Genomic DNA, 115,343 nt, shown 5'->3' on the forward strand with positions numbered 1-115,343 from the left:
TTCTTGATAGGCGACCACATGCTTCTTGCTATCAGCCCACACACTGACTCCCCAAAACTGTGGATCATCTGGCGGCAAAGCATTCCATCGCTCAAAAGAATGTGAACCGTCTGTGGTGTAATTAACCAAGTAATCTCCTGCTGGCAAGGTGATTTTTTCATTGACCACGAGGTTTTTTGTCGCTCCTCCTGCAAACCTGGCGTTTCTATTTCTCATCTCAAAAACCCGTTTACGGGTATTGGCATCTATAACCCATGCATAGTCAAACATTTCATCGTCATCGCCCTCACCTAATGCATATACTTGTACTTCGGTCTCTCCTAAAAGAGTAAACCCCTTGGTAAACCGGTCATTATCCTTTGCCTTCACATACGACACAATGGCCTCTGCCCTTTTCTTTTCCATAAAAACGTTAGCATCAGTCGTTTGTATCATTTTTCCGTCCAATCGAATATATAATTCATCTTGTGTGCTTCGCCTATAGTTTTCTTTGTCTCGCGTACCAAATAGCCAATCCATGGTGTCGCTCAGTCCACTAATAGACCAGTCTCCATCTTCATCTCTATATTTATTCCAACTGCGACTATCATACATCCCCGCAAAGTAGAGCTCATAGTGTCCTTTTTTTAAATTCAATTTGGTTTTGAAATCAAATGGTCCATCCACCTCATCCATATCTTCCCTCTTCATAAAATCAAATAAATGCCAAACGACCGCTCTCGTCTCTGCATCTATAATCCACCCATAATAAATCAAGTATTTCCAATCATCTTCAAATACCGCTCCCGTACCTGTAATAACAACCTCACTGTTTTGGCTTACGCTAAAACCTTGAATCTTCATCTCTTTAGGGTATACATCTCCGAGGGAGATCGATTGCGCCAATCCTGTGGTGCAGATGAGTATAGAAAGCGCCAATGTGTTAATTAATTTCATAGTCAAAATGAGTTTTATCTTTCACAACTAGGATGATGGCACAGATAAAATAGTTTTAAGTACGTTGAAGTTATTTCGTGAAAGCAACTAAATACATCCTATTCCTAGCGAATATAAGTAACGTAGGCAATAGGATGAGGTCGTATGAACATTGTTCATAAAAATTATGAGTTGATCCATTTTCTTTGGCAATATATTTGTAAGCTCACGCACTAATTGATTTAATTGTAGCATAAACTCAAAACCATATGCGATTCATTGTACCTGTTCTATTTTTATTTATACTAGGAACTCCTAGTTTTTCACAAGCTGGCAAGCCAAAATGGGTGAAAAACAGACCCGTATCAGACACCTATTACATAGGAATAGCTAGAGTGGCTACATCTACTCCTGATTTCAATCAAATAGCTAAAAACAAGGCACTCGCCGACATTATTTCAGACATATCTGTGGAGTTATCATCCACATCAGTCTTTCATCAGCTAGAAGAAAACAATGTACTCAAAGACACCTATGAATCATGGACCCAAACCAAAATCAAAGACGAACTAGAAGGATATGAACTGGTAGATAGCTACACAAAAAAAGGCTACTATTGGGTATACTACCGTCTCGATATAGCAAACTATAAAAAAATCAAACAAGACAAATTAGACAAAGCCAAAAAGCTATCTACGACACTTTTAGAAAAGGCCATAGAAGAACAAGAAAAAGGCGAGATAGGCAATGCACTACAGATTTATAAGCAAGCTTTTGATGCAATTGTGCCACATTTAAACGAAGACCTTTCCGCCTTTGTACACGAACATGGGCGCATAGACTTGGCCAATCACATTCACCAGTCTGTTGTGAGCATATTTGCTAACTTATCCTTCAGAACCACTGAAAACCCACTTGTATTCAAACCTCTAAGTGATGGAGAAACGCCATATTTCGTGGCCAGATACAAAGACCAACCAGCCAAAGATCTTTCGCTATTGATAGGTAAGTATGGTGAGTCTCAAGAGCTATATCAACCCGCTAAAAGCAATGATAAGGGTGTGGTGCTCCTCCCGATTGTAAACATCCAAGCCAACAGCACACAATCTATAGAAGTAGCATTAGACTTAGACAAGTCTCTAGGTAAAAAAAGTACTGAAAACATCCTAAGAGCTATGTTTTCACAAAAAAGAGATGCGCCAAGTGATCGCATCAATGTAAAGGTAGAGGCACAAACAGCTATATTTTCACTAAGCGAAAATCAAAACAGAGTTATTAAATCAACACAATCTATTTTGACCACTCACCTGTTCAACAAAGTAGCAGATGAGTCTACCGCTCAATTTATAGTACATATAGATGGGCACTGGCACGAAAGCAAATACGATGAACGTTATGATCTATATCGTGAGACATTGAACTATTCGATCAGAATCATTCATCAGCCTACACAAGCTGTGATCTATCATACCACCAATTCGGATATTAAAGGCGTGAAATCAGGCTCACAAAACAAAGCAAAAGAAGAAGCATTGTCTGCATTGGACACCCAACTCAGATATGAAATAATACCAGAAATTAATCTCATTAAAATAGACTAACAAAATAGACAATTATGAAAATTAACTACATCAACACACTGGCTGTCATTTGCACGATTGGGCTCATGGCAGGATGCAAGGGAAATCAAAAAGCCACACAATCTAAAGGAGAAAGCGAAATTGTACTTCACTGCTCAGGCTCAGAATACAGAAGTGACAAAAAGGCTTTTCGCGCCAATGCTACTGGTGAAAGTAGCGACTTGGAAATAGCTCGCAAAAAAGCATCTAGCAACTGTAAAGCGGCATTGGCAAGTCAAGTAGAAACCACCATCAAAAGCACTACAGACAACTACATCAACTCTAGAGAATTCAACAACGTAGAAGAAATCGAAGAGCGTTTTGAAGCACTCAACAGAGAAGTAGTAAATCAGCAATTGAATGACGTAAAAGTGATTTGCGAAAAACTTACAGAAAACAAAAATGGCAAATATAAATGCTACATGGCTGTAGAAATGGATGTAGATGCTGTACAAACAGCTATCGAAACTCGTATTAAAAATGACGACAAGCTAAAAATCGACTACGACTACGAGAAGTTCAAAGAAACTTTTGAAAAAGAAATGGACAAAATGAGAAACTAAGTATCAGCATTAACAGAGCTGAAAGAGCTGTTTTAAAAGTTTCAGAACTATTTCATGTATGATAGTAAACTGACTTTTAAAACAGCTTTTGTATTTTCTCTTATTTAATAATCGTATTCATCGGCACACAATAAATATCATCAAAACCATTCTGAGGGCGATCCATCCACTCACGCAATTCTTGAACGCTACTAATACTGTGCGCTATTTTTCTATTACTAGTAAAGTACAAAGTCTCTCCATCTGCCGATACAAATGGGCAGTAATCCAAATCAGGAGAATTGATCTCCGACCCTAAATTGACTGCGAGCTGCCACTGACCATGTACCCGATAGGCAATATACAAATCCCCACTCCCAAGTCCGTCAGGACGTTTATAAGAACTAAAAAGGAGGTAGTTTTCGTCTGGATCTACAAATGCATTGAACTCATAAGTGACCGTATTGATAGCCGAACCTAAAGCAATAGGTTTACTAAAAACCCCATTTTGCGATAAGCTGTAAAAAATATCCTCTTTACCGATCCCCTCTGGCCTAGTGGCTGTAAAATACAAAGTACCTGCATTTGAAACTGACGGGTAAAATTCATCACCATCTGTATTGATCATACTATCCAATACCACGGGAATACTCCAACCTTTTCGGGTACGATCTACATACCAAATATTATAATCCATAGATTGATCTCCCTCAAACAGAGGTCGATCAGAGGCAAAATATAAACGTGATCCATCAGGTGTAAACATAGGCTCTATGTCCTTGTACTGGCCTGAAAAAGCCACCAACTTGGGCTGCCCCCACTCCTTGCCTGTTTTCTTCATTTCCACGATCATACGCTGATCATCTTGGTAATTATGTATCGAATACAATAGATGATTACCATCTAATGAAATAGTCATATCACGTTCTTTATACCTTGTGGATATGGTATCGGGCATAAATAATACGGGTGATTGAGCGGATACATTAACCGAAAGGCAGAGCAGAAGGATTAAACTAAATATCTTCATCTATTATCTGTTTGATGCTTTAACAACTCTTAAATACTAATCACTTATTTCAAATCACTTCTTACTCACCCAATCATTGTCTTTTAGGTAAAACCGCCAAGGCAGTAAAGCGTCCTCCTCGGCATAATCCACACCTATACGAGTTGTGGTCACGATTTGCAAGTCGTCTATAGGGTCTGCATTTTCTATCCAGATATGATTACCTACTAGGGCTATGCCCGTCAGCTGTGTGCTTATCCCCATCGATTTGGCCAATATACCTGGTCCGTTAGTGAGTTTTTGGTTAGAAGATTGTAACCTCGCCTTCATTACAGCCATGCCTTCGAGTGGTTCCAAAGCTCTGATAAGTACAGCATCAGCAATTCCTTCTATATTGGTGACCACATTAAACAAATGATGAATGCCATAACACAGATATACATAAGCACACCCTCCTGCACGGTACATTACCTCAGTACGCTCCGTACGTTTGCCATTATTAGCATGACATGCCTTGTCGTCATGCCCTCGATATGCTTCTACTTCTACTATTTTACCTTTGCAGTACGCACCATCTATCGCTGTACAAAGTGTTTTCCCCAAGAGATTCTTGGCAATTTCCAACACATTTGACCGCAGGTAAAAGTCGTTCGGCAAAATATTTAAACTATCTTTCTTCATAGATCAACCCAACCCATTTATACACGTATAAAGCCAGTAAATTTTATCAATCAAAAATGTATTTAACTATGTACACAACCAAACTGCTCAAATTCAGTTTCGTGGCAGCACTATTTGCCATTTCATTTAATGGAACTGCTCAAATCAAAACGCCTGCACCTAGTCCTGCAGGATCGGTATCTGCTACAGTAGGGCTTACCGAAATCGAAATCAACTACTCAAGACCACAGACGAAAGGTAGAAAAATATTTGGTGAAGGTGATGCTTTCTTAGTGCCAAATGGCAAATTATGGAGAGCTGGTGCAAATGCTGGAACTACTATCAAATTTAGCGATGATGTAAAAGTAGCAGGCAAAGACCTAGCTGCTGGCGAATACCTTTTCTTGGCTACGCCAGGTGCATCAGAGTGGGAAGTAGTTTTCTACACTGATATCGCATTAGGTGGCAATGTATCTGGATATGACGATTCAAAAGCTGCGTTGAAAGCCAAAGTAAAAGCTAGCAAATTGACAGAAATGGTCAACACTTTGACATACAACATATCTGATATCAGCGAAAATAGTGAAAACGCCAACATCCAATTAACTTGGGAAAACACTGCGGTAAATATCCCAGTACAAGTATCCTACGACGAGCAAGTAATGGCTGCTATTGCTAAAAACACCGTAGTAGACCCTGCCAACTTGATGGCGGCAGCAAGATACTACTTATCTACTGGAAAAAATCTGGATCAAGCTTTGACTTGGGCTGACACTTATTTGTCTACTGGAGAAAACAGCAAACAATTCTGGAATGTGCACGCAAAAGCACAAATACTCGCTAAGCAAGGTAACAAGAAAGAGGCTATCAAAGTAGCTAAAGAATCTATTGCTATTGCAAAAGCTAACCCAAGTGGTGATTTTGGATATGTGAAGAGAAATGAAGAACTGATTGCTTCATTGAAGTAATTTAGAAATAGATTAATAGATTATAGTTTTATCGGGTGTCTAAAGACCATATTTAGGTCTTTAGACACCCGTTTTCATTTCATCAACCTGTCCTTTTGGACATCAGCAATTCCATATTTTCTTGAGCAGATGGGTTATCCGCATCCAACTGCAAACTGCGTCGAATCAATGAATCTGCCAAGTCATAATTTTCCAAATGAATCTGTATTAAACCTTTGTTATTCAAAAAATAAGCCTGATCCGCTACTAACCCAATAGCTACATCAATAGTAGAATCTGCTTTTTGTAACCGTTGCTGAGCAAGATAGACCAGCGACAACGGATTAAGTACTTCTGGCGCATTGCCACGTAGCTCCAAGGCCTGACCGAAAGCTGCTTCTGCCTCTTCGTATTTCTTCAAATGATAGTTCATCACACCTAAATTTGTCCAAGAGTCAAAATGTTTGGCATCCCGAGCAATGGCTGCTTCAAAGCTTTTCTTCGCCGCTTGGTAGTTTTCTTGTTGTCCATATACATAACCTTCTACATTGTAAACCAGAGACGTATCTGGATATAGTTTTTTCAAGGTATTCAAGTCCTCCATGGCTGTTTCGTAGCGCGCCATAGCTAGATAGGTATAAGCTCGATTAAACAACACCTCGTGGAATGCTGGACGTACACGATGTACCTCGTTATAATCAGCCAAGGCCAACACATAATGACCCGTCTCATAATAAGCCACACCTCTATTCATATGTGCATCTACAATCTCATGATCCATTTCTAATACTTTAGAATACAAAGCAATGGCATCATCGTAATAGGCGTCATTCAGCTTTTGGTTAGCGGCTTCAAAGGTCTTTTTAATTCTATTTTGCTTATTGATAGGACTGCAAGCAGATAAAAAACTAAATAGAATCAGAAATGAGAAGTATATAATGCGCATGTGTGGTTTACTATTATTTGCTTACGCAAAGCTAAAAATTCCCTTCTTACTATGGCATGACATTCGTCATCTATTCCATATGAATATGGAATAATTAGTACTAGTTTAATAGAAACAAAAAAAGCTTCAGAATAATCTGAAGCTTTTACTTAGTCCTGTTTATTTGATGAATTATCTAATAAACAATAGTTCTCTATATTTTACTAATGGCCAATCTTCGTCGTCCACAAACAACTCTAATTTATCCACTGCATATCTGATTTTGTCAAAGAATTCTCCTTTTACATTATCGCAGTAAGCGATAGCTTTTTCTCTACTACTTTCGATTTCGTTAGCTTGCTTACGTGCTTCGATCATCGCAAGTGTATTCGCTTTTACACTTGATGCGTACTCAGATATTTTTTCAATCGTAGCAATTACTTCCGTATTGTCAATACCCAAGTCTTTCAATCCTTGTGCATTCTTGATCAATTTGTTTTGGTAAGTAATAGCTGTAGGCAAGATGTGATTCAATGCCAAGTCTCCCATTACGCGAGATTCGATCTGAATCTTCATGATATAATTCTCAAGCATGATCTCATGACGAGCTTCGATTTCGACTTCAGACATGATGTTATTTTTCGTAAACACTTCACGAGCCGCATCAGACACATAAAAATCCAGTGCTCTAGCTGTATCTTTCACGTTAGACAATCCTCTTTTAGCCGCTTCTTCAGCCCACTCATCAGAGTAACCATCGCCTTCGAATCTGATGGCTTTTGACTCTTGAACGTACTCTCTCAGTCTACCAATAATAGCCAACTTCTTGTCTGTACCCTCTTTATCAATTCTTGCAGACACTTCCGCATAAAATTGGTTCAATCTATCCGCAACGATCGTGTTCAATACAGTCATTGGGTTAGCCACGTTGGCGTCTGACCCTACTGCTCTGAATTCGAATTTATTTCCTGTAAAAGCAAATGGAGAAGTTCTGTTTCTATCTGTATTATCCAATATGATTTCAGGAATCTTATCAATACCCAATTTCATATACAAATTATCTCCTTTGTCTACTTGTACGTCTCTGTTTCTTTCTAATTCATCGAGTACGCTAGTCAATTGCTCACCGATAAAGGCAGAAATAATAGCAGGAGGAGCTTCGTTGGCACCCAACCTGTGGTCATTACCAGCAGAAGCAATACTTGCTCTCAACAAATCTGCATGCTCATGTACAGCTTTCAACGTACATACTAAGTATACCAAAAATTGCAAGTTTTCTCTTGCGCTGCTACTTGGTTGGAAAAGGTTCACACCAGTGTCAGTCAATAATGACCAGTTGTTGTGCTTACCACTACCGTTCAACCCAGCAAATGGCTTCTCATGAAAAAGAACTTTCAAATCATGTCTTAGCGCCACTTTGTCCATCACATCCTTCAACAATTGGTTGTGATCTGTACCCTTGTTTACTTCTTCGTACATAGGTGCGCACTCAAACTGAGCTGGAGCTACCTCGTTGTGACGCGTCATAACTGGGATACCGAGTCTTTGGCACTCATATTCAAATTCCTTCATGAATTCAAATACTCTAGGAGTGATCGTTCCGAAGTAGTGATCATCCAACTGCTGACCTCTAGCAGGGTTATGACCAAATACTGTTCTACCAGCCATAACCAAGTCAGGGCGTGCGGCATACAAAGCTTTGTCTACTACGAAATATTCTTGTTCCCAACCCAATGAAGCAGTAACCTGAGTTACATTACGATCAAACAGCTTACACACTCTTGTAGCTGCTTTATCGATGGCATCCATAGATTTCAACAACGGTGCCTTATAATCTAGTGCTTCACCTGTATAGGCTACAAAAATAGTAGGGATACAAAGCGTAGTGTCGATGATAAAGATAGGTGAGCTAGGATCCCAAGCGGTATATCCTCTAGCTTCAAACGTACTTCTAATTCCTCCATTTGGAAAAGAAGATGCGTCAGGCTCTTGCTGAACCAATGCACTTCCTTTGAATTGCTCCAAACCTTTAGATGGATCAAAGAAAGAATCGTGCTTTTCAGCAGTAGCACCTGTCAATGGCTGAAACCAGTGCGTATAGTGAGTTACGCCCTTGCTCATTGCCCAAGTCTTCACTGCAGCAGCTACAGCTTCAGCTGTTTCAGCGTCAATTTTTTTTCCTCTTCGGATGGCTTTATCTACTTTCTTGAAAACTTCTGAAGAAAGTGATGCTTTCATCTGCTCTGTGCCGAATGCCAATTCTCCGAAGTAATCAGAGATTTTGCCTTCTGGCAATTTGAATTCAATGTTATTTCTGGATTGAACCAAATCCAGCGCTTTGAATCTTAAGTGTGCCATATTTTATATCTATCGTTTATATTTCAAATTGAATGACACAAAAATAAATATTCCCCTATCTTTTTAGTCATATCAGACATATATTTCGTACTTTTTTATCTGAGTAGTGTTTTTTTACCCCATAATCATCACTTTTTCCATAATCTAGGGTGCAAAATGCAAAATTTGCAATTTCCTGCATTCTTTAAATGGATTCGGTTTTACACATTTCATTATTTTAGCCAAAAAGCTGACCCTTGAATTTCTATTATCATACAAACCCTGAAGACAAATCCATGCTTAGTTTGGAAGAATCTGCTCATGTAGTGAAGGTACTTCGTGCTAAAACTGGAGACCAAATTGCCCTCATGGATGGTCTTGGGCACAGCTATCTTGTTGAAATCACTGATCCCAACCCGAGAAAGTGTACCTTCAAAATAATAGAGAAGACCAAAGCCAAAGCGAAATGTTTTCGTGTACACCTCGCCATTGCCCCTACCAAAAGCGTGGATAGGCTAGAATGGTTTGTAGAAAAAGCATGCGAAATGGGTGTAGATGAAATCTCCATTATTCAAACCCAAAGAACAGAGCGAAAAAAGGTGAATCACGAACGATTAGAAAAAAAAGCTATCAGTGCGATGAAACAATCCAAAAATTTCTGGAAATGTCAGGTCAATGAATTAAAAAAACTGAAAGATTTCGTAAATAGTCAAAAAGAAGAGGCTAATAAGTATGTCGCTTATGTGGAAACAGGCACCGAAGACTTATTACAAAAGAAGCTCCTCCCTAAAACACATTGTCTCATTCTCATTGGGCCTGAAGGTGATTTCTCACCAGAAGAGATCGACCTCCTTAAAAATGCTAAGTTTGAAATGGTAAGCCTAGGCAAAAATGTACTACGCACGGAGACAGCAGGCGTAGCTGCGGTACATACTGTAAATCTGATTAATCAATAGAAAGCCTAGCATACGACACCTTCTGCATAAATTCAAAATAATTAATAATTTAGCAGTCTTTAACCAACCTACACCTTACCCGCCTATGTACGCTGATAAAGAAGAAAAAAGCAGCAACACCCTTTCAACGAAAGACCAAGATACCGAGGAGCGCTATTCCGAAGAGAAAAAAGAAGCGATTAGAAAAGACGCTGAGCGAATGGACAAAATGCGGGCGTATGATCTGGCGCATCCAGAAGAAAATGAGCGTATCGCAAAAGAGCTGCTAGACCAGCAAATAAAACGGCAAGAAGAAATAGCGCAACAAGAAGCTCAAAAGGCAGAAGCCAAGCGAGCAGAAGAAGCCAGCTACCCCAAACGAACGCCCGAAGAATACCGTGCGGAAGCGAGAGCACGAGAAAAGGCGATCATACAAAGTCAGGTCAATGCGGTGCAGAGCACTTATTACTACAAGCTGCAAAAAGACTACATCGCAAAAGTCAGGCTTCAATATCCGGAAATCAAACAATACTTTTCGGACTTCGATCACAACATGCGGATGCAAGGCTTCAAGATCGGCCACAAACCTTTTGTGCAAGCCCTCGAAAAAGGATTTGCAGGCATCAAGTGGGGCATCATGATCCATGAAGAGGAGCCCGCTTCGGCACCCACTCAAGGGGTGCTAGTGGAGACCTCTACCAATCAAGTAACCCCCACCAACACCCAAATCACAGCAGGAGTAGGTGCCCATGCCAAAAACCTCAAGGCCGACGTACTCGTCATCCAGCGAGCCTTGCTTCGCTTGGGACTACTCTCCGAATCAGACTTTGCCAACGAAACCACGGCAGTCAACAATACCCCCACCCCATCGGTAGAACAAGAGAAAATTCAGCAAACCATTGCTGCCATCCGTAGGTTTCAAGAAGAAGTACTACACTGGAACAAATCAGACGGCAACATAGCTGGACCAGACAGCAAGACTCTTTTGAAGATGCGGTCCGAAGGCATGGACTGTGATCATGTACAGAAGAAATTAGCCGAGTACCCAGCCATCAAAGCCAAACGCGCTGCAGCAGCGAAAGCCGAAGAACAACAAAAGAAAGCTACAGAAGCAGCCCGCCAAAGAGCAGAAGAGGAAGCGGATCGAATCAAGTGTATCCAGGCAGAGCCTGCAACGGATGAGCACATAGAGAAGAATTTCATTACACAATATGAGGATTTGGATGCTTTGGCCGCTGTATTGGTGGAGTATGTGATTCACAATCCATCTATAGTCCAAAAAGTTCTTCAGAAAAACGATAACGAAGAGTTAGCTGTCAAATTATTAAACCTGCTAACTGACGCTCAGATAGCTAGTACTCATAAAGAACTTCTTCAGACCTTGCTCAACTCATTGACCCATTGGTATGATGAAATTTATAATGAGTTTAAAACCGAGAAGGCAAGACTATACAAAGCATTAGATCCCAAGAAATCACCTACACCAATAACACAACCCCCTGAATATGAAACAACAACCGATATAAGTGCAGACAAGCGACTACTCAAGAAGACCTTTAACCACAATCTGTCAGGCAGCGTAGGCGCCAACAATGCCGACAACTACAAAGATGATGTAAAAATGGTCGCTCGCAAACTCAAAGAAAAAGGCTATGAGCTTTCCAATGACAATCTTCAAAATGGCCTTAGTGATAAAAAGCTCATCACTGCGATTGAAGATTTTCAAAAAGACCAATTTGGAAAAAACAAAAGTGACGGCATCATCTCTCCAGGCAAAGGCACCATCAAAGCACTATTTCCTGAATCAGGCTCATTTGATAGTGGGCTTGAAAAAATCTATGCCAATAGGAATAAACTAAACACCATTCTAGCCAAAGGCTTTACATCCAAACTGACAGGTGATGTGGGAGCCGATTATACTAATAAAGACAAGAGCGTAAACAAGGCAGAAAACAACAAAGCAGACGTCATCAGAGTAGCCAAAGCTCTACAAGCTAGTAAGCATAATGTGCCCGAAGATTCGCTTATCAAAGGTATCAGCTCCAAAGAGTTCATCGATGTGATCAAGGCCTTCCAGACAAGCAAAGGCATTGGAGCAGATGGCAACATTACTATAGGTGGAAAAACAGACAAAGAGCTATCCAACTATAAACAATATACCTTTGGCATGATAGAAAAAATCAGTGCAACAGAATACAGCAATGAAACCTCTGCAGAAGAATACTACAAAAAAACACAGGCACTGGAAGAGGCTCTAGGCATCAAAGAGGATAGCGACTATGCCAAGGTACTTCAGCTCGCCGAAAAAGCTGCCAGAGAAACTAAATACTTTGATAAACTAACAGCAGACGTCTCCGCCCAATTTATTCTCCCGTCTGAAGAAGCCAATGCCGACGGTGCTCAACTCAGTGGTGTATTCCAGTCCAGAATGGAGCGATTTCACAAGTTTCTCGTAATGGCAGGGCTCTACCAAGGCGACATGAAGGTCAATGACGGAGTACGAAGTCCGAAAAGAGCACATGGTTTCGCAGTACAGTATTATATACTGACTGGCAAGAGTGCTGCCACGGTCAAAGCTAATTTGATCATGATGTATAACAGTGAGGACGGTTACTTAGTTGGAGATTTTGTTGAAGATCATCATGGACACAAATGGGCTAAGAAATCTCATTTTATATTAGACGCGAATAATGAAGCAGTTGGTATCCATTATGATAAAGTACAGGCTTATGTAAAAACCCTTTCAATGGGGAGAGACAATAAGGCCGACACAGCGGCTCAAGGATATAAGGAAGAGCCTTTATTTTGGCCTCTTCCAAAGCCGGATAGATTATCGATTCACGTTTCTGGAGGTGCAATGGATATCAATCGTCATAATTTCATTAATCAAAAAGATGCCATGGTTGATTTAATCGCGCATAAGTTTGGTGTAGTCCGAGCGGGTAGCTGGGGGGAAACGTGGCATTTTGAGCTATCAGATTTAGCTGTTTCGGGAGAGGAAGCAGATTATGCTAAAAATAAAAAAAGATGAGCAAACACATTATGTTATTTCTATTTGCGGTATTAGTGTCTTTTTACTCTTGCGAACAGAGTACAAAGATTGATCTTGATAACTATTTTTTTATACCTGATAGCACGCATTGGGAAAATGAAACTATTTGGAAGAAAAAAATCAAACTCATTGGAGCATACATGGATTTAAGCAACTGGTATGTAAATAGTAATCACGGAATGGAATTATGGCAGGGTAATTGGCGAATAAGAGGTGTGAGTAGAGCTCAAAAAGCGGACACTAATATCCTAGAGTATATTCACTCAGGTCTTCAAGACTCAATTAAAAACACACAAGTACTTACTTCAGATTACAAATCAGAGTTAGTCCAACGATGCATAGCGGCACAGCTCCCCCAGAATCTCGCTGGTTTGATGACAAACGACTCAATCACCTACGAATTTCGAAAACTATATCAAGGACAGTTTAATTTATACAAAGAGTATTTAAAGAATCAGCATAATATTTATAAGCCTTATCAGGAAGGTGATGAATTTAAAGTTGCCGTAGACCTAAGCCCTGATTCAGTTCAAACTTGCCTAATGGAGATGATCTCCTTTCCAAGTGATACAGAAGCCATCCTAGCAGTCCCACATTACTTGTTTTATCAATTCCCAACAGAGAAACAACTCTTGTTTTTTTATCTCAGAGAGGAGAATAAGTGGTTGTTATATGACTTCAGAGTGGTTGATAAAAAATAAAGAGATTGGGCTTCTTTCATCAATAAGAATCATGCCATAATAGATTTGATCGCTCACCAGTTTGGAGTAGTCCGAGCAGGAGGCGCAGGAGAAACGTGGCATTTTGAATTGACAGACCTGGCCGTATCGAATACAGAAAAAGACTACGCTAAAAACAAAAAGAGATGAAAAAACACCTTACTATCGTTGCGTTCATTGCGAGTGTAATGCTATGCTGTTCATGCACTCCAAACGATCATTTGGACTTGGCGAATTATAGTTACTCCCCAGATAGCACCCATTGGAAAAACCAAGAACAAGCACAACTAAAAGAAACTGTGATCGTTGGGTATGCAGATATAGACAAATGGTACAGGTTGACTAATCGAAACATTGCCTTATACGATAACTGGCGAATGCGTGGTATCAGCATGATGAGAGATGCGGATTCAAGTATTTTAGAATACATGCATGCTGATTTGCAGGACTCTATTGCAAAGACAAATTTATTAACCGAGAACTTCAAGTCTGCCTTGATCCAGCGCTGTAAAACTGCTGCAAACCCTATGAATCTCGCAGGATTAATGTCTCAGGATTCTGTAACCTATGAATTGCGAAAGCTCTATCAGGAGCAATTCCATTCCTACAGAGAATATTTAGAGTATGAACATGGCATTAAAGGCCGGCTTATTGAGGAAAATGATGATGGTATAGCTGTTGATGTTAGTGCCGATTCAGTTCAAAACTGTTTGATGGAGATGGTTTCATTTCCAAGCACATCAAGCGCCATCATGGCTATGCCTTATTATATCCTCCAGTCTAGTGGTCTTCGTTCAAACAAATTTTTCTTATTCTTCTATGTCAAAGAAGATAATCACTGGCTCTTGGATAATTTCATAGTAACTGAGGATCACTAAAGAAGCATTCCTCACTAATTTGGTGTAGTCCGAGCGGGTGGCTGGGATGAAACGTGGCATTTTGAATTGACAGACCTAGCCGTATCGAATACAGAAAAAGACTACGCTAAAAACAAAAAGAGATGAAAAAACACCTTACAATCGTTGCGTTCATTGCGAGTGTAATGCTATGCTGTTCATGCACTCCAAACGATCATTTGGACTTGGCGAATTATAGTTACTCCCCAGATAGCACCCATTGGAAAAACCAAGAACAAGCACAACTAAAAGAAACTGTAATCACTACGTACAAAGATATAGACCAATGGTATCAGATGAGTAATAATTATATAAATCTGAATAAATGGTATGGCTCTACTAATGAAATCCCTACCAATGTTTGGCAAATGAAAGGATATTTTCACCAACCAGCTGACAGTGCCATTGTAACTTATCTTAACAAGCACTTGCCAGATTCTATTGCAAAGACAAATTTATTAACCGAGAACTTTAAGACTTCATTAATCCAGCGCTGTAAAACTGCTACAAACCCTATGAATCTCGCAGGATTAATGTCTCAGGATTCTGTAACTTATGAATTGGAAAAGCTGTATCAGGAGCAATTCCATTCCTACAGAGAATATTTAGAGTATGAACATGGCATTAAAGGCCGGCTTATTGAGGAAAATGATGATGGTATAGCTGTTGATGTTAGTGCCGATTCAGTTCAAAACTGTTTGATGGAGATGGTTTCATTTCCCAGCACATCAAGCGCCATCATGGCTGTGCCTTATTATATCCTCCAGTCTAGTGGTCTTCGTTCAAACAAATTTTTCTTATTCTTCTATATCAAAGAAGATAATCACTGGCTCTTGGATGATTTCAAGGTGGTAAAGAATCAGAGAAACTAGAAAGAAAAGGCGTTTCGAACGCATGTAGCAATCGAAACACACCCGCTTGCAATTCCTCTGTTTATATTACTTTTTCATTTCAAAGCGATCAAACACCTCGCTGGTAAAAGAATTGACACCTTTGAACAGCAAGGAAGTGATCGCCTTCTACTTTACTTTGGATTGATTAAATAAATCAGTCACCTAGCTTCAAGTTTGCCAACTTTTCATTGATTTCCATCTGCTTTCGAGTAGTTTTCATCAATTCATCATTGAAACTCTCTAACTCTTCATTCGATTTGTTTAATTGCTGATTTTTTGCTTTCAACAATACTCTCGCTTTATTCAAGATCACATTATCCTGAGCGATTTTCTTATTGGCCAAGCTCAGTGTCTCCTTTTGTTGCGCTTCTGTGATCGTATTTCTTCTAAACGAATATCCCCAATAACCACACACGGCTACTACAGTAGCAAATAGCACAGCATGAAAAATAAACGTCTGCAAATCCATATATTGCAACTGTGTAAAATAAACTTCTTGCATACCACTAAACTGAGCATATGCAAAAGACGCATGGTGCACAACTATAAATAACAACAGGGGTATCTGTAGTTTCCAGTTTTGATAAATAACCAAAATAGCTGCGCTTACAAAAGCGAAAAAATGCATCTCAAACATTCCATGCATCTGATAGATAAACAACCCTACATAAATACCCAGAAATAAGCTCGCCACATACCTATGAGCGTTCCCTTCTGGCAATATGGCTTTCACACCAAACCAAGCCACTAAAGACAGTGTACTTACAGACACAGCCAGAAGCCAAGTGTCATAAAACAAAGCCAAAAAGAAGGATATACCGACATGTACAAGGAGAATCTTGAACATATACTCATCGGCTTTTTTGTAAATTGGCTTGAAAACGTTTTCAATTTGAACGTCCGTCAAAGAAGCTAGCTCCATTTTTTAAAGTTTAAAAGTTTAATAAATTAAAATCATCTTTCGGTAGGCCACACCCATAAGACACTGTAGCAAGTGGGCCAAATTTGGGTGCTGGTTTATTGGACATCAATGAATCTAAAGCCATCTGAGCAAAGTTGCTCATGGCATCAGTACAATACCGAGCTTTATTATAATTGCCACGGAAATAGAGTTTTCCATCTGTATTTACTATCACTGCTTGAGGTGTAGAATAAACGCCAAAGCCATTCGCCAACTTATCCCCTACGTCTTCCATCACTTGAATCTTGCCATCAAAGTAATCTACCGCATCAGACATTTCAGCCCCCTCTGGTATCACTACCACAAAATCCACATCATTAGCAAATTGACTCTGTAGATAATTAAAATGCTTGACGTTAAAGCGAGAGCAAGGACAATCTGGCTTGAAGAAATGATAAAATTTAGGGTATTGAAGAGGTGCTATAGCAGCATTGTCCAGCGGCACGGATTCGTTCACATAGACTACTTTATAGTTGGGTGGTACTGGCGTAGGCAGTGTGTATTGCAACTCCTGCTTCCAAAACAACCAAGCAATGATGCTCATGATGAAAAGCATGAAGACTGCGGCCAAAGCTTTTCTTGCTAAATTATTCAAGTTTTCCCTGTATTAAATAAAATATAGATTCATACTACTGGCATTTGCTAAATAGCAAATGCAGCAACTACAGGTTGGGCTGGCCTAATAAAAAAAGGATAGATAGATTTTACCGTCTTTGATGACGGTAAAAGTAGAAGTGTTAATAAAAATTCTCAATGCTTAGCTCAAAAGTAGTGCAAATAGTATGTTATACAATACTCCTTCATTTGATTTTATTCAAAAAATCATCTCGGGTATAGCTTTGACTAGAAAATTTTAATGGCAGAATTGGCAATCTCTTGTTTGACCTGACGAACACGCATATCAAAGTCTATGTCTTCGTAATCTATATCATCGAAAGCTACTGCAGATAAAAATTCAACCAGTTTGGCAGGGTGTGTAGTGGATCTGCCTCGCTCGTTTACATAGCGCAGTTTGGTCCAGAGCAATGTTTTCAATTCCGTTTCGTCATCATCGGTCATAAAATACTCTACCACTAGGGTGTTGTGATTGTACCAGATGATTCTAGAAAATATCTTGACCCACTCTCCCATTCCTGCAGATTTGATATATGCAATTTGATGATTATACACCACCCATATGGCATCAAAGGCCTTGTAGATTTCTGACATTTGCATACCATATAGCTTAGGTACTTTGTCTTCTCTGGCATTAAAGAAGTAATCGAAATACTTGGCATTATTCAAATGTTTCAATGGATCACAATCCTGAAATCGGATCACCGATCTTGATTTTGTGGTTTTTTGATACTTCTTCGAAGGGTCAAATTCAAACATGGGTAAGATATCTTTGGGTGATAATTTTTTTATGATGGGCTAAGTGGCCTGCAATAATAAATATAATCGCTCGAACTGAAATATCCGAACCGTTAGCATTACCCATTTGAACTAATGCAGAAGCAGGGAGATTAGCAATCATTCGAATATGTCCTTCTCTCATACTCACAAACTCTTCCAACAACTCTTCTATACTAATGCTTGAATCATCTGCCTTTTGCACATATAGATGATCATCAAAAACCAGGAAGCCTGACCCGATCACCACGGGCAATAGTCATGGCTCTATAGCCAAATATTCGCTCCGCATCTATCAAATGACGCACGACTTGTCGAATACTCCACTTACCTTCTTCATATGCATAGTCATGTTTATCTGGAGGAAGATCATGGATAAATTTAGTAAAATTTACCTTTTGATCTTTGATCATTTCCATCACATCCCACTCAGCTACAGACTGAATATAGCCAGCATAAAACGGATCATATTCACTAGCCAAAGGTTTTTCTATTTTCATATTAATTTTGAACGATCATACCATTTAAGAACGTGAAAATCTCTTCGTAACTATAAGGTTTTAATGCCCCATCTTTATAAGACGCTTCGACAAGCAATTGCTTGAGTATATCTACCTGCTCATCACCCACTAGCATCATCTGATTTTCGTTTTTCAACACATAAAGTGGCGTTTTTTCTTTTTTTTCTTCTAGGACTACATACTCGTTGTTTATATACCACTTCCCTTTTCGCTTATTTTCTAAAGCCTGAAAACCATTCGTTTTCAACACAAATCGCCCATTGGAATTAAAACTTATTGATTTACCTCCCATTGCATCTGTAGTGGCCCATCTCGTATTGGACAATTTCGCTTTGGTCATTGCTCCTTTGTTTTCTTCTAAAAAAACCTCCAAATAGTTCGTCACTCGATCTTCCATGGTCTGCGCAAAAGCAGCACAAGAAAAAAGACACATCAGCAAAGTAACAGTTAGGCTTTTCATAAGTTATTCGTTAAACCATCCAGCATATTTTACATAATTGTCGGCCGTACGCTCGATCATGCCTCGACCCTTCTCTCCTATTTCCTTTACTTTTCGTGCAGGATTCCCTACATAAATAGAGTTAGGTTCTATAATGGTACCTTCTAGCACAATAGCACCCGCACCGATAATCGAACCACTCTGTACGACCACATGATCCATCACGATAGCCCCCATACCTATCAACACATTATCTTCCAAGGTACAACCATGTACAATCGCATTGTGTCCAATAGACACTCGATTACCGATCACAGTGGCTGCTTTTTGGTAGGTACAATGAATAACGGCTCCATCTTGGATATTCGTATAATCACCAATAGTTATTGAATTGACATCCCCTCTCACCACAGCATTGTACCACACGGTGCAATGGTCTCCCATAGTTACATCCCCAATCACTGCTGCTGTTTCAGCAAACCAGCAGTCTACTCCATATTTTGGCGTTATGCCTTTTAGTGTTCTGATTAAACCCATTTTCTTGATTTGTTTCTAACAAATCTATCCGTTTGCGTTTTGCCATGCAAGTATGGCCGCATTGCTTACTGCTATGTCAGCTCGCAATTTTTCATCTGCAACAGGTGATGCGTATTTAGTGATAATAGGCAACTCACCTGCCCATACATCGAGGGCATAATCGTCCTGTTCGTCTACAGGGCCTCCAGTTCTGATTTTGGCAGAAGCTGATTCTATCTTGAACTTTAAAACTGCAGTAATGTCTAGTTCCTTTTGACTCGGTAGTCGGCATTCCTCCCACCTACCTTTAAGGATGTTTTCGGTGATTACAAATAGCCCATGGTTTTTATCCGTATTGGATTCCACCTGTTTGGCTGTACCAAATAGTATCACAGATCGATAATTAGCTGAGTGGTGAAAGGCCGAACGAGCCAATACCAAACCATCTAAATGCGTAACGGCCATACACACAGGCACTCCTTTCGTCATTGCTTTCATCGTACGGCTTTTTATCGAACCGTGCACATATATAAACTCCCCATCTCTACCATAAGCCGTAGGAATAATAAACGGTTCTCCATTTATCACAAAACTGATGTGACAAATACAACCAGCATCGAGAATAGAAAAAATCTGCTGCTTGTCATATGTAGCTCGCTTTGCTCCACGCACGATTTTGTTTTTGTTGTTTTTTTCAAACTGTTCCATCTGACATACTTTTTAAATTTCAATTCAAAAGTATGTAACCATTGGATTATCATTGTAGTCCATTTTTCACAAATCTAATGGTCCAGATATGCTTCCGTGGAAATCTATAATCACACTCAATAGGAATGAGCTTCGCCCAGTATACCTCCAAGTATCAGATGCGATAATCAATGAGATCATGAAAGGTCGAATTTCAAAAGGATTGAAAATGCCAGGTAGCAGAACATTGGCGCAAGCCCTGGAAGTAAACAGAAAAACCATTCTACAGGCCTATGATGAGCTCATGGCACAGGGGTGGATGGAAATTATACCTGCAAAAGGCACCTTCATCAAAGCATCACTTCCTGAGATCAAGCAGCAAGCTTTAGGGCAAAGTAGTATGGTGCAAACGGCAAAAGAACCAACTCCATCCAAATATGAGATCTCAAGAGGAGAACACGTAATAGACGATGGTACACCAGACTATCGCCTTGCCCCTATAGACCTACTACTAAAAACAGCTCGCTCAGTCTCTAAAGGAGTAATAGGCAAATCCGTATTGCTAGGCAATCACTACTTTGGTGAGGCTACTCTGAGAAAAAATCTAGCCAAACACCTATCTACTACACGGGCAATCAATGGATCCTCCGACAACATTCTCATTACAAGAGGCAGTCAAATGGCTATCTACTTGGCATTCGCCCAATTGGTTAGCCCTGGTGATCTGGTGATCGTGGGCGAACTCAATTATCACTCTGCAGATCGCGCTATAACTGCAGTAGGAGGCCAACTAGTGAAAGTACCAATCACTCACAAAGGACTAGATCTACAGGCGATAGAAAAAGAAGTAAAAAAGAAAAGCATCAAGGCACTCTATGTCACTCCGCATCACCAATACCCCACCACGGTAACTATGCCTGTAGAGGAGCGAATGCAATTACTCGCATTGGCCGAACAATATAACTTTTATATCGTCGAAGATGACTACGATTATGATTATCACTACGAACGTTCGCCCATTTTGCCACTAGCAAGCATAGATCAAAATAGCCGTATCATCTATATAGGATCGTTTAGCAAGATTTTAGTACCCTCGATACGTATTGGGTACATGTATGCGGATTCTACAATTATCCAATCCTGTGGACAACGCAGAATGTTGATCGATAAAATGGGAGACCCTATTATAGAACGAGCATTAGCCGAATTATTAGCCAACAACGAAATTGACCGATCATTGAAAAAAGCGGTTATAGCCTATCAGGCACGAAGAGATTTATTTTGCGGACTATTAAGAAAGGGACTAAAAGAAGAAGTTAGTTTTGAAATACCTGTTGGAGGAATGGCTGTTTGGGTCACATTTAAAAACATTAAAATCTCAGCGCTGATCGCATCGGCACAAAAACACAAACTCTCACTCAAGATAGATCTATATGAACATACGCAAAATGCTTGTCGTCTGGGCTTTGCCTCTATGAACCTGAAAGAAGTGGCAACCAACACCGCCCTACTTATTGCTGCTATTCAAAAACTATTACCTCATGAAGATTCCTTGTCTAAATAAATTATTGCTTATTCGAATCAAACTCCATTTGTTTAAATATCTTGTGATATATTTAATATTTCAATCGTCTTTCTAAACTACACGCTATGGATCAATTATTTGACGAATAGGTATTTGAATGCTAGTAGAACAAAGAAAATGGAGTAAAAATGAGAATTGGAAAATTCTTTCCAATCATCAATTAGGCGATCGAGCGAATCTAGTTTTCGTATTTGGCTCTACAACATTAGTACAAGATCAAAAGCGCTTTGACGAAATAAGAACGCTGTACCCAAAAGCTGAAATAGTAGTCAGCTCTGGTTCTGGTGAGATACTAGCAGGCAAAGTAGAACAACACACCTTGAATGTAACTGCCATTCATTTCGAAAAAACCCAAATAAAGACCTTAGAAATCAATCTGGCTGATGTGAAAGACAGCTTCGATGCAGGAGCTCATATTTCTGCCCAAATCGAAAAGGATAATCTCTCAAATTTGCTCATTTTTTCTGATGGCAAAGAAATAAATGGATCTCACCTGCTCACAGGCCTTCAATTCAACCTGTCCGAATCCGTTCCTATTACTGGAGGATTAGCCGGAAGCTACGATCCCTTTGCCGCAACTTATACTGGGCTGAATACCATAGGAAAAACGGGAAAAGTCATCGGTATTGGATTTTATGGCTCACATATTCAAATTGGATACGCTTCACAATCTGGCTGGACACCATTTGGCCCTGAGCGATTTATCACTAAGTCAACCAATAATATTTTATTTGAGCTCAATGAAGAACCTATATTGGACTTTTACAAAAAGTATTTAGAAGGTTTATTTGTAAATATAGAAGAGGCCATAAGAATGTTTCCACTCGGAATCAAAGCCGAAAATGGAAACGAACGAATCATGAGGTCATTTTTGAGCTATAACCCTGAAAATGGAGGAGCGCAATTTGCTGGTGAAATGCCAGAGGGCATCAAAGTAAGAATGATGCGCTCTAATATCAACTCTTTGCTCGACTCGGCAGAAGAGGCTGCTAAGAATAGTGTTATACCCTTCAAGTCATCACCTCCAGATCTTGCACTATGTGTGAGCTGTTCAGGCCGACAATTTATCTTGCAAGACTGGATCGATCAGGAAGTAGAAGCTATTGTCTTGGGACTTGGCAGCCCCATACCTGTTACGGGGTTTTATTCTTATGGGGAAATAGCCCCTCAGGCCAAAAACCAAAAAAGCGAGCTCCACAATCACACCATGACGATAACTACTTTTAAAGAATTGGCATGAAGCCTGACTACAACAAAATATTGAACCGCCAGATTCATAAGTATGCCAATGGCCAAGATATTCCGAAGGAATTGTCCCCACTCTTTGATAGCATTAGCAAATTTTACGACACATTTGAACGTGATCAAAAGCTGGTAGAACGTGTCATGGATCTAAGTTCAGACGAACTTATGAATTCGAATTCAGACCTGAAAAAGCTAAATGAAGAAATGGATCGGTTTGTCTATAGCACATCTCATGACCTACGAGCCCCGCTCTTGTCTATTTTGGGGCTACTCAATATCATCGAAAATGAGAACACACAATACGACATCAAAGGATACCTTAAACTACTGAGAGACAGCACTGTTAAGCTAGATAGATTCATTAGTGACATTATCGATTATTCTCGCAACACCCGGCTCGACATCAATTGCACCGCAGTAGATTTCACTACTTTGATTGATGACAGCTTTAAGCATCTCAATTATATGCCAGGCTGCTCCACCCTACTCAAACTGATCAATGTCGATGAACACACCAAACTCTATAGCGACGACCGTAGACTTTCAATCATTTTCAATAATTTGATTTCTAATGCCATCAAATATCAAAAGTCAGATATTGAGGATAGTTTCATCAATATTGAAGCTGAAATCAATCCCAACGAACTAAAAGTGGAAATAGAAGACAATGGCATTGGCATAGAAGAGCAATACTTAGACCATATTTTTAACATGTTTTACCGAGCATCTCCCGAAGCCAAAGGCTCTGGTCTTGGTCTTTACATCGTACAAGAAACACTAGAAAAGCTAAAAGGAAAGATCACAGTAGAGTCTACCTACAATGTAGGAACAAAATTCGTAGTAACTATCCCCAACATGACTCTCGACACTTTAGCAAATAAATAATTTGCACCCGAGCTATACCCGTATTTAGCCCAATTAATACCTACCTTTGCGCCTCGATAACAAGCACACATATGAAGCGAGTCAAAGAATACAAAACGCTGTTTAACGTAGATGCAGACACGGATCTGAAGCAGCTAAAAAGCACATATAGAAATTTGGTAAAAGAATGGCACCCTGACAAATTTCAAGACGAAGAAAAAAAAGCTGAGGCTGAAATCAAAAGTCAGCAAATCATAGACGCCTATCATTTCTTAGTGAGTATTGCCCCCGAGACCAAAGAAGCTAATTTAGAAGCATACACACTCACTACTACTACCTCTGGTATTGCAGATTTCAAACACAAAGGGCTATTACTAGAGGTGTCATTTACAGATGGAACTACCTACGAATATTTTGGAGTGAATAGAAACCTGTACATCAAATTTGTGAATGCGGAAAAGCAATATCGTTTTGCTAAAAGAAATATCTTCAACTCTTTTCTATACAGAAAGTCGAAGAAGGATGCTGAATTGGCTTAAGCCAAAACGATTAGCAATATGAAAATAATGACTTGTAAGCAGCTGGGTGGCGCATGCGACTTAGCATTTCGTGCAGATACTTTCGAGGAAATGGCTCAGCTGAGCAAACAACACGGGCTAGACATGCATGCACAAGGTGACGAGGCTCACTTGGCCAAAATGGCAGAAATAGTAGAACTAATGAAATCTCCAGAGGCCATGAAAGAATGGTTTGCCATGAAACGCAAAGCATTTGATGCACTCCCAGATATGGACTAAGCTGAAGCAGATCTACCTATAAAGTGAAATAATTGAATACCTCTTTCTTTTCTTGCACAAGAGGTTTTATTATTGTGTTTAGTAAATCAGACTATTAAATATTCACCATGTTTAAATCAATAAGTGCCTTCTTTAGTGGATTATTCCAATCTGAACCAAAAGAATACATGGCCAAAATCGCTAAGGAATCTCAAGAAGGGTTGTACAAATCCCTCAAACTTGCAGAGGAAGTAAAAAAAGAGCAAGCAAGACAAGCTGTCTTGGCTGAGAAAAGGAGAATAAAAGAAGAGGAATTAGCTAAAAAAGCAGCTGAGAAGAAAGCTAAAGAAGAAGCCAAAGCTGCCGCTAAAAAAGCTAAAGAAGAAGCTAAAAAGAAAGTAGCATAAAAAAACGAATAGGGATTACCTATTCGTTTTATTTATTCTTTTGTCGCAAATTTCGTTTAGCCTAATCAGGCGTTTATGCTATCAAATTTGCAATAGCCTGCTTCGACTTTCCGAAATCAAACCCCTTGAGTGTCTGATTGAGTTTAGCAGCTATTTCGTCATTAGCTGGGTTGCCAATACTGCCTAGGTGCGTGTGATTGACAGTCTTATCCAAACTCCCCCCTCCTGCTTCTATAGCTTTACCTACTTGGATGTAAGCATCCCTGAATGGCACACCTTCATTCACCAAGCGATTAACCTCTTCTACACTAAATAGGTCATTGTATTTAGGATCGTTGATGATATCAGTTTTCACCTCAATATTCTTCATTGCAAACGTACAAACCTCCAAGGTTGATTTCAATTCAGCGAAAGCTGGCAAGAAGGTTTCTTTGATCGTTTGCATATCTCTGTGATACCCAGAAGGCAGATTGGTAGTGATTAACGTCACCTCATTAGACAATGCCTGCAACTTGTTCATTTTGGCTCTGATGAGCTCAAATACATCGGGGTTTTTCTTATGAGGCATAATGCTAGAACCTGTAGTCATCTCTACTGGTAGTTTTAAGAAACCAAAATTCTGAGAGTTATACAAGCAAATATCCATACTCATTCGCGAAAGCGTGGCCGCTATACTGCTCATCGCGAATGCCACTGACTTTTCTACTTTTCCACGGCTCATTTGAGCATAAACCACATTGTAGCTCAGATCCTCGAAACCTAGCAGCTCTGTGGTCATCTTACGATCCAAAGGAAACGAAGACCCATAACCCGCCCCAGATCCTAGTGGATTCTGATTCGCGATTTTATAAGCCGCCAAAAGCAGCTGTAGATCATCAGTCAGACTCTCGGCATATGCCCCAAACCATAACCCGAAAGAAGATGGCATAGCCACCTGCAAATGCGTATAGCCAGGAATTAGAATCTCTTTATGCTTTTTACTGAGATCGTTCAAAGTAGTAAACAGCTCCTCTACCAGTTCTGTGATCGTCCGGATCTCATATCTAATAAAGAGACGTAAATCCACCAAGACTTGATCATTTCGAGAGCGACCACTGTGAATTTTTTTACCTACATCACCCAACTTTCTCGTAAGCAGAAGCTCTACCTGAGAGTGTACATCCTCAATACCATCTTCGATCACGAAATCACCTGCATGAATCACTCCCAAAATATTTTTGAGCTCCCCCAACAACTGATCTAATTCAGAGTTAGTCAGTAACCCAATACTTTCAAGCATCGTAGCATGCGCCATAGAACCATACACATCGAAAGGTGCTAAAAGCAAATCAAGTTCACGATCACGACCTACAGTGTAGGTTTCTATTTCTTTTGATACTTCGTTGGTTCCTTTATCCCAGAGTTTCATATTCTTTTATTCGATAGTTGATAGTCGATGATTCACAAATGACAAACCGACGACTATAAACTGTGTTACAACTTCAAATTCTTCAACAATTCTATATACCCCTTCACACCCGCTTCTATTTCATCTACTCCAATATATTCATCCGCAGTGTGTGACCTAGCCGAATCACCAGGGCCAATCTTGATGGTCTGAAATGGCATCAAAGCCTGATCCGACAAAGTAGGCGACCCGTACTTTTTCATGCCCATAGATTCCCCTTTTTTGATAATGGGGTGATCCAAAGGCAGGCCAGATGAATTGAGTCTTATTGAACGAGGTCTCACCTCTACATCCAATAGTTCATCTAATATCCTTACCGTTTCTGCATTGCTATAGGCATCAGTGGTGCGCACATCTATCACAAACTTGCAGCTATCAGGCACTACATTGTGCTGCGTACCCGCTTCTATAAGGGTGACCGTCTTTTTAATCGGCCCGAGAAAGGCTGACTCCTTTTCAAACTCATAATTCCTGAGCTTTTCTATTTCCGCAAGGGCTTTGTATATAGCATTTTCTCCTTCGTTTCTGGCTGCATGACCACTCACTCCTTTTGCCTCACAGTCTATTACTATCAGTCCTTTTTCGGCCACAGCCATATCCATAAGCGTAGGCTCTCCCACGATACCCAAATCTATCGTACCCAACTCAGGCAGTATTGAAGCCACCCCATTAGCTCCTGATATTTCTTCTTCAGCCGTAGCCGCCAGAATCAAATTGAATGGTAAATTTTCTTTCGATTGATAATGTAAAAAAGCCTGAATCAAACACACCAAAGGCCCACCCGCATCATTGCTTCCCAAGCCATAGAGCTTGCCATCAATGATTTGTGCTTTGAATGGATCTAGTGTGTACGATGCCGCTGGTTTCACGGTATCCATATGAGAATTGAGCAGTATGGTTGGCTTGGCATCATCCCAATACTTTGATTTCAGCCAAAGATTATGACCTGCTCGGTGAGGCTTCAAGCCTTTCTGTGTAAAATAAGTTTCTACAAAATCAGCTACTTGATTTTCTTCTCTGCTAAACGATTGAATCTCAATCATACCAGAAAGCAAAGCTACTGCTTCTTGGGTTCGGGGATCGTATGTATGGGCTACTTCTGGCATATCACAGTTCCGCTATACTCAGCAGCATGTACCGTATCGATAGCATCAAAATGACAGATTTTAACCTGACCTACGCCTGCATCTATCGCAGCGAAAGCATTATCTATTTTAGGAATCATACCATCGCTGATGGTTCCGCTATTTTTCAACCCGTCATAGTCCTTTTTTACAATTACAGGAATGACTATTTTGTTTTCAAAATCACTCAAAACTCCTGGTTGTTCAAAGCAGTAGACCAGATCTACATCATAAGATTCACTCATTCCCGTGGCCACAGCAGAAGCAATGGTATCAGCATTCGTATTAAGTAGCTGACCACTATTGTCATGCGTCAAAGCGCATACAACAGGCGTAGCTTCCAAGTTCATTAATGCATTTATTACACCAGCATTAACCCCCTCTATATCACCCACATAGCCGTAGTCAATCACCAAATTCATTCGCTTATGAGATTTGATCACATTCAAATCAGCACCAGACAATCCGATCGCCTGATTATCAAGTCCTTGAAGCTTCGCTACTATCTTTTTGTTCAATCCTGCATAGATCATAGTCACGACCTCAATGGTATCCTTGTCGGTAATACGACGACCTTGAATCATCTTGGGCTCTACCCCCATTTTTCTTTGCCAATCAGAGGCTATATTTCCCCCGCCATGAATGAGAATTTTCTTCCCTTTGATGAGTGCAAATTTTTTAAGGAACGCATCCAGCGCTGCTTCCTCATTGATGACTTTTCCTCCTATCTTTACTACCGTCAGCTTTTCCATTTCCTTTCGTTTTTTAGTTGATCGACTATCCGATCAATTTTCTTAATACCAAGTTGGCCGAAGTGACCCGGTGTGCCGCCTGCTGCATCACAATAGACGCCTCACTATCTATGACTTCATCCGCTACGATCACGTTTCTACGTACGGGCAAACAGTGCATAAATTTGGCTTGATTGGTCAGTTTCATTTTTTGTTGGTCTATCATCCACTTCTTGTCTTGCGACAAAATCTGACCATAATCTGTGTACGAAGACCAGTTTTTAGCATAGATAAAATCAGCACCTTCAAAAGCTTTTTGCTGATCATACTCTAACGTAGCTCCTTTCATAAACTCCGGAGCCAACTCATATCCCTCTGGATGTGTGACTACAAAATCGAAATCCATCTGTCCTGCCCATTGCGAAAACGAATTGGCAACAGCTTGTGGCAAAGCTTTCGGGTGTGGCGCCCATGAGAGTACCACTTTGGGCTTTTCCACCTTAGCAAATTCCTTAATTGTAATCATATCTGCCAATGACTGCAACGGGTGCAAGGTAGCCGATTCCATATTGATCACTGGTATGGTACAGTGCTTTACGAATTGGTTAAACACCTTTTCATTGTAATCGTCTTCTCGGTTGCTCAGCGAAGCAAACGACCGCACACCAATGGCATCAAAATAGCTACTGAGTACCCCAGCGGCCTCTTTGATATGCTCAGAAGTATAGCCGTTCATTACAGTACCGTCTTCAAACTCCAACTGCCACCCTTCTTGGTTTAAGTTGAATATAAAAGACTGAATACCCAAATTAAACGCCGCTTTCTGCATACTCAAACGAGTCCTTAAACTAGGGTTGAAAAACAGCAAACACATCGACTTGCCTGTATACACTTTAGGACCATAGGTCTCTATCTCTTTTTTCAGTTCTATCGCTTCCTCTACCCACGCTAGGGGGTCGTCTACGTCGTTGATCGAGCAAAAATTCATGATAATATTTCTTTAAGGGCATTCACAAATGTATCCGCCTCTGTTTTACCGATGCCCATGGGAGGCAAAAGTCTTAATACGTTTGGACTGGTGGCTGCACCAGTAAATATTTTATAATCTGAAATCAATTTAGATCTGATTTCCTTGACTGGTTCTGCAAACTCAAAGCCCAACAGCAAGCCTTTACCACGGATTTCTTTGATTTGTTTTACACCTGCCAATTGTGATTTGATATAGTCTCCCATTTCAGCGCTGTTAGCAATCAGGCCTTCTTCTTTGATTACATCCAGTACTGCCAAACCCGCTGCGCATGCCAGGTGATTACCACCAAAAGTAGTCCCTAACTGACCAAACTTAGCTTCAAACCGAGGAGAGATCAATACGCCCCCCATCGGAAACCCGTTACCCATGCCCTTAGCTACAGTGATAAGATCTGGTTTTACATTGGTATATTGAAAAGCGAAAAACTTACCTGAGCGACCATACCCAGACTGAATTTCGTCTAGGATCAAAATTGTTCCTGTTTCTTTACATGCTTTTTCGAGAGATTCTAAAAAGCCCTGAGCTGGCTCATATATTCCTCCAATACCTTGAATTCCTTCGATGAGCACAGCAGCATACTCATTTGAAGCAAGCGCCGCTGATACACCCTCCAAGTCATTCAACTCAAACAAATCGATATGATCTGTAGGGTTGACTGGTGCTTGGATTTTAGGATTGTCAGTTGCGGCTACAGCCAATGAGGTTCGACCATGAAAACCATTTTTGAAGGCCAACACTTTTTTTCTTCCTGTTTCGAATGAAGCTAATTTCAATGCATTCTCATTGGCTTCGGCTCCAGAGTTGCACAAAAACAAGTGGTAGTCTGGAAAGCCAGACAACTCCCCTAGTTCATGCGCCAATTCTTCCTGAACAGGAATCTTAATAGAATTGGAATAGAAGCCAATAGAATTCACTTGATTAGTGATATTAGACACATATTTAGGGTGCGAATGACCAATAGAGATCACGGCATGCCCACCATACATATCGAGGTATTTTGTTCCGTGATCATCCCACACATAAGCACCTTTCGCTTTTACGATATTAATATCAAATACAGGATATACTTTATAATTCTCCATGATTATTTTTCTGATATGATATCTGTGATTTTATCGTAAGACTTCATCAATCCTTTGATCAATGCAGAGCTCATACCTTCATGCTCCATTTCGTTGAGACCTGAAATGGTACAGCCCCGAGGCGTTGTCACTTTGTCTATCTCGGCTTCAGGATGACTGTCAGAATTGAGTAATAAGCTAGCTGCTCCCATACAAGCCTGAGTAGCCATGTTTTTTGCCTCTGGTGCATCAAAACCTAATTGAATGGCTCCTTGTGTAGTGGCACGGATCAATCGCATCCAAAAAGCAATACCACTCGCACATATCACGGTCGCTGCTTGCATCATTTTCTCTTCGATCACCAAAGTCTGACCCACAGCATTGAATATCTGCTCCGCTATTTCAAGCTGATCCTTGCCTTGCTCATTGGCACTCAGACAGGTCATAGATTGCCCTACTGAAATAGCCGTATTCGGCATACTTCTGATCACTGCAATGTCTTTTTTGATTACCTCTTCGATATCCTGAATGGCACGACCTGTCACCGTAGAGATCAAAACATGACGCCCTTCGAGCAACACACCTTTGATCTCATTGAGCACACTGTTTATCTGTCCCGGCTGAATGCATAGGATGATAATATCTGACTGTTGCACAGCTTCAATATTGCTGGAAGTTACCTTCACTTTATTGCTATCGAATTTCTCAGCCAAACCCGTTACATTTCTTTTGGTCAACGTGAGCTGATCCACCTGAAATTGAGTCTGATTGGCAATACCTTGTGCGATGGAGTATCCTAAATTACCAACGCCTATAAGTGCTATTTTCATTTTATTAGATTTTAGAGTCAGGATTCAAGAATCAAGACCATATTATTACTTTTTTCACGAGCCTTTGCGGTTTGTTGGTCACAAGACCAACAAAGGTGTAGATTAAAGAGGTTAATTAAAGCAACCTCTTTAATGGACTAAAAGCCTGTGCTCTTTAATCTCAAGCCTTCTTTTTGATCCAGTCCAAACATCAAATTCATGTTTTGAACTGCTTGACCTGATGCTCCTTTGATCAAATTGTCGATCACAGAAGTAACCAATACTGTATCGCCGTGCTTTTCTACATGGATCAAACATTTATTGGTATTGACTACTTGCTTCATGTCTGGCGCTTCGTCCAATACATGCACAAATGCTGCGTCTTTATAAAAGTCTTTGTACCAACTCACCACCTCTTCCTCGCTGGCTTTCACCGTAGTATACAAGCTAGCGAATATCCCTTTCGGGAAATTGCCACGCACAGGTAGAAACTTGATATCGTGAGCGAAGTCATTTTGCAATTGCTTAACTGACTGATTGATTTCACCCAAGTGCTGATGGCTAAATGCCTTATATATAGATACATTATTATTTCTCCAGCTAAAATGGGTCGTGCGACTTGGATTCTGACCAGCGCCAGTAGATCCTGTTACGGCATTTACATGCACATCTTCTGAGATCACCCCTTGAGCTGCTAATGGTAAAACACCCAATTGTATAGCTGTAGCAAAACAACCTGGGTTCGCTAGATATTTCGCTTTTTTAATTGCTTCCAAATTAAGTTCTGGCAGGCCATAAACAAATTCATTACCTTCAACTTCGAGTCTGAAATCATTACTCAAATCAATAATTTTGACATCAGCAGGCACGTCGTACTGATCCAAAAACTCTTGGGTCTTGCCATGCCCCGAACAGATGAAGATCACGTCCACATCAAGATCCAACACTGAAGCAAATACTCCCTCCAAATCACCAATCAAATCTTGATGGACGGCATAGAAAGGTTTACCTGCATTACTCGAACTTTGTACGCATGCGACTTCCACCTCTGGGTGGTTAGCCAATATTCTCAACAATTCTCCTGCGGTATATCCCGCTCCACCTACAACTCCTACTTTGATCATGAATTGATAGAATTATAGATTTTAGACTGATTAGCCAATATTTTGGTAAAGCCTTTCACGTCTTCGCCAGACCAGCCGTTGTTCATTTCTCCATATTGACCGAAGGTAGAACTCATCAAATCTTTGTCAGACGTGATACCAATCACTTCGAATCTGTAAGGCGCTAGCTTCACTTTCACAGTACCAGTCACGTTCTTTTGTGTGCTTTCTAAAAACACTTCTATGTCGCGCATCACAGGGTCTAGGAACTGCCCTTCGTGCAAGAGCATACCGTACCAATTGGCTAGTTGCTCCTTCCAGTGCTGTTGCCATTTGGTAAGCACATGCTTCTCTAGGGTATGGTGAGACTTGAGAATGATCACAGGTGCAGCAGCTTCGAAGCCCACACGGCCTTTGATCCCGATGATGGTATCACCCACATGCACATCTCTACCTATTCCGTACTTAGAAGCAATATCATTGAGTTTGAAAATAGCTGCTACTGAGTCAAGTTTTTCTCCATTGAGTCCCACAAATTCACCGTTTTCGAATTGCAGTTCTACTTCTTCGCTACCTTCTTTCTCTACCTGACTTGGAAATGCACTTTCAGGCAAAGACAAGTGAGACGTCAATGTCTCGTCGCCACCAACAGACGTACCCCATAGTCCTTTATTGATAGAATACTTCGCTTTCTCCCAAGAGATATTTACCCCTTTGGTGGCTAGGTAATCGATTTCTTGTTGGCGAGACAGCTTATTGTCTCGGATAGGCGTAATAATCTCAATGTCTGGACATATAATTTGGAAAATCAAATCGAAACGAACCTGATCATTGCCAGCCCCTGTACTTCCATGCGCAATGTATTTCGCACCAATAGACTTGGCATATTTGGCTATAGCCAAAGCTTGAAAAGCACGTTCAGCACTTACTGAAAGTGGGTAGGTATTGTTTTTCAATACATTACCATAGATCAAATACTTCAAGCATTGCTCGTAAAAATTAGAAGTTTCTTCTAGGCATTTGTGAGATGACACACCATACGAAAAGGCTCTCTTTTCTGTTTCGTCCAATTCGGCCTCTGAAAAACCTCCTGTGTTTACAATTACGGTATGTACGTCAAGACCTTTGTCCTGTAGATAGAATGCACAATAGGTAGTGTCCAATCCGCCACTAAATGCCAATACTACTTTCTTATCACTCATTTCTTCTTATTCAATTTTCGTTTATTTTTAAAATTAGTCAGTCGCTGAAATCTCTTAGCGATCGCACCTTTCTGCTTTTCGGCTTCTTTTTTCTTCGAGCTATCGTCGTAGAGCATACCTGTACACAAGCAATTGGCGCGATTGTTTCGCTCCAAGATGTCGTGATTAGGACAGCTTCTACACCCCTTCCAGAAGGCATCATCCGTAGTCAATTCAGAAAATGTAACTGGACGGTAACCCAATTCATAATTGATCTTGAGCACTGCTAAACTGGTAGTAATACCGAACAATCGAGTGCCTGGAAACTTCTCCTGTGAAAGTTCCAAGATCTTTTGCTTGATCCGTTTAGCCAATCCAATATTTCTGAATTTGGGGCTCACCACCAAACCAGAATTGGCTACATACTCCTTGTTTTGCCAGGTTTCTATATAACAAAAACCTGCCAACTCGCCGGCGCAAGTAGCTATAACGGCCTGCTGTGCTTCGATCTTAGACCGAATATACTCAGGCTCTCTTTTTGCGATTCCTGTTCCGCGCGCCTTGGCAGCAGACTCTATCAAATCACAAATCTCTTGAGCAAACTTAATATGCTCTATGGTTGCGTATTGCACATCCACGTTCATAACCCATGAACTTTAAATGGTTAACTAAAATTATTTTGAATCAATATTGGAATTGAGGTTACCGCATAGGCAACCTGATATTAGCAGACCCCTACGGGCCTGTTGTTCCTCCTAGGTGCAGGAGTAGCGGTGATGAATACGATATGTAGCTCTGTGTTTTTCATCTGAACGGTACAAAGAAAAACAAAGCTTCGAATAACCAATAACCTTTTGTTCTGATTTTTAACGAACACCTCCATTTTTATTGATCATTCAAAATACTACGGCTAAAATTAAATGGATTGCAAAGAATCTAGCTTTGCAATTGCTGCTGTAGTATATTTCGTTCTGATTCTACATCAAAATATTCAGAGAATATGGATAGTTTACTCAGTTGATCTCGAAGAAATTTCTGATGATTTTCGGATCCTGGATGAAACGGACGATGAGACAAAGCTGCTTGAACCTTCCCCCACTCTTTGAGTACTTTTCTAGTTTGATCAGAAAAATAGGTTTGTCCAAATTTTCCCCAAATATAATCTTCCGCCATTTCACTAGGATGAATCATGTCGGTTTTATAAAACCGGTAATCCCTTAGATCATCCATCATCATTTCGTATGCAGGAAAATAACCTGCTCCTTGATTTTGACATTCGTCGCAAAGCACCCGAAGCAGCGACTTGCTTAATTGATTGTCGATTATACCGTCTTTGATATGACGAACTGGGCTAACTGTAAATATGAATTGTAACTCAGGGTTGACCTCTTCTATTTTTCGCTTCAGACAATCAAATGCAACGCTCATTTCCTCCAACGACAACAAACGTTTGACAAAGTGTTTTTGAGGCACTTTATGGCAATTCGCCACAATCGCTCTGGACGCAATCGTTTCATAGACAAAAGCTGTCCCCAAAGTAATAAACACAAAATTGGCTTGCGCCAAATAGCTTTTCACTGCCTCAAGTCTGCTCGTCAATATCACTTCCAAAGTCTGCTGATCTTGTGCCGTATATTGAGAATGAAAATCCAAATGATAAAATTGACCATCTACATTCACAAACTTATCGGGATCAATCGACTCCGCTGCTAATAGATTAAAAATAGAAACCGGATTATAAACGGTGCCAAAAGGATTGACTAGGACTTCAAACTTATCAGACAGCAATTTCTGTCCGATATTATCGGAAAAACAAGAGCCTATTGTCAGTAACTTAGAAGCATGATCGACCTGCAGCCCCGCTGGCCTAGCGTGATATTCAGTACGAAAATTATTGGTATTGTGAATGACCATAAGTCAAAGATAAAGCAAAAAAAAAGCGACTCCACAAGGGAATCGCTTTCGTATATTCTAAAATTGAAGTGACTTATTCAGCTACTACGTTGATCGTTACATCATGTTGAACTTCTTTGTGCAAGTCCAAAGACACTTTGTATTCACCTACATTTTTCACCTGTCCTTCAAAGCTTATTCTTTTTCTATCTACTTCAAATCCTTTGACAGCTAATGCGTCTGAAACTTGCAATGCCGTGATAGCACCGAAAATTTTACCGCTTTCGCCAGCTTTAGTTTTGATTTCAAGTACTACTTCTCCGATAGAGTTAGCCAAATCTTGAGCATCTTGTCTCAACTTCTCAGCTTTGTGAGCAGCTTGTCTGATGTTCTCAGCAATCATTTTCCTGTTAGAAACGCTTGCAATGATGGCAAATCCTTGAGGGATCAAATAGTTTCTTCCGTACCCTGGTTTTACGTCTACTGTATCGTTCTTATATCCAAGGCCTTTGATATCTTCTTTCAATATAATTTCCATGTCCTTGTCTTATTTAAGTGAATCAGTAACGTAAGGCAACAAAGCAATGTGTCTCGCTCTTTTGATCGCTTGAGAAACTTTACCTTGAAATTTCTGACTTGTACCAGTCAATCTTCTTGGCAAAATTTTACCTTGCTCGTTTACGAATTTCAAAAGGAAGTTGGCGTCTTTGTAATCAATGTACTTGATACCATTCTTCTTGAACCTACAGTATTTTTTCTTCTGATCAGCTCTATTTATTGGCTCGTTTACTAATGTCATGATTTTGCCTCCTCTTTCTTTTTGTTAAATGCACCGCTCTTTCTCTTCACATTGTAAGCCAATGCATGCTTGTCCAATGCAGTTGTTAAGAATCTCAAGATCTTCTCGTCTCGTCTGTACTCTGTCTCAAGCGCGTCCACGATAGTTTCCTCTGCTTCAAACTCGAACAATTGATAAAACCCTGTTTTTTTGTGCTGAATCGGATAAGCTAATTTCTTCAGGCCCCAGTTTTCTTCATTGATGATTTTCGCACCATTGTCAACCAAAACCTTCTTAAACTTTCCGACAGCATCCTTCATCTGATCATCAGACAAAACGGGAGTTAAAATGAATACCGTCTCGTAATTTTTCATTATGAAATATTTAGTTTAAAAAATTTGAAGTGCAAAAGTAGATAAATTAGTTAAAAATAGAAAACATTAAACAAAAAGAACCGATCAATTTATAGCACCCCGCACAAACCAAGCCAGCAAACGACTTGAATTCAATACTCCACGGATAATTAAGCCCCCTCCTTTTAAGATAACTACAAATCCCACTTCTCGTTCAGGTGACTGAAAGCATGATGCCCAGTAAGGTCGAATTGACAAGGCACTATAGATATATAGTTGTTGGCAATCGCCCATTCGTCGTTGTCCTCTCCTTTGTCGTGATTCACAAAATTGCCAATCATCCAATAATAATCTCTCCCGTGCGGGTCTTTCCGTTTATCAAACTCCTCTTCCCAGCGAGCATTCGCTTGTCTTGCTACTTTGATGCCTTTGATTTTTTCGTTTTGCTTAGGTGGAATATTCACATTTAGGGCAATCCCTTTAGGCAAACCATTTTTCAGTGCTTCGTTGGCTATTTTAAGTACATATTCATCTACATGCGAAAAATCTGCATGCCAACTAAAGTCGCACAGCGAAAAACCAATAGCAGGCGTACCTTCAATAGCCCCTTCTATCGCTGCCGACATCGTACCTGAGTACAGCACACTAATACTCGTATTCGAGCCATGGTTGATTCCGCTCACCACCAAGTCAACTTTCCTACCTTTTAGCACTTCATGCTTAGCTAGCTTGATACAGTCTGCAGGTGTACCTGAGCATTTGAAAGCCTGAATGTCTCCAAATATATCTGCTTCTGACAACCTGAGTGTATCTCCTACCGTGATGGCATGCCCCATACCTGACTGCGGGCTATCTGGCGCAACTACCACTACCTCACCAATTTGCGCCATGAGCTCTACTAATTTCCTGATTCCCTTTGACGTGATTCCGTCATCATTCGATACTAATATAAGTGGTTTTGACATCTCTTATTTTTCTTATTTATATAACTAACTACACTAGCAAAGTAAGCAAAAAAAAGACCCGATCTTCATCGAGTCTTTTTTCCTTTCATGAAGTTGATTAAATCAACCGCCTTTGATCACATAACCATCAGCAATCAATCTAAATTCATTAAATATTTTTGAAGTGGCTACTTTAATGTTTCTTCTTGCATCTTTATTATCCTTTGCAAATACACCTGATGCGTAACCTTGCCATACGGTTTGTTTTTTCTTCCTATCAAAGAAAACCACCAGCAATGTCCCATCATTCATTTCATAATTACTGACTCTGTATTCTTCCCCTTTCACCTCTTCATCATCAAAAAAATCATCGCCAGACTCACTATCTTCATTTGTTGCCCCTGGTATCTCGGCACCTACCCAGCTCTCAAAGTGAGGTTGATTATATCCTCTCAATGAAAAATCATCATAAAATATTTTATACATCACCAAGAGGTCTGGCTTTTTGGTTTCCTTAAAATACCCCTGAGCTCCCATACGAGACGCAATTGTTTTCTCCAAGATCTCTCTATGAAAAAGCGTGTCATTCTCTGGACTAGTCATGAAATTGTAGGTCCGATATTTCTTAAACTTCCCACCATAACTATAATCTGAGTCTGTGATGAAATCCTTTTGAGAAAGACAGCTCCCCAAAAAGATCATTACTGCAAATAATAAATAGTTTTTGGGTCGTATTGAATTGGGTCGTATCATTTGTTCCTTTTAATTTACAATTGAAGTCTCAATCCGATTGTTTAATGATTGAACAGTACAATTTAAAGAAAATTTATCTATTCAGAAGTATCAACATAGATTTGAATTAATAAATTCCAATCATGACAAATACACAACAACGTTGTATAAATTTGAATTTTTAAAACCCTATAGAGATGTCAAGAATTTTAATCATTGGCGCAGGTGGTGTAGGTCGAGTAGTAGCCTATAAATGTGCGCAAAACTCAGAAGTATTTTCTGATATATGGATGGCTAGTCGTACCCAATCTAAATGCGACCAAATAGCCAAGGATATACAAGCCAACCTCGGCGTAAACGTCCACACCGAACAAGTAGATGCGGACAATGTACCCGAATTAGTCGCGCTTATCAAAAAAATACAACCGAAACTTATCATCAATGTGGCGCTGCCTTATCAAGATCTCACGATCATGGATGCATGTCTAGAAACTGGCGTTCATTACCTTGACACGGCCAACTATGAGCCAAAAGATGAGGCCAAGTTTGAATACAGTTGGCAATGGGCGTATCAAGATAAATTCAAGGCAGCTGGACTGACCGCCGTTTTAGGCTGTGGGTTTGATCCTGGAGTAACTGGTATATATACAGCCTATGCAGCCAAGCATCATTTTGACGAAATCCAATACCTCGATATTGTGGACTGTAATGGAGGTGATCATGGCAAAGCCTTTGCCACCAATTTCAATCCAGAAATTAACATCAGGGAAATCACTCAAAAGGGAAAATACTGGGAAAATGGTAATTGGGTAGAAACAGAACCGTTTGAGATCAAACAAGAGTTAAACTATCCCAACATTGGTGTAAGAGATTCTTATGTCCTCTATCACGAAGAACTTGAGTCGATCACAAAAAACTTCCCTAGCATCAAAAGAGCAAGGTTTTGGATGACATTTGGCCAAGAATACCTGACACATTTAAGAGTCATTCAGAACATTGGCATGGCTTCTATTGTGCCGATCAAATACAAAGGCATAGACATTGTTCCGCTGCAATTTTTGAAAGAGACGTTGCCTGACCCTGGCAGTCTAGGCGACAATTACGAAGGTGAAACGTCTATTGGCTGTAGAATAAAAGGGCTGAAAGATGGTGAGGAGAAAACCTACTATGTGTACAACAACTGTAAGCACCAAGACGCCTTTAATGAAACAGGCGCTCAAGGTGTCTCTTATACCACTGGCGTGCCAGCTATGATAGGTGCCATGATGGTATTGACTGGTGAATGGACTGGCGCAGGGGTGTTCAATGTGGAGGAATTCAACCCAGACCCATTCATGGACAAACTAAATACAGAAGGACTTCCTTGGCATGAGCAACACAATATAGATTTGGAGGTTCTATAAATGCAAAAAATGATACCTTCTCCCTGCTTCGTTCTAGACGAACAAAAATTGGAAAACAACCTGAGCCTAATCAAGCATGTCGCAGACCAGGCTCAGGTTGAAATCATATTGGCTTTCAAGGGTTTTGCCATGTGGAGTGCCTTCCCTATCGTACGCAAATATATTAGCGGAGCCACCTCAAGTTCTGTACATGAGATGATGCTGTGTAATGAACACATGCAAACCCAATCGCATACCTATGCTGTAGCGTACAAAGCAAGTGAAATAGATCAAATACTAGCTGGATCGAGTCATATCACCTTCAATTCATTGAGCCAATTAGAACAATTTGGTCGAAAGGCACATGAGCAAGATGTATCTGTAGGGTTACGTATCAATCCAGAATACTCAGATGTAGCAACGGACCTCTACAACCCATCTTCTCCCACATCTCGGCTCGGTGTAAAATCAGAAGCTCTGAATAGTGGCCTGCCTGAATATGTAGAAGGGTTACATTTTCATGTACTCTGCGAGTCGGATGCTGAAGCGCTAGAAAAAACACTTGAAGCCGTAGAGCAACGGTTTGGACATTTGCTACCACAAATCAAATGGCTCAACATGGGTGGCGGACACCTCATGACTAGAAAAGGCTACGACACTGATCGACTGATTCAGTTATTAAAAACCTTCAAAGCAAAGCATAATTTACACTTAATCCTGGAACCAGGAAGTGCTTTTGCGTGGGAAACAGGCACATTGAAAACAACGGTTTTAGACATTGTAGACAATGGCGGGATGAAAACAGCGATCATAGATGGCTCATTTACTTGTCATATGCCCGACTGCTTAGAAATGCCCTATAGGCCTAATCTTGCCAAAGGATACAAAGAGGTCACACAAGCCAAATATCAGTATCGGCTAGGTGGAGTAAGCTGCCTTGCTGGAGATTTTCTTGAAGCTTATTCGTTTGAGGAGCCTCTGCAAATCGGAGATGAAATCGAATTTCTAGACATGATTCATTACACTATGGTGAAAACCAGCACTTTCAACGGCGTACAACATCCTGCGATTGGTATCCTAAGAAAAGACAGAACATTTGAACTTGTGAAAACTTTTGAATACGACGATTACAAAAATCGGTTATCGTGATTAGTGTTGTACCACGATCTTTCTGGTCTCTGACAAGGGACCAGAAGTGATTCTGATCAAATACAAACCATTGACCAAATCTGAAACCTCTACCTGCTGAGTCCTCCCCGACTTCAATGTCTGCCCTGACAAATCCATGATTTCATAGTAATCGAATATACCTTGTACATTCAGGGTATACTGAACGGGATTGGGAAATATATTGAGCTGGCCTATTTTATATTCTACATCTGAAACTACAAAATCAGAATTAGCAAATCCCGCTCTAATCATAACCATGCCATCCACCTTATAATTAGGCTCCCAACCATTCTCAATATTCATAAATATTTTCTGTTTGCCCAACAAGTTATCTTTGTCCAAGCCTATTCCAATATAGTCACTCGTATATTGCTTCATGACAATAAAAAATTCGCCATTTACAATGACAGGCGTTTCGAAGGTAAACCTTGAGAACTCATTGACTCCAGCACCGCCCGATATAAAAAAATCTTGCGATCTCCTTACATCTACATCATCATCCGTCAACTGGCTCAACACAGACAGTGTAATACGTTCGCCAGCTGGCAAAGGGTTAATCTGGGGAAAGTAAATATCAACATGCGTTAGTGTATCCGAGCTAGGCAATACAAAGGAAACCGCCAACTGACCTTCTACTTTATTGAGCCCTGCGGCATACTCTGCACTACCATCGTCATAGGCCAAGGTTTCATGCACTTCATGGTAGCTCCTTATCGTATCATTTAATCGATAGTTATAAAACGGATCATTGAGATACACCGTATCGGCAGAACTGGGGGTGGCAGTAGGGTTGTGAGCGGACACAAAAAAACCGTCATCTGTATTAAATATAAATTCTAACTCCAGAAACAAAGAATCCGTAGCAATAGATTGCAAATCCGCAGACTTGATGGCATCAACTTGCACAGTATTACGTCCAAAATTATTGATTGGATTGGCCGTAGCCGTAGGCTGTGTATACAGCAAGCTCTTGGTCAACGTGTCTCGTATATAGAAATCGTACGTCGGAAAAAACCTACCATCCTCTAGTGTTGTCATTTCTAGCGTCATGTCCTGATAGATAGTATCAGGAAAATCAAAAATAACATCATAAGGAATCATGGTATATTGGCTAAACATGGACGAAGGCATGCTTCCAAAAGCACGATCCCACAGAGACTCATCCGTTTCATGTCTATCTTGGTTAAGATAAACGTAATCTATATTCCAAATATCGAATGGTCCTGTTCCGTTACCTGCAGCTTGAAAACGAAACTGAAACCCTTCATGAAAAAAATCATCCGATTCAATCTGAATCATCTCCTTAGTGAAAGTCTCGTGTAAATTCTCTTCCAAACCTTGCTTTTCAAATTGCATAATCCACTCCCCGTGTTTGTTTTTGAAAAAGACTTTCAATGAATCTTTATGCTCTGGTACTTCACCATAACCTCGCATTTGCCAAAAAAATGAAAAATATACGGAGTCCTGTTTTTCTACTGGCAACAATAAATTTATCGGTTTAGACGTGAGCACATCTGTAGCAGCACTACCTACAGCAGTAGGTGGCTGGTGTGGATTACCTGTCAAATCAATACCATCAAAAGAAACCACATTCACTGTAGGTGATATTTTGCCAAGCGTACCATTGATGATTGCTCCTGTATTAGACGCCCACAGCTCTTCGCTAGGTATTAGACTGGCAAACGAAAAATCATCCCAGAAAGGCAAAGAAAGCGTATCTCCCACATCTGCTACTCTCACTCCATGTTGACCCGACAAAGGAACTTGTATAGGGATTGGCCTAACCTCGAGCTGCGCCTGACTAGTTAGTGCTATAAAGACAAACCAGACCAACAAACCAATACGACAGCTTTTGTAATACATATATTCTAAATGAAGAATGAAGTTAATGTTTGAAGAATTTGGATCATTCAGTACCCAGATCCAACGTTGGCACTTCTTCTATTGCAGCAGAATCCACTTTCACGATCCACAGATCTATCTCCTGACCAATCTTTGCTATATTCTTGTCATTTGGAGAGTGTTTAAACACTTTCCCAGGTCTGGCTTCTATGGTTTCTGTGACCACTTCTCCACCCGAAACCTCTTTTTCTTTTATTATTTTTCCTTGATCTTCATAGAATACATCGCCTAGTTTCAACCCATAACCACGCATCACAAATACCGCTTCATCCAAGCCCATATTTGTTAGATTAAGCATTTGAAAAGACTGATTGCCCAAACCATCTCCTACTTCAAAATCAATCTTAGAACCTTTTGGAATTTCCTCACCACCATTCAGCTTCTTGCCTTCATAGTATTGCGCCAGAATGGTATTCAAGGCAAAATCAGGTTTATATTTTATGTCTCCCAATAGCAACCCTAAGCTCCTCAATTCGAGCTGAGCGTTTTTCAGCGAACGCTGAATCAAAGAAGGCATTTTCACTACTGGTGGCTTAGTTGCATTAAGTGTAATGTAGATTTTTCGCCCTTCTTTTACTTTGGCTTGCGGCAATGGAAATTGCTTGAGCACAGCCAACGGTGGGAATTTCGGAGAATAACCAGAATCTGATTCTACTTCGTACCTCAGGTCTCGTTCTTCCAAAAACTCTTCCAAATCTTCGAGCAAAATCCCTTCCAAGTTAGGAACTGTCATACTCTCACCATGGTTGGTAGTAATAGGCAAATACATGTAAAAAACAAACAATAATATAACGACGGAAGCCACACCGGCTAATCCAATATGAATCAATAAATCCTTCTTCGAAGCTTCACTTTTACTCATTTCTTTCTTTCTGTAGGTGACGCGGCAAATTACAAGGAATCCTTGAAAAAATTAAATAAAAAGGGCTTATATAATCCAATTTGAAACATCTGAAAGTATAGTTTTTGGCTATAGCCAAATGACAGCATAACTTCTCACAATCTGATAGATACATTAAATATCTTCTTATATACATTTGCGACCAATATGGAGAATAAAATCAAAGTAGGCATCTTGTTTGGCGGAAAATCGGCCGAACACGAAATTTCGCTCAAATCTGCTAAGAATGTCATCGAAGCATTAGATAAAAACAAATATGAGCCTGTACTTATTGGTATCGATAAAAATGGTCAATGGCTATACAACGAGCAATCGTCGATTATTCTCCATGCGGACGACATCGAAAAAATCAGTCTAAACCCTAACAGCGAAACTGTAGCCCTAGTCCCTCAAAGTGGTGGACAGCTGTCTGGAAGTACACAAAAAATAGACGTAGTCTTTCCTATTTTACATGGCCCACTTGGCGAGGATGGTTGTACTCAAGGTTTATTAAAACTAGCAAATGTGCCTTTTGTAGGCGCTGGCGTTTTAGGATCTGCCGTGGGTATGGACAAGGACATCATGAAAAGATTGCTCCGAGATGCAGGCTTGCCTATAGGCAAATATCTGACTATTAGATCTCACCAAGAAAGGCCTAGTTTTGAATCAGTTACCGATACACTGGGACTACCATGTTTCGTAAAACCCGCAAACCTAGGCTCTTCTGTCGGCATCAACCGAGTAGATACCGAAGACCAATATCAAACAGCACTAGACGAAGCATTTTCATTCGATCACAAGATTATTATCGAAGAGTTTATCGAGGGTCGAGAAATAGAGTGCGCCGTACTGGGCAACGAAAACCCCAAAGCATCTATACCTGGCGAAATTTCATTCACACACAGTTTTTACTCGTACGAAGCCAAGTACCTCGACGACCAAGGGTATAAAATAGACATTCCTGCCAAAATTTCTGAGCAGCAAATCACTGACATCCAAAAAATGGCAATCGATACCTTCCAGACTTTAGAATGTGAGGGGTTTGCTCGCGTAGATGTGTTCCTCACCAAAGATGGCCGACTACTTGTCAATGAAATCAACACCATCCCTGGATTCACTCAGATTAGCATGTATCCTAAGCTTTGGGAAGCCTCTGGCATAGCCTACAAAGATTTGATTGATCAGTTAATACAATTGGCCATTGCTAGGTTTGAAAAAGAAAAGCAAATTAAGAGCTCCGTATAAGACTACTTCCTAATGTAAACCTTACTAGATAAATTGGTATATCGCCCCAGTACTTGCAACAAATACATCCCATTATTAGTCACAGGCAGACGATTCAGTCGGTAAGTTTGGTTGATCGTATTAGGGAAACTTTCTTCTGTAATGATCTCTCCATCGAGACTTACAAGTCTAATCAGCACCTCTTCTTTAATATTGAAGTTGAACTTCACATTTATGTAATCTGATGCTGGATTGGGAAAGGCTCTCATGGTTTCTGTAATCTCTAACTGCTCTTCTTCATCAGACACATACAGTTCTATATTGTCCAAATACAGGTTATTCCCATTTTCGTTGGTCACGACAAAAGCCAACCTAACTTCAGAAAAGCCCACCAGCTCTTCTAGAGCCAAAAACTCATTACGCCAATCCAAACTATCCTTAGGTACCCATTCTGTATCACTAGGCTTCACAGCCAAATTCCCACCTTTTTTATTGTATAGCTCTATGGTATATGTTTCCCCACAATCCACCGAGCCCCATACTTCCAACTGCTCGTTTCTACCAGTCTTGTTAGCATAAGACACATCAAAAGTCATCGAAGCCGCATCGGTATTAGAAAAATCCAGCACTGGACTTACCATCCAGTTTTCAACACCTAGATTCGTCAATTCATAGCCTCTTACTGTGGGCGCATAATTACTCACATTGTCGACTCTAAACTCAGACATTACCCAATCGGCAGGGGCATCGGATCGCACAAAATGCCAGTCAGACGATTCCAATAACTTAGTAAATCGCTCTCTAAGAGGAATCTCTTCAGAGAAATCATCCACATCAAAATAGGCCACCGTGAAATTATTAGAAGGGTCTTGGTCTAGTACACCATTGGGACGGCTCACTGATACAGTCAACTCATGGCTTCCCTGATCCACATCAGAAATATCCAAGGATACCACCCCAGAAAGTCCCGACGGAATCAATACATCATCGATTGTCATCTGCTCCCCCTGATCTCCTATTTGATAGGCTATTTCAAATATATTAACCTCATATTCTCCAAAATTTTTAATCTCAACATTTATAGTCACATCTCCCGAACAACTCACTACTGGAGGGCCAACAGTCTCTACAATCGCAATATCATAATCGTTTACTGCAACAGAATACAACTCAATATCATCCACATAAATCTGGTTGCCGCCGCCATTGTTACCAATGAATGCAATAACTACTTCCTCTCCCAAAAATTGGCTCATACTTTCCTCTACCGTTACCCAGTCTCCAGGCCCTGAAGGCACATAAGTGGTAGCACTTTGGGAGACGGTGGCCAGATCGGCTCCTATCTCTTGGAAAATAATATTGTCTTTTGGGAAAGTAGCTCCACAATCAGTAGATACCACGACTGTAAGCGCATCTGTCTGGTTGCCTGACAAACTAGCGTAAGCATATTTAAATTTAAAATCAGCAGCAGTCACATTGGACAAGTCGAATACAGGACTAATCAGGTAATCTTGTTCCCCAAAATGATCATCCGTTGAACCGAAATAATTTAAAGTAGCAGCTACATTCGTAGCGATTAGCTTAGGAGCCTCTTCATACGTCCAAGCTGGTGTCTCTGTCTTATTGTTTGACAACTTCCAATTCGGAACTGCAGCCAACTCTTCATTCGTAAATTCTTCCAAAAAAGGAATAGTTGTAGAAACAGGCAAAAACACCTTGACCCATTTGCAATCATTTTCAACATTGGCATCCGTCATGGCATTTACCTGAGCTACTTTGTACGACACCTCCAATACGTCAGAAGTCAGTGTATAGCTAGAAAAGCTAACCACCGTAGACTGACCTTGAGTCAGCACATCAGTAACTAACTTAGTCTCTATTACCGCCTCATCAACCAATACTTCTAGGTTGAAACTAGTGATGTCATTAGTACCATAATTTCTGACTTCCACAGAAGGGACTATAGTGGCATTACAGTTGCCAAATGTAGGCGAAATGATCGCTCGTACTCCTAGGTCGTTATCTACAAGAACGGGGGCTATTCCTCCCAAACTACTTAAAAGTTCTTTTCGCCGCGGGCTGCTTTCCAATACCACTCGCATACGATCGCTTTGTTCTTTTGTGAAAAGGTTCATACAAACATCATCAGTATAGTCCATATAATTTTGAAACATATCATTGGAACTACATGAGAAAGCATCTCCCACATCTGGACAACCCGAAGTACTCGAAGATTGAGCAGGTGTGTCTGCACAATAATCATCTACTCCACAGCCTCCATCACCCCATACATGCCTGAGACCCAGCCAATGGCCTGTTTCGTGTGTCATGGTTCTCCCTTTCGAAAAACTATCTGCATTGTGTGCAGTACCAAAATAGGCGTAGTCCACGTACACACCATCAATCAATCGATTGAGGTTGGGTTCGACATCCATGCCAGGCTCATTCGAAATTGGAAATTTAGCAAAACCCAACAGGTCTCCTCTCAGGTCTGCCACCCAGATATTAAAGTATTCTTCGGCAGGCCAGTAGCTATTGGCAGCCAACGCTTCCGCTTCCGACAGTGTATAATTAGACTGATTTCCTTTTACCCGCACGATACCTGTAGTTGGCAGGCCTTCTGAATCTCTTTTGGCAAGTACAAACTCGATGTTTACATCGGCCGCGACAGGCAAGAAATCCGTTGGAGTATCAGAGGCATCGTCATTGAGTCTGCGAAAATCTTCATTGAGGGTTTCTATTTGATTAAGTATCTGGGCATCAGGGATATTTCCATTCGTCCCTAAGGACTCGCCATTGTGCACAACGTGTACTACAACGGGTATCTCATACACGACTGTACTAAGCAAATCAAACTGCCTGCTGCGGGCTTGTTTTAGATTGATTCTGGTTTTGAGCCAATCTTCAAATTGAGCTTTGGACTCATCTTCTTCTAATAACGACGCTGTTTCATTAAACTGGGTAGTTCCACACCGATCTTGCGCATGAGTCCATTGGCCAAAACCCAGCAAAAAAAGAAATAAAAGGATTTTCAAATCAATAGCATTTTTTATCAAACTTCTTGAGAAAACGCTAGTTGACTTAATTAATTGATTGAGTTGAGCAAATATAAGTTTAGCTAACTGGAGCAATATTTACTGCTTTAATGGATTTCACTTCGGGAGCTACTCTCTTTACAGCTTCCTCTATACCTGCTTTCATCGTCATGGGAGACATAGGGCACGATTCGCATGCACCTAGCAACTCTACGAGTACCACATAGTCATCGTCTATATCAAGCACCTTCACGTCTCCGCCATCGGCCTTCAGATAAGGTCTAATGTTGTTGATTGCTTGATCAATCTTGGCTAAAAGCTCCTGTTTTAAATTTGCATCCATCTTTATCAATGACTTGTTACGGTAAATTTAGTTCATTTGAACAATCTTTGTCTTCTCTTTCGACGCATTTCTGATTGCTACTCTTCTGGCTACATTTTGTGCCAATTCGCTAAAGGCCTCCTCTGTCACCCCATCCTTCATCACGGCTGGGTATCCACTGTCTCCACTTTCGCGAATAGATTGAACCAAAGGAATTTCTCCTAAAAACGGAATATCATACTTTTCAGCCATTTTCTTCCCTCCGTCCTGACCAAAGAGATAATACTTATTCTCAGGTAATTCTTCTGGAGTGAAGTAAGCCATATTTTCGATCACACCAAGCAATGGCACATTGATCTGTGGCTGCCTGAACATCGACAAGCCTTTCTGTGCATCCGCAATAGCAACTTTCTGTGGGGTAGTCACGATCACCGCACCTGTCACCGGCACTGACTGTACCAACGTCAGGTGAATATCGCTAGTTCCCGGTGGTAGATCTATTAATAAATAATCTAATTCTCCCCATTTTACATCCGAGATGAATTGCTTCAAAGCAGAACTAGCCATTGGTCCACGCCAGATGATGGCATTGTCTTTGGGTGTCAAGAATCCAATCGACAATAATTTGACGCCATACTTCTCAATAGGAATCAACATGTTTTTTCCATTCTCTTCTACCATATTGGGCTGCTCATGCTCACAGTCGAACATAGTGGGAATAGATGGGCCGAAGATATCGGCATCTATGATACCTACACTTGCACCTGTTTTAGCCAAAGCCACAGCAAGGTTGGCCGTAACAGTTGACTTGCCTACCCCTCCTTTTCCAGAAGCTACAGCAATAATGTTTTTCACATTGGGCATAATCAATGACTTGCTTCTCACACTAGTCACGTTCGACGTCATGTCAATATTGATATTCAGACCGTTGGCAATTGGCTCTAAAGCGGCCAAACAATCCTTTTTGATCACTTCTTTGAGCGGACAAGCTGGTGTAGTAAGTACTACAGAAAGACTCAACTCCTCTGCTGTGATTTTAATATTTTCGATCATGCCCAATGTCACCAAATCCTTTTTAAGATCTGGATCTTGAACTTTACTCAACGCCTGCAATACTTCCTTTTCTGTGATTTTCAAGATTAAAAATGGCTTGTTCTACAATTTTTTAGCAAGTTAAGTGATATCCCTGTTTTTGTATCAAATTATCAGGCAATTTCGTTTTAGATTTGCAATTCCCATACGGGCAAAAACAAAATCCTTACATTTAGTTGATCAAGAGTCAAACCATAGAAGAAATCAAAAGCAGGATGGATATCTATGAGGTAGTGAGCGACTTTGTAGCCCTCAAAAAATCTGGTTCTAGCTACAAGGCTCTCAGCCCATTCACCAATGAGAAGACCCCCTCTTTTATGGTCTCTCCTGCCAAGGGCATTTTCAAGTGTTTTAGTACAGGCAAAGGTGGAGATGCCATCACTTTCCTAATGGAAGTAGACGGACTCAGCTACCTAGAAGCCCTCAAATATCTGGCACAGAAATACGCCATTGCTATAGAAGAAGACGAAGCCGACCCCAACTACCTAGCAGAGCAAAGCATTCGCGAAAGCTTATTCATCACACTCAATTTTGCCAAGGATCATTTTGTAAAAAATCTATGGGAGACGAATGAAGGTAAAAGCATTGGTCTCTCCTACTATAAGGAAAGGGGCTTCAGTGAAGAAACCATCAGGCGATTTGACCTCGGCTACTCGCTAGACCAATGGCAAGGCTTGATGGATGCGGCCAAATCTGCAGGCTACAAAGATGAATTTCTAGAACAAACAGGCCTCAAAATAGTTAAGGAAGACAAAGCTTATGATCGCTTTCGAGGAAGAGTAGTTTTTCCTATTCATAACATTACCGGCAAGGTAATCGCCTTTGGTGCGCGTACGCTCAAAAGCAACGAAAAAGGACCTAAGTATATCAACAGTCCTGAAACAGAACTATACACCAAGAGCAAAATCCTCTATGGTATCTTTCAGGCAAAAAATGAAATTAGGAATCAGGAAAACTGCTACCTAGTAGAAGGCTACACGGACGTGGTATCGCTAAGCCAAGCAGGTATCACCAATGTAGTAGCATCCTCTGGCACTTCTCTGACCGAAGAGCAAATCAAACTGATCCAGCGATATACCAAAAACGTAACCGTCCTATTCGATGGAGACAAAGCTGGCATCAAAGCCTCCATGCGTGGCATCGACATGATGCTAACTGGCGGGCTTAATGTGAAAGCAGTACCTTTTCCTGAAGGAGAAGATCCAGATAGCTACTCTAAAAAACTAGGTGGCATGGCTTTCAAAGAATATTTGGATGACAATGCTCAGGATTTCATTGCGTTCAAAACTGGCGTTTTCCTCAAAGACGGCGGAGACGACCCCATCAAAAAAGCGGAAAGCATTCGTGAGATCGTACACAGCATCTCGCTGATCCCCGATCCGATCAAACGAACCGTCTATATACAGGAGTGTAGCCGACTACTCCATGTAGATGAAGGCACGCTCATCAGCGAGACCAACAAGCTCTTGCTCAAAAGCAGTAAGGAAAAATGGGAAGCACCTATGCCCGAGCTTCCACCAGAAGCCTACGAGCCGCAACAAAACGAAACCAATGTAAGCCGAGATGAGATCATACAAGTACAAGAAAGAGAAAGCATACGCATGCTACTCAACTATGGCGCAGAACTGATCGATGGTTTAGAAGGCGACCAAATGCACTTGGCGGACTATTTTATGTCCGAATCTGAAGACATTACTTTTGAGACTCCCATCTATAGTCAAATTTTAGAAATTTTTAAGACCAATTTGGCAAATGGCGAGGTGACTAGCATTAAAGATTTTCTAGATCATAATGATCCAGAGATAAAACGCGCAGCAGTAGACTTGTCCACAGACCGTTACGAAATCAGCGCCAACTGGTCTGAAAAGTTTCAGATCAATGTGGCACATGAGTCTCAAACATTAAAAAATTCAACTTATACTAATATCTTGCGGCTCAAATTCCGTATCATTCAAAAAATGATAGCTGAAAACATGGAAAACCTAAAGTCAGCTAGCGAAGAAGAGCAGATAAATAAATTTTTAAGTATCCAAGGAGATTTAAAAAGCATGGAAATGACCATCGCAAAAATTCTTGGAAATGTAACCGTGAAGTAAACCCAAAGGACATGCTAGACAAAATATCAGACGCTATAGAGGCCATAAAGAATGGAGAGGTAATCATTGTGGTAGATGATGAAGATAGAGAAAACGAAGGCGATTTTGTATGTGCTGCTGAGAGTATTACCCCTGAGATTGTCAACTTCATGGCTACTCATGGCCGAGGCTTGATCTGTACCCCTTTACTAGAAGAAAGGTGTGACGAACTCGGACTAGATCTGATGGTAGGTAAAAACACTGCTACCCACGAAACGCCATTTACTGTATCTGTAGACCTAATTGGTCATGGTTGCACTACTGGTATCTCTGCGAGCGACAGATCCAAGACTATCAAAGCACTCGTGGACCTAAACATCAATCCTGATGAACTAGGACAGACCAGGTCATATATTTCCATTGAAAGCTAAAAAAGGTGGTGTACTCCGACGTGCAGGCCATACAGAAGCAGCTATAGATTTAGCACGGCTAGCGGGCATGTACCCCGCTGGTGTACTCGTGGAAATCATGAATGAAGACGGTACGATGGCCAGGTTGCCAGAGTTGAAAGTGGTCGCCAAAAAATTCAATTTAAAATTGATCTCAATCAAAGACTTGATCGCCTATAGAATGGAAAAAGAGTCTTTGATAGAAAAAGAAATTAAGGTAGACATGCCTACCGAATGGGGCAACTTCAAACTTACTGCCTACAAGCAAATAAGTACAGGTGAACATCACCTGGCTTTGGTGAAAGGTGACTGGGATCCAAAAGAACCCGTCATGGTACGCGTACACTCTTCTTGCTTGACTGGCGACATATTCGGCTCGTGTCGATGCGACTGTGGCGAGCAGCTACACAATGCCATGACGATGGTAGAAAAAGAAGGTAAAGGGGTGATCGTATACATGAACCAAGAAGGTCGTGGTATAGGCTTGCTCAACAAACTCAAAGCCTACAAACTACAAGAAGAAGGGCTAGACACTGTAGAAGCCAATGAAAAATTGGGGTTCCAAGGTGATCACAGGGACTATGGTGTAGGTGCACAGATACTCCACGACCTAGGTGTAGAAAAAATCAAATTAATCACCAACAACCCTACTAAAAGAGTGGGGCTCATGGGATATGGCTTGGAAATTGTGGAAAACATTCCGATCGAAGTAGATCCAAATGTTCACAATAAAAAATATCTCGAAACCAAAAGAGATAAAATGGGTCATAGCATATTAAAGAATGGTTAAAAAGATTTTCACGTTTTGTTTATTTCTTGCGCTTGGGCTTTCGGCCTATGCGCAAGAATTTTCCTCTCGAATGTTTCACAAAGGCTGGCTGGTCACCGAAGACCAAGATACCTTGAGAGGAAATATCAAATATGACATGGAAAGCAATACCGTTCAAGTAATTGCTCAAATAGAGAAAGTAAACACCTTCAGCAGCAAAAAAATACTTTATTTCGAAATATACGACACCATCCTCAAGACCTATCGACAATTTTACTCGATTCCCTATCAGGTAGAGGCCAACTATAAAACCCCTATCCTATTTGAAGTGCTGTATGAAGGAAAAACCTCACTACTAGCCAGAGAAAGAATCGTACTCACTACAGACCCCTATAGTCAAGCCTATTTCAATGGCCCTGCTTCCACTTCCGAAAAATTAGTATTCACTTACTATTTTGTAGAAATCGATGGGAAAATGACAATGTACAATGGTAAGAAAAACCACTTGTTTGAAATCCTCTACAAAAACGCAGATAAAGTAAAAGCCTACGTAAGAGACAACCGACTAAAGACCGACGAAATGCGAGACATCGTTCGTATCACAGCATTCTACAATTCGCTATAAAAACATCGTATCTAATACTCAATAGTGAGTATTTTTCGGTTATTTCTCACCAATTAGGATTCAAAATATTTCCTATCCTATAAATTTAGATCGCAGCCCATTTTGGGTACAAAGTGAAACTAAAAATTATATCTATTATGAAGTTAAAATCTATACTATCTATCCTAGCTCTATCTGCTCTAATCTATAGCTGTGGAGATGACGACAACAATGATCCATTTGATGGTGTGCCAAGCAGTGAAATTGTGGATGTGGAATTGAGAGAAGCAACATTGACCGGCTCTAGTGAAAGTTCTAGCAGTAGAGAACTCGCTGTGGGCGATCAGAAATGGTGGAAACAGAAAATCAGCAAAGTTCAGTATTCTGGAGAATGTGGCGGAGCTGAAGACCAAGAACTTACTGATGGATATTACTATGGTTTTTATCCTTCAGGAGAATACTATGCTAAGTCAGGAAAAGACGGCACTCCAGTACGTGCAGGTAGCTGGCAATGGGTAGACGGAGACAAAGATGCCATCTATATAAGCAGTGTTACCTTCACCCTCAGAGGTCTCAACGATGATGAGCTTATCATCGCTAGTGATCAATCGCAAGGTCCCTGTAGTGCCATCACTTGGGAGCAGTTCAATCAGCCCTACATAGAAGAGTAAAAAAACAGAAACCTATCAATTGAAAAAGGAGAGCCATACCGCTCTCCTTTTTTTCTGTCAAATTTAGACTTAGACACACCCTGAATAAAATTCTCTGTATCTTTTTACAAATAATTAAAACTATTCTGATGTCGCCCTCATCCTAATACCAAAACGCATCATTAACCGATTAAGTATATATGAGTACGGCGACCTTGCTAGACATTGCGATGAATCATTCGGAGCAGATCATTGACCGCGCCAAACTTGGAGACAAGGGAGCTTTTAATAAGCTCGTGAGTCTATGGCACAAGAGAATCTACAATTTCTCTTTAAAGTACTTCAATGATCACGACCTAGCCACCGAAGCCACTCAAAAGACTTTCATCAAGGTATTCGATCACTTGGGGCAATTGAAAGAAGTGGAGAAATTCAAATCTTGGATATACGTCATTGCCCTGAACCAGTGCAGAGAGGAAGACCGGAAATTTAGCCGAATGTCAAAGCTGTTTGTGTCCTCTGATGAAGTAACTGAGACCAAACACAAAGAAAAGCATACTACTAGTCCAGAAACGGATTATGTACGAACTGAAATGAGCAACATCGTGACCCAAGCCATCAACGAGCTAGGCGAAGAACAAAAAACGGTGCTGATCATGAAAGAATACGAAGGACTCAAGTTCCGTGAAATCGCTGAGATATTAAGTATCTCAGAAAACACAGTAAAATCCAGACTGTACTATGGACTGAGCCACTTAAAAAAAATATTAGAACAGAGCAGAGCATTTAATGAATCATACCATGAGAGAAAATAAAATAGATGAGGCAATGATCATCAACTATTTGTATGGTGATTTGTCCACAGAGGAACAGGAAAAAGTAGAAAAGCTCATGAATGAAAATCCTGAGCTAAAGCTAGAAATAGAAAGCTTACAAACCACACGAGAAACCTTAGGCGTAATAGATGACAAAGAGGTCATCCCTCCTACGTATGTCTTTAAGCAATCAAGCACCCAAGTTGTTTTCTTCCAATCTGATGCATTTAGATGGGTGGCTTCGATCGCCGCAGGACTTACTTTGCTTTTGGTATCAGCGGCACTACTCAACTTTACGATCTCCAAAACGGCACAAGGTATTCAGATCGGATTTGGGTCATCTGTGCCCCTACCTGACCAATCGCTAAATAAAGAAAATGTAAAGGCTTGGATGACTGAAGTCATGGATGGCTATGAAGCTACGACTGATCAAAAAATAGCTACCGTAAAAACACAGCTATCTACTGATATCAAAAATCAAGACCAAAAAAACATAGCCTTGATGTCTAGCATGATGAAAAAACATGCGTCGGGTACGGGACAACTCATGCAAGAATACGTCGCCCAGCTCAACAGCGAAAACAAAGCCATCATTCAAAATTTCTTCACCGTTTCGTCAGAAAAACAAAAGAAGTATGTAAAAACTGTCATGGCGGATTTCAACGAATTTTATCAAAATCAAAGAAACTATGATTTGAAATTGATAGAGACCAGCCTAAACAAAATACAAAACAATCAGGATGTAAAGCAGCTCGAACAAGATCAACTCCTAGCCAGTTTGTATAATATGGTCAAAACTCAAAGTAAATAAAGGCAAGTCATGAAAATTAAGCACCTAATAGTCGCAAGCCTGATCTCTATACAGAGTGCAGGGGCTTGGGCGCAAGACATCAGCCCATCCAAGATGGAACGAGATCTCAAAATTGCAGAAGATGTAGTGTCTTCCCTCATCAAAGGCGAATCCGATGATGGCAGATTCTATTCTGCCAGTCCTCAGGCCAGTTATATCCCAGGATTTGGCGTGATGATCGACATCAACAGTACGGGGAAGTTTTATTCCAATCACTTCGACAGCGACTTTAATTTTGAATTTACATTCAATAATCAGGATTTTAAAATCGACGTAGGCGACTTGGCCGAACTAGAAATGCAAGCGGAGCTGTTAGCCAGACAGGCCGAAGAAATAGAACGACAATCCGAACGCATGGCTAGAGAAAACGAACGTATGGCACGCGAGCACCAACAAAATCTAGAACAGCGTGAACGAGAACTAGAACGCGAAAGAGAAAAGCTTGAACAAAAACACGAAAAAGCACATGAGCGACATGAAGAAGAAAGACATCAGCATGAAGCAGAAGCTGTCGAAAACTATGACGATGAATACACCTATAGGTATTCTTATAATCACACTGATACACGAGGCAATGAAGAGGAACGCAACCGTTACGTAAGTAGAAGCTACCAGAAGGACTTCAATGACCTGAAACCCATCTATAAAAATGTGATGACAACATTTCTCCTTGAATATGCAGATCTCATTGGTCAGCTCGAAGATCGTGAACAAATCATGCTCGTAGTAAAAAGTGAACCACAGGCATTCACAAGTATCCCTTTTGGTGGGGCAGATGAAAGCGCCAAGTTCAGTGCAGCAGTAACTCGAAAGCAAATCGCAGACTACAAAACTGGTAAGATCTCTCAAGCGGCTTTTAAAAGTAGTATCTACTATGTAGAAACAAAGGGCAGTGACAAGAAAGCAGCAGATTTGGAGCTATTTGCTAGCATCCTACAACGACTATACAAAACGGATCTAGCCACTACCTATTACACGTCTACACCCATCCTATATGAACAACTCAAAAACTTCGGTGTGATATACAAAATGCAAATGTACTCATCTAACCCAGTGAGCAGAGACTATTACAGTATGCCTACCCTCAAAGAGGGTCATTTAAGCAGAGAAGAACGGGATCTAAAAGTAAAAGAGATGTACCCCAAATTCATAAATGAGCTTAAACAAAATATATTGGACTATGGCAAAACTATCAAAAGTCTACAACCCAATGAGTCTATCCTCTTTCAAATCAGAATGAGTGAATGCAACTCGTGTGATCTTCCCGAAGAGATCAATGTTTTGGTAAAAAATCAAATCTTGCAAGATCTCGACGCAGGGAAAATAAATGAAAGCAAAGCCTTAGAACAAATTAAAGTAAAGGAAGTACGCTAACGTACTTCCTTTACTTTAAATCTCAAACATGGCTCTGGCCTGAACTTCATTGTTATCTACAACCGTTTTTTGAAGTGTAAAATCATTGGTTTTCACATCATAAGCATAGTCCTCTTTCAGCTCCTGCTTGTTTTTAGCAATATAGGCTATAGCATCGAGCACATAGTCCAGTTGCTTGTCCGTCATGGTAGGATGCAGCGACAATCTGGCCCATCCTGGCTTTCCAGTCAAGTTTTGGCTATCGATTCCATCAGTCAGTCGCTTGGATTGAGAAGGATTCAGTTCGAATAGGTAATGACAATACGTGCTAGCACAAGCCCAACCACCACGAACCTGAATACCAAACTGGTCATTCATAATCCTAACCACTGCATTGTAATGAATATCGTCGATATTGAATGACACTACTCCTATACGCTTAGACGCTTGCTCACCTACTATTCGTACACCTTCGATTGCATTCATACGTTGAAAGGCCTTTTTCACCAACTCCTCTTCACGCTTTTCGATATGAGCTGTACCCATTTTTTCTTTTAGACGTATAGCCAATGCTGCACGAATGGCTTGCAAAAAACCTGGAGTACCTCCATCCTCTTTGGCTTCATCGTTGGCCGTAAAACCATAATCTCCCCATGGGTTTGTCCAAGTCACATTGCCCCCACCTGGCACACAAGATTTACCTTTATATATTTTTTTATCAAATAGCATGACACCACAAGCTCCTGGCCCACCGAGAAACTTGTGTGGAGAAAAATAAATGGCATCCAACTGCTGCAACTTGTTTTCAGGATGCATATTTATATCTACATAAGGCGCCGTAGCAGCATAATCAACAAAACAGTATCCGCCATTTTTGTGCATTACCTCAGCCATTTCATGAATGGGTAAAATCACACCCGTCACATTAGACCCTGCAGTAAACGCCCCTATTTTCAACTTGCGATCAGCATACTTATCTATCTCGACTTGTAGTAGGTTCAAATCAAATTTCAGATCATTTCCAGGAGGCACGATCACCACATCTGCCACAGTCTCCATCCAAGACACATGATGCGAATGGTGCTCCATGTGTGTAATGAATACAATCGGCCGATCGGCTTCCGCCAATTCAGGACCATTAGTCGATGTACACAACCCTAGGATTTGCTGTAAACGGACAACTCCCCCTGTCATCCCAGACCCCGTAAGTACGAGCATATCGCTGTCACTGGCATTTACATGATTCCTGATCATTTCCTTGGCCTGATTGTAGGCGGTAGTCATCAAGCTACCTGTTTTATTAGAGTAGGAATGTGTGTTGGCTACCCAAGGGCCGAATTTATAGGTAATTGCTTTTTCTATCGGTCCATAAAGCCTACCGCTAGCTACCCAATCGGCATATAGCATCTCAAATGTACCAAAAGGTGTATCGAAGGTTTGGCCGCAGCCAACGATATTTTTTCTTATCTCGTCGAAATTCATTGGATCACTGTTGTTTGGGATACAAATTTACGAATCCTATTGAAGGAAAAAATTAATTACTTGTCTTAGTATTGATAATAAATTTACAATCTATCAAGTCATTAATTCTCTCTGATTTATCCCATCTTAGTACCCCTTAATTCATTTTTTATACACTTTAAATCTTTAGCATGAGGTTCATCATCCTGCTATATCTACTTATCGGGCTTACTGCATTTTTTACTGCAAAAGCTCAAGTAGAGCACCCTACCATACAGTTGGATAGTTTAATATCCGAAATAAACACTGCTACAGACAGTGCTTTGGTGGATATATACAACGAAATCAGCTGGGGTTATAGAAACATAGAAACTGATTCTACCATCCACTATGCCCAGCTGGCGCTAAAACTATCTCGCGAACTCAACTACCTGAATGGTATCAACCATAGCTTAAACTATTTGGGTATAGCCTACCGAAACCGAAGCAACTATTCCAAAGCCCTCGAATTATTCTTTGAAGCGCTCAAATCGTCTGAATACTCTAAAGACTTGCAAGAGATTAGCTACACACTGATCAATATTGGAAACATCTACATTTTTCAGACTAACTACCATGGAGCCATTGACTATTTCCAACGAGCGCTAGAAAATGCCAAAATGATCGAAAACAAAAATATCATGGCGTATTGCTACCTCAATATTGGACGATCACTGGTAGGCCTAAATAAGCTAGAAAGTGCTGAAGAAAATTATAAAAAAGCCCAAGCGCTACGCACCGATATGAATGACCTCGAAGGATTGGTCATATCCAACGTAGACATGGCAGAGCTGTACATCAAACAACAATTACCCGACAAGGCACTCCAACTGCTCCAAACCAACCTCAGCAATGTAATGAAGCTGAATCATACCAGCACACTCAGTCTCAGTTACATAAACATGGCACAGTGTTATGAAATGAAACACGAATTAGTGCTAGCCAAAGATTATGTAGAAAAAAGTATGGAGATCAATCGCGCCTATGGACTCAAAAACAATGAAGCACAGGCTCTGCAACTGCTCTCAAAAATATTAGAGCAGTCTGAGAATTTCGACATGGCTCTCTCCTATTTCAAAAAATATGTAGCCACCAAAGACTCTATTTTCAATGAAGAAAACACTAGGAAAATAGAGTCTCTACATGCCATCTACCAAAGTGAAAAATCAGAAGTTGAAACCAAATACCTTCGCGAACAATCACGGCTTAATCAAGTCATTATCAAACGCCAACAAGCCATAATTATACTCTCTGTAGTCGCTTGCCTGCTTTTCCTGACAGTAGCCATAGTTGCATTCTGGTCGAGTAATGAACGTAAAAAATTGAATGCACAAATAGAAATGCAAAAGGAAAAGGCATTCAAACACAACAATGACCTAATCGACATCAACAACGAAAAAAATAATTTGATTAGAATACTCTCCCACGATCTACGTGCACCAATCAACAACATAAAGGGGCTTACTCAAATCCATCAAATGGAACATACAGAGTTTAACGAAGCCGACAATCAATCACTAGAACTTATCAAAAGCGAATCAGATCGTATCCTGTCTATGATCAGCAAAATACTGAATGTAGAAGCTCTACAGCTAGAAAGCAAAAAGGATCCTTTTGAAAGAGTAAACCTTATCAAGGTACTTGAAAATACACTAGCTAGTTTCAATAAAACAGCACAAAACAAAGACATTCAATTGGTTAGCAATTTTCAGATCCATGAATTATTCGTATTAGGAGATCAAGTGCACCTTTATCAAATATTCGAAAACTTAATCTCCAATGCCATCAAATTCTCCCCCCCTCATACGACAGTCGCTTTAGATTTGAATATTGTAGGCCATTCTGTGCAAGTATCCCTAAAAGACGAAGGGCCTGGGCTAACCAAGGATGACGAAAAAAAGATTTTCAAGAAGTTTCAAACACTCAGTGCCAAACCTACTGGAAATGAGGTCTCTACTGGTCTTGGGCTTTCTATTGTCAAAAAATATGTAAAGCAAATGAAAGGCAAAGTCTGGTATGAAACGACACTAGGCAAAGGCACTACATTCATCGTGCAGTTTACTTTGGCCTAACCAACTTCGTTATGAATCCTCCCACTGTTATTAGTAACTAGGTTTGTCCAGCAAAATTTGCAGCCCATAGAAATTGTTCAGTAGCTTCGTTAAGCTCCATTTCTTTCAAGATATCACCCATGAACTATAAAACCTACAAACCTCACCCGAACCTAGACGCTCTTGTGAAGTGTCATTGGATTTTGGAGGTTCCACACAATACAGAAGCCACCAAGCAACGTATAGTACCAGACGGGTGCATCGAAATGTGCTTTATTCTTGGTGACGATGTGAAAAGATACACCTCTGAAACAGAGTATATTATTCAACCGCGATCGATGGTGTTTGGACAGATCACCAAACCCTATTACATACAGCCTACTGGCTATGTAAACACTTTCGCTGTTCGGTTTTATCCATATGGGTTTGCCAATTTCATATCAAGACCAATTAGTGAATTGGCAGACAAGGAAACACCCTTAATTTCGTTATTTAATGAGAGTTCTGCTATAGAACTGGAGAGAGCAATAATTGAAGCAGCCTCCACGCAATCCAGAATAGAAATAATAGAAAATTTCTTATTGAGCAAATTCACAGATCCATCTGTTATTGACAACATTGTACAATCTACAATCAAAACGCTCAACAGTACAAAAGGTAATTCGCCCATCAATTCAATACTCAAACACGATTTATCCAAAAGAAGAAGTCTTGAGCGAAAATTTTCGAAGCAAGTTGGCATTAGCCCAAAACAGCTTGGCAAAATAATAAGATTACAAGCTGCCTTAAAATCCATTCTTAACAATACAGAAGAAAAATTGACTCAGGTCGCATACGAAAACAAATACTACGATCAAGCACATTTCATAAAAGACTTCAAAGAATTTACTGGAACTAACCCAAAAGAATATTTGAATGATGAGCAAATGATCCTTTCGTCACTTATTTACTCCAAAGACTAGTCTGTCGTACTTTTACAATTTTTCTTTTTGGAATATCTATAACTATGCTCATGAAAAAGAAAGAAATAATCAGACATGGATTAGCTGTATTCGCCATCGGATTCTTGATATACTTCAGCCCATCTCAAGGAATCGCTCAAGCAGAAAACTCGTCTAATAATCAAAAATCAACTCCTATGAATAGCTACGTTTCCATTTTTGAGATCCCCGCCACTGATATCAACAGAGCAGTCAAATTTTATCAATCTGTTTTAGATATATCCATCGAACAAATAGCTTTTTCTGGAATGGAAATGGGCATATTTCCATATAAAGAACAGATGGTAACAGGAGTAATTATAAAAGGCGAGGGCTATGTACCATCTGCTACTGGCACTACCATCTATCTAAACGGTGGTGAAGATCTCCAGATCATTCTTGATAAAATTGAAAACAAGGGAGGGGAAATTATCATCCCCAAAACTCCTCATGCTGATGAAAACGGATTCTTTGCATTGTTTCTAGACTCCGAAGGAAACAAAATAGGATTACATTCACCTAACTGAAAAAAGAGAAACCACACAGCAAGCATTATCATCCTTAGCCTAACTATCGATTGACTAAGAACTCCCTCCGCTTAAAGTCTTGTTATTGCGAGATTTGTTATCAATGCAATGCTAGAGAAAAATCGGACGTTGAAGTCACATAAGGCTGATTGATTGTAATCAATCGCAATGAAAGCAAACAACAACAAGGAAGAATAGATAAACTTTTTTATTGAGTAGAATTGAAATGGAAACGATCACTAAATCAAAGAGATATACCTCAATCTGTTTTCTGAAAACTAAATAGCGAGTGATCGGCCTCCGACTTCAACACCAACTGCCCCTCTTCCAAAGCATAGCTTTTAACCTGAGACATAAGTGCATGAAAGCGATTAGACAAAGACATATCAACGCACATTTTCCGGGTATTTGCTATTTGTCCAAAAACAAGTTCTTTTTCACCTACTGACTCAATGGAGCCCGTATAACTATTGCATCCATCAAAACCCATGATCTTATTTTCGTATAGGTTAATTTCTAATCGAGGTCGCTGTTGCTCTTCAACATCCAATACCATCTCCCCCATTTCTTCCAACACCCATAAGTCATGTAATCTAACTTTTGGGTCAAATTCCTTACTTAGGACTTCGACCAATTGATAACGAATTGATGACCCATCAGCAGGCGGATTCTCAATAGATTTTTCTGACACTGCTAATTGATAGATAAAACCCTCTTTAAAATCAAAACCTTCAATAGTGCTATAAAAATACTCCCACGCACCAGACTCTACTTGCTCTCCTTGCTGTACCTGAAGACATCGTCTGGGACCTTCTCCTACGCATGCTACGCGCATACTATTTACCCAATACTCTTTAACTTCTACCTTATCCGAACACGAACAAAGCATGGTTGCTGACAAAAGACATAAAAACCCAATTTGATAATATTTCATAACCTCTTTTTTAATCCTTGACATAATCACTGTTTTTAAATATTTTATCTCATGGGTTGATCCAACCATGATTTGTATCAAGTGGTGCGTTCTCCTTTTTGGATAAATACAACCTCCTGGCTCTTGCCCAATGCTTGACTGATTTATTGCTCATCTCTTGCACTTGCTGAGAAAGAGAGATTAATTCTGGATTCCCAAAATTCAGTACAAACCAACGGACACTCGGCTCTGGCAATGCCAACTCGTCCAACCAGCGATACAAGGCATTGGTTGATTTCTCTGGGTTACCAGACCTTAGCATTTTTTTAAACTGATCAAAGTAATAAGCTTCAGACTCCAAATAGGCTTGCCTTTTCTTTTTTAGCTCCCTGTACAGATATACGAACACCTTGGTCAAAAAATAGAACAAAACACCTAACAGCAAAATCGCAACCGCCAACTGCTCAGGAGTCATCCCCAAAATCAACAAGGGCTTATCCTCCTCTTCTGCTGCTATTTCTTGTTTTTGCTGTACCAGAAGGCTATCACGCACACTGGCCAATACACCTAGATCTGGGTTAGGCTGTACATCTATCGTCACTGCTTTGAGCGTACGCTTATATAGCTTTTGCTGATACGGATGAAAATAGGTAAACACCATCTCTGGAATGGTGACAGTCCCTTCCTTTTCAAAAAGATAACGCATGCTTTCGGTACGAGACGAACTAATACTGGTCTTTCCTTTGTTGTTTTGCGTCAAACTACGATCAGGATACATACTCACATAACCCGTACTATCCCAGCGTGCAGGTGGGATCAACTCCGCAACGGTACCGTACACCGTTCGTGCAACTTTTCGCTCTAGTACCTCGCCTACTTTCACCTGTTTTACATTGCCAGACCAATGATCTGATACATACATCCCCGTAGCGACTAGCCAGTCTGCCTCATCAAACCCTGGTGGAACTGGACGTACTTTGATGACTCTTTCCTTTGTTTTCAATCGGTGCTTCACCCCTACATAATCTCCATCGGCAGGAGTCTCCACCTCTATAGACAGTGAAGGAAACACAATATCTTTTTGATCAGCAGGAAATACATGATAGATAAGCTGTATCCCCGCGTACGTTTTCCCACCTTCTGTCAACGACACACTCACAGGTCTAAAATACACCGTATAAGCATTGTCCACTTGAATATTGCCCAAATCGACTCCATCAGTGAACCATGTAGAGGTATAGACCGTAATGCTCACCTCTACGGGCTGCCCGATATAAGTCGAGGTACGGCTGAGCTGTACCTGTGGCCAGAGCCTTTGCGCTTGTATCCCTGTCGTGCTCGACACCACTGCCAAGACGATCCAAAGCATATAGCCTTTACCACTTGGTTTCATTTCCCTGAGGTTTTATGTGATCCTTTCTTATCTGATACTCAAATTTTCGTTGCAAAAATATGGATGGATCATCATCCACTTTCTGCATCATAATCTGTGTATCATTTTGCTTTTGAATTTCAATATCCATATCCTTTGGAGGCATATCCAATTCTTTTCCCTTGTGGATATCACTAGCTACATTTTCTTCTAAGCGCTTCTTTTCCATATCCTTTTTGGTGGCCTCTTGTCCTCCGCCACTGAGATCTTCCATGCTTTTGTTGCTCTCATTTTTAGCAATAGGCTTATTGGCTTCTTCGATCGCTGTGCCTACGCTCATGTGATCTACTCCTGCCAATTGACTGAGCACTTGTTGATTGTGCTGAGCCGGCATCAGTGTGGAGTCCAATGCTACCGCCTGATTGAAAGACAACAATGCCGCTACCGTATCGCCACTCTGAAAATACGCCAAGCCTAGATTATATGCTCCATTGGCCGTAGTGTCTTGATTAAAAGCTTTAATTGCCTGTTCATAGTCGCCCGCTTTGTAAAAAGCCACTCCCTTGTGCATCAGATCCTCAAATCGATCTCCTGCTAGTTCATAGTTCGCTTCATTGGTCAGCCTTTGCCCTTGATAGTCTTTGGTAAACCACAAATCCTCAAAAGTCTCTACCTGACCACACGAGGAAAGCAAAAGCAATGGCACAGCATATATCACCCAGCCTTTTCTGAACCAAAACAAGGACAACAGAGCCATCGGAAAAACCAACAATAACCCAGCATCTCGCCAATCATCTTTCTTTTCTTTGGGCTGCTCTGTGAAGGTCAGATGAGCCGCGATTTTCTTGCTGATCACCTCTACGTCACTGTCGTCTAGGGTGAGAGCATTCACAGTCACCCCCTCCAGAGACCCTAGCTTGTTGAGGACTAATTGATTCAGCGAAGAGTATGCTGGATGGCCATCCTTATCTTTTATGGTGCCTCTACCCCAAGGGTTGGGGATGGTACTACCACCCGCTGTGTTCATCGCTAAAATTTCTATTTTATTTTGTGTCCCTTCTGTAAAATCTTTAAGAAGGCTAAAATGTGCATCCTCAAAGTCATCAGACAAAATCAATACCGTACCTGGGGCATCCGTCACCGACATGATCGTATCAGCCAGCATCAGCGCAGCTGATAAATCCGACCCTGGAAATGGCATTACTGAAGGCTTGAGTCCTTTGACATGGCTATTGATAATTTCATAGTCCCATGACAAGGGAACGATAGCGTGTGCTGTACCTGCAAACCCAACTAATGCCACTCGGGCTCTTGGATTTTTTTCGAGTAAATCTTGAATTTTGAATTTGGCTCGCTCCAAGCGATTGGGCTGGAGATCCTCCGCCATCATGCTTTGAGACATATCCAAAAGAATAACCATAGGCGTTTCCAAAATTCGCCCTGGGAGCTTTATTTTTTTCCAAGTCGGGCCAGCCAATGCCAATACGCCCAAACCCAACATCAGCAGTAAGGCCAAATTCATCCAAGCTTTGGTTCGTTGATTCCCTTTTCGTATGACATAGGGCCTTAGGTGTGGAGCAATGACCGTTTTCCAACGAGTCTCCTGTGCAAAGCTTACCAGACCTATGAGCAAAATCACCACCACAGGTACCAGCAACCACAAAAACAGTGGTCTCAGGAAGTGAAAAACTTCCCAATCTATGGGGAATAGTCCGTCAAGCATAGGTTTCGTTTCTTTCTCTAATAACTTTAATCACACTCACCAATACCGCTATCAACGTGGACAACAAAGCCAGTGCCATCGCCACAGCCAGCGGATATGGATAGAGCATCGTAATGGGTTTATTCTGAGCCTCTTCGTACTCCATGGGCTCTAACTTGTCAAGTTCACTATAGATTTCTTTAAGTCTATTCTCATCTTTGGCTAAGAAATACTGACCACCCGTCATCTCTGCAATTTGCTCAAGCGTCCGCTCATCAAGATCAGAACCACTATGCCCTGGCGTGCCTATCCCAAGGGTATAGATCATGACAGAATCCTTAAGCGCCATACCTGCTGCATCTAGTGGCTGAATTCCATCTCCTGCATCTATACCATCTGTAAGGAGTAGCATTACCTTAGACTTGATTGTATCATTCTCAAACATCTCCAAGCCCTTGTTGATCGCTTTACCGATGTGGGTCATTTGTCCTGCCATACCTACATCCGCCTCTTCGAGCATTTGATCAACGGTAAGCAAATCGGGTGTAAATGGTGCCTGTATATAAGCATTGCTGCCAAAAAACACCAAGCCCATGCGATCTCCCTGCCTCTGCATGATGAAATCGTGCATCACGTCTTTGACAGCATCCCAGCGCCGGGCCTTTTTTCCATCAATCTGCCAATCCGTTTTAGCCATACTAAAGGAAATATCTGCAACAATCAGAAAACTCCTAGAGGTTTTTACTTTCATCTCAGGTTTACCGACCAACTGTGGATTGGTCATCGCTGCTACCAGCATGACCCAGATCACCAACAATATGAGCCAGCTAAAAAAACCTCTTCGTTTCACAAATGCTGATTTGCGAGGCTTTTGCTTGGTATATTCTACCGCTTTGTGGTAGGTGGGTAGCAAAAGTGCCGCACTCCGCATCCGCAGCGAGGGCAGCAGCCAGTATACCAACAATGGCAAGGGAAGTAATGCTAACGCCCACGGAAATGCGATATGAAAATTATCAGGCATGGGTCAATATCCACTTTTTAGCGTTGGAAATAATTTCTTGTTGTGTGGTTTCGTCCACTGGTTGGTCAGCATAGAGCGCAAGCTGAATATCCGCCTCGTAGCGAGCAAACTGTACCCCCTTGGCACTTTTCTCTAAAAACTCCAACCACACACGACCATGCAAAGCACCCACTTGCTCACGACCAAACACCTGTATGGCCACACGCTTGATGATCATTAGACTTGTCCGCAATGGTGTCTGATCGAGATCGAGCGCTTCTATTTCTTGAATGGCCTCTCGACGATAGCGATTGTGTATGTATTTTCTGATTTGAAAAAAAATCACGATTACCAATATCAACACGATCAACCCTACCAAAACACTCCAACCCACAGTCTCAAATGTAAAGGCCACTGGAGGTGGCTCGTACAACCCTTGCAAAGCGATATCCTCTACTTCGATAACCGCCTGTGCGCTATCTATGATATGTTGCGTTTGTCGTATCATTTCTTCCTTCCTGCAAAAACTTCTTTCAATTGATCGTCTATACTCTCTACTGTATTGATTGAAAAAACTGGTATTCTATGTTTCTTCATTTGTGTTTGAAATTGCTGGTAATCCTTTTCAAACCCTGTTTCAAAATGCTCACGCAAGGGTTTGTGCTTTCCATCTACACTCACTTGTGTGTCTCTATCTCCTGCTACAAACTTGGCTGTTGGTATGTCTCGCTCCATAGGATCCGTCACTTTGGCGAGAATTACGTCATTGTGCTGGGCAATTTGGGAGATAAAACGAACAATGTCTGGTGAGTACTTGTTGAAATCGCTAATCACAACCACCAAGTAATCGTGGGTCACAATATTCCGAATTTTCGCCATTGCGTCTTTGAGTAGATCTTCGCTCTTCGACACTACACTTTCTCTTAACCCTTGATTTCGAGATACGATTTTCTCAAAAAAACGCAGAATATTTCTTCGATCACGCTTCGGCTGTATAATGTCCACACCTTGGTCAGCGATCACTACTCCTCCGACTCGATCCCCCTGTTTCAGCACCCGAAAAGCAGAGACAGCAGCCAGTTCGGCCGCTACCACAGACTTGGTTCTTTTCTGTGAACCAAAAAACATGGGTTTGGACTGATCTACGATGATCAAAGCTGGTTTTTCCTTTTCCTCACTAAATACGCGCGTATGCGTTTGTTTAGTCCGAGCGGTAACTTTCCAGTCAATGTTGCGAATATCGTCTCCTTTCACATAATTCCTCACTTCCTCAAAGTCCAGCCCTCGTCCACGCAACTTCGAAGCGTGCTTACCTCCAAGTACGCTTTTCACCTTTTGCTTATTAGCCAATAGGCTCATCATCTGTGCAAAACGCTCCATCTCCAACAGTTCACGCAAGGAGGTAAAAACGTCCTTAGGGTAGTCGGTATGTAAGGATTTGTTTTTCATTGATTATTTATTCTCATTCGAAGCGTATTTCTGCCAAGCCCCTATGCGTTCAGAAAGGTAAAAGGCGACTGGCTGTACTTGTATACTACAGACTTGCACGTAACCTTCATCACCTATCACCCCACTACGGCCACTTGTTTTAAAACTTCGTCCAAGACCTGATCCGTCGTGATACCGTCGGCGTTGGCCTCATAACTAAGGGAAACACGATGACGAAGGCAGTCATGCACGACAGCTCGGACATCATCCGGAGTAACGGCCTTGCTGCCACTCATCCAAGCGTGGGTACGGCTCGCACGATCTAGAGCAATAGACCCTCTGGGACTAGCACCAAAGTCAATCCAGTTGTTTAGTTCTTCTTTGTATTTGTCGGGGTAGCGAGTGGCGGAAATAATATCTACAATGTATTTTTCCATACTCTCGGATATGGTGACTTCAGCGATTTCTTTTCTAGCAGCAAACACAACCTCTGGAGATATTCTTTCTTTTTGTTCCTTCTTACTAGCCGTTTGCTCTTGCCGATTGAGACGTAGGATTTTGAGTTCGGAGGCATCATCAGGGTAGCTGATAATCACATGCATCAGAAAACGGTCCATTTGCGCCTCCGGCAATGGATAGGTACCTTCCTGTTCCACTGGATTTTGAGTAGCCATGACCATAAACAAAGGATCCATGGGATAGGTCTGGCCTGCCACAGATACCTGACGCTCTTCCATCGCCTCTAGCAATGCAGACTGCACTTTGGCGGGTGCGCGGTTGATCTCATCAGCAAGAATCAAATTGCTAAATATGGGGCCTTGCTGAAAAACAAACTTCTCCTCTAATTCGGGCTGATAGATTTCAGTACCTGTAATATCTGAAGGCAGAAGATCTGGAGTAAATTGGATTCTGCTCAGCCCACAATTGAGTTCTTTCGACAAAGATTTAATGGCTCGTGTTTTTGCCAAACCAGGCAAGCCTTCGAGGAGCATATTACCATCTGCCAGCAACACCAAGATGATGCGATCGATCAACTGATCCTGCCCAATAATGGACGCGGACATTCTAGTTTTTAGCTCTTGGATTGATTCTAATGTAGTCATTTTGGTTTGTTTGATCGTTTTGTTTGCTAAAATTTTATTCGTACAATTATCTCAATACCATGCCTTTACCTTGACACTTTTGTTTAAAACAACATTTTAATACCTGTATAAAGCATAGGTAACTTGTTGTGCAAATCATACTGGGGCTCGAAGAATAAATTAATTACTGGTCCATTCGTATCTAATATTTTACCCACTCCAGCTCCTATTGGAATTTCATGTTGCTCATTCTCAAAATCAAACAACATTCTGGGATGACTCCTAAAGTACCAGCCGTTTTCAAAGTCATGATACAGTTAGTGGTTGGAACTCCATGGTGAAAATATCCTTTCCACCTTGTAAGGTGGTCAGGGTAATGACTTTCCAACCACCAAATTTGCTGACAGAGACGAAGTTCACCCCACCTGCCCACTGAGACTTATGATAATAACTAACCACACCTCCTAAGCCAAATTGATGCTGGCCATTTTTCGACTTAAACAACCTAGCAACGAGAAAGTTAGCTCCACTGAATCGACTATCAGTGGGGTTGTTGTTATAATTAAATTCACCTTCGGCAGTGAATCTGTAGAACCAATTGCCATAGGTCAGATTGGTTAAGAATTGCAGTCGTGATCGGTCTTCTCCATAAAACCTATTCCACAGCCCTCCAGTGGGACTGGGATCAATCGGATTGTTGGCATCTTGGGCGCTTAGCTCCGTGCTTCCCAAAATCAACAACACTAAAACAAGTGTTGAAACAATCCTATTGTGAATGGATGAGCGCTCTACCTTTGGGATATACAACTTTCTTATTTTGGTTATGAGGGTCAAGTTTATGTTCATTGGGTCAATGGGTTGCTGTGGCTTAATCAATCGAAGGTATATATGCTTTTCCAGTCATCCTTCATACTGACTAGGTTCCATCCTTTGGCTTTTGCTTCATCTAATCCTTTGTCAAACTGGCCAATATGCGATTGACGGTCATAGGCCCACTCCCGTACAGAATCAGTATGATGTACATACAGCATCATCGATTTGTATTTACTCGAAGCGGTATATTGCATCATTTGAAGATCACCATCGGAGTTGCCTCCACAAAAGATGGGTCTGCGTCCGATAAACTTCCATATACCGACTGGTTTACCTGATTTGTCATCTATAAAATCTATCTCTGGTAGACGAGTGATCTGCGGTACACCCTCTTTGATTTCAAATTTCGTTTTAATACTGCTGCCTACAATTTGATCCTTAGGGATACCGTAGACTGCTTCGGCCCAAGGTCGCATAAACTCTACACCTCCGCCCGACACAATAAAGGTTTTAAACGCATTGGCTCTGAGGAAATCTAGCAATTCCAACATAGGTTGGTACACGAGCTCGTTATAAGGTCTGTCAAATCTGGGGTGCTTGGCTGTTGCGATCCAGTCCGTGACGATTTGTTGGAACTCATCGGTGGTCATACCTGCATGTGAGGTCATCACCAGTTCTATTAATCCTCTTTCGCCAGAAGCCATGAGTGCTTTCATGTCACCTTCCAAAACGGCTTTGTAGGGTTGTTGGTCTTTCCATTCGGGATGGTCTGATGCCATCGCCTTGATGCGATCTATGGCAAAGAAGAGTTGAAAATATGCGGGCTGCTCTGACCAGAGCGTACCATCATTGTCGAATACAGCGATTCGATCTTCTACAGGTACAAAGTTATTACTTGTGGTATCGGTTGAGCTTTTTATAAAGCTAAGTATTGCCGTTTTACTTTTACCCTCATTCCATGAAGGTAGTGGGTCTAGTGGTGTTTCATTTGAGGTATTTTCTACGACTGCCTGTTGCTGACAAGAAACCAAAAAGATTATCCCAATTAGAAATTGAAGTGATGAATTAAGTTTACGCATAGGTTAAAAGAGAAAAATAGGGCCATTAGGCCCTATTTTATTTGAAAATATTTCTGTTACTGTCCTTTGGGATGTGCTGTCATACTTTGTACTACCTTATCCACAGACAAAGAAGATCCCAAAACTGGTGGATAATCTTTGAAGGTAGAAAGGAATTTACCAGCTACTTGCTGAGCAGGTACGAACAACCACATATTCTCAGCATACCAACGAATATACATTCCTGATTCAGGAGATACTTCATATGGATCGGCACGCAAATTAATAACCAAAGGCCAACTAGGAGATTTGCGATAAGCCGTAGAGATATTACCTTCTTGAATAGTAAAGTGTAATTTCCACATGCCATATCTAATGGCATTCATATTACCTCCCGCATCAAAATAGAAGATTTCTTTTCTAGGAGATTCACTCTCCTCTCCTTGAAAATATGGCATCAAGTTATAACCATCCAAATGACAATTAAATGTCTTGCCATTGGCTTTATAGCCTTTCAGCATTTTCTCCACCAACTTCGGTTCTCCCGCTGCTGCTGCCAAGGTTGGCATCATGTCCTCATGAGAGAATATATCATTATACACTGTCCCTGGCTTAATGACTCCAGGCCAACGTATCGCAGTAGGTACACGAAAACCACCTTCCCAAGTCGTTCCTTTCTCTCCCCTAAACGGTGTAGAACCACCATCAGGCCAGCTTATTTTTTCAGCACCGTTATCCGTAGAATACATGATGATGGTATTATCTATGATCCCTAATTCTTCTAGCTTAGCCAGCACTCGGCCTACTGCCTTATCGTGCTCAACCATACCATCTGCATATATACCAATACCCGTTACCCCTTCACTTTCCTCTTTTAGGTGTGTCCATACATGCATTCTAGTAGCATTCAACCAAACAAAGAATGGCTTACCGTCTTTATGTGCCTTTTCAATAAAAGCAATGGCTGCAGCTTCAAATTCCTCGTCTACAGTTTCCATTCTTTTCTTTGTCAAAGGTCCTGTATCCTGAACTCTACCATCGGCTGAGCTCTTCAACACTCCTCTTGGCCCATAGTTCTTTCTAAATTCAGGGTCTTTTGGGTAGTAATAGCCTTCTGGCTCTTCTTCAGCATTCAAATGATATAGGTTACCAAAGAACTCATCAAAACCATGCTGGGTAGGCAGGTGTTCATCTCTGTCCCCCAAATGATTCTTACCAAACTGCCCAGATACATATCCATGTGGCTTGAGCACCTCAGCAATAGTTGGCTGATTATCCTTAATCCCTTGTTCTGATCCTGGCATACCGATAGTCAACAATCCAGTTCTGAATGGGTGCTGTCCCAAAATGAAAGCAGCTCGCCCAGCGGTACATGACTGCTGTGCATACCAATCAGTAAACACAGCCCCTTCTTTAGCAATTCGGTCGATGTTGGGTGTTTTGTAGCCCATCATACCATTGTTATTGAAGCCCACATTACTCCAACCAATGTCATCTCCCCATATCACCAAAATATTAGGTTTTTTGTTTTTTTGCGCAAATGCTAGTGTCGGCATTATAAGCGCTACGATTAAAATTCTCGTCAGATGTTTCATAATTAGTTATTTCCGTTAGGTGTAGATAGTTTTTCCATCACTTTATCTAAACTAAAACTAGCAGCTTTCATTCTTGGAGGATAATCCTTGAAGGTCATTAAGAAATCTCCTACAATTTTTTGGGCTGGTACCAGCATAAATGCATGATCAAGTAACCAGTCATAATAAGTATTGGAAGTAATAGTCGCAAATTCGTAAGGGTCTCTTCTCAGGTTAAAGACCAAAGGCATCCTCAATGGAATAAATGGCTCTGCCCATACCTGCAAAGTACCAGGAGAACGCTGCTCCATGAAGACCAATTTCCAATCATCATATCTTAAAGCAGTCAAATCACCATCATCCGAAAAGTAGAATATTTCCTTTCTTGGACCTTTATCTACCTCACCTTTGAAATATGGCATAAAGTTATAGCCATCCAAATGCACTCTGAAGTCTCTACCATTAGCAGAGTATCCATTCAATAGCTTCTTAGGCACGTCTCCTTGTCCAGCTGCGTCCAAGAAAGTAGGCATCCAGTCCATACCAGACATCACTTCATTACAAACTGATCCAGGCTTCACAGTCCCAGGCCATCTTACCATAGCAGGTACTCTCCAGCCACCTTCCCAGTTGGTGTTTTTCTCACCTCTGAATGGATTGATACCAGCATCTGGCCAGGTGTTTTTATGAGGGCCATTATCTGTCGAATACATTACAATCGTATTATCAGTAATTTTCAACTCATCCAAAAGAGCCAAAAATTTACCTACATGCATGTCATGTTCTATCATGCCATCACCGTATTCGTTCTGACCAGAGATTCCTCTTAATTCTGGTTTTACGTGCGTTCTGAAGTGCATACGTGTACCATTCCACCATACGAAGAAAGGCTTTTTAGCTTTTACCGCATCTCTAATAAATTTCATGGCTGCCTCTGAAGATTCATCATCAATGGTTTCCATTCTCTTTTTTGTCAAAGGCCCTGTATCTTCTACTTTTCCATCGGCTGTAGAATGAATCACGCCTCTAGGTCCAAAATTCTTTCTGAAATTTGGGTACTCTTTCGGATCTGGATAGTCTGGCAATTCAGGTTCTTCTTCAGCATTGAGGTGATACAGATTACCAAAGAACTCATCAAAACCATGGTTTGTTGGCAAATGCTCATCGCGATCTCCTAGGTGATTTTTACCAAACTGACCAGTCACATAACCTACAGGTTTCAATAATTCGGCAATCGTAGGGTCTTTTTCTGATATCCCTTCGGCTGCACCTGGCATACCTACTTTACTCAAACCTGTTCTAAATACACTTTGCCCTAAGATGAAAGATGATCTACCTGCAGTACAGCTTTGCTCTGCATAATAGTCGGTAAAAATCATTCCTTCTTTGGCAATTCTGTCAATATTAGGCGTACGATACCCTGTGATACCCATACTGTACGCACTGACATTCGATTGTCCAATATCATCTCCCCATATCACTAGGATATTGGGTTTTTTGTTTTTTTGTGCTTCTGCGAATGGCGTGTAAAACACTGCCATTACAAACAGAAGTAGAGTCGTTTTTTTCATAGGATAATTATTAATTGATTTAAGGTAAAAATAGTTTAATCACAGAGCGCATCAAACTGAATAGATTTAATTCCATTTTAAAAATGACAGATTAGCACGTCACATTCAAGCTTTTAATAGCACCATAAAATTAAAATCCAAGACAGCCATAACGTTCACAAAAAGGTTAGCAGTAGCAATGATCAAAAAGTGGTTTTCGCAGTATGTTTTCATTGATTTTCATATTCAGTTTAATGATTCTAACACTCTATTTTAAAAGGTCTCATTGACGTTGAGGTAAAAGCCTTGTGCTCCATACCGACCCCAAGCATAATCCAATGAAATATTAGTTTGAGATTTTTTATTAATCATCACTCGCAAGCCTAAGCCTACTCCTGGATCTACGTACTCAAACAAATTGAGGTCAGTATCTTCATTCGTAGCAGTAGTTGCATTTGCAAATATTACACCTCCGATTAGGTCGCTATTGACCATGAGTGGAAAACGGTACTCTGCCTCTGCATAAGCAATACTTTGCCCTCTAAAGCGCCCTTGCGGATAGGCTCTACCCGATCGACCAAACTGATCCCAGCCAATAGCTGGAAGGTCTAAATATGGCACTTCTCCACTAGTCACAAAATTGGCATAAGTCCAAACTCCTATTAAATGACGAGGCCGCTTTTGACTCATACGGAAATAATCTCTGTATTCGAGCCAAAGGCTCGTTGAATTCTTGTCGCTCCCGAAGAAAGTAGGGTTGATATGAAAAGATATAAAACCGTAGCGCCCATCTGTAGGGTTAATCATGTTGTTTCTACTATCGAATAAGCCATTGATAGAAATACCAGAAAGCAAATAGGATTCAGGATCAAAACCATAATAAGTAGAATAGGCATAATGTGAAGTAACCGTATCTCCTGCGTCTATTATACCATCATTACCTAAGCCCAATAGCTTGTCATCAATATTATAATGATAATCCAAATGATACCCCAGTCCTGCAAAAAATCGAGTATCTCCCACCCGCTTCAACGCCGTTTCGTGAAAACGCAAGTAATTAAAATCCATCATTTGGGCTTCGTTTATACCTTTAGAATAGCTTCCATCATCATATTCGAAGCCGTTTGATGCCAAGGTATTTGAAGATGGCCCTGTTCCTAAACCATAGGTAGGCTGCGAGGTAGCGAAATAGCGCCAATCCCCCATCAAATTCCACGAATCATCTTTCAAAAAGATATTTGTCTTAATAAAAAACAAAAACTGTTTCTTAGTAGTGTATATGATAGACGACACCAAAGAAGAGCGGTGTGTACTCGCATCATCTCCCATCATCCAACTGGCCGAAGGTGCCAATCCATACATAAATCCCATGGCTGGGTTAGCTGCCAAAACGGGCATAGGCACAAAGGAAAGCTCACGAATAAGCTTTTCTTCATCCTCTGCTGACTCCGAAGCTACAGATGTAGAATCCGTCTGAGCCGAAAGCCTACTAAACCCTACAAGAGAGAGCAACAGGCATAGTATAAATATTTTATTCATAGTTTATAATTTAAACCTTCGCTTGCAAGTGAATTAAACATAGGGACAGATCTCCAAAATGCACCAGTCGCACGTCATGTCTTTCCTTTGAATTCGGGAGCACCAACTGAAAGTTTACCTGAATGCTTTTGGTTCATTTCATATTGATCATTGGTACATACAGATAGGCCAATAGGCCAAAAATCAATCAGCAGAATGTTGGTAGAGGATTTAGAAAGGTTCATTTAGATCAGGTTTTAATGAAGTTGTAACATAATGAAATTAACAATTTTAGTTTTGCCATGCGAATAATCCCCCCTTTTTCTTCCAGAAAATTAAAACAATGCCTGCACTCCTAGCTTTAGGATCTATCGATCCACCGACTATCAGTCCTTATTCTGAAAATTGCGAAAAAAGATATTAGCCCCAAGTTCTTTAGATATATGAGCGATGGCTTTTTGCGCTCTTACACTATTACCCGCTTGATCCAATCTGGGAGAAAAGGCCGCGATAGCTCCTTTGCCAGGAATCACTGCTAGTATCCCTCCTCCTACGCCACTTTTGGCAGGTAGCCCAGTGCGATAAGACCAAGTCCCAGAATAATCATAAAGACCAGCAGTAAGCATCAAAGACAAAATCTTGGGTATCTCTTCTGGGCTGAGCAACTGCTTACCTGTATATGGGTTTACCCCTCCTGCTGCCAAAGTTGCCCCCATAACTGCAAGCTGCTTGGTATTCACTCCGATGGCACATTGCTTAGTATAGCGATCCACCACTGTTGCTGGCTCGTCATACATCTTTCCATAGGATGCCAGCAACTTGGCCATTGCCTGATTGTGCTGATTCGTTTTCGATTCGGACTTATATACAGAAGTAATAACTGCCAGTGGTTCTCCAGCAAAATCACTGTAATAGGCCTGTATCCTATCCCATTTTTCAGTTTGATCTTTACCTGACACCAGGCTGGTTGTTGCCATCGCACCTGCATTCACAAAGGGGTTTCCCACTCTGCCAGGCTGCAACTCCACAGCCATCACCGAATTAAATGGCATGCCTGTGGCCTCAGCCCCTAATTTATCTAATATGGCTTCCGAACCCATCTCTTGGAGCACATGCGCTAGCGTAAATACTTTAGAAATCGACTGAATAGAAAAAGTATAATCGATATCTCCTACTCCATACCTCTTACCACCCACTGTCACTACTACGATCCCAAACAGCTCTGGATCTACCTTGGCTAGCTCAGGGATATAGTCTGCATTAGTCCCCGATTGATCATTTTTATACTTATCGTAGGCTTCTTTTAGTATATCCTTAATGCGCTTTTCTTGCAGGGTCAAAGGATCAGGACCTTTTTTCACCTGAGCGATAGCAGACCAATGTAGCATAGCCAAAGCCATAAAAACTAGTCCATAACTTAATTGCTTAGAAAGGGAGAGGTGATTTTTAATAATGACCATTTTCATGAAGAGTAGTTTAGATTTCCATCAAAAGTTATTTAATAACTTTTCAACAATGAAACCTCCTACAAGATCATTTCATGAATTTATTGCACCAGCAAAAATTCGTATTCAGTACAGGGGTTGTACAAATCAAAAATCGTGAGCCCTTCCGTATTGGAAAACTCAATCTCTGCAGCATAGACCGTCCCACCTCCTACACCAAATATCTCATCCGTGATCGTTTTGATATTGGCACGATCCTCTGCGGAGATGGTCGCTGGGTAATACGGATCAGTCGCTTCATCTTTAAACACTACTTCGACATGGTTTTCTACAGTAGTGGTGGTCTCAAACTCCCTTAAAAGGACTTGGGTAGTGCCATCGTCGGCTTGTACTGCCAGCCCTACTGCATAGGCTGGCTCAGCTACATCATTAAACCCGTAATTGAAAATAAAATTGGTAGCATTGGGATAAAGTTCTTCGATAATCCCATATTCTGAAATGGAAAAGCCCTCATCACTTAGTACATAGTACACATTCACACTATAGCGCTCCGCTTGAGGCTGAAAACCTAATCCTGCTACATCAAACAGTGTTTGATGTATTTGAACTGTACCTATCCCTTCTACTTGTCCATCATACAATGGAGCATAGTAGTCGTCGGTGGTACATACCGTGGTCGTTTCTCTAGAAAAATTAGTCAGTTCTAAGGCTGAAATGGTGTATTCTATACCGTCAAGCGTAAAATCAAATGGATCGGTCAACACCACCTGCTCATCAAAATAACTGTAGCCTGTGACATGATCCAGTTCGTTGGTTTTGTTGATACTCACCACTTCTGCCGTAGTCGTACCCACAGCGGCTCCTCTGACCTGAATCACTCGATCGTAGGGACTAATCCTCCAAAAAAGAGAAATTTGATCTTTGAGCACGATGTGTTGCATAGGCCCTGTAAAAACAGCATGTAACGAATCATAAGCCTCCATATTGGTTGACAGCTCTTGTGAAAGTGCATCAGCTGCATTGGCAATAGCTGGCACCATCAACAATTCAGTAGGATTGCTTTGGCTGTCTGTTTTACTAGAAAGGACTATATTGTCCCCCTGTTTACCTACATAATAGAATTCAAATTCAGCACCGAAAGTGGACTGGTCTATTTCAAAGAGATAATGTAACACTCCATAGGTTTCAAAAATCAACTCTAAATGCAAACTAGCATCGATTCGATATGGGATGGTCTGGTCAAAGAAATAACCATTGTCTCCAGGTACATCAGATTGAATACGTACAGTACCATCCTCTGAAAATTCCATCAACATATAAAAAACACCTGATGTCGGCGTAGGTTGATAGTTCATCATCCAGCCATTGGCAGGTTGGGTAAGTTCATTGATCAAATCACCGATTGCAGCCTCGCTACGCTCTTCTGGAGGCGTAAGCTTCTCTAGCTCATGACTGCAAGCCCCAAGCCACATCAAACTGACAATAAACAAGTATTTGAATTTATTCATGATGCTTATAATATGGCTTGAACTGCTGCTCTCAAATCGTCTAAATCTACACCTGTAGACTTTAGGTAATGCTCTTTTATTGCATTGAGTTTTTCCAAAATAAGTAAACGACCTTGGTTTCTTTCTTCACAAGCTGCCGTAGTACAATTATCTTCCTGATTGATATAGGTATCGAAAAAATCAGCTTCGGCCATATAAAACGCAATGGTCTCGGCAAAATCTTCATTGGGGCTACTGGTAGCATATGGCGATACAAATCCCCGCTCTAGCGCTTCTTCATCCGTAAGATTAAACCAAGAACCCGCACTGCTGTATCCCGATGCTGCTATTTCTTCAAATCCTGTAGGCAATTTATCATTCTGATGTACAATGTGAGCAAACTCATGGTACACGGTATGCAACTGTCTAAGCAGCCATTCATCGTCATTCACATCTATAGAGTTGACATCTGTAAATACAATTCGGGCACCTGCATCTGCCGTTCCCAGTGTCACGGTACCATCTCCATTGTATATTAATCCTCCTAAAAACACGAGTTCCGCAGGAACGTATCGTCTGAAATAAGTCTCTCCGCTAGGTACTGCCTCATACACTTCTATCCAATACTTATCTACCAGATCCAGCATAGGCCTCACCACATCCAGCTTGGGAGGCGTCACGCTTTGGCCCACCTCTACAAAATTATCTACATAACGATACCGTATAGCGATACCATACTCTTGCGTAAAATTATCATCTATATAAATATCCAACGTAGTCGTAGGATCATCTTCGGTTTTCACGGTTTCATCCAGTTTATCCTCTTCAAAACAAGAAGTAACCACCAACAGCAATAGCCCACTGCCCACCCATGATTTCCATGCGACAGGTTTTGTGATTATATATTTGAAAAGCTCTTTCATATCAACGATCGTTACCTTCTAGCCCACCTACTTCCACAGCAGAATTTGGTAGTTGTAATACTTTTCTTTTATCATCTCCCTCAAGCGTACCAATCACGTTGCCATCAGGCCCATAGTGCTCCACAGGCACTTGAAACCGTTTCAAATCAAACCAACGCATCCCTTGCGCAAGGAATTCCTTTTGCCTAGTCAAAATCAAATACTCGTATAAAATCCCAAAATCAGTCCAAGAAGCAGGATAGAATGTTCGCAATCGAGCCATCGAAAGGGTAACATCATCTCCAGTAAACCTGCGATCTATTAGCACTTGTAGATCAGCAATAGCGTCGTCGTTTCTTCCCAACTGAATGTAACATTCCGCTCGATTGAGCAGGACTTCTTCTCCTCTAAAAGCAATAGCAATATGGTACGGTGTACCTACATTAGAGTTGATACTGCTGCGCTGAAATAAGCTTTCGTATCGAACGGGAAATAACGCATTCAATCCTTTTACCCAAGCAGGGTTTTCTCGCTCATCGGTCACATCATCGAATATCGTAGTAGCAAACAAACTCCCATAATCGTTGCGATCGACACCAAACGCATAGTCTGTACGCTGAAACAAAGATACTTTTCTGATAAGCAGTAGGTTACTCGCTAGATCGGTCGAATTATACAGCTGCGGATAACCCGTAGTGGAAGCCTTGGCTGACCTAAATAATTCTGATGTCATATCTCGAACATAAGCCTCTGGATTAGCTCCTAAGAGTTCGTCACTATATTGTAAAGATCTAATAAAATCTCCTTTGAAAAGGTAGAACCTTGAAGCAAAGGCCAAGGCAGCATTTTTATTAAAATGATACTTGCCTGAATTGGTAAAATAACGATCATCTATCAGCTCTAAGCCTAATTTCAAATCATCTTCTATTTCTTCATACGTCTTCTTTACTGAAGGTCGCTTATACTCTACTAAAAACTCCGTTTCAGGAGATTCTATGTAGGGCACGCCTAACCCCAAACCATTTTTAAATATAAAATTATCTTCACTAAAGAGATTCACCAACATAAAATGTCCATAAGCTCTGGCGAGTAAAGCCTCCCCTTTGATGGCGTCTCTTCGGGCTTCATCTTCTTCGTCTACTTCCAAGTCGTCGATGATTTGCAACACTTCATTGGCATGAGAAATAGCATTATAGGTCTGATACCAAAAGAAGCCTGGCGTATCCTGCTCTTCTGGATCTGAAGTAGGGTCTTGCCATAGATACATTTGCTCATGTGCTGGTCGCAAATTGGTGCCAATAGTATAGGTAAAATCATCCGTCATCCAGTCGGTAAATGCATAACTAGCATCCGAATAGGCATTGGTCACGAGCTGAGCCGCTTTATCCAAATCATCGAGCGACACCCGGTCATCAGGTACTTCCTCCAGGTAAGAATCGCAGGCAGGTAGCCAAACGACCGACAGACAAACCAGTGTGATTCGAATCGACACTTTCGTTAATTTAGGCGCTATGTGTATCAGTTTCCTCATTAGATCAAATGCCAATATTTAAAGAAAATGTCACCAATCTCGGCTGTGGCAATGATACCCCTCCCGAACTAAAAAATTCAGGGTCTTGACCATTGAGTGCATCATCTGAATAGATCAACCACAGGTTCTGCCCTTCTATACTCATGTTCACGTTGTTCAACCCTATCTTTTGTACCCATGGAGAAGGCAGTTGATAAGACAACCTCACATTTTTCAATCGAATGTAATCACCATCAGCCACTCTGATATCGCTCAAATTATAGAGTGAATAAGCATTGAGATCTTCTCCTCCTGCACTTACCAATTGCTGATCAAGAATGGCTGGTACATTAGTCGTATTTTCATCACCTGGCACTACCCAGCGGTTGGCCATTTCAGCAGGCAAGGCATCAAAGTCTGTGTATTGTGCATCTGTCTCTACCACATCGTTGAGTCTGATTTTGTAATCAAATTTATAAGACAGTAAGAAACTGAAAGACAAACCCTTCCATGAAAAGGTATTGCTCAAACCACCACTACCCCGTGGTTCAGTCGAGCCTTCATATTTCAAAGTCTCCGTCAAGTTTTCTCTGCTTTGCAAGTCATACTGAAAAACTACACCGTCATTTTCATCATAGAAAGTCGGGAAACCTGTACTACTAAGTCCGGCAAATCGAGAAGAGTACAGACCTCGCCTAGGACCACCTAATACGGCAGCTCCATTTTGCGACAGCGCATCTACCAATCTAGGTCCATAATCTAGTCTGGTGATTCTATCTTTGGTGTATCCCACATTGAAATTCGACGTCCAAGAAAAATCTCCTCTAGTCATGTTTACGGTATTAAGTGTAAACTCGAACCCCTGAGATTCCATATCTGCAAAATTGCCCGTTTTGATGCTTTGTCCACCTACTCCGCTGGTCAGCACCTGACCGATCAAGTCAAACGATTGGCGACTATACCAGTCTATCGAGGTATTGATCCGGTTATCTAACAGGCTAACATCTACGCCTATATTCAGTTCTTTTAGCTTTTCCCAAGTTAATTCTGTATTCGTAAGATCTTTGATATACAAATAAGGCTCTTGGTCAGTGGGTCTTACTGTCACATTAGCTTGCAAGTTGAGCAAGGCACTGGCGTCTGGTGGTAGATTTCCTGAGACACCATAAGTTCCTCTTATTTTCAATTGATTGATCAGGCTTAGATTGGACATAAAAGCCTCATTGTGTACGTTCCAGGCACCACTCACATTCCAAGTAGGTAGATATCTGGCATTCTTGCTTTCTCCAAGCTGATTAGAGCCATCATACCGTACGGTGAAATTGGCTATATACTTCCCTTTGTAAGCATAGCCTCCATTCAAAAACAACCCTACAAATCTGTCTCTCAATTCGTTTTGCGAATAAATTTCAATATTTTGTGAATTAAAAAACTTGATAATATTTGGATCAGGCACGGATATGCCTCCACTTTCATAAACCACACCCAGACCCGTCGTACTCTTTTCTGCCCTGTTAGTAAATCTCAATTCTTGACCTGCCAACACATTGACTTGATGATTTTCACTGAAAGTCTTGGACCATTCTGCACTCACTCTGCTAAAAAAATTGAGCATGTCGGTCTTGTCCAGATAGTTGAATCCGCCTACAGGCAAAACCACTACAGGATTCAACCCTGGGTTGTCTGGATCTCTATAAAGTAGATTGTTGGCATCTTGAATAAACTGCGTGTTGTTGGCCCGGTAGGCTTCGGCCTGATTAGATCGCTCATGTACCGTATGGTCTCGTTGCGTAGCAGCGTATCGCAATTGCATGACTCCTTTCAGCGACAAGTTTTTAACTGGGTTCAATTCGAAATCTGTTTGTGTAGATACATCCGTCACATTAATATCTATGAAGTTGTAGCTCAATTCTTCCAAGATATTGAAATCGGCATAGTTTCTTCTAAAATACTCCAATTCACCATTCGAATCATAGGGTCTAATCGAGCGGCTGGTATTCAAAGCATAGCTCAATGGATTGATATCAAAACCTCTGCTATACTTACCTGTGATGGGGTCAAACTCTCTATTTCTCGTACCTGGAACTTTCTGATCTCTATAACTAGCAGAAAGCTTGAGACCAAAAGTGAATTTTTCAGACAAAAAATAGGTGTTTCTCGAGCTAGCAGTCAGCCGTTGGACTTGATCTGCAATGGTCTGGCCAGCGTCGTTGAGATAACTAATAGAATAATAGCTATTGGATTTATCCGTACCAGAGGTAAAGCTGAGTGAGTGCTGCTGTTGCAAACCAAAATCCCTAAACAGCACATCAAACCAATCGGTATTGGCATTTTCATATGGATTCAAATAAGCCTCATTGAGGCCACCTCCTGCCCCCCATGGTATTTCGTGATTAGCAATTTTGGTATACATTTTACCCATCGAGCCGTAGTTCTTGGCTTTCACAGAAGTGGTGATGTCTATCAAGCCTTTCTGCTGCATTTCACGATAGACGGACATTTCCTCGGCGGAATTGAGTAGGCTAAACTGATTGTAGGTAGGTCGGAGTTTTACCGAGTAATTTCCAGAATAATTAACGCGAAGCGCACCACTCTTGCCTCTTTTAGTGGTAATCACGATAACACCATTGGCTGCTCTAGCACCGTAGATAGCCGTAGCCGAAGCGTCTTTCAAAATCTGAAAGGATTCGATATCATCCGGATTGATATTAGCAATCGAGGAGCTGATCAGGGTATTGGCGTTTCCTGAGATAAAATCGTCGGTATTTACATTAGATAGGTCTTCCAAGATCACGCCATCTACCACAAAAAGTGGTTGATTGTTGCCATTGATAGAGGCGTTGCCACGAATCCTTATTTTGGGCGACGATCCGAAGGTGCCTGATACGTTGTCTACATTCACACCTGCTACACGGCCTTCGAGGACGCGACTCACATCTACGATGCCTTTGGCTTCGATGTCGCCCATTTTTAGGTTTTCCGAGGCGCCAGTAAAGAGCTTGCGATCTACTTCCTGAAATCCATTGACTACTACTTCCTGAAGGGAAACAGACTCTTCTATAAGTTTGATACTAAATTGTTGGTTGGGGTTAGATACTTTAATGCGTTGATCCTGCATACCAAGCATTCGGACGACCAGTACATTCCCGACATCAGCCTTAAGTTTAAAGTTGCCATCTAAATCTGTAATGGCACCCGTAGTGGTATTGTCGATCACTACAGACACCCCTACCATGGGTTCGCCACTGGCATCTAATACCTTACCAGAAATATTGGAAGACTGAGAATAGGCCAAAGTACTCAGTAATACAAACGCTCCTATTCCTATCCACCTACTTAATTTGGCCATTAAAAATGAATTATTTTATCCCTTACAAACTTAGTATTACTCACTTCTGATTAATGAATACTGCAAATCAAATGTTACATATTGATAATACTCTTGCAAGATGGCTAAATCATTAGCATCATCAGCATCTAGTGAGTTGAGATAATCATACCCATCATCAATAGATCCATAGTCATCAATCAACTTTTGCAAGTTTGCATTAGAAATGAATACATCAGAATACTCAGTAGTAAACCAAAGGACATCCAACTCATTTTTGGTGACTTTGTAAGTCTCTGGATCGTAATCTTCATCATCAAACGTTAAAACTAAATCTTCACCGTCTTCTTCAAACTCCCATGTCCCTGGCAAAACAAGACTTGACTGCCCCGTTCTTTTGATTCGCTCTACAAATGTTCCATCATTATTTATTTCCAAGTCATATCCAGCGGTAGTATACCCTACTTCTTCCCAAGCAGAATAGGCATCAGGGAAGTTAATTCCGTTCAACGCCTCTAAAGTCCATGCCCCAACTATATGAGGTGGCTCTGGGTCATCACTAGAACATGAGGCGATAAAAATGAATGAGAAAGCCACCAGTGCGGTTTGTAAAAAATGTTTCATACGATTCTATTTTGGTTGAAAATAATGATCCTTTTAAATATATCAACTTAAAAGGCAAACACCCTTGTTTTAAAAATTATATTTCGTCCATCTGCGAAACACCATTTTTAATTGTGTTATCACAGGATTGGATATCAAAATGGCAAACAATCTATAAGAACCGACTGCAAACTGTATTTTGACCAAACACTAATTAAACAAAAAAATATTAGAAATGGTTTGTCACAAGCCGTCGATTGTCATTCCTTCGTTGATTTTTTATTGTTGATCTTCCGTGAATCCCGCAGGGGTTTGAAAGCCTTGGAGGATTGATTTCACCTTTAGCGATTGGCTTATTAATTTACAGGATCAAGCTTCAATACCAGACCATTGACAAACGACAACAATTTCCTCCAATCACTTGCTCAAAAATGCCAAGATCAATTTGACCACCAGTGCGATCGGCTCACTGTTATTTTCCCCAACAAACGAGCGGGCGTCTACTTCGCAGACTATCTGGCACAGCTGTATGACCGCCCCATTTGGTCTCCTGCCATTATGAGTTTCGAGGAATTTGTAGAAATCAAACAAACCAAAAACTATGCGGATGATCTCCAAATGATCTTTTTGCTATACAAGGCCTACCAAGAGATCGTGAAGCAACCCGAGGATTTCGATGCTTTTTTCCCTTGGGGCGAAATGATATTAAAAGATTACAACGACATTGATAACTACTTGGTAGATGTAGCTCACATCTTTCGTGTAATCAAATCACAAAAAGAATTGGACGAGGCATTCAGGCACCTCTCTGAGCAAGATCAGCAGACTATTCAAAGCTTTTGGAAAGGCTTCTTGCCCACCCCAAACAAAAAGCAGGACGAATTCATAGCTACCTGGTCTATACTAGCGGAGCTCTATCATCGATTCAATGAATTGCTAACCGAAAACGGACTGATTTACAAAGGCCAGATGTTTAGAACTTATGCTGAGCAGGTCATCCCTATAGATGAAGGCTCTACGCTATGGTTTGCCGGATTTAACGCCTTAACGAAAGCCGAGGAACAAATTATCAAAACCTATTTAGCACAAGGACAGACTGATATTTTCTGGGATGTAGATGCTTATTATTTCAATGATGAAAATCAAGAATCAGGTACTTTTTTCAGAACGTATGCACAAGATGAGCAATTCAAACCTTCGATAATCAGAGACTTAAAGGAAACCATCGCGCAAACAAAACTCCATATGGAAGTGCTATCGGCACCGTTTAGTATGGGCCAAATCAAAGGCGCTGCACAAAAAATAGATCGTCTATCGCTAACTGCTCAGGAGCAATCTCAGCTACTAGTGATTCTTACCGACGAGTCACTACTACAAGGCATGCTACATGCACTTCCTACCCATATAGCACACGCTAATGTCACGATGGGCTGGTCGGTAGCACAGGCTAGAATTTACCTATTTTTAGCCAAGGTGATCGCCATCCACGACAAATACCAAGCAAACCAAGTCAAGAAAATTCATCACCGAGAAATCTTGGCCTTATTAGAATACAATGATCTGCTAAGCATCACACAAGAGCGTGTGACCCGTTTCGACCAGGCAGCCATCAAAGGCAATCAAATCTATCAATCGGTCTCCGATATCAAGTCCGACTTCCCAGAACTGGGGCAAATACTAGATACTACAGAGACTACTCAGTCCTTGCTTACTCATTTGATTGCCTTTATAAGCGACTTAGACCTTCCTCTACTCTCAGATCTCGATCGATCAGTGACTGTACTGATCCATGGCACACTCAAACGAATCGACAAAGCCATGTCTTCACATGGCATACAACTCAATTTCAATTCTTTCCACAAGTTGTATTTGAAACTGGGCACTACCTTAAAACTCCCGCTATCTGGCGATCACAAACAAGGTATTCAGGTCATGGGAATATTAGAAACCAGAAACCTGTCGTTTAAGCACGTGCTGATCGTTGGCATGAACGAAGGCCAATGGCCTAAAGACGGCTCTAACACGTCTTTTATCCCTTATAATATTAGAAAAGCATTTGATCTACCTACGGTAGAGCATCAGGATGCCATGCAATCGTACTTATTTTACAGATTGCTACACAGTGCCGAAAACTTATGGATTTCATACAACAATATCTCGGAGTTTAATCACAACGGAGAATTGAGTAGATATGTCAAACAATTAGCATACGAAACGGAATTACCTATTATCAAAACGAGTTTAGTCAATCCGATTGTAGCAGAAATTGATCCTATTATCCGCATTGAAAAGAAAGGAAAAGTCCTCGAACAATTACACCAATTTTTAGTCCACCCAGACAAAGATTACACTCGACTTTCTCCCTCCGCTCTCAACACTTACATTGATTGCAAACTTAAATTTTACTTTCAGCATTTAGAGAAAATCAAAGAGCCTAAAGAACTGGTCGAAGACATGGATCCTTCTTTGTTTGGCAATTTGCTCCATGGCGCTATGGAACATCTATATATGCATCAAAAATACTGGACCACTGACGATATCTCTACAGCAAAAAAACAACTAGATCAAGCCATTCTACAGTCGTTTGCAGACCAAAAGCTGGGTAACAATGCAGAACAAACTGGCAGACAGCTGATTGCTTATGAAGTCATCAAATCATATATGTTGCAAATTCTCGCTTTTGACGAGCAGCATGCACCATTTAATATCTTGGGACTAGAAGCCAAAGATTTTAATGTTGATTTTCCTATTGAAACGACCACAGGTTCTGTACAAGTAGGTTTGAAAGGAATTATCGATCGAATCGATGAATATGGAGAAGTGGTACGCATACTCGACTATAAGTCTGGGCGTGACGAACGTACTTTTGGTCTAATGGAAGAACTGATCGACAGCCAATCTAACAAACGAAACAAAGCCGTTTTTCAGCTGTTTTACTACAGCATGCTTTATAAAGAAAATCACCCTGATCAGACTCGTCCTATTCAACCAGGTCTTTTCAATAGCAAAGATTTGTTTAGCGCACAGTTCGACACGCAACTGACTCAAAAAGAAGGAAGAAAGGGTACCGTCATACTGAATTACCTCGACTATGAGAGCGAATTTAAAACAGTCTTATCTTCTTTGCTCACAGAAATTTTCGACCCATCAGTAGCCTTTTCTCAAACAGAAGATGAAAAAAAATGTCAATACTGTATCTATCAGCAAATTTGTATGAAAGGCTAAACCTGTTTTACTTATAATATTTTACTAGTAGCTTTCAGTTACAAACAAAAAACATTTCATACTATGATAAAGAAAATAATAATTGCCATCGTTGTGGCTGTGGTGGGCTATTTCGCCTATGGTGTACTGACCACCCGCTCGCATAGCCCTCTTACTACTGCAGAAGGTAGCTCTGGCGACCTTTCTGTATCTGTAGACTACTGCCAGCCCTACAAAAAAGGACGTTTGATCTTCGGTGAAGCAAGCGAAGAAGCATTGGTACCCTACGGTAAATACTGGAGACTCGGTGCCAACGACGCCACTGAAATCACATTTAGTCACAAGGTGAACTTTGCAGGCAAAGCAGTTGCTGCTGGTCGCTATCGCATGTATGCTGTACCCAATACCGACCATTGGGAAGTGTCACTCAATAGTCAACTGGGTGAGTTTGGTTATTTCGAACCTGATTACACTCTAGATGTAGTCAAGGTACAAGTGCCCGTGCAAGACGGACCCACTGGCGGAATAGAACAACTCACCATGGCTTTTGATAGCGACTCGACAGGTTTGCTACTCAACATTGCTTGGGATGAGACCATGGTTTCTGTACCCATCGCGCAGCAGTAAAAGGAAATAAAAAAATCCCGCACTCGATGAGCGCGGGATTTTTGTTTATTGATATTTTGATTTGGCTTATGCCAATTGTGCATCTAGCTTTCCAGCCAATACCGCCTTTGGTACAGCTCCTACTTGTTTATCTACTACTTCACCGTTTTTGAAAACGAGCAAAGTTGGGATGCTTCTTACACCATACTTAGCAGACATCTCTGGGTTAGCATCTACATCTACTTTGCCTACTACAGCTTTGCCGTCATAATCCCCAGCAAGCTCTTCCACTACAGGTCCAATCATCTTACAAGGTCCGCACCATTCTGCCCAAAAATCGACCAATACTGGTTGATCTGTTGCCAATACGTCATTGAAGTTGCTGTCTGTAATTTCTACTGCTTTATTCATGTCTATAGTTATTTAAAAGTTCTTTTATGCATCCGAAAACGCAAATATAGTAGAAATAGTTAATGTCAATACATTGATTTTTATGATGGGTAGATAAAGAAAAACTATCTGCTTCCCCGTTTTTACTTTTTGACTAATACACCATCTACATACTCGTATTCCAATGTTACTTTTCCGTTTTGATCGTACCACTTAGCTATCCCGTGCATTTTCCCATCTCGCCAGTGACTTTCTTCCATGATCTTGCCGTTGTCATAATACTGTGAGCGTTTGCCATCTAGCTCACCAGATACATAATTTTTCTTTTCTGTAATTGTACCCTTGCTGTAATAGACAAATTCGCCTTCCTCTATCCCATTTACATAGTTCGACTTGGCAATCAAGTTGCCTTTATTATCGAAAGACAGCTGTGCTCCATGCATAGTTCCATTCACATAGGTAGCTATAGATTTCACAATCTCATTGGGATGATAAGTTACCCAACTACCATTCCTAAACCCATTCAAATAATCTCCTTCCTGCTCTACTTTATCACCGAACTTCACCGTCGCTTTTACCAACCCAGGCATATGCTTGAAATCCGTTTTTTCAGCATATTCGGGCAGGTTGTTCAAACTCTCTGCTCCACCCGAAGTGACTGCAGTTTCACATGCGCTCCAAACAATAGCAACCAATAGTAAAAAGATGCTGTTCTTCATTTGTTAATAATTTTTGGTTTCAAAAAACTCAAATGTAAATGGATTACTCGAAATTTTCCATCACTTTTTCCCAGTCTCCTATAGTATCCACGTCGATCAATTCTGGCAACAAATGATAAGATTTGGGTGCTATGCGAGATAAGGAGGCCGACAGTACCCGCTCGGTACTCCACTCCATATTTTCAAAAAGCTCAGGGGTGTGAGTTTTCATTCCCATCAAATAATACCCACCATCATTAGCTGGCCCAAAAACATAATCATGGGTATCTAATGCAGTAAAAGCCTGCTCTACAATAGACTTGGTGAGCTGCGCACAGTCGGTACCTATAATGCACACCTTCTGATAACTAGCCAATTCGGCGGCAAAAGCCGTAGCCATCTTCTCCCCAAGGTCGCCAGACGACTGCACTTTCTTATCCACGCCTTCCCAATCGTCCTGCTCGTCTACAGAAGAGGAATAATACACCACTACATCGGCGTTGGTTTGGGCAGTTTCACGTTGCGTATATGCGATGAGCTTATTGTACACAGCAAGTGCCAGCTCGTCACCTATGGTCTTAGCCAGACGAGTTTTCACTTTACCCAGTTCGGGATTTTTTACAAAAATAATCAGTGCGCTATCAGACATTTTTCAATAAGGGCTTATCTTTTATTAATTCAAAAAGTGCTAAACTCCATACCATCAGATACTCCACTCCTATCCAAAACATAGGATGTGTATAGCCACTAGACGAATAACCCGTGTACGACAGAAACACTAAGCCTGACCATACCACAGGAAATAAATAGCCCGTCAAACCACTCAGTGCGACTAGCGGAATCACATACCACGGATGCACTGTAGTCGCAAAAAGTAATTGAATCGAAAGTACCACAGTGAAGGCTTTCGCCCAATTCGTGCCTTTGTCAACCTTACTCAGCGCATAGACTAGAATGAGCCCTAGTGCCACCAAAGAAAGCATAGGCCCAGCAGTCTGTACCACATCATACCCTTTGACCCAAAATCCGAGGTAGCGCACAAGGAAAAACAAACCCGCATTAAATTCAAATTTTCTAAAAAACAGATCTAAACCCGTCCCCAAACCCTGTAAAATATCCTGATCGATCAGCGGTATAGACCATAGCACGAGGCATCCACCAATGAGTACATAGCTCCAAACAGCTTTCTTTATCCCTATTTTCTTTACTAATAAAGGTAAATACATAAGAGGAGTAAGTTTGGCTAAAATGCCCAGACTAAGTGTAAACGCTGCTGACTTCCACTGCTGCGATTGGTACAACCAGTAGGCTAGTAAGAGACAAAAAACTACCACTCCTTCGAAATGAAGGTTACCCGTAAGTTCCAAAATCACTAAAGGGTTAAACGCATATAGCAACACACTCCACACACGCCGAGTCAGCTGAAACAACAAAAACATGATCCCTATTTCCACCCAAAAAAGCACACCTCTGATTATAGTCATGCTCAAATACGTATCCTGAATACCCAAACTAACTGGCAATGCAAATATATACTGGCTCAATGGCGGATAAGTAGAATGATAATTTGGAGAATTGAGCTGACTATAAAGTGAATCGTAAGTAGGATAACTATCTACCAACTCTGCAGGTGTAGACACATAAGGGTTGACTCCCCCTCCCCACAACTGTCCATCCCACACAAAGCGAAAATAGTCGTCGGACAAAGCAGGTGCTCCAAAAAACAACAGCAGCCTAATTATCACTGCTATAGCTAACAATTGATAAATTGTAAAGTCAGTTTTTCTAAATAAAAAAAAATAAGTCACAAAAGACACTGCATAGATTGGTACCAGCCAGACACTACTCCGCTCCAAACCATAATGGATATACAGCACAGGTAAAGCCAGACCCAATATGAGCACGACCAGTCCTATACCAAGAGGCCATTTAGGCATTTTTGATGTGTTTGAGTGAATGATAGAAAATGACCCCAAACCCTATAGCTAACATGACATGAAAAAGAATAAGACCATAGTCATTGAGCAACCAAGCCGAAAATATACCCCAGACGAAATAGGCACAAAGCAACCCTTCGAAAATAGTTCCCCAAGTCAGCTTGGGTTTGATATACTGGTTGCTCGTCCAACCTTCTGTCTTTTTTGTAATGTTGAATTTTGGTGTGCGGACAAATGGACTTTTGAAACCCAAATACCCCTCCATTACCGCTATGGCATTATGCAAAGCAAATCCCATAGAAAAAGACAAAAAAAGTGGGAATTTCCTCAAAAACAGGCGTTTGGTATGTGTAGGTGCTATTCGTTTTAACCCCACAAAATAAAAGGCTGCTATCGAAAAGAAGCCAATAAGAAATAGACTCCCCAAGTTAAACAACCACTGTAAGTTGCCATTGGCCGCTTTGATGTAGAGCATGGGGATGCTCAAGACAGATGCCGTGAGCAACAATACAAACACACTACTATTGAGCAAATGCATGGCAGCATGAATTTTCGTTTTCAGGCTCACCTTAGCGCGGAAAACGTTCAACAAATTCTTCTTAGCCGTCTCTGCTGCGCCTTTGTTCCATCGATATTGCTGAGACTTGATGGCGGACATCTCTACGGGCAGCTCTGCTGGAGACTCCACAGATTCGTCGAACTGAAACTGCCAGCCTCGGAGCTGCGCCCGATAGCTCAAGTCTAGGTCTTCGGTGAGTGTATCTGCAGACCAGCCTCCTGCGTCGAGCACACAGGCTTTGCGCCAAATACCTGCCGTACCGTTGAAATTCATAAAGCTACCAGAGCGATTGCGTCCGCCCTGCTCTACAGTAAAATGTGCATCCAGCCCGAAGGCTTGCATTTCTGTGAGCATTGAATAGTCCTTATTGACATGCCCCCAACGGGTCTGTACCATACCTACCTTTTCATTGGCAAAGTAGCCAATCGTTCTTTTGATAAAATCTGGATTGGGCAAAAAATCAGAATCGAAAATGGCAGTGTATTCCCCTTTACAAATCTTCAAACCAAAAGCCAAGGCACCTGCTTTGAAGCCTTTACGATCCTCTCGTTGAATCTGCTGAATATCAAATCCTTGAGCCTGATACTCTGCCACCTTTTGAGCGATCAATGCTACGGTTTCATCATTGGAATCATCCAAAATTTGAATTTCCAATTTATCCTTCGGATAATCCAGTTTGACTACCGCATCGATAAGTCTTTCGGCTACATATCGTTCGTTGTAGATGGGTAGTTGCACTGTAACCAACGGCTCGTAAGCTTCATCAAAATCCTTCGATTTAGCAGACGTTGGTCGTGTATAGATCCAGGTGAGGTGTAGCTGCCCGAGGCTGAATAAAAATATGGCCAGCAAGGCCACGCAGTACAACACAACTATGATCCACTCCATTTATAAATATCTGAATATCGTTTGTATGATTTTATACCCGGCTAATATTGTTCCCTTTACAGTTCCGGATATTTTAGATACACCTATTCGGTTGCGATAGTTCACGGGCACCTCGGCTATTTTCATTTTTAGTTTGGCCGCTTTGAGTTGCATTTCTACCGTCCAGCCGTAAGTCTTGTCTTTCATCTCCATTTGTAACAAGGCCGCATAACTCACTGCCCTAAATGGCCCCAAGTCGGTGTACTGCACTCGATACAAAACACGGAGCAGATAAGTAGCCAGCCAGTTACCAAAGATTTGCTGTGGTGTCATGGCACCTGCTTCTTTGCGCCCCAGCGCTCTCGACCCGATCACCAGGTCGGCATTGCCCACACGAATGGGCTCTAGCAAGGCCGGCATATGCGCTGGATAGTCTGAATGATCTCCATCGAGAAAAACCACGATGTCAGGTTTGGGATCTGTAGCATTGGCGATATAACTCATGCCTCGAAGGCAGGCATTACCATAGCCTCGCGCCGACTCTTCGAGTACAATCGCCCCTCTATCCTTCGCTACTTGCATGGTATCATCGGTAGATCCATTGTCTACCACGATGATGTGCCTAACCCTGTTTTTGGGGATCTCATCTATGACTAGCCCTACAGCATTTTGCTCATTGAGCACTGGTATGATTACATCTACGACTTGAGGATTGTACATCAATCCTCTGGATATGGAATGAAAATAAAATTGGTGAATTTTTCATCCACCACAAACAAGCAACAAAACTCATCTGGGTCTTTGTAGGCTTCTTTGAAGATGTCTACATTCTTTTCTTTCACCAAATCACGTTGTACGAATTCGTCAAGAAACGAAGCAGAATAGTTCCACTCAGCGTCTAACTCTTTTTGCTTGATCAAAACCTGACCAATCCCCACTTCTGTTTTGGCGATAGCAAATATGGGAAAGTCTGAAAAACCACGACTTCTGATCTGATAAGACGCCTCTTTCAGGTTGTCCGATACTTTGATAAAATCTTGGGTGATAGTCCCCAAGTATTTGCCGCTTAGTTCTGGATCGTTATTCATGATAAATTCAAAATTAGAAATTCAAAGTTAATAATTGGCTATGCACGTTTTTCCAACAGGATAACATGCCCTACATGATATGTTTTTTTAAGACAAAAATGCCTTTTTAGCTTAACTAAGTGCGTTTTTAGTTGCTGTCATTTTTCTTGAACAAAGAACAAACAAAAGTATGTCGGTTTATCATTTTTTTCTCACCTCAGATAAAAAAAGATGAGAAATGCTTCCAATATCTTAAAAAGATAAAAAATGGAAAAGAAAAGGTGTTTCATTCACTTAGTATATGGGAGGATATATAACACAAATTTTGGTAAGCCCTCTTTGGAGGCACACACTGTAGTGACAAAAACCACTGTACATCTAACTAGTAAGAATGTGCAGCAGTATGATGTAATCGTGCTACTGCTATTTCTAAATACCCTACATATGGAAGGTTTAGAAAAACTTCTTGAGTATAAAGACCAACATGTGATTTCAATATTCACTGATATGTTTGTGTAACTAAGAATGCTTTTGGAAGAAATCGTAACAAAAGACCTGATTCACTACTTATCTCTTTAGAGGGAAAACCTCTCCATTTTGCCACTTACCCATCGTTTTAATCGAATCATAAAATTTACTTTTATTTCTTAAATGCAATAAGATTGCATTTGAAGCGAATCACTATATTTGCAACAATATTGCATTTTAAAAGAGTATGATCTATCGCCTTTATATATTAATTCCCCTCACCCTTCTTCAAAGCCTTTGTTTTGGACAGGGGACGAACATATCTGGTGTAGTGACAGACCCTAATGGTGAAAAGCTTCCAGGAGTCACTGTACAACTCATTGATTTAAATCATGGGACTGTAACCAATAACGTAGGTCGCTTTGCTTTTCAAAACCTTGAAACAGGTGATTACACAATCACAGCCTCATTTATCGGCTTTCAGGATTACCAGCAGGGTTTTACTATCAAGGATAACAAACCCATAAGCATCAATATCACATTGAAAGAAGCAGTAACACAATTGAATGAAGTTACTGTCATGGCAAAATCAGAAAGTCAAGAGCTGCATGAAAGTGTGGCAAGTGTCGCTGTACTTGAAACAAAAAAACTGTATGCCCAAAGCAACAACACCAGCGATGTGATCAAGCAGATTTCGGGGGTGAATGTGAGACAAACGGGAGGGTTTGGTAGTAGTGCTGATGTTTACATCAACGGCATGTCCGGCAAGCAGGTAAAGTTCTTTCTCGATGGAATTCCACTTTCTTACTTTGGTTCAGGACTGGGGCTTAATGTTTTACCCGTCAACCTGATGGAACAAATCGAAGTGTACAAAGGCGTAGTACCAGTTGATCTGGGAGCTGATGCATTAGGGGGAGCAATTAACATCAAATCGAGAAAGGAATATATCAATTACTTGGATGCATCCTATTCCCTTGGTTCTTTCAATACACATAAGGTCAACTTTAATGGCCAATACGTAAACACAGAAAATCATTTAATCGCAGGAGTCAATTCGTTCTACAATCATTCAGATAATAATTATAAAGTTGACATAGAGATTCCTGATCAGTATGGTAACCCTGTACCAGCTACCGTCAGACGGTTTCATGATCAGTTTACCAACTACTTAGTCAACGCATATGCTGGAGTTTATGATAAAAAATATGCTGATCGGCTAGTTTTTAGTGCCAGATATTCAGGACTTGATGATGACATTCAGCACAATGCTGTGATGGCACAACCCTACGGCCAGGTTGCTTATGACGAATCTACATTGGGCTTTTCTGCCAATTATGAAAAGGAAGAGATATTGCCACGTACAGCGCTCAAGTGGTACGGGGGAGTAAATATGACTAGCGGGAACTTTGTGGACACCACATTGAATGCCTATACATGGGATGGCGAGGTATATGACAGACGAACGGATGGAGGGGAGATTTCCACATCGCGCAACCTCTTGAGTCTCCATTCTAGGAATGCTGTAAGCAGGCTCAATCTTCACCACAATCCTTGGGAAAAGGGACAGTTCACTCTTAATGTTTTTTCCTCGCGGTTCAATAGATATGGGAAAGATCCGATAGCCGCCGAATTTTATGGAGAGGACTTTTATGCCAACCCCACAACTTTGATTAAAAATGCCACAGGTCTGGCATACGAACATGCTTTCTCCACTGCATTGGTAAGTTACACGGGCGTCAAGCATTTCTATATGATGGCAGATGGGTATGCCATTCAAAACATGGAATTTCAGCCTAATAAGCAAACAGTCTCCAATTTTGGGGTTTCCCAATCGTTGCGTTATCGATTTTTTAGAGATTTTCTAGCCAAAGCCTCCTACGAATATGCCACTCGCTTGCCTGACGAGACAGAGTTGTTTGGTGATTTTACCCTCGTGCGTCCCAATCCGTTTTTGAACCCTGAGCAAAGCCACAATGCCAATTTGGGCTTTCAATTCAACACCCAAAAGTTAAAAGTGGAATTGAATACATTCTACAGATTGACTGACAACATCATCTGGTTACGGACTTCTCAGTTTTTCGCACAATATCAAAACCTATTAAAGGCACTTGTCAAAGGGTTGGATGTTGAGTTTCAATACCAACCATTTGATTTTATCAGACTAAAGGCAAACGCTACCTATCAGGACATCCGAAACAGATCATCGAGAAGTGTGACTGGTTCGGTAGATAATCGCTACTATGACGCCAGACTACCAAACATTCCCTATCTGTTTGGCAATGGAGAAGTCCGATATCAAAAGTCCGATTTTCTTGGGACAAATAGCCGATTCTCTGCGTGGTGGTCTGCTAGCTATGTACATGAGTTCTATCTCTATTGGGCAGTAGATGGAAATAAAGATTTAAAAAACACCATACCGAGTCAATTCATTCAAAACATTGGGGTCTCATACGCTCTTCCAGCTGACCGCTTCTCCGTCAGCCTCGAATCCACAAATCTTTTTGACCAGAAAGCATTTGACAACTTCAGTGTGCAGCGTCCAGGCAGGGCTTTGTATGTCACTCTTAGAACTTATTTACACTAAAATTAGAATTAATGAAAAAGCAATTACTCAATCAAAAAGGTATATTGGCTATAGCCTTATTATCTGTATGGTCATTCATTGGATGTGAAAATGATGATCCCGAACCAAATACCAAACCAAGCGTGGAAGTTGATTTTGCCATTTCCACGGTAAGTGGGGCATGGCCTGATCAAACTACTTATATACAGGGTGTTGAATCTTTGGATTTTACCAGCCTGGGGAATAATAATGCCATAGAACTTACAGGGAGTGCTCGTACAGTTTCTTACAAAGGCAGTGTGTATGCACCCCCGTCAGGCGCACCTGCTAACCTGATAAAATACACTATAAATACGGATGGAATTCCTGAAGAAGAAGAACGAATTGTAGTACCTGGGGCGAATACTTTTTCCACGCTCTATTTCGAAAGTGAAACCGTAACATACGGTACGGTGGCTGGAGGAACATCAAAACTTATCGTATTCGATCCCTCTACGATGCGGATTACAGATGAGATTTCCCTAACGGCTATAACTCAAAAATTTCCAGAAGCCACTCGCACCTATTATCTCGACATGATAGAAAGAGATGGTAAGCTTTTTATGGGCATTCATTACGAAAATAATTTTGCGCCAGTCAACGACAATGCCTATGTAGCGGTCATTGATTTAAGCACCAATACAGTAGAAAAAGTAATATCAGACACCCGAACTGGTATGTTTTTCGGTGGACAAGCACCCAACTCAGGAATGATATTGGACGCTAATGGGGACATATATGTTCAGACACTGGGTACCACAAATGCTGGAGGAGCAGCTCCCAGCGGGGTATTACGTATCAAAAGTGGTGAAACAGATTTTGATCCAGATTATTTCTTTGATCTCGAAGAGGCAGTAGGCAATATCTGCTATGGCATCTATCATACTTCATGCGGACGTACTTTCACCGCCAATGTTCAGGACGAAACAGATTTTTGGGAATATGCCACGGGCGAGCCCCAATTTAAGTATGTAGAAATTGACCTTGAAGCTACAGAAAGCCTTGGCAATGTTCCAGGGTTACCTACTACCTATGGTTCAAGAACAATGATCGTTCATGAATTGGAAGATCAGAAACTGCTATTCACTATTGCCACAAATGATGAAAATGCGGTGTACGAATTTGACACGAACACCAATACCAGTAGCAAGCTTTTTGTATCCACAGGTGGTTATATCTCAGGTCTGGAAAAACTAAATTAATTATGCTACAAGCCACAGAACTCACGAAAAAGTACGGAAAATTCACAGCGCTGAATGCCCTCAATCTTTCGGTAAAAAAGGGCGATATATTTTGCCTGCTTGGGGCTAATGGGGCAGGGAAATCTACCACGATTAACCTGTTTCTTAACTTCATTGAGCCTACGGGGGGTAAAGCCACCATCAACGCACTGGACGTGACGCAGCACGGGAAAGCAACCAAAAAGCTGCTGTCCTACATCCCCGAAAATCTGATGCTATATCCTAACCTAACGGGGCTGGAAAATTTGGATTTTTTCTGTGGCTTGGGAGGCAAGAGTTATAGCAAGGATCATTTGGAAGAACTGCTCAAGCAATCAGGTTTGCAGACCAACTTCCTGCACAAGCGTGTGAGCAATTACTCCAAAGGCATGCGCCAAAAAGTGGGAATTGCTTTGGCACGAGCTCGTGAAGCCAGTGTACTACTACTGGATGAGCCAACATCAGGACTTGATCCAAAAGCCAGCAACGAGTTTTCCGAACTTTTACTAGATATGAAGGACAAAGGAGTGGCCACATTGATGGCCACTCATGACCTTTTCCGTGCCAAAGATACGGGTACGCATATCGGGATTATGAAAGAAGGCGTGCTGATCGAGCAGTTTGCTTCTGATGAAGTGAGTTTTCAGGATTTGGAAAAACTCTACCTCAAGCACATGCACAATTAAGTAGTTTATGAATCAGCTAATTTTTATAGCCAAAAAGGAAATCAAGGTGGCCATTCGTGAAAGGCTCGTTATTTCTCTAGGAGCAATTATTATTTTGTTGTTGGGAGTAGCCTTGTATGCTGGATATATTTCCTATCGTCAGCAGCAGCAAATCATCACCCAAACCCAGATTGAAAAGCGACAAGAGTGGTTGAATCAAGGTGACAAACATCCGCATATTGCTGCACACTACGGCACCTTTGTATTTAAACCCAAAACCATTCTGAGTCTGTTCGATTTTGGTTTAGATGCTTATACTGGCACCTCGGTCTATTTGGAAGCGCATCATCAGCATGAATTTATGTTTCGTCCAGCCCAAGATCATAGCAGTATGATCCGTTTTGGCGAACTAAGTGCTGCGTTAGTGTTGCAGGTACTCGTTCCTTTGCTCATTATTTTCTTGGCTTTTGCTTCTTTCACTCGTGAGCGGGAAAGCGGAACACTCAAACTGCTCATGAGTCAGGGGACATCTTTCAATACATTGACCTGGGGGAAAATACTGGCTTATGCTGTGATGCTGGTAGTGATCCTGCTACCATTTTTGCTCGGTTTGGTACTCCTTTCGGTAAGTCACATGAGCTATGATGTCATTCCAGATATAATAGTCAGAGTAGCCATGCTGGTGCTGATCTATGGTCTGTATTTATGTTTCTTTATCGCTTTTTCTGTGTGGGTGTCTCTACGGTCTGGCTCAGGGAGAAATGCGCTACTTACATTACTTACCTGTTGGATATTTTTTGCCATTCTCTTGCCCAAAACAGTAGCTAACCTCAGTGAGAGTTTTTATTCGCTACCTTCCATGCGGGAGTTTAAAGCACAGATCGATGAAACCAAGCGAAATGGACTGGATGGGAAAACGCCCCGATCTGTTCGTATGGCCAATTTGAAAAAAGAGTATCTGGAAAAATACGGGGTAGATTCGGTGCAACAGCTGCCATTCAATTTTGAAGGCGTGAGCATGCAGGCAGGGGAAGAATTTGGTGACCAAGTCTATGATTATCACCTAAATAACCTTCGTGAGATTTTTCATAAGCAAAACCAGTTGGGCAGCATCGCTAGTCTCTTCAATCCCTATCTGGCTGTACAGCACCTTTCCATGGCTCTATCAGGGACAGATACACACACCTTTATCCACTTTGAAGAAGAGGTAGAGAGATATAGAAGAGAGCTGGTGCGAAAAATGAATCAGGACATGGCCGAAAACTCTAAGTATGGAGAATTCTATGGCTACAAGGCAGGAAGTGACTTGTGGGGAGAAATCGAAGACTTTTCTTACCGAGTACCTACCGCCTGGCAGCTCCTCAGCTACTACAAATTGGAACTAATCTCCCTGATGCTGTGGATGGCGCTTACAATGGTACTCTTACATGTTGCAAACCGAAAAATGAAACCAATCCATGAATAGACAGATTCAAACATTGATCCGCTACGAGTGGAAAACTTTTGTTCGCAACAAGTTTCAGCTGCTCCTGCTCGTCATTACCTTTCTTTTTGGTCTGTACGCTATATACTACGGACAGTCAGAAATTAATGCACAGCGGGAAACGATCAACGCAGTAACTGCTCTAGAGACAAAAGAGTTTTCTCAATACAAAGGCAGTTTTACTACAGAAATGGAAAACCAGACGCAGGAGCAAACACAGGATATAGCTTCCCGTCCAGAGTATGCCTGGTATCGCCATGGTTATCATGCTATTTTACCTCCACACGATTATGCTCCACTGGCGATCGGCCAGCGTGATCTGTTTCGGTACTACTATCGCCTTACGGGCACGAGCTTGCATTATCAGCTGTTTGAAAATGAACTGGCCAACCCTGTGAACCTCTTAACGGGCAATTTTGATCTCTCTTTCCTGCTGGTTTATTTGTTTCCGCTGCTGATTATCGCCTTTTGCTATGGTTTGTTTTCTTCTGAAAAGGAAAGCGGTACGCTTGCACTCTTACAGATACAGGCCGTGAGCATCCGAAAAATCATGCTGGTTCGCATGGCATTTTATTTCGTACTGATCACGGGACTGGCAATATTCATTTCGCTCATAGGTCTATGTTCATCAGGCAATCCTTTCACAGAGGAAAACATGTTGCCTGCCATCGCATGGGTGATAGGGACCACTTTGTATTGTGCCTTTTGGTTTGGGCTGCTGTTTTTAATCATAAGCTTTAAGAAAGGTTCGGCTTTCAATGCCATTTCCGCTGCTGGTTGCTGGTTGTTATTGCTCATTGTAGTTCCAGCAGTACTCAATGTGATTGTTACCGTCAAGTATCCTTTGAGCAGTGCAACATTGGCTGGCCTCACTCGCAGAACTGGGCTCGAAAATGAGGATGACGAAGAGGAGTCCAAAGAAGTAATTATGGAATTCCTTGCTCACAAGCCAGAGCTGGCTGGGAGTGATAGCTTAATGAAAAACAACATGCTCCCAAAAGCTTATGCGGCTTTTACCACACTAAAAGACATCAACAGCCAACAGGAAGTGGATCACTATAATGACAAGGTGGCGAAAAGGAATCAATGGACATCACAGTTTCTATGGCTCAGCCCAGCAGTAAACATGCAGGAGATTTTGGCTGAGATAACGCAAACAGACCTCAATACTTTTCTTGATTTTCAGAATGCGTTAGCGGATTTTCATGGTAAAATCACAGACTTCTACTTCACGCGCCTGTTCTGGGACCGACCAATTTTATTGGAAGATTACGAGCAATTGCCTGTTTTTGAGATGTCCGAAGATCTAAATCGCGGGAACATCATTTGGTTTGGCTTGGGCAAAATTTTGATAGCGGCAGGGCTGGTGTTTTTAGTAGGCTTTTTCAGAATAAATGGAGGAATCAAAAAATGAAAACAAAACCTGTACATATCATTACTAGTTTTCTGGGTGCTGGAAAAACTACCTTTCTAAATCATTTCATCAAAGAGCGCTTGCCCGAACGAATCTTTGTTATTGAAAATGAATGCGGAGCTACCAATGTAGATGGTGCCCTGATCATGGATGGTACAGAAGAAATCGTGGAACTCACATCTGGGTGTCTCTGCTGTTCTCTGGCTGATGGACTACTAGACATACTTCAGGATGTCTATAACCGAAGGGACGAATACGATCGTTTGGTCATCGAAACGACCGGTATTGCAGACCCAAGTTCTATCGTGCAGGTTTTCTTAGAAAATCCAGCTGTGGAAAAAGCCTTTTCGTTCCAGCAAGTGATCTGCTTGGTGGATGCTGGACTGGTGGTGGAGTGGTTAGATGAAGCTGAAGAGGCATTGCGCCAAATAGCCATAGCAGATGTGCTACTGGTCAACAAGATTGACCAAATTGCAGAAGGCAAACTTCATCAAGTACTAGCAACACTCAACGGAATAAACCCACAAGCCAAGTCATATACTGGTTATGATGGCATTTTCCCCATAGAAGACATTCTTCAAATGGGTACAATAAACCCAGAAGCGATAGAAGCGGTTACAAACACTCAAGGACACCATCATTTTCAACATGGTGAAACCAACAATCACAAGATCTCAACTTTTACACTCGACTTTTCTCACCCGTTGGATCTTAATGAGCTACAGCTGGATCTCAACCGGATCATACATCTGTATCGTCACCAGGTCTATCGTGTCAAAGGGGTCATTGCTATCCCGCATTACCCCAATCGAGTGATCCTACAATCAGTCAGAAGTACGTTTGTTGCAACAGACGGCACTCCATGGGAAGATGAAAATAACCGCGAAGGAAGACTTGTTTTCATAGGTAGAGGACTTAAGAAAGAAGCTTTCGAGAAGATGTTTAATCAGCATTTAGTATTTCCTTCTATCTCCTGATACACCCCTCAATTATTGAAAAAAATATTTAATCTGGCATGAATAAAATGCATCATTTTTTATCCTCAAGAAACTATAGGAGATCAAGAACACCATCGGATGATTCCTATGTGACAGCAGAGAACTGTTTAAAGATAAGGCGACTTTTTATATCCGTATTTTGTGCTTTGGCGACCTCTGTTTCTGCGCAGGATAATAGCAATCAAAATTTTCCACCCCCAGAAATACCTACTGAAATCAGAGCTATTCCTACCACAGAGGGTATTAGAATTGATGGGAAATTAATTGAGATCCCTTGGAAAAATGCACCCGTAACCCATGATTTTTATCGAATAGAGCCTCGTCAGGGTGGCACCTATCGGTATCAGACACAGGTGAGGTTGCTTTATGACGAGAAGAATCTATATGTAGGTGTTTTTTGTACAGACTCCCTCGGAAAAAAAGGTATTCGGGTGCAAGACTTACGAAGGGATTTTTCTTGGGGAGAAAATGATGCTTTTGGTATTCAGTTGGATCCGCAAAACCTAACGCAATACTGTGTATCGTTCCAAACTACTCCCTATGGCAATCAGCGGGACATGCAAAACTTCAATGACAACAATACAGATGACAATTGGAATGCCCTCTGGACGGTACGGACACATCAGACTGACTCGGGCTACTTTGCAGAGTTTGCCATTCCTTTCAAGTCTATTCGGTACGAGCGACCTGAAATAGCAGATTCTGTGACCTGGGGTATTACCTTTACACGTCTGGCTCGCAGGGAGTATGAACAAACCGTATTTCCAGCCATTCCTCAGTCTTTTTCTCCCTATCGGATGACGTATGCCGCTCAACTCAAAGGGCTCACCGTTCCCGAACCGAGTGCCAATGTGAGGATAGAACCCTATTTTCTTTATCAGTATGAGGATACTGAAATTAACGGTCAAACTATTTCGGATGATAATGTGAAATTAGGTGGAGATATCAAATGGGCGATCAATCCACGCTCGGTTTTAGATCTTACTTTCAATACTGATTTTGCACAAGCTGATGTGGATCAGGCTGTCAATAATCTGGAAAGATTCAACGTCTATTTTCCTGAAAAGAGGCAATTTTTCTTAGAGAACTCAGGTATCTGGGCTGGGGCGGCTGACCGTTCGGTTATCCCCTTTTTTAGCAGAACCATTGGCTTGCAGGGCAATTTTAATGCAGAACCCGCTCGGATCGATGGAGGTGCAAGATATACCATGCGAAATGATGACCGATCCACGGCAGGACTGTACATGCACCAAGCTCAAACCGCCAACTCTCCAGCTGCAAGTTTTGCCGTAGGTCGTTATATTCAAAATTATGGAAAGGAAAATAATGTAGGTATCATGTTCACTCATCGGCTAGATGAGGCTTCCAAAGAACTGGGAGTGACACAAAGCAACAATACAACCTTGACTGTGGATGGGTTGATCCGTCCCAAAAGCGAACTGACCTTCTCCTACTTATTATCAGGATCACGGGATAATTCCAATGACACCTTAGGTCTAGCAGGAAAGCTATTTGCGGGCTATAACACCAATAAGTTTTACTTAGGCTGGCTAACTAATTTCGTCACAGAAGATTACAATCCAGATATGGGGTTTGTCTTTCAGAAAAATGTAATCTGGCATAACCCAGGTGGTTATTTCATCTGGCGGCCAAAAAGTATACCTTGGATCAGGCGTTTTGATCCTGGAGCCTTTTTCAACTATTATCAGGACGCAAGCGATCCTACTAATTTTCAGCAGGCCAGTATTTACTTGTTTCCTATTTACGTGTACTTCACGGATGGCAGCTTTTTTGAATATGCCATTTATCCAACCTGGCAAAACATCAATTTCGATTTTGCCCCTTTAGGAATATCCATCGCTCAAGACGAATATTATTATACTCGTCATCAGATCAACTACAATTCGGATCAATCAAGGAAATTATCAGTATCAGGAAAACTTGGTTGGGGTGGTTTTTATAATGGCAAGCGTTTAACAGCGAATGGAGGGTTGCGTTATGCGCCTATTCCACATGTGGCATTTACAGCTGATTATGAATACAACAACTTGGATAACTTAGGTGTATTGTTGGAAGATTTGGATACACACTTGGTCACTTTTGGGGCAAGATTTGCACTTAATCCACGTTTACAACTTTCTGCTTTTTACCAATACAATTCATTTGATGAGCAAGGTCGGTGGAACGTTCGTGGAAGTTGGGAATACCGCCCTTTGTCTTTTATCTATTTAGTGTTTAATGACACTCAAATCAATGGACTGGAACACCCCCTTGAACAGCAGCAGTTGATTGGGAAGGTCACTTTTTTGAAGCAGTTCTAACAACTATTTTAGGCTTTACATTCCTGCATATACCACTGATTAACTGAGAATTCGTTAGAGACCTCTGGAACTTCTATATCTTCAAGGCAATAAGTTTGATGGCACTCATCGCAAACAAAGTGAAGGTAATAATAAGCTTCCTCCTCCTTACTGTACTTGTCCGTAAAACGTACATCGAAAAGTGTTTCCTAAGTGATTTTAGTTTGAGCCCAAGCAGACGAACTCAGCATAAAAAATAATATAATCGCAAACCTATTAAACTAAATCAATAAATGCAACATTATTGCATATGATGGCTTTAAATGTTATACTTGCAATATTATTGCATTTAAAAAGTATACATGAAAAATCAATTTATCGGGCTCCATTTGGATTTTGTCGGTTTCAGTGCTTCGCTACTTTGTTCCTTACATTGTGCAACTCTTCCCTCCTTGCTCAGTCTTACCTCTCTAGCCAGCCTTCAGTTTCTGAATACATTCTGGATTGAATACTCCATTATCTTAGTGAGTTTTTCCATTGCTTCTTATGCATTAGTGCATGGTTATCGCAAGCATCATCAAAAGCCAACGGCATTGGTTATTGTTCTATCAGGATTCATTCTAATTATTAGTGGTCACCTATTTCAGGCCGAATGGCACGAAACCGTGCTAACACCTTGTGGGGCGGCAGTAGTGGCGATTGCTCATTTTGTTAACTGGATCCAGATAAAGCAATCCAGTGTAGAATTCCCTGATTGTCAATAAAAACTTCATAATAATGTTTGGAACAAAAAAATTACCCGTGACTGTGCTCAGTGGCTTTCTAGGCGCAGGCAAGACTACCCTGCTCAATCATGTACTACATAATCGTCAAGGATTAAAAGTGGCCGTGATCGTCAATGACATGAGCGAAGTAAATGTAGATAGTCAGTTGGTACAAAACGAAATCAAACTATCACGTACCGATGAAAAGCTGGTGGAAATGAGTAACGGCTGTATCTGTTGCACCCTGCGTGAGGATTTGATGATAGAGGTGGAAAGATTAGCCAAGATGAAAAAATTTGATTACCTGCTTATTGAGAGCACAGGGATTTCCGAGCCTATTCCAGTAGCCCAGACCTTTTCTTTTGCTACAGGGGATGAACTTTATGACTTGACCAAATTTAGTCGACTGGACACTATGGTTACCGTAGTAGATGCTTTCAATTTCTTCAAAGACTTTGGCAGTACCGATACTATTCTGGACAGAAGTATGACAGACGATAGTGAAGACACACGTACCATTGTGAACCTGCTCACCGATCAAGTAGAGTTTGCCAATATTATACTACTCAACAAAACTGATCTAGTGAGCGAAGCACAATTGGGTTTGCTTGAAGGTACATTTAAAAAACTTAACCCTGAAGCACAAATTATCAGAACCTCTTATGGAAAAGTAGATCCAAAAACCATCCTCAACACTAAATTATTTAACTATGACCAAGCAGAACAGGCTGCTGGATGGATCAAGGAGCTAAATAACGAACATACGCCTGAAACCGAAGAATATGGCATTTCCTCTTTTGTATTTAGAGAACGTAAGCCTTTTCACCCTAAACGCTTTTGGCATTATGTCAATAATGAATGGCCTAATAGTGTCATTCGCAGTAAAGGTCTCTTTTGGCTTGCTTCCAGACCAGACCAAGCGCTGATGTGGAGCCAAGCTGGGGGCTCCCTGAAAGCCGATCCCTACGGAAGGTGGTGGGCTTCAGTCCCCATGAAAGAAAGAGCACAGAATCAAGCATACATGGAAAACCAACAAGTTATTATGAAAAAATGGGACGAAAAATGGGGTGATCGTATGAATGAGCTTGTGATCATTGGGCAGGATATGGATGAAAAATCCATTACCGATGCTTTAAAAAAATGTCTGGCCAATGAATTGGAAGCGACTACTATGGCTTCTGATAGTCCTTTTGAAGATAACTGGCCTATATAATTAAAAGGAGGCTCGACTGAACGGAGTTTTACCATTACAGTAAAAGACACAAAGCTTAGGCTCTGGAAATGACGAATTTTGGTTGAGGTAAAAAATTTTCAGGTGAATTTTTAAGTCTTACCAAGCGGAAACAATAGACAATCATTTCCGTTCCAACAACACAATATTCTCCACATGATGCGTATGAGGAAACATATCTACTGGCTGTACCTTGGTCACTTTATAGTCCGCATCCATTAGGGCAATGTCCCTGGCCTGGGTGGCTGGATTACAGCTCACGTAGACCACTTTTTCAGGGGCTACTTTCAGGATCATATTTACCACATTTTCATGCATACCCGCTCTTGGCGGATCGGTAATGATCACATCTGGATGCCCATGCTCGGCGATAAATTCGTCGTTGAGCAAATCCTTCATGTCCCCAGCAAAGAAGTCTGTATTGGTGATGCCGTTTACTTCTGCATTCACAAAAGCATCTTGAATGGCCGCCTCCACATATTCGATTCCCACTACCTTTTTGGCTTGCTTCGCACAATAATTAGCGATGGTACCCGTGCCCGTATATAGATCATAAACTAATTCATCCCCTTTGAGATCGGCAAATTCTAATGTCTTATCATAGAGCACTTTCGCTTGCGCAGAATTGGTTTGATAGAATGACTTTGCTCCTATTTTGAACTCCAAGTCTCCCATCTTTTCGATGATATGATCCTTGCCTGCGAAAGTGATAATTTCTTGATCATATATCGTATCATTTTTCTTCTGATTGATCACATAGAGCAAAGAGGTAATCTCAGGAAATTTATCCTTGAGATGGTTCATCAGCATATCAATCTTCTCCTGGTCTGGCTCGAAAAACTGAATCAAAACCATCAGTTCTCCTGCATCGGTATAGCGGATCATCAAAATGCGAAGCAGTCCTACTTGCTCACGGATATCAAAGAATGAATAATCATTCGCAATGGCAAAAGAGCGAATTTCATTTTTGATGGCATTCGCTGGATCGGCCATCAAATGGCAAGTATCAATATCGACAATCTTATCAAACAAACGAGGTACATGAAAACCTAGCGCATTCCTTTCAATCACTTCCTCAGAATCAATTTGATCCTTGGTCAGCCATTTTTTATTCGAAAAAGTAAATTCAAGTTTATTTCTATACCGGTCGGTTTTGGCAGAACCTAATATCGGGGCTATCTCAGGCAACTCTACTTTGCCAATTCTGGTCAGATGATCCTCTACCTGCTGCTGTTTAAATTCGAGTTGAGAATCATAGGCCAAGTTTTGCCACTTGCATCCCCCACAGGCACCAAAGTGTTGACAAATCGGTTCTATTCTGAGCTCAGAGTATTTATGAAATTTTAATGGATACCCTTCCGAGTAAGCCTTTCTTTTTTTGCGTACCTGAACATCAACCACATCACCAGGTACTGTTCTTTCTATAAAGATCACCTGACCATCCTGTCTCGCTAAACTTTTGCCTTCGGCCGCTACTGCTTCTACAATTAGATGCTCTATTACTATGTTTTTATTCTTTCTTGCCATCGGCGGCAAAATTAGATAAATCGTAGGTCAAGAATCAAGATTTCAAATTTAAGAATCGATATTTTCAAATAAGAAGCGTCTAATAACGACCTGCAAGTGAAATCGCGCTCCTAATTTTATCAATTTCAAATTGCAGTAGCTATCTTGTTTTCTGATGAGAAAACTGCTACTTATACTCACTCTTGCCCTACTGAGCCAAACACCTGTCATTGGTTTTCATATTGTAGGTGGCGAAATCGAATTGATCCATATCAGTGGCAACAAGTACCAGCTGCATCTGATCCAATATTTTGACAAAGCGCAAATAGACAACCCAGGCCCAGACCCATCAGTGGAAATCTACATTTTTCGCAATAGCGACCACACACTCGTGCAGACCCATGTCCTACTGCTAGACACCGAACTTATAGTACCCTATACCAATCCCGACTGTGCCATAGGCTCACTCCAAACCTCTCGCGTACTCTACAGTGCAGACATTTCACTCAACGCAGATACTTACAACGAAATAGAAGGTTACTATGCCTCGTGGGAAAGATGCTGTAGAAATACCAACATTTCCAACATTGTAAACCCGGGTGGGCAAGGCATCACTTATACCTTAGATTTTCCGGCAGTGGTGCGCAATGGCAAACCATTCATCAACTCTTCGCCTCAGCTCTTCCCTCCACTCAGCGACTATGCCTGTGTGAACCAGACTTACTATACCAACTTCGCTGGCACAGACCCTGACGGAGACTCTATCGCCTATTCGCTTCAGTTGCCATACAACAGCAGCTCGCAAGCTGCACTCCCAATCCCACAGCCCAAGCCATTTATAGAACTCATATACGCCAATGGATCTAACATAAACAATATCATACCAGGCAGCCCTTCGCTACAGATCACGCCCAGCGGATATCTGACCGTAACGCCCACTGCTACTGGCCTATATGTATTCTCTGTACTTGTAGAAGAATACCGAAACAAAGAGAAAATAGGCGAGCTCAGAAGAGATTTTCAAATGCTAGTCATAGATGGTTGCGAGCCGCCCACACCTCCGCATGCAGAAGTCCGTCTCCCTGGTGAAAAAGACTATTATATCGAAGGAGAAGTGATACACTACTCCGCTTCGGCAGACAAATGCTTCGAATACATGGTCGTAGATCAAGCTGGAGAAAACGTAACGTTCAAAGCTGAAGGAGTGAATTTTGACGAGGATGTCTCCGAGGTATTTGAGTTTTCCTCTGGTCCAATCAACCCCAGTGGAGATACCCTCAGGGTCGAAGTTTGCATCTCGGATTGCCCATACATCCAACATGAGCCTTATATCATCGACCTGATCGCTTCGGACAATGCCTGTCCACTCCCACAGCGAGACACGGTACGCATGACCATCAACGTGGAAGCCCCCGTCAACAACAAACCATATTTCGATAGTCCTTCTTCGTCCATCAGGCTAAGCCGCACACAGCCCGAAGGCCTAAGCGTAGCACTCGACGAACTGCTGATCGGTAAGGATGCAGAAGATTCCTTGCACTATTTTTTCTATGCCGAAGGCTACGATCCGATCAACTATGGCATGTCGCTAGACACCATACTAGATGTATTGGGAGAAAAACAAGTGAAATTCAACTGGAATACCAGCTGTCAGACGTATCCCTTTGGAGACAAAAACACCTTTGAGTTAGGAATTGTTTTAGAAGACTACGATACCTGCCTTTTCGACAGTGGGGATACGCTCTTCTACGATTTAGAAGTAGTGCTCCCTCCCAACACCACTCCACAGATAAGTGGGCCATCCAGCACCTATACCAAATCTATCCGATCCAACTTAGACTTTAATGTGATGGCTACAGACGATGATAACGACCCTATCTCACTTACAGCCATCGGAGACAGCTTCAGTTTTCCTCAGGTAGGCATTTCGTTTGCCAACCAAAAAGGAACTGGGCAAGTATCTTCCCTATTTGCATGGGAATTGTCTTGCGAGAATCTCAACATTGAAGAAACGACCACTTTTACACTCTATTTCATGGCCGAAGACGACGATTACTGCCAAGCCACCAACAACGACACCTTAGCGGTAACCATACAGGTACAAGTACCCGCCAATACCACACCTGCATTTGAGATAGAGGACTTTTATAGTCTACAAATAAATAAACCTTTCGAACTAGAAGTAATAGCTCGCGACGGAGATAATGCTGATTTACTTACGCTAGACCTGCTCTCACCCAACTCTGCTCCGTCTTCAGAAAGCTTTTCTTTTTCGCGAGCCACAGGTACAAACACTGTATCGTCTACCCTTAACTGGACGCCAGAATGTAGTCTACTCGGAGAAGGAAATACACCAAAAACCTACCCCGTAGACTTCCTAGTCTTCGACGATAATTGTCCTCAATTTGAATCCGCATCACTCACTGTCAATTTTGAAATCTCAGAACTTGACGTAGATTATGGTCACTTCTTGCCTCCCAATGCCTTTTCACCCAATAACGATGGGCACAACGACACCTATACCCTTACCCACCTCGAAGAAGAAATGCATAACCTGCCACCAGACAACTGCGCAGACCAGTTTCAATCCATCATCATATTTGATAGAAATGGTAGTACCATTTTCAAATCTACCAACAGGGAGTTTGAATGGACTGGTGATGGTGCAGACGTAGGCGTTTATTTCTACCAAATCGAATACCAGAACACCAACTATAAAGGGACGCTTACACTCGTTAGGTAATGCTGAAGAACTAGAAGCCCAGCCCAGCACGCAACCCATAGCCATAGCTAGACCCGTCTTGCATGGCTCCGTAAAAATCGAGCCGCAACACTTTGAATAGGTGCTCTAACCCCACTCCATATTCAATATAATGCCCAGATACTGAGGTATGCAAGTAATTAACAGATGCCACCACTTGTGCCTTGGTTTTCCTTATTAGTGGAAATTTGTTGAGTATAAAGCCATTGAAATGATGATCTACATGTACGCCCAACCATGCTCCATTTGTGCTGTACTGATAGTAGTCGAGCAATTGGTAATGATCTTGGCCAAACTTGGCAAAAATGGACTGATTGCCAGTAAAATGCCGATAATCCATAAAGTCCATTTTATCAGTATTGAAAAAGGTGCCTGCCCAAACAGTATAATTGCCACTACCAAAAAGCCCATAGTTAGCCCCTTGATAGACACGCATCACCACTTCGTCAAAGTTGGCATCTGAGTATGAATTCGTTACTGGTATTGCTTTTCTATATTGCACAAAGATGGTTGGATATTTACTATCAAGGTTAAACTTCATATCGGGTCGGGATATATACTTTTGCCCAAATTTGATATAGAAATTAGTTGTAAAAACCAATGCGCGGCTATGACCAAACGAAGTGTTTTTTCCTTCCTTGTTCAATTCATCATTGCTTGGAGCATTGGGTGCAAACAGACGATCGTCTTGATAAAAAAAGGAATAATCTGCCGTATTTTGCAATTCAGTCCTATGAGCATATTCGAGTGTAGATTTCCATGTGACACCGTTCACCACTTCGCTAGAATAGTGCAGTTTGGCAAATGACTTCTCGTACAGTTTCATATAATTTCGTCTATTCACCAATGTCTCAAAGGAATTGATCAATGGAGAAATCGGATCTGAGGCATTGTACTGAGAGACAAACTGGCCTCCCTCTACATAAGCCCGAGTCCTTTTGATGGGGTTGAACTGATATGAAAATTGTGCTTTATAATAAAAATCTTCACTCGAAAACCCATAACGCAAGGTAGGAGTCACTTGGTACTTCCAGATGCGCTCCTTCTCCTGCACATAGCTAGCCTTTAGGTTGACCACTGCTCCTTCTACCGTATTGTATTGAAGAATGTCGTATATGGGTTGAAACCTAAAATACCGTTCTTTATAGGACTGTTGATAAACATATCCACCAATGAACAAATTTTGAAAATTAAACTTATTGGAGACTTTGTCGATAGAATCTTTGTAAGGCTTGGCCTCCATCATGTGCTGCAGACTGTCCTTCCACCAGTAGTCTATTTTTTCTACTTTAGTTAATGGTATAGGACGCACTTCTTCCCAATATTTAGCATCACGCTTGTTGGCCTTATTTTCTATTTTCAATATTTCATTATCAAAATAACCATTAGGGAAAAGCTGGATTTGGTCTGCTTTTTTAGTTTCCACCAATTCATAATTAGGCTCTATTTCATATTCAGAATGAATCCCAACAAAATTGCCATTTCCTCTAAACCCAAATACATTGAGATAATAAGTAAATCGCTGCGAAAACAGCATCCAAATACCGTCCTGCACAGGCGCATAAACTTGGTAAACATTCACTTCATCCAAAAACTCAATCTGATGTGCTTTGGTCAATTTCAAATCCACGCTATAAATACGCCATGCATCTTCGATGATATAGATAAACCCTTCAAAAGCAGGATCATTTTTTCGCTTAGGTATTACTCTAATTTTATTAACCAACAGCCCTCCCTCCATCATGGTACCTTCCAGCTTATAATCATAAAAAAGCAGTGCATTTTGAGCAATGGGAGAAACAAACCCTCGCTCAGACAAACCAGGAAAAGTCATCAAATTATCATAAAAAGAAATAAGCATTTGTGACCCTTGGTTGTAACTAAATGCTGAATTGCTACCACTCACCTTAGAGGAAATCATCACTTCCTTTATTTTATCTGGGCGGGCAATACTCAGTTCGGATACCGATTCAGACAAATACACGATTCCCGTATCCAAGGCAATATTGACACCCAATACCTGATCTGGCTTTTCGTCTAGTGTCTGCATACCTTTCACATACACTTTACATTTGTAGGCATTTACTTCTTCTTGATGATACTTTCGCTTCGCCATGGCTTCGCGAATCACGGCATAAGCTGGGTCTGGTCCGCCAGCCTTCACCACCACCTCTTCCAATTGTAATACTTCTGGCTCTAGTACTACATTAAGCAGAATTCTTCTATGATCTACTTTTAGAGGTATCTGTTGTTTTTTATACCCTACATATTGGTAAACTAACTCATACTGCCCAGGAGGCAAGTCTAAGCTATACCGCCCTTCTATGTTGGTCGTAGTGCCTTTGGTGGTGTTCAACACATATAGTGTGGCAAAGGGTAAAGGCACACCACTCTGATCAGTTACCGTTCCAAACAGCTCCGCAGCCATTCCTTGCCAAGAAGAACAACACAACAGAAAAAAAAGAAAAATAATTTTAACAGGTCGAGACATGCAAAAACAAGAGTACAAGGTTGATTAACGCCAAATTAATAAAGATTTCAAAGCTGGAAACAATTTATCTCAAAAACGAGTATTACCTCAAGACTTATTAAATTCGAGTTTAATTTTCGACTAATAATGCCTAACAAACAAACCGCAATCATTACAGGAGGAACCTCTGGAATAGGCAAAGCATGCGCTGAGCTCTATGCATCCAAAGGATACAATATTGTCATTACTGGACGAAACCAAGAAAGGCTCAACAGCATCATCCAATCCTTTCATGCCGATGGCCATCAAGCACTAGGTATACAGGCAGATGCTGCTAGTGAATCTGGTGCACAAGACGTAGTAGGTCAGACCATCAAAACTTTCGGTTCTATAGATTTATTGATATGCAACGCTGGGGTTTCTATGCGTGCGATGTTTGAAGACTTGGATCTGAAAGTATTCAGAGAGGTGATGGACATCAATTTTATGGGAACAGTCAACTATGTAAAATATGCCCTACCCCATTTACTGACATCTAAAGGAACCATCATCGGTATCTCATCGATCAACGGACACAGAGGCACGCCAGCTCGTACAGCCTACTCTTCATCAAAATTTGCGATGGAAGGTTTTTTTGAAGCCCTTCGTACAGAATTGCTTTATAGAGGGGTGCATATACTTGTAGCTAGCCCAGGCTATACAGGCACCAATATCAGAAACACGGCTCTGACCGCACATGGAGAAGTACAAGGAGAATCTCCCAAAGACGAAAGCAAAATGATGACAGCCGAGGAGGTTGCCCTTAGAATCTATAAAGGACACCAGAAAAAAACCAGACACTTTATACTGACCCCATTAGGCTGGTGGCTCAACTTCCTCAATCAGTTTGTACCACGACTAATGGACAAGATCGTCTATAATGTACTAGCCAAAGAACCCGATTCTCCTCTAAAGGATAAACCTAGTTGATTTGTTTGATCATAGAAGAGCGGATATAAGCATCTTGCCCATTCCATAATACTTTAACCCAAATACCTTCATCGTTTATAATCATAAGACGATGACCTTTTTTTACTACCTCTACGAGGTCTGCCCCTGCCGATGGGCCAGTCATGAGGTATGCGTGATCTTTAACAATAATAGCCTGCGAGTCATTCAACCCAAAATTGGACAACCAAAAGAAAGCCAGC

The 115,343-nt window shown here is 41.2% G+C and carries 103 protein-coding genes and 1 pseudogene (2 of these 104 running past the window's edge); 41 read left to right on the forward strand and 63 right to left on the reverse strand.

The features are described from left to right. On the reverse strand, positions 1-936 hold the 5' portion of the coding sequence (locus tag N7E81_RS15245; RefSeq protein ID WP_263050459.1) for a hypothetical protein. The gene continues 789 nt to the left of window position 1, outside the view; 936 of the gene's 1,725 nt are visible here — the first part of the coding sequence; its start codon is at positions 934-936; its stop codon lies off the left edge, out of view. 248 nt (positions 937-1,184) lie between these two features. Between N7E81_RS15245 and N7E81_RS15250 the strand changes: the two genes are divergently transcribed. Together N7E81_RS15250 and N7E81_RS15255 are read left to right on the forward strand one after the other, a co-directional pair. After that, positions 1,185-2,516: an LPP20 family lipoprotein gene (locus N7E81_RS15250; RefSeq protein WP_263050460.1), complete on the forward strand. Its 1,332-nt coding sequence runs from the start codon at positions 1,185-1,187 to the stop codon at positions 2,514-2,516. A gap of 14 nt (positions 2,517-2,530) precedes the next feature. Next, positions 2,531-3,097 carry a hypothetical protein gene (locus tag N7E81_RS15255; RefSeq protein WP_263050461.1) on the forward strand — a complete coding sequence of 189 codons (567 nt, stop codon included), beginning with the start codon at positions 2,531-2,533 and terminating at the stop codon, positions 3,095-3,097. 100 nt (positions 3,098-3,197) lie between these two features. Here N7E81_RS15255 and N7E81_RS15260 read toward each other — a convergent pair whose 3' ends face one another. Both N7E81_RS15260 and N7E81_RS15265 read right to left on the reverse strand, forming a co-directional pair. Beyond that, on the reverse strand, positions 3,198-4,106 hold the full coding sequence (locus N7E81_RS15260; RefSeq protein WP_263050462.1) for a hypothetical protein: 909 nt from the start codon (positions 4,104-4,106) through the stop codon (positions 3,198-3,200). Positions 4,107-4,160: 54 nt separating this feature from the next. Next, positions 4,161-4,766 carry a DNA-3-methyladenine glycosylase gene (locus tag N7E81_RS15265; protein ID WP_263050463.1) on the reverse strand — a complete coding sequence of 202 codons (606 nt, stop codon included), beginning with the start codon at positions 4,764-4,766 and terminating at the stop codon, positions 4,161-4,163. A 68-nt stretch (positions 4,767-4,834) separates the two neighbouring features. On the opposite strand from N7E81_RS15265, the gene N7E81_RS15270 reads away from it, so the two are divergent. Beyond that, a complete protein-coding gene (locus N7E81_RS15270) occupies positions 4,835-5,713 on the forward strand; it encodes a DUF2911 domain-containing protein (protein ID WP_263050464.1) in 879 nt (292 codons plus the stop codon). 82 nt (positions 5,714-5,795) lie between these two features. On the opposite strand, the gene N7E81_RS15275 is transcribed toward N7E81_RS15270, so the two are convergent. Both N7E81_RS15275 and N7E81_RS15280 read right to left on the reverse strand, forming a co-directional pair. Beyond that, complete coding sequence (locus N7E81_RS15275; RefSeq protein ID WP_263050465.1) at positions 5,796-6,638, reverse strand: tetratricopeptide repeat protein; 843 nt, start codon at positions 6,636-6,638, stop codon at positions 5,796-5,798. 171 nt (positions 6,639-6,809) lie between these two features. Then, positions 6,810-8,975 carry a glutamine synthetase III family protein gene (locus tag N7E81_RS15280; RefSeq protein ID WP_263050466.1) on the reverse strand — a complete coding sequence of 722 codons (2,166 nt, stop codon included), beginning with the start codon at positions 8,973-8,975 and terminating at the stop codon, positions 6,810-6,812. Between the two features lie 236 nt (positions 8,976-9,211). Between N7E81_RS15280 and N7E81_RS15285 the strand changes: the two genes are divergently transcribed. From N7E81_RS15285 to N7E81_RS15305, 5 genes are all read left to right on the forward strand, one after another. Further along, positions 9,212-9,910 carry an RsmE family RNA methyltransferase gene (locus N7E81_RS15285; protein WP_263050467.1) on the forward strand — a complete coding sequence of 233 codons (699 nt, stop codon included), beginning with the start codon at positions 9,212-9,214 and terminating at the stop codon, positions 9,908-9,910. An 85-nt stretch (positions 9,911-9,995) separates the two neighbouring features. After that, a complete protein-coding gene (locus N7E81_RS15290) occupies positions 9,996-12,920 on the forward strand; it encodes a M15 family metallopeptidase domain-containing protein (protein WP_263050468.1) in 2,925 nt (974 codons plus the stop codon). Continuing rightward, positions 12,917-13,642: a hypothetical protein gene (locus tag N7E81_RS15295; RefSeq protein ID WP_263050469.1), complete on the forward strand. Its 726-nt coding sequence runs from the start codon at positions 12,917-12,919 to the stop codon at positions 13,640-13,642. The genes N7E81_RS15290 and N7E81_RS15295 overlap by 4 nt, the downstream gene beginning before the upstream one ends. Positions 13,643-13,806: 164 nt before the next feature. Further along, on the forward strand, positions 13,807-14,538 hold the full coding sequence (locus tag N7E81_RS15300) for a hypothetical protein (protein WP_263050470.1): 732 nt from the start codon (positions 13,807-13,809) through the stop codon (positions 14,536-14,538). Positions 14,539-14,660: 122 nt separating this feature from the next. Next, entirely contained in the window at positions 14,661-15,428 is a 768-nt protein-coding gene (locus N7E81_RS15305; RefSeq protein WP_263050471.1) for a hypothetical protein, read from the forward strand. 175 nt (positions 15,429-15,603) lie between these two features. Here the strand turns inward: N7E81_RS15305 and N7E81_RS15310 are convergent, their stop codons facing one another. The 8 genes from N7E81_RS15310 to N7E81_RS15345 all read right to left on the reverse strand — a co-directional run bounded on the left by N7E81_RS15310 (position 15,604) and on the right by N7E81_RS15345 (position 19,986). Next, complete coding sequence (locus tag N7E81_RS15310; protein WP_263050472.1) at positions 15,604-16,371, reverse strand: hypothetical protein; 768 nt, start codon at positions 16,369-16,371, stop codon at positions 15,604-15,606. 10 nt (positions 16,372-16,381) lie between these two features. Beyond that, the gene (locus N7E81_RS15315; protein ID WP_263050473.1) at positions 16,382-17,005 is read right to left on the reverse strand and encodes a DUF6436 domain-containing protein; all 624 of its coding nucleotides are present in this window, start codon (positions 17,003-17,005) and stop codon (positions 16,382-16,384) included. A 248-nt stretch (positions 17,006-17,253) separates the two neighbouring features. Next, the gene (locus N7E81_RS15320) at positions 17,254-17,784 is read right to left on the reverse strand and encodes an acyl-CoA thioesterase (protein WP_263050474.1); all 531 of its coding nucleotides are present in this window, start codon (positions 17,782-17,784) and stop codon (positions 17,254-17,256) included. Continuing rightward, positions 17,777-18,007 (reverse strand): DinB family protein, encoded by a 231-nt coding sequence (locus N7E81_RS15325; RefSeq protein WP_263050475.1) that lies wholly within the window; start codon positions 18,005-18,007, stop codon positions 17,777-17,779. The genes N7E81_RS15320 and N7E81_RS15325 overlap by 8 nt, the downstream gene beginning before the upstream one ends. Before the next feature lie 13 nt (positions 18,008-18,020). Then, positions 18,021-18,302: a DinB family protein gene (locus tag N7E81_RS15330; protein ID WP_263050476.1), complete on the reverse strand. Its 282-nt coding sequence runs from the start codon at positions 18,300-18,302 to the stop codon at positions 18,021-18,023. A gap of 1 nt (position 18,303) precedes the next feature. Next, entirely contained in the window at positions 18,304-18,783 is a 480-nt protein-coding gene (locus N7E81_RS15335) for a hypothetical protein (RefSeq protein WP_263050477.1), read from the reverse strand. A gap of 3 nt (positions 18,784-18,786) precedes the next feature. After that, positions 18,787-19,299, reverse strand: a complete 513-nt coding sequence (locus N7E81_RS15340) for a gamma carbonic anhydrase family protein (protein WP_263050478.1) — start codon at positions 19,297-19,299, stop codon at positions 18,787-18,789. A 24-nt stretch (positions 19,300-19,323) separates the two neighbouring features. Then, positions 19,324-19,986, reverse strand: coding sequence for a pyridoxamine 5'-phosphate oxidase family protein (locus tag N7E81_RS15345; RefSeq protein ID WP_263050479.1), 663 nt, complete (start codon positions 19,984-19,986; stop codon positions 19,324-19,326). 88 nt (positions 19,987-20,074) lie between these two features. Here N7E81_RS15345 and N7E81_RS15350 point away from each other — a divergent pair, with 88 nt between their 5' ends. The 6 genes from N7E81_RS15350 (at position 20,075) to N7E81_RS15375 (ending at position 24,842) form a co-directional block, all read left to right on the forward strand. After that, positions 20,075-21,529, forward strand: a complete 1,455-nt coding sequence (locus N7E81_RS15350; RefSeq protein ID WP_263050480.1) for an aminotransferase-like domain-containing protein — start codon at positions 20,075-20,077, stop codon at positions 21,527-21,529. A 118-nt stretch (positions 21,530-21,647) separates the two neighbouring features. Further along, positions 21,648-22,790, forward strand: a complete 1,143-nt coding sequence (locus N7E81_RS15355; protein WP_263050481.1) for an FIST signal transduction protein — start codon at positions 21,648-21,650, stop codon at positions 22,788-22,790. Further along, on the forward strand, positions 22,787-23,680 hold the full coding sequence (locus tag N7E81_RS15360) for a sensor histidine kinase (protein WP_263050482.1): 894 nt from the start codon (positions 22,787-22,789) through the stop codon (positions 23,678-23,680). Before N7E81_RS15355 ends, N7E81_RS15360 begins: the two co-directional genes overlap by 4 nt. 71 nt (positions 23,681-23,751) lie before the next feature. After that, on the forward strand, positions 23,752-24,198 hold the full coding sequence (locus N7E81_RS15365) for a KTSC domain-containing protein (RefSeq protein ID WP_263050483.1): 447 nt from the start codon (positions 23,752-23,754) through the stop codon (positions 24,196-24,198). A gap of 18 nt (positions 24,199-24,216) precedes the next feature. Next, positions 24,217-24,456: a DUF1059 domain-containing protein gene (locus N7E81_RS15370; protein WP_263050484.1), complete on the forward strand. Its 240-nt coding sequence runs from the start codon at positions 24,217-24,219 to the stop codon at positions 24,454-24,456. Positions 24,457-24,563: 107 nt separating this feature from the next. Then, positions 24,564-24,842 (forward strand): hypothetical protein, encoded by a 279-nt coding sequence (locus tag N7E81_RS15375; protein ID WP_263050485.1) that lies wholly within the window; start codon positions 24,564-24,566, stop codon positions 24,840-24,842. Between the two features lie 73 nt (positions 24,843-24,915). Here the strand turns inward: N7E81_RS15375 and argH are convergent, their stop codons facing one another. The 15 genes from argH to N7E81_RS15450 all read right to left on the reverse strand — a co-directional run bounded on the left by argH (position 24,916) and on the right by N7E81_RS15450 (position 38,049). Further along, positions 24,916-26,250 (reverse strand): argininosuccinate lyase, encoded by a 1,335-nt coding sequence (argH, locus tag N7E81_RS15380; RefSeq protein WP_263050486.1) that lies wholly within the window; start codon positions 26,248-26,250, stop codon positions 24,916-24,918. 65 nt (positions 26,251-26,315) lie between these two features. After that, the gene (locus tag N7E81_RS15385) at positions 26,316-27,395 is read right to left on the reverse strand and encodes a M20 family metallo-hydrolase (RefSeq protein WP_263050487.1); all 1,080 of its coding nucleotides are present in this window, start codon (positions 27,393-27,395) and stop codon (positions 26,316-26,318) included. After that, entirely contained in the window at positions 27,383-28,165 is a 783-nt protein-coding gene (gene argB, locus N7E81_RS15390) for an acetylglutamate kinase (RefSeq protein WP_263050488.1), read from the reverse strand. The genes N7E81_RS15385 and argB overlap by 13 nt, the downstream gene beginning before the upstream one ends. A 25-nt stretch (positions 28,166-28,190) precedes the next feature. After that, complete coding sequence (locus N7E81_RS15395; protein ID WP_317624052.1) at positions 28,191-29,132, reverse strand: N-acetylornithine carbamoyltransferase; 942 nt, start codon at positions 29,130-29,132, stop codon at positions 28,191-28,193. Further along, positions 29,129-30,256, reverse strand: a complete 1,128-nt coding sequence (locus N7E81_RS15400) for an aspartate aminotransferase family protein (RefSeq protein ID WP_263050489.1) — start codon at positions 30,254-30,256, stop codon at positions 29,129-29,131. The genes N7E81_RS15395 and N7E81_RS15400 overlap by 4 nt, the downstream gene beginning before the upstream one ends. A 2-nt stretch (positions 30,257-30,258) precedes the next feature. Continuing rightward, positions 30,259-31,065 (reverse strand): pyrroline-5-carboxylate reductase, encoded by an 807-nt coding sequence (gene proC, locus N7E81_RS15405; RefSeq protein WP_263050490.1) that lies wholly within the window; start codon positions 31,063-31,065, stop codon positions 30,259-30,261. 137 nt (positions 31,066-31,202) lie between these two features. Beyond that, entirely contained in the window at positions 31,203-32,168 is a 966-nt protein-coding gene (gene argC, locus N7E81_RS15410) for an N-acetyl-gamma-glutamyl-phosphate reductase (RefSeq protein ID WP_263050491.1), read from the reverse strand. Beyond that, entirely contained in the window at positions 32,165-33,349 is a 1,185-nt protein-coding gene (gene argG, locus N7E81_RS15415) for an argininosuccinate synthase (protein ID WP_263050492.1), read from the reverse strand. Before argG ends, argC begins: the two co-directional genes overlap by 4 nt. Beyond that, on the reverse strand, positions 33,346-33,972 hold the full coding sequence (locus N7E81_RS15420; RefSeq protein ID WP_263050493.1) for a GNAT family N-acetyltransferase: 627 nt from the start codon (positions 33,970-33,972) through the stop codon (positions 33,346-33,348). The genes argG and N7E81_RS15420 overlap by 4 nt, the downstream gene beginning before the upstream one ends. Before the next feature lie 292 nt (positions 33,973-34,264). Beyond that, positions 34,265-35,242 (reverse strand): GSCFA domain-containing protein, encoded by a 978-nt coding sequence (locus N7E81_RS15425; protein WP_263050494.1) that lies wholly within the window; start codon positions 35,240-35,242, stop codon positions 34,265-34,267. A gap of 73 nt (positions 35,243-35,315) precedes the next feature. After that, positions 35,316-35,759: a 50S ribosomal protein L9 gene (rplI, locus tag N7E81_RS15430; protein ID WP_263050495.1), complete on the reverse strand. Its 444-nt coding sequence runs from the start codon at positions 35,757-35,759 to the stop codon at positions 35,316-35,318. A gap of 9 nt (positions 35,760-35,768) precedes the next feature. Then, entirely contained in the window at positions 35,769-36,020 is a 252-nt protein-coding gene (gene rpsR, locus N7E81_RS15435; RefSeq protein ID WP_263050496.1) for a 30S ribosomal protein S18, read from the reverse strand. Further along, on the reverse strand, positions 36,017-36,373 hold the full coding sequence (gene rpsF / locus N7E81_RS15440; protein WP_084370701.1) for a 30S ribosomal protein S6: 357 nt from the start codon (positions 36,371-36,373) through the stop codon (positions 36,017-36,019). The genes rpsR and rpsF overlap by 4 nt, the downstream gene beginning before the upstream one ends. A 173-nt stretch (positions 36,374-36,546) precedes the next feature. Then, complete coding sequence (gene surE / locus N7E81_RS15445; protein ID WP_263050497.1) at positions 36,547-37,317, reverse strand: 5'/3'-nucleotidase SurE; 771 nt, start codon at positions 37,315-37,317, stop codon at positions 36,547-36,549. A gap of 102 nt (positions 37,318-37,419) precedes the next feature. Then, positions 37,420-38,049, reverse strand: a complete 630-nt coding sequence (locus N7E81_RS15450; RefSeq protein WP_263050498.1) for a DUF4136 domain-containing protein — start codon at positions 38,047-38,049, stop codon at positions 37,420-37,422. A gap of 176 nt (positions 38,050-38,225) precedes the next feature. Here N7E81_RS15450 and N7E81_RS15455 point away from each other — a divergent pair, with 176 nt between their 5' ends. Both N7E81_RS15455 and nspC read left to right on the forward strand, forming a co-directional pair. Further along, positions 38,226-39,431: a saccharopine dehydrogenase family protein gene (locus N7E81_RS15455; protein ID WP_263050499.1), complete on the forward strand. Its 1,206-nt coding sequence runs from the start codon at positions 38,226-38,228 to the stop codon at positions 39,429-39,431. 9 nt (positions 39,432-39,440) lie between these two features. Next, entirely contained in the window at positions 39,441-40,559 is a 1,119-nt protein-coding gene (gene nspC, locus N7E81_RS15460) for a carboxynorspermidine decarboxylase (RefSeq protein WP_263050500.1), read from the forward strand. Here the strand turns inward: nspC and N7E81_RS15465 are convergent, their stop codons facing one another. Together N7E81_RS15465 and N7E81_RS15470 are read right to left on the reverse strand one after the other, a co-directional pair. Beyond that, positions 40,560-42,443, reverse strand: coding sequence for a T9SS type A sorting domain-containing protein (locus N7E81_RS15465; protein ID WP_263050501.1), 1,884 nt, complete (start codon positions 42,441-42,443; stop codon positions 40,560-40,562). Between the two features lie 43 nt (positions 42,444-42,486). After that, on the reverse strand, positions 42,487-43,344 hold the full coding sequence (locus tag N7E81_RS15470; RefSeq protein ID WP_263050502.1) for a PASTA domain-containing protein: 858 nt from the start codon (positions 43,342-43,344) through the stop codon (positions 42,487-42,489). A gap of 186 nt (positions 43,345-43,530) precedes the next feature. Between N7E81_RS15470 and ddlA the strand changes: the two genes are divergently transcribed. Then, positions 43,531-44,607 carry a D-alanine--D-alanine ligase gene (gene ddlA, locus N7E81_RS15475; RefSeq protein WP_263050503.1) on the forward strand — a complete coding sequence of 359 codons (1,077 nt, stop codon included), beginning with the start codon at positions 43,531-43,533 and terminating at the stop codon, positions 44,605-44,607. Positions 44,608-44,609: 2 nt separating this feature from the next. Here the strand turns inward: ddlA and N7E81_RS15480 are convergent, their stop codons facing one another. The 3 genes from N7E81_RS15480 to N7E81_RS15490 form a co-directional block, all read right to left on the reverse strand. Next, complete coding sequence (locus N7E81_RS15480; RefSeq protein ID WP_263050504.1) at positions 44,610-47,621, reverse strand: T9SS-dependent choice-of-anchor J family protein; 3,012 nt, start codon at positions 47,619-47,621, stop codon at positions 44,610-44,612. A gap of 79 nt (positions 47,622-47,700) precedes the next feature. Then, the gene (locus N7E81_RS15485; RefSeq protein WP_263050505.1) at positions 47,701-47,964 is read right to left on the reverse strand and encodes a NifU family protein; all 264 of its coding nucleotides are present in this window, start codon (positions 47,962-47,964) and stop codon (positions 47,701-47,703) included. Positions 47,965-47,991: 27 nt separating this feature from the next. Continuing rightward, positions 47,992-49,080: an Mrp/NBP35 family ATP-binding protein gene (locus tag N7E81_RS15490; protein WP_263050506.1), complete on the reverse strand. Its 1,089-nt coding sequence runs from the start codon at positions 49,078-49,080 to the stop codon at positions 47,992-47,994. Between the two features lie 131 nt (positions 49,081-49,211). Between N7E81_RS15490 and dnaG the strand changes: the two genes are divergently transcribed. The 7 genes and pseudogenes from dnaG to N7E81_RS15525 all read left to right on the forward strand — a co-directional run bounded on the left by dnaG (position 49,212) and on the right by N7E81_RS15525 (position 56,621). Beyond that, entirely contained in the window at positions 49,212-51,131 is a 1,920-nt protein-coding gene (gene dnaG, locus N7E81_RS15495) for a DNA primase (RefSeq protein ID WP_263050507.1), read from the forward strand. A gap of 11 nt (positions 51,132-51,142) precedes the next feature. Beyond that, positions 51,143-52,349 (forward strand): annotated as a pseudogene (locus N7E81_RS15500) (bifunctional 3,4-dihydroxy-2-butanone-4-phosphate synthase/GTP cyclohydrolase II). Further along, positions 52,342-52,953 carry a hypothetical protein gene (locus N7E81_RS15505; RefSeq protein WP_263050508.1) on the forward strand — a complete coding sequence of 204 codons (612 nt, stop codon included), beginning with the start codon at positions 52,342-52,344 and terminating at the stop codon, positions 52,951-52,953. The pseudogene N7E81_RS15500 and the gene N7E81_RS15505 overlap by 8 nt, the downstream one beginning before the upstream one ends. Before the next feature lie 137 nt (positions 52,954-53,090). After that, entirely contained in the window at positions 53,091-53,603 is a 513-nt protein-coding gene (locus N7E81_RS15510; protein ID WP_263050509.1) for a hypothetical protein, read from the forward strand. 179 nt (positions 53,604-53,782) lie between these two features. Continuing rightward, positions 53,783-54,397: an RNA polymerase sigma factor gene (locus N7E81_RS15515; protein WP_263050510.1), complete on the forward strand. Its 615-nt coding sequence runs from the start codon at positions 53,783-53,785 to the stop codon at positions 54,395-54,397. Next, positions 54,384-55,208, forward strand: a complete 825-nt coding sequence (locus N7E81_RS15520) for a hypothetical protein (RefSeq protein ID WP_263050511.1) — start codon at positions 54,384-54,386, stop codon at positions 55,206-55,208. The genes N7E81_RS15515 and N7E81_RS15520 overlap by 14 nt, the downstream gene beginning before the upstream one ends. A gap of 9 nt (positions 55,209-55,217) precedes the next feature. Then, positions 55,218-56,621, forward strand: coding sequence for a hypothetical protein (locus N7E81_RS15525; protein ID WP_263050512.1), 1,404 nt, complete (start codon positions 55,218-55,220; stop codon positions 56,619-56,621). Between the two features lie 15 nt (positions 56,622-56,636). Here N7E81_RS15525 and N7E81_RS15530 read toward each other — a convergent pair whose 3' ends face one another. Next, the gene (locus tag N7E81_RS15530; protein ID WP_263050513.1) at positions 56,637-58,082 is read right to left on the reverse strand and encodes an aminotransferase class V-fold PLP-dependent enzyme; all 1,446 of its coding nucleotides are present in this window, start codon (positions 58,080-58,082) and stop codon (positions 56,637-56,639) included. A 170-nt stretch (positions 58,083-58,252) separates the two neighbouring features. On the opposite strand from N7E81_RS15530, the gene N7E81_RS15535 reads away from it, so the two are divergent. The 3 genes from N7E81_RS15535 to N7E81_RS15545 all read left to right on the forward strand — a co-directional run bounded on the left by N7E81_RS15535 (position 58,253) and on the right by N7E81_RS15545 (position 61,658). After that, the gene (locus N7E81_RS15535) at positions 58,253-60,172 is read left to right on the forward strand and encodes a tetratricopeptide repeat-containing sensor histidine kinase (RefSeq protein WP_263050514.1); all 1,920 of its coding nucleotides are present in this window, start codon (positions 58,253-58,255) and stop codon (positions 60,170-60,172) included. Between the two features lie 119 nt (positions 60,173-60,291). Next, entirely contained in the window at positions 60,292-61,113 is an 822-nt protein-coding gene (locus N7E81_RS15540; protein WP_263050515.1) for an AraC family transcriptional regulator, read from the forward strand. 50 nt (positions 61,114-61,163) lie between these two features. Continuing rightward, positions 61,164-61,658 (forward strand): VOC family protein, encoded by a 495-nt coding sequence (locus N7E81_RS15545; protein ID WP_263050516.1) that lies wholly within the window; start codon positions 61,164-61,166, stop codon positions 61,656-61,658. A 259-nt stretch (positions 61,659-61,917) separates the two neighbouring features. Here the strand turns inward: N7E81_RS15545 and N7E81_RS15550 are convergent, their stop codons facing one another. From N7E81_RS15550 to N7E81_RS15640, 19 genes are all read right to left on the reverse strand, one after another. Continuing rightward, positions 61,918-62,592 carry a DUF4377 domain-containing protein gene (locus N7E81_RS15550; RefSeq protein ID WP_263050517.1) on the reverse strand — a complete coding sequence of 225 codons (675 nt, stop codon included), beginning with the start codon at positions 62,590-62,592 and terminating at the stop codon, positions 61,918-61,920. A 49-nt stretch (positions 62,593-62,641) separates the two neighbouring features. Then, entirely contained in the window at positions 62,642-63,964 is a 1,323-nt protein-coding gene (locus N7E81_RS15555) for a hypothetical protein (protein WP_263050518.1), read from the reverse strand. Further along, positions 63,948-65,666: a VWA domain-containing protein gene (locus N7E81_RS15560; protein WP_263050519.1), complete on the reverse strand. Its 1,719-nt coding sequence runs from the start codon at positions 65,664-65,666 to the stop codon at positions 63,948-63,950. Before N7E81_RS15560 ends, N7E81_RS15555 begins: the two co-directional genes overlap by 17 nt. Further along, complete coding sequence (locus N7E81_RS15565; RefSeq protein ID WP_263050520.1) at positions 65,659-66,666, reverse strand: VWA domain-containing protein; 1,008 nt, start codon at positions 66,664-66,666, stop codon at positions 65,659-65,661. Before N7E81_RS15565 ends, N7E81_RS15560 begins: the two co-directional genes overlap by 8 nt. After that, positions 66,659-67,153, reverse strand: coding sequence for a DUF4381 domain-containing protein (locus N7E81_RS15570; RefSeq protein ID WP_263050521.1), 495 nt, complete (start codon positions 67,151-67,153; stop codon positions 66,659-66,661). The genes N7E81_RS15565 and N7E81_RS15570 overlap by 8 nt, the downstream gene beginning before the upstream one ends. Continuing rightward, positions 67,150-68,094, reverse strand: a complete 945-nt coding sequence (locus tag N7E81_RS15575; protein ID WP_263050522.1) for a DUF58 domain-containing protein — start codon at positions 68,092-68,094, stop codon at positions 67,150-67,152. The genes N7E81_RS15570 and N7E81_RS15575 overlap by 4 nt, the downstream gene beginning before the upstream one ends. Before the next feature lie 116 nt (positions 68,095-68,210). Continuing rightward, a complete protein-coding gene (locus N7E81_RS15580) occupies positions 68,211-69,176 on the reverse strand; it encodes an AAA family ATPase (protein ID WP_263050523.1) in 966 nt (321 codons plus the stop codon). A gap of 285 nt (positions 69,177-69,461) precedes the next feature. Then, on the reverse strand, positions 69,462-70,001 hold the full coding sequence (locus N7E81_RS15585) for a hypothetical protein (protein ID WP_263050524.1): 540 nt from the start codon (positions 69,999-70,001) through the stop codon (positions 69,462-69,464). A 26-nt stretch (positions 70,002-70,027) separates the two neighbouring features. Continuing rightward, positions 70,028-71,047 carry an HAD family hydrolase gene (locus tag N7E81_RS15590; RefSeq protein WP_263050525.1) on the reverse strand — a complete coding sequence of 340 codons (1,020 nt, stop codon included), beginning with the start codon at positions 71,045-71,047 and terminating at the stop codon, positions 70,028-70,030. A gap of 56 nt (positions 71,048-71,103) precedes the next feature. Then, a complete protein-coding gene (locus N7E81_RS15595) occupies positions 71,104-72,582 on the reverse strand; it encodes an arylsulfatase (protein WP_263050526.1) in 1,479 nt (492 codons plus the stop codon). 41 nt (positions 72,583-72,623) lie between these two features. Continuing rightward, complete coding sequence (locus tag N7E81_RS15600; protein WP_263050527.1) at positions 72,624-74,171, reverse strand: arylsulfatase; 1,548 nt, start codon at positions 74,169-74,171, stop codon at positions 72,624-72,626. A 252-nt stretch (positions 74,172-74,423) separates the two neighbouring features. Then, entirely contained in the window at positions 74,424-75,689 is a 1,266-nt protein-coding gene (locus N7E81_RS15605) for an outer membrane protein assembly factor (RefSeq protein WP_263050528.1), read from the reverse strand. A gap of 74 nt (positions 75,690-75,763) precedes the next feature. Continuing rightward, the gene (locus N7E81_RS15610) at positions 75,764-75,913 is read right to left on the reverse strand and encodes a hypothetical protein (protein ID WP_263050529.1); all 150 of its coding nucleotides are present in this window, start codon (positions 75,911-75,913) and stop codon (positions 75,764-75,766) included. A gap of 141 nt (positions 75,914-76,054) precedes the next feature. Further along, positions 76,055-77,134, reverse strand: coding sequence for a glutaminase A (glsA, locus tag N7E81_RS15615; protein WP_263050530.1), 1,080 nt, complete (start codon positions 77,132-77,134; stop codon positions 76,055-76,057). Positions 77,135-77,214: 80 nt separating this feature from the next. Continuing rightward, a complete protein-coding gene (locus N7E81_RS15620; RefSeq protein WP_263050531.1) occupies positions 77,215-78,621 on the reverse strand; it encodes a DUF4302 domain-containing protein in 1,407 nt (468 codons plus the stop codon). Between the two features lie 5 nt (positions 78,622-78,626). Next, complete coding sequence (locus tag N7E81_RS15625) at positions 78,627-79,523, reverse strand: putative zinc-binding metallopeptidase (RefSeq protein ID WP_263050532.1); 897 nt, start codon at positions 79,521-79,523, stop codon at positions 78,627-78,629. A 1-nt stretch (position 79,524) separates the two neighbouring features. Then, positions 79,525-81,033, reverse strand: a complete 1,509-nt coding sequence (locus tag N7E81_RS15630; protein ID WP_263050533.1) for a RagB/SusD family nutrient uptake outer membrane protein — start codon at positions 81,031-81,033, stop codon at positions 79,525-79,527. 4 nt (positions 81,034-81,037) lie between these two features. After that, the gene (locus N7E81_RS15635; protein WP_263050534.1) at positions 81,038-84,361 is read right to left on the reverse strand and encodes a SusC/RagA family TonB-linked outer membrane protein; all 3,324 of its coding nucleotides are present in this window, start codon (positions 84,359-84,361) and stop codon (positions 81,038-81,040) included. A gap of 36 nt (positions 84,362-84,397) precedes the next feature. Then, positions 84,398-84,964 (reverse strand): hypothetical protein, encoded by a 567-nt coding sequence (locus N7E81_RS15640; RefSeq protein WP_263050535.1) that lies wholly within the window; start codon positions 84,962-84,964, stop codon positions 84,398-84,400. Between the two features lie 369 nt (positions 84,965-85,333). Between N7E81_RS15640 and N7E81_RS15645 the strand changes: the two genes are divergently transcribed. Further along, positions 85,334-88,168 (forward strand): PD-(D/E)XK nuclease family protein, encoded by a 2,835-nt coding sequence (locus N7E81_RS15645; protein ID WP_263050536.1) that lies wholly within the window; start codon positions 85,334-85,336, stop codon positions 88,166-88,168. Positions 88,169-88,231: 63 nt separating this feature from the next. Then, positions 88,232-88,774, forward strand: coding sequence for a DUF2911 domain-containing protein (locus tag N7E81_RS15650; RefSeq protein ID WP_263050537.1), 543 nt, complete (start codon positions 88,232-88,234; stop codon positions 88,772-88,774). A gap of 66 nt (positions 88,775-88,840) precedes the next feature. Here the strand turns inward: N7E81_RS15650 and trxA are convergent, their stop codons facing one another. The 7 genes from trxA to N7E81_RS15685 all read right to left on the reverse strand — a co-directional run bounded on the left by trxA (position 88,841) and on the right by N7E81_RS15685 (position 94,292). Further along, complete coding sequence (gene trxA, locus N7E81_RS15655) at positions 88,841-89,164, reverse strand: thioredoxin (RefSeq protein ID WP_263050538.1); 324 nt, start codon at positions 89,162-89,164, stop codon at positions 88,841-88,843. 122 nt (positions 89,165-89,286) lie between these two features. Continuing rightward, a complete protein-coding gene (locus tag N7E81_RS15660; RefSeq protein WP_263050539.1) occupies positions 89,287-89,862 on the reverse strand; it encodes a toxin-antitoxin system YwqK family antitoxin in 576 nt (191 codons plus the stop codon). Between the two features lie 43 nt (positions 89,863-89,905). Next, complete coding sequence (locus N7E81_RS15665) at positions 89,906-90,490, reverse strand: TIGR04282 family arsenosugar biosynthesis glycosyltransferase (protein WP_263050540.1); 585 nt, start codon at positions 90,488-90,490, stop codon at positions 89,906-89,908. Then, positions 90,483-91,778 (reverse strand): hypothetical protein, encoded by a 1,296-nt coding sequence (locus tag N7E81_RS15670; RefSeq protein ID WP_263050541.1) that lies wholly within the window; start codon positions 91,776-91,778, stop codon positions 90,483-90,485. Before N7E81_RS15670 ends, N7E81_RS15665 begins: the two co-directional genes overlap by 8 nt. After that, positions 91,771-93,225 (reverse strand): cellulose synthase family protein, encoded by a 1,455-nt coding sequence (locus N7E81_RS15675; protein ID WP_263050542.1) that lies wholly within the window; start codon positions 93,223-93,225, stop codon positions 91,771-91,773. Before N7E81_RS15675 ends, N7E81_RS15670 begins: the two co-directional genes overlap by 8 nt. Further along, positions 93,226-93,924, reverse strand: a complete 699-nt coding sequence (locus N7E81_RS15680) for a glycosyltransferase family 2 protein (protein ID WP_263050543.1) — start codon at positions 93,922-93,924, stop codon at positions 93,226-93,228. Continuing rightward, positions 93,924-94,292 (reverse strand): hypothetical protein, encoded by a 369-nt coding sequence (locus N7E81_RS15685; RefSeq protein WP_263050544.1) that lies wholly within the window; start codon positions 94,290-94,292, stop codon positions 93,924-93,926. The genes N7E81_RS15680 and N7E81_RS15685 overlap by 1 nt, the downstream gene beginning before the upstream one ends. Before the next feature lie 246 nt (positions 94,293-94,538). Between N7E81_RS15685 and N7E81_RS15690 the strand changes: the two genes are divergently transcribed. From N7E81_RS15690 to N7E81_RS15735, 10 genes are all read left to right on the forward strand, one after another. Continuing rightward, on the forward strand, positions 94,539-94,790 hold the full coding sequence (locus N7E81_RS15690) for a hypothetical protein (RefSeq protein WP_263050545.1): 252 nt from the start codon (positions 94,539-94,541) through the stop codon (positions 94,788-94,790). Between the two features lie 196 nt (positions 94,791-94,986). Continuing rightward, complete coding sequence (locus N7E81_RS15695; RefSeq protein ID WP_263050546.1) at positions 94,987-97,323, forward strand: TonB-dependent receptor; 2,337 nt, start codon at positions 94,987-94,989, stop codon at positions 97,321-97,323. An 11-nt stretch (positions 97,324-97,334) separates the two neighbouring features. Continuing rightward, complete coding sequence (locus N7E81_RS15700) at positions 97,335-98,543, forward strand: DUF4374 domain-containing protein (RefSeq protein ID WP_263050547.1); 1,209 nt, start codon at positions 97,335-97,337, stop codon at positions 98,541-98,543. A gap of 2 nt (positions 98,544-98,545) precedes the next feature. Beyond that, complete coding sequence (locus tag N7E81_RS15705; protein WP_263050548.1) at positions 98,546-99,247, forward strand: ABC transporter ATP-binding protein; 702 nt, start codon at positions 98,546-98,548, stop codon at positions 99,245-99,247. A 7-nt stretch (positions 99,248-99,254) separates the two neighbouring features. Further along, positions 99,255-100,691 (forward strand): DUF3526 domain-containing protein, encoded by a 1,437-nt coding sequence (locus N7E81_RS15710; protein ID WP_263050549.1) that lies wholly within the window; start codon positions 99,255-99,257, stop codon positions 100,689-100,691. Continuing rightward, positions 100,684-102,123, forward strand: coding sequence for a DUF3526 domain-containing protein (locus tag N7E81_RS15715; protein ID WP_263050550.1), 1,440 nt, complete (start codon positions 100,684-100,686; stop codon positions 102,121-102,123). Before N7E81_RS15710 ends, N7E81_RS15715 begins: the two co-directional genes overlap by 8 nt. After that, the gene (locus tag N7E81_RS15720; RefSeq protein ID WP_263050551.1) at positions 102,120-103,100 is read left to right on the forward strand and encodes a CobW family GTP-binding protein; all 981 of its coding nucleotides are present in this window, start codon (positions 102,120-102,122) and stop codon (positions 103,098-103,100) included. The genes N7E81_RS15715 and N7E81_RS15720 overlap by 4 nt, the downstream gene beginning before the upstream one ends. 167 nt (positions 103,101-103,267) lie before the next feature. Beyond that, on the forward strand, positions 103,268-105,442 hold the full coding sequence (locus tag N7E81_RS15725; protein WP_263050552.1) for a carbohydrate binding family 9 domain-containing protein: 2,175 nt from the start codon (positions 103,268-103,270) through the stop codon (positions 105,440-105,442). Positions 105,443-105,783: 341 nt separating this feature from the next. Then, positions 105,784-106,185 (forward strand): MerC domain-containing protein, encoded by a 402-nt coding sequence (locus N7E81_RS15730; protein WP_263050553.1) that lies wholly within the window; start codon positions 105,784-105,786, stop codon positions 106,183-106,185. A gap of 13 nt (positions 106,186-106,198) precedes the next feature. Continuing rightward, entirely contained in the window at positions 106,199-107,398 is a 1,200-nt protein-coding gene (locus N7E81_RS15735; protein WP_263050554.1) for a GTP-binding protein, read from the forward strand. A gap of 141 nt (positions 107,399-107,539) precedes the next feature. Here the strand turns inward: N7E81_RS15735 and rlmD are convergent, their stop codons facing one another. Further along, positions 107,540-108,943, reverse strand: coding sequence for a 23S rRNA (uracil(1939)-C(5))-methyltransferase RlmD (gene rlmD, locus N7E81_RS15740; RefSeq protein ID WP_263050555.1), 1,404 nt, complete (start codon positions 108,941-108,943; stop codon positions 107,540-107,542). A 154-nt stretch (positions 108,944-109,097) separates the two neighbouring features. Between rlmD and N7E81_RS15745 the strand changes: the two genes are divergently transcribed. Next, the gene (locus N7E81_RS15745) at positions 109,098-111,665 is read left to right on the forward strand and encodes a gliding motility-associated C-terminal domain-containing protein (protein ID WP_263050556.1); all 2,568 of its coding nucleotides are present in this window, start codon (positions 109,098-109,100) and stop codon (positions 111,663-111,665) included. A gap of 10 nt (positions 111,666-111,675) precedes the next feature. On the opposite strand, the gene N7E81_RS15750 is transcribed toward N7E81_RS15745, so the two are convergent. Then, complete coding sequence (locus N7E81_RS15750; RefSeq protein ID WP_263050557.1) at positions 111,676-114,111, reverse strand: DUF5686 and carboxypeptidase regulatory-like domain-containing protein; 2,436 nt, start codon at positions 114,109-114,111, stop codon at positions 111,676-111,678. 189 nt (positions 114,112-114,300) lie between these two features. Between N7E81_RS15750 and N7E81_RS15755 the strand changes: the two genes are divergently transcribed. Then, positions 114,301-115,122, forward strand: coding sequence for an SDR family oxidoreductase (locus tag N7E81_RS15755; protein ID WP_263050558.1), 822 nt, complete (start codon positions 114,301-114,303; stop codon positions 115,120-115,122). Here the strand turns inward: N7E81_RS15755 and N7E81_RS15760 are convergent. Next, on the reverse strand, positions 115,115-115,343 hold the 3' portion of the coding sequence (locus N7E81_RS15760) for an SH3 domain-containing protein (RefSeq protein WP_263050559.1). 518 nt of this gene lie beyond the right edge of the window; the window shows 229 of its 747 coding nt (coding positions 519-747); the start codon falls outside the window, past its right edge — the gene reads right to left on this strand; its stop codon occupies positions 115,115-115,117. The two genes, N7E81_RS15755 and N7E81_RS15760, sit on opposite strands and share 8 nt — an antisense overlap.

This window comes from Reichenbachiella carrageenanivorans (assembly GCF_025639805.1).
Lineage (GTDB): Bacteria > Bacteroidota > Bacteroidia > Cytophagales > Cyclobacteriaceae > Reichenbachiella > Reichenbachiella carrageenanivorans.

What these genes read in the sequence shown, in the direction of transcription:
- N7E81_RS15250 (WP_263050460.1), top strand. Translation starts at nt 1,185, where the DNA reads ATGCGATTCATTGTACCTGTTCTATTTTTATTTATACTAGGAACTCCT.
- N7E81_RS15255 (WP_263050461.1), top strand. Translation starts at nt 2,531, where the DNA reads ATGAAAATTAACTACATCAACACACTGGCTGTCATTTGCACGATTGGG.
- N7E81_RS15260 (WP_263050462.1), bottom strand. Translation starts at nt 4,106, where the DNA reads ATGAAGATATTTAGTTTAATCCTTCTGCTCTGCCTTTCGGTTAATGTA.
- N7E81_RS15265 (WP_263050463.1), bottom strand. Translation starts at nt 4,766, where the DNA reads ATGAAGAAAGATAGTTTAAATATTTTGCCGAACGACTTTTACCTGCGG.
- N7E81_RS15270 (WP_263050464.1), top strand. Translation starts at nt 4,835, where the DNA reads ATGTACACAACCAAACTGCTCAAATTCAGTTTCGTGGCAGCACTATTT.
- N7E81_RS15275 (WP_263050465.1), bottom strand. Translation starts at nt 6,638, where the DNA reads ATGCGCATTATATACTTCTCATTTCTGATTCTATTTAGTTTTTTATCT.
- N7E81_RS15280 (WP_263050466.1), bottom strand. Translation starts at nt 8,975, where the DNA reads ATGGCACACTTAAGATTCAAAGCGCTGGATTTGGTTCAATCCAGAAAT.
- N7E81_RS15290 (WP_263050468.1), top strand. Translation starts at nt 9,996, where the DNA reads ATGTACGCTGATAAAGAAGAAAAAAGCAGCAACACCCTTTCAACGAAA.
- N7E81_RS15295 (WP_263050469.1), top strand. Translation starts at nt 12,917, where the DNA reads ATGAGCAAACACATTATGTTATTTCTATTTGCGGTATTAGTGTCTTTT.
- N7E81_RS15300 (WP_263050470.1), top strand. Translation starts at nt 13,807, where the DNA reads ATGAAAAAACACCTTACTATCGTTGCGTTCATTGCGAGTGTAATGCTA.
- N7E81_RS15305 (WP_263050471.1), top strand. Translation starts at nt 14,661, where the DNA reads ATGAAAAAACACCTTACAATCGTTGCGTTCATTGCGAGTGTAATGCTA.
- N7E81_RS15310 (WP_263050472.1), bottom strand. Translation starts at nt 16,371, where the DNA reads ATGGAGCTAGCTTCTTTGACGGACGTTCAAATTGAAAACGTTTTCAAG.
- N7E81_RS15320 (WP_263050474.1), bottom strand. Translation starts at nt 17,784, where the DNA reads ATGTTTGAATTTGACCCTTCGAAGAAGTATCAAAAAACCACAAAATCA.
- N7E81_RS15330 (WP_263050476.1), bottom strand. Translation starts at nt 18,302, where the DNA reads ATGAAAATAGAAAAACCTTTGGCTAGTGAATATGATCCGTTTTATGCT.
- N7E81_RS15335 (WP_263050477.1), bottom strand. Translation starts at nt 18,783, where the DNA reads ATGAAAAGCCTAACTGTTACTTTGCTGATGTGTCTTTTTTCTTGTGCT.
- N7E81_RS15340 (WP_263050478.1), bottom strand. Translation starts at nt 19,299, where the DNA reads ATGGGTTTAATCAGAACACTAAAAGGCATAACGCCAAAATATGGAGTA.
- N7E81_RS15345 (WP_263050479.1), bottom strand. Translation starts at nt 19,986, where the DNA reads ATGGAACAGTTTGAAAAAAACAACAAAAACAAAATCGTGCGTGGAGCA.
- N7E81_RS15350 (WP_263050480.1), top strand. Translation starts at nt 20,075, where the DNA reads ATGCTTCCGTGGAAATCTATAATCACACTCAATAGGAATGAGCTTCGC.
- N7E81_RS15355 (WP_263050481.1), top strand. Translation starts at nt 21,648, where the DNA reads ATGCTAGTAGAACAAAGAAAATGGAGTAAAAATGAGAATTGGAAAATT.
- N7E81_RS15360 (WP_263050482.1), top strand. Translation starts at nt 22,787, where the DNA reads ATGAAGCCTGACTACAACAAAATATTGAACCGCCAGATTCATAAGTAT.
- N7E81_RS15365 (WP_263050483.1), top strand. Translation starts at nt 23,752, where the DNA reads ATGAAGCGAGTCAAAGAATACAAAACGCTGTTTAACGTAGATGCAGAC.
- N7E81_RS15370 (WP_263050484.1), top strand. Translation starts at nt 24,217, where the DNA reads ATGAAAATAATGACTTGTAAGCAGCTGGGTGGCGCATGCGACTTAGCA.
- N7E81_RS15375 (WP_263050485.1), top strand. Translation starts at nt 24,564, where the DNA reads ATGTTTAAATCAATAAGTGCCTTCTTTAGTGGATTATTCCAATCTGAA.
- argH (WP_263050486.1), bottom strand. Translation starts at nt 26,250, where the DNA reads ATGAAACTCTGGGATAAAGGAACCAACGAAGTATCAAAAGAAATAGAA.
- N7E81_RS15385 (WP_263050487.1), bottom strand. Translation starts at nt 27,395, where the DNA reads ATGCCAGAAGTAGCCCATACATACGATCCCCGAACCCAAGAAGCAGTA.
- argB (WP_263050488.1), bottom strand. Translation starts at nt 28,165, where the DNA reads ATGGAAAAGCTGACGGTAGTAAAGATAGGAGGAAAAGTCATCAATGAG.
- N7E81_RS15395 (WP_317624052.1), bottom strand. Translation starts at nt 29,132, where the DNA reads ATGAATTTTTGCTCGATCAACGACGTAGACGACCCCCTAGCGTGGGTA.
- N7E81_RS15400 (WP_263050489.1), bottom strand. Translation starts at nt 30,256, where the DNA reads ATGGAGAATTATAAAGTATATCCTGTATTTGATATTAATATCGTAAAA.
- proC (WP_263050490.1), bottom strand. Translation starts at nt 31,065, where the DNA reads ATGAAAATAGCACTTATAGGCGTTGGTAATTTAGGATACTCCATCGCA.
- argC (WP_263050491.1), bottom strand. Translation starts at nt 32,168, where the DNA reads ATGATCAAAGTAGGAGTTGTAGGTGGAGCGGGATATACCGCAGGAGAA.
- argG (WP_263050492.1), bottom strand. Translation starts at nt 33,349, where the DNA reads ATGAGTGATAAGAAAGTAGTATTGGCATTTAGTGGCGGATTGGACACT.
- N7E81_RS15420 (WP_263050493.1), bottom strand. Translation starts at nt 33,972, where the DNA reads ATGAACGTGGATGTGCAATACGCAACCATAGAGCATATTAAGTTTGCT.
- N7E81_RS15425 (WP_263050494.1), bottom strand. Translation starts at nt 35,242, where the DNA reads ATGGTCATTCACAATACCAATAATTTTCGTACTGAATATCACGCTAGG.
- rplI (WP_263050495.1), bottom strand. Translation starts at nt 35,759, where the DNA reads ATGGAAATTATATTGAAAGAAGATATCAAAGGCCTTGGATATAAGAAC.
- rpsR (WP_263050496.1), bottom strand. Translation starts at nt 36,020, where the DNA reads ATGACATTAGTAAACGAGCCAATAAATAGAGCTGATCAGAAGAAAAAA.
- rpsF (WP_084370701.1), bottom strand. Translation starts at nt 36,373, where the DNA reads ATGAAAAATTACGAGACGGTATTCATTTTAACTCCCGTTTTGTCTGAT.
- surE (WP_263050497.1), bottom strand. Translation starts at nt 37,317, where the DNA reads ATGTCAAAACCACTTATATTAGTATCGAATGATGACGGAATCACGTCA.
- N7E81_RS15450 (WP_263050498.1), bottom strand. Translation starts at nt 38,049, where the DNA reads ATGATACGACCCAATTCAATACGACCCAAAAACTATTTATTATTTGCA.
- N7E81_RS15455 (WP_263050499.1), top strand. Translation starts at nt 38,226, where the DNA reads ATGTCAAGAATTTTAATCATTGGCGCAGGTGGTGTAGGTCGAGTAGTA.
- nspC (WP_263050500.1), top strand. Translation starts at nt 39,441, where the DNA reads ATGATACCTTCTCCCTGCTTCGTTCTAGACGAACAAAAATTGGAAAAC.
- N7E81_RS15465 (WP_263050501.1), bottom strand. Translation starts at nt 42,443, where the DNA reads ATGTATTACAAAAGCTGTCGTATTGGTTTGTTGGTCTGGTTTGTCTTT.
- N7E81_RS15470 (WP_263050502.1), bottom strand. Translation starts at nt 43,344, where the DNA reads ATGAGTAAAAGTGAAGCTTCGAAGAAGGATTTATTGATTCATATTGGA.
- ddlA (WP_263050503.1), top strand. Translation starts at nt 43,531, where the DNA reads ATGGAGAATAAAATCAAAGTAGGCATCTTGTTTGGCGGAAAATCGGCC.
- N7E81_RS15485 (WP_263050505.1), bottom strand. Translation starts at nt 47,964, where the DNA reads ATGGATGCAAATTTAAAACAGGAGCTTTTAGCCAAGATTGATCAAGCA.
- N7E81_RS15505 (WP_263050508.1), top strand. Translation starts at nt 52,342, where the DNA reads ATGGTTAAAAAGATTTTCACGTTTTGTTTATTTCTTGCGCTTGGGCTT.
- N7E81_RS15510 (WP_263050509.1), top strand. Translation starts at nt 53,091, where the DNA reads ATGAAGTTAAAATCTATACTATCTATCCTAGCTCTATCTGCTCTAATC.
- N7E81_RS15515 (WP_263050510.1), top strand. Translation starts at nt 53,783, where the DNA reads ATGAGTACGGCGACCTTGCTAGACATTGCGATGAATCATTCGGAGCAG.
- N7E81_RS15520 (WP_263050511.1), top strand. Translation starts at nt 54,384, where the DNA reads ATGAGAGAAAATAAAATAGATGAGGCAATGATCATCAACTATTTGTAT.
- N7E81_RS15525 (WP_263050512.1), top strand. Translation starts at nt 55,218, where the DNA reads ATGAAAATTAAGCACCTAATAGTCGCAAGCCTGATCTCTATACAGAGT.
- N7E81_RS15530 (WP_263050513.1), bottom strand. Translation starts at nt 58,082, where the DNA reads ATGAATTTCGACGAGATAAGAAAAAATATCGTTGGCTGCGGCCAAACC.
- N7E81_RS15535 (WP_263050514.1), top strand. Translation starts at nt 58,253, where the DNA reads ATGAGGTTCATCATCCTGCTATATCTACTTATCGGGCTTACTGCATTT.
- N7E81_RS15540 (WP_263050515.1), top strand. Translation starts at nt 60,292, where the DNA reads ATGAACTATAAAACCTACAAACCTCACCCGAACCTAGACGCTCTTGTG.
- N7E81_RS15545 (WP_263050516.1), top strand. Translation starts at nt 61,164, where the DNA reads ATGAAAAAGAAAGAAATAATCAGACATGGATTAGCTGTATTCGCCATC.
- N7E81_RS15550 (WP_263050517.1), bottom strand. Translation starts at nt 62,592, where the DNA reads ATGAAATATTATCAAATTGGGTTTTTATGTCTTTTGTCAGCAACCATG.
- N7E81_RS15555 (WP_263050518.1), bottom strand. Translation starts at nt 63,964, where the DNA reads ATGAAACCAAGTGGTAAAGGCTATATGCTTTGGATCGTCTTGGCAGTG.
- N7E81_RS15560 (WP_263050519.1), bottom strand. Translation starts at nt 65,666, where the DNA reads ATGCTTGACGGACTATTCCCCATAGATTGGGAAGTTTTTCACTTCCTG.
- N7E81_RS15565 (WP_263050520.1), bottom strand. Translation starts at nt 66,666, where the DNA reads ATGCCTGATAATTTTCATATCGCATTTCCGTGGGCGTTAGCATTACTT.
- N7E81_RS15570 (WP_263050521.1), bottom strand. Translation starts at nt 67,153, where the DNA reads ATGATACGACAAACGCAACATATCATAGATAGCGCACAGGCGGTTATC.
- N7E81_RS15575 (WP_263050522.1), bottom strand. Translation starts at nt 68,094, where the DNA reads ATGAAAAACAAATCCTTACATACCGACTACCCTAAGGACGTTTTTACC.
- N7E81_RS15580 (WP_263050523.1), bottom strand. Translation starts at nt 69,176, where the DNA reads ATGACTACATTAGAATCAATCCAAGAGCTAAAAACTAGAATGTCCGCG.
- N7E81_RS15585 (WP_263050524.1), bottom strand. Translation starts at nt 70,001, where the DNA reads ATGAACATAAACTTGACCCTCATAACCAAAATAAGAAAGTTGTATATC.
- N7E81_RS15590 (WP_263050525.1), bottom strand. Translation starts at nt 71,047, where the DNA reads ATGCGTAAACTTAATTCATCACTTCAATTTCTAATTGGGATAATCTTT.
- N7E81_RS15595 (WP_263050526.1), bottom strand. Translation starts at nt 72,582, where the DNA reads ATGCCGACACTAGCATTTGCGCAAAAAAACAAAAAACCTAATATTTTG.
- N7E81_RS15600 (WP_263050527.1), bottom strand. Translation starts at nt 74,171, where the DNA reads ATGAAAAAAACGACTCTACTTCTGTTTGTAATGGCAGTGTTTTACACG.
- N7E81_RS15605 (WP_263050528.1), bottom strand. Translation starts at nt 75,689, where the DNA reads ATGAATAAAATATTTATACTATGCCTGTTGCTCTCTCTTGTAGGGTTT.
- N7E81_RS15610 (WP_263050529.1), bottom strand. Translation starts at nt 75,913, where the DNA reads ATGAACCTTTCTAAATCCTCTACCAACATTCTGCTGATTGATTTTTGG.
- glsA (WP_263050530.1), bottom strand. Translation starts at nt 77,134, where the DNA reads ATGAAAATGGTCATTATTAAAAATCACCTCTCCCTTTCTAAGCAATTA.
- N7E81_RS15620 (WP_263050531.1), bottom strand. Translation starts at nt 78,621, where the DNA reads ATGAATAAATTCAAATACTTGTTTATTGTCAGTTTGATGTGGCTTGGG.
- N7E81_RS15625 (WP_263050532.1), bottom strand. Translation starts at nt 79,523, where the DNA reads ATGAAAGAGCTTTTCAAATATATAATCACAAAACCTGTCGCATGGAAA.
- N7E81_RS15630 (WP_263050533.1), bottom strand. Translation starts at nt 81,033, where the DNA reads ATGAGGAAACTGATACACATAGCGCCTAAATTAACGAAAGTGTCGATT.
- N7E81_RS15635 (WP_263050534.1), bottom strand. Translation starts at nt 84,361, where the DNA reads ATGGCCAAATTAAGTAGGTGGATAGGAATAGGAGCGTTTGTATTACTG.
- N7E81_RS15640 (WP_263050535.1), bottom strand. Translation starts at nt 84,964, where the DNA reads ATGAAACATTTTTTACAAACCGCACTGGTGGCTTTCTCATTCATTTTT.
- N7E81_RS15650 (WP_263050537.1), top strand. Translation starts at nt 88,232, where the DNA reads ATGATAAAGAAAATAATAATTGCCATCGTTGTGGCTGTGGTGGGCTAT.
- trxA (WP_263050538.1), bottom strand. Translation starts at nt 89,164, where the DNA reads ATGAATAAAGCAGTAGAAATTACAGACAGCAACTTCAATGACGTATTG.
- N7E81_RS15660 (WP_263050539.1), bottom strand. Translation starts at nt 89,862, where the DNA reads ATGAAGAACAGCATCTTTTTACTATTGGTTGCTATTGTTTGGAGCGCA.
- N7E81_RS15665 (WP_263050540.1), bottom strand. Translation starts at nt 90,490, where the DNA reads ATGTCTGATAGCGCACTGATTATTTTTGTAAAAAATCCCGAACTGGGT.
- N7E81_RS15670 (WP_263050541.1), bottom strand. Translation starts at nt 91,778, where the DNA reads ATGCCTAAATGGCCTCTTGGTATAGGACTGGTCGTGCTCATATTGGGT.
- N7E81_RS15675 (WP_263050542.1), bottom strand. Translation starts at nt 93,225, where the DNA reads ATGGAGTGGATCATAGTTGTGTTGTACTGCGTGGCCTTGCTGGCCATA.
- N7E81_RS15680 (WP_263050543.1), bottom strand. Translation starts at nt 93,924, where the DNA reads ATGTACAATCCTCAAGTCGTAGATGTAATCATACCAGTGCTCAATGAG.
- N7E81_RS15685 (WP_263050544.1), bottom strand. Translation starts at nt 94,292, where the DNA reads ATGAATAACGATCCAGAACTAAGCGGCAAATACTTGGGGACTATCACC.
- N7E81_RS15690 (WP_263050545.1), top strand. Translation starts at nt 94,539, where the DNA reads ATGGAAAAGAAAAGGTGTTTCATTCACTTAGTATATGGGAGGATATAT.
- N7E81_RS15695 (WP_263050546.1), top strand. Translation starts at nt 94,987, where the DNA reads ATGATCTATCGCCTTTATATATTAATTCCCCTCACCCTTCTTCAAAGC.
- N7E81_RS15700 (WP_263050547.1), top strand. Translation starts at nt 97,335, where the DNA reads ATGAAAAAGCAATTACTCAATCAAAAAGGTATATTGGCTATAGCCTTA.
- N7E81_RS15705 (WP_263050548.1), top strand. Translation starts at nt 98,546, where the DNA reads ATGCTACAAGCCACAGAACTCACGAAAAAGTACGGAAAATTCACAGCG.
- N7E81_RS15710 (WP_263050549.1), top strand. Translation starts at nt 99,255, where the DNA reads ATGAATCAGCTAATTTTTATAGCCAAAAAGGAAATCAAGGTGGCCATT.
- N7E81_RS15715 (WP_263050550.1), top strand. Translation starts at nt 100,684, where the DNA reads ATGAATAGACAGATTCAAACATTGATCCGCTACGAGTGGAAAACTTTT.
- N7E81_RS15720 (WP_263050551.1), top strand. Translation starts at nt 102,120, where the DNA reads ATGAAAACAAAACCTGTACATATCATTACTAGTTTTCTGGGTGCTGGA.
- N7E81_RS15730 (WP_263050553.1), top strand. Translation starts at nt 105,784, where the DNA reads ATGAAAAATCAATTTATCGGGCTCCATTTGGATTTTGTCGGTTTCAGT.
- N7E81_RS15735 (WP_263050554.1), top strand. Translation starts at nt 106,199, where the DNA reads ATGTTTGGAACAAAAAAATTACCCGTGACTGTGCTCAGTGGCTTTCTA.
- rlmD (WP_263050555.1), bottom strand. Translation starts at nt 108,943, where the DNA reads ATGGCAAGAAAGAATAAAAACATAGTAATAGAGCATCTAATTGTAGAA.
- N7E81_RS15745 (WP_263050556.1), top strand. Translation starts at nt 109,098, where the DNA reads ATGAGAAAACTGCTACTTATACTCACTCTTGCCCTACTGAGCCAAACA.
- N7E81_RS15750 (WP_263050557.1), bottom strand. Translation starts at nt 114,111, where the DNA reads ATGGCTGCGGAGCTGTTTGGAACGGTAACTGATCAGAGTGGTGTGCCT.
- N7E81_RS15755 (WP_263050558.1), top strand. Translation starts at nt 114,301, where the DNA reads ATGCCTAACAAACAAACCGCAATCATTACAGGAGGAACCTCTGGAATA.